104 protein-coding genes and 2 pseudogenes (1 of these 106 cut by a window edge) are annotated in these 112284 nt (G+C 72.4%); 53 read left to right on the forward strand and 53 right to left on the reverse strand.

Annotated features, from left to right (window positions below):
• Nucleotides 1-868: pseudogene (locus ACFVTH_RS05205) on the reverse strand (hypothetical protein); the annotation flags it as partial.
• Nucleotides 869-1044: 176 nt separating this feature from the next.
• Here ACFVTH_RS05205 and ACFVTH_RS05210 point away from each other — a divergent pair.
• From ACFVTH_RS05210 to ACFVTH_RS05220, 3 genes are read left to right on the forward strand one after another with little or no spacing between them, the layout of a single operon-like run.
• Entirely contained in the window at nt 1045-2235 is a 1191-nt protein-coding gene (locus ACFVTH_RS05210; RefSeq protein WP_387087401.1) for a hemin ABC transporter substrate-binding protein, read from the forward strand.
• A gap of 4 nt (nt 2236-2239) precedes the next feature.
• Complete coding sequence (locus ACFVTH_RS05215) at nt 2240-3457, forward strand: FecCD family ABC transporter permease (protein ID WP_387087403.1); 1218 nt, start codon at nt 2240-2242, stop codon at nt 3455-3457.
• Complete coding sequence (locus ACFVTH_RS05220) at nt 3454-4287, forward strand: heme ABC transporter ATP-binding protein (RefSeq protein ID WP_387087405.1); 834 nt, start codon at nt 3454-3456, stop codon at nt 4285-4287. Before ACFVTH_RS05215 ends, ACFVTH_RS05220 begins: the two co-directional genes overlap by 4 nt.
• Before the next feature lie 10 nt (nt 4288-4297).
• On the opposite strand, the gene ACFVTH_RS05225 is transcribed toward ACFVTH_RS05220, so the two are convergent.
• Nucleotides 4298-4678 carry a sterol carrier family protein gene (locus ACFVTH_RS05225; RefSeq protein WP_387087407.1) on the reverse strand — a complete coding sequence of 127 codons (381 nt, stop codon included), beginning with the start codon at nt 4676-4678 and terminating at the stop codon, nt 4298-4300.
• Nucleotides 4679-4751: 73 nt separating this feature from the next.
• On the opposite strand from ACFVTH_RS05225, the gene purD reads away from it, so the two are divergent.
• The 4 genes from purD to ACFVTH_RS05245 all read left to right on the forward strand — a co-directional run bounded on the left by purD (nt 4752) and on the right by ACFVTH_RS05245 (nt 7961).
• The gene (gene purD, locus ACFVTH_RS05230; protein WP_387087409.1) at nt 4752-6095 is read left to right on the forward strand and encodes a phosphoribosylamine--glycine ligase; all 1344 of its coding nucleotides are present in this window, start codon (nt 4752-4754) and stop codon (nt 6093-6095) included.
• Nucleotides 6096-6114: 19 nt separating this feature from the next.
• On the forward strand, nt 6115-7071 hold the full coding sequence (locus ACFVTH_RS05235; RefSeq protein WP_387087411.1) for a phosphoribosylaminoimidazolesuccinocarboxamide synthase: 957 nt from the start codon (nt 6115-6117) through the stop codon (nt 7069-7071).
• A gap of 91 nt (nt 7072-7162) precedes the next feature.
• Nucleotides 7163-7537 (forward strand): helix-turn-helix transcriptional regulator, encoded by a 375-nt coding sequence (locus ACFVTH_RS05240; RefSeq protein WP_387088741.1) that lies wholly within the window; start codon nt 7163-7165, stop codon nt 7535-7537.
• A 10-nt stretch (nt 7538-7547) separates the two neighbouring features.
• On the forward strand, nt 7548-7961 hold the full coding sequence (locus ACFVTH_RS05245) for a VOC family protein (protein WP_387087413.1): 414 nt from the start codon (nt 7548-7550) through the stop codon (nt 7959-7961).
• Between the two features lie 19 nt (nt 7962-7980).
• On the opposite strand, the gene ACFVTH_RS05250 is transcribed toward ACFVTH_RS05245, so the two are convergent.
• From ACFVTH_RS05250 to ACFVTH_RS05265, 4 genes are read right to left on the reverse strand one after another with little or no spacing between them, the layout of a single operon-like run.
• Entirely contained in the window at nt 7981-8889 is a 909-nt protein-coding gene (locus ACFVTH_RS05250; RefSeq protein ID WP_387087415.1) for a dihydrodipicolinate synthase family protein, read from the reverse strand.
• A gap of 4 nt (nt 8890-8893) precedes the next feature.
• Complete coding sequence (locus ACFVTH_RS05255; RefSeq protein ID WP_387087417.1) at nt 8894-9235, reverse strand: antibiotic biosynthesis monooxygenase family protein; 342 nt, start codon at nt 9233-9235, stop codon at nt 8894-8896.
• The gene (locus ACFVTH_RS05260; RefSeq protein WP_387087419.1) at nt 9232-10122 is read right to left on the reverse strand and encodes a DMT family transporter; all 891 of its coding nucleotides are present in this window, start codon (nt 10120-10122) and stop codon (nt 9232-9234) included. Before ACFVTH_RS05260 ends, ACFVTH_RS05255 begins: the two co-directional genes overlap by 4 nt.
• On the reverse strand, nt 10119-10724 hold the full coding sequence (locus tag ACFVTH_RS05265; RefSeq protein WP_387087421.1) for a helix-turn-helix domain-containing protein: 606 nt from the start codon (nt 10722-10724) through the stop codon (nt 10119-10121). The genes ACFVTH_RS05260 and ACFVTH_RS05265 overlap by 4 nt, the downstream gene beginning before the upstream one ends.
• A 126-nt stretch (nt 10725-10850) precedes the next feature.
• On the opposite strand from ACFVTH_RS05265, the gene ACFVTH_RS05270 reads away from it, so the two are divergent.
• The 3 genes from ACFVTH_RS05270 (at nt 10851) to ACFVTH_RS05280 (ending at nt 13087) form a co-directional block, all read left to right on the forward strand.
• Nucleotides 10851-11693: a VOC family protein gene (locus ACFVTH_RS05270; RefSeq protein WP_387088744.1), complete on the forward strand. Its 843-nt coding sequence runs from the start codon at nt 10851-10853 to the stop codon at nt 11691-11693.
• Between the two features lie 28 nt (nt 11694-11721).
• Nucleotides 11722-12411, forward strand: a complete 690-nt coding sequence (locus ACFVTH_RS05275) for an MOSC domain-containing protein (protein WP_387087423.1) — start codon at nt 11722-11724, stop codon at nt 12409-12411.
• Nucleotides 12412-12505: 94 nt separating this feature from the next.
• Entirely contained in the window at nt 12506-13087 is a 582-nt protein-coding gene (locus ACFVTH_RS05280; RefSeq protein ID WP_387087425.1) for a response regulator transcription factor, read from the forward strand.
• Nucleotides 13088-13112: 25 nt separating this feature from the next.
• On the opposite strand, the gene ACFVTH_RS05285 is transcribed toward ACFVTH_RS05280, so the two are convergent.
• Nucleotides 13113-13763: a TetR/AcrR family transcriptional regulator gene (locus ACFVTH_RS05285; RefSeq protein ID WP_387087427.1), complete on the reverse strand. Its 651-nt coding sequence runs from the start codon at nt 13761-13763 to the stop codon at nt 13113-13115.
• Nucleotides 13764-13986: 223 nt separating this feature from the next.
• On the opposite strand from ACFVTH_RS05285, the gene kynA reads away from it, so the two are divergent.
• Genes kynA through ACFVTH_RS05300 form a run of 3 tightly spaced genes read left to right on the forward strand, consistent with a single transcriptional unit; the run spans nt 13987 to nt 17175 of the window.
• A complete protein-coding gene (gene kynA / locus ACFVTH_RS05290; protein WP_387087429.1) occupies nt 13987-14880 on the forward strand; it encodes a tryptophan 2,3-dioxygenase in 894 nt (297 codons plus the stop codon).
• A 1-nt stretch (nt 14881) separates the two neighbouring features.
• Nucleotides 14882-15919 carry a hypothetical protein gene (locus tag ACFVTH_RS05295; protein ID WP_387087431.1) on the forward strand — a complete coding sequence of 346 codons (1038 nt, stop codon included), beginning with the start codon at nt 14882-14884 and terminating at the stop codon, nt 15917-15919.
• Nucleotides 15920-15951: 32 nt separating this feature from the next.
• Nucleotides 15952-17175, forward strand: a complete 1224-nt coding sequence (locus ACFVTH_RS05300) for a kynureninase (RefSeq protein ID WP_387088747.1) — start codon at nt 15952-15954, stop codon at nt 17173-17175.
• A 6-nt stretch (nt 17176-17181) separates the two neighbouring features.
• On the opposite strand, the gene ACFVTH_RS05305 is transcribed toward ACFVTH_RS05300, so the two are convergent.
• Both ACFVTH_RS05305 and ACFVTH_RS05310 read right to left on the reverse strand, forming a co-directional pair.
• Complete coding sequence (locus tag ACFVTH_RS05305; RefSeq protein ID WP_387087433.1) at nt 17182-18723, reverse strand: DHA2 family efflux MFS transporter permease subunit; 1542 nt, start codon at nt 18721-18723, stop codon at nt 17182-17184.
• Between the two features lie 31 nt (nt 18724-18754).
• On the reverse strand, nt 18755-19324 hold the full coding sequence (locus ACFVTH_RS05310; protein WP_387087435.1) for a PadR family transcriptional regulator: 570 nt from the start codon (nt 19322-19324) through the stop codon (nt 18755-18757).
• Between the two features lie 199 nt (nt 19325-19523).
• Between ACFVTH_RS05310 and ACFVTH_RS05315 the strand changes: the two genes are divergently transcribed.
• Nucleotides 19524-19886 carry a hypothetical protein gene (locus ACFVTH_RS05315; RefSeq protein ID WP_387087437.1) on the forward strand — a complete coding sequence of 121 codons (363 nt, stop codon included), beginning with the start codon at nt 19524-19526 and terminating at the stop codon, nt 19884-19886.
• An 11-nt stretch (nt 19887-19897) separates the two neighbouring features.
• On the opposite strand, the gene ACFVTH_RS05320 is transcribed toward ACFVTH_RS05315, so the two are convergent.
• Nucleotides 19898-20317, reverse strand: a complete 420-nt coding sequence (locus ACFVTH_RS05320; protein ID WP_387087438.1) for a DUF1304 family protein — start codon at nt 20315-20317, stop codon at nt 19898-19900.
• 144 nt (nt 20318-20461) lie between these two features.
• On the opposite strand from ACFVTH_RS05320, the pseudogene purS reads away from it, so the two are divergent.
• The 8 genes and pseudogenes from purS to ACFVTH_RS05360 form a co-directional block, all read left to right on the forward strand.
• A pseudogene (gene purS, locus ACFVTH_RS05325) lies at nt 20462-20695 on the forward strand (phosphoribosylformylglycinamidine synthase subunit PurS); the annotation flags it as partial.
• A 110-nt stretch (nt 20696-20805) separates the two neighbouring features.
• A complete protein-coding gene (gene purQ, locus ACFVTH_RS05330) occupies nt 20806-21504 on the forward strand; it encodes a phosphoribosylformylglycinamidine synthase subunit PurQ (RefSeq protein ID WP_387087440.1) in 699 nt (232 codons plus the stop codon).
• 6 nt (nt 21505-21510) lie between these two features.
• Complete coding sequence (locus ACFVTH_RS05335) at nt 21511-22332, forward strand: IclR family transcriptional regulator (protein ID WP_387087442.1); 822 nt, start codon at nt 21511-21513, stop codon at nt 22330-22332.
• A 119-nt stretch (nt 22333-22451) separates the two neighbouring features.
• Entirely contained in the window at nt 22452-23807 is a 1356-nt protein-coding gene (locus ACFVTH_RS05340; RefSeq protein WP_387087444.1) for an MFS transporter, read from the forward strand.
• A 55-nt stretch (nt 23808-23862) separates the two neighbouring features.
• A complete protein-coding gene (locus tag ACFVTH_RS05345; protein WP_387087446.1) occupies nt 23863-24891 on the forward strand; it encodes a zinc-binding dehydrogenase in 1029 nt (342 codons plus the stop codon).
• A 44-nt stretch (nt 24892-24935) separates the two neighbouring features.
• Nucleotides 24936-26117, forward strand: a complete 1182-nt coding sequence (gene rhmD / locus ACFVTH_RS05350) for an L-rhamnonate dehydratase (RefSeq protein WP_386942223.1) — start codon at nt 24936-24938, stop codon at nt 26115-26117.
• A 40-nt stretch (nt 26118-26157) separates the two neighbouring features.
• Nucleotides 26158-27012, forward strand: coding sequence for a fumarylacetoacetate hydrolase family protein (locus ACFVTH_RS05355; protein WP_387087448.1), 855 nt, complete (start codon nt 26158-26160; stop codon nt 27010-27012).
• Between the two features lie 75 nt (nt 27013-27087).
• Entirely contained in the window at nt 27088-27603 is a 516-nt protein-coding gene (locus ACFVTH_RS05360; RefSeq protein WP_387087450.1) for a tetratricopeptide repeat protein, read from the forward strand.
• A gap of 75 nt (nt 27604-27678) precedes the next feature.
• Here ACFVTH_RS05360 and ACFVTH_RS05365 read toward each other — a convergent pair whose 3' ends face one another.
• The 5 genes from ACFVTH_RS05365 to ACFVTH_RS05385 all read right to left on the reverse strand — a co-directional run bounded on the left by ACFVTH_RS05365 (nt 27679) and on the right by ACFVTH_RS05385 (nt 34202).
• Nucleotides 27679-28827, reverse strand: coding sequence for a M14 family zinc carboxypeptidase (locus ACFVTH_RS05365; protein WP_387087452.1), 1149 nt, complete (start codon nt 28825-28827; stop codon nt 27679-27681).
• Between the two features lie 228 nt (nt 28828-29055).
• Nucleotides 29056-29775, reverse strand: coding sequence for a flavodoxin family protein (locus ACFVTH_RS05370; protein ID WP_387087454.1), 720 nt, complete (start codon nt 29773-29775; stop codon nt 29056-29058).
• Nucleotides 29776-29945: 170 nt separating this feature from the next.
• On the reverse strand, nt 29946-31586 hold the full coding sequence (locus tag ACFVTH_RS05375; protein ID WP_387087456.1) for a GMC oxidoreductase: 1641 nt from the start codon (nt 31584-31586) through the stop codon (nt 29946-29948).
• Nucleotides 31583-32533, reverse strand: coding sequence for a diacylglycerol kinase (locus tag ACFVTH_RS05380; protein WP_387087458.1), 951 nt, complete (start codon nt 32531-32533; stop codon nt 31583-31585). Before ACFVTH_RS05380 ends, ACFVTH_RS05375 begins: the two co-directional genes overlap by 4 nt.
• Before the next feature lies 1 nt (nt 32534).
• Nucleotides 32535-34202 (reverse strand): FAD-binding oxidoreductase, encoded by a 1668-nt coding sequence (locus ACFVTH_RS05385; protein WP_387087460.1) that lies wholly within the window; start codon nt 34200-34202, stop codon nt 32535-32537.
• Nucleotides 34203-34222: 20 nt separating this feature from the next.
• Between ACFVTH_RS05385 and ACFVTH_RS05390 the strand changes: the two genes are divergently transcribed.
• Together ACFVTH_RS05390 and ACFVTH_RS05395 are read left to right on the forward strand one after the other, a co-directional pair.
• The gene (locus ACFVTH_RS05390; RefSeq protein ID WP_387087462.1) at nt 34223-34819 is read left to right on the forward strand and encodes a TetR/AcrR family transcriptional regulator; all 597 of its coding nucleotides are present in this window, start codon (nt 34223-34225) and stop codon (nt 34817-34819) included.
• Nucleotides 34786-36435, forward strand: coding sequence for a glycerol-3-phosphate dehydrogenase/oxidase (locus tag ACFVTH_RS05395; protein WP_387087464.1), 1650 nt, complete (start codon nt 34786-34788; stop codon nt 36433-36435). Before ACFVTH_RS05390 ends, ACFVTH_RS05395 begins: the two co-directional genes overlap by 34 nt.
• A 146-nt stretch (nt 36436-36581) precedes the next feature.
• Here the strand turns inward: ACFVTH_RS05395 and ACFVTH_RS05400 are convergent, their stop codons facing one another.
• The 3 genes from ACFVTH_RS05400 to ACFVTH_RS05410 all read right to left on the reverse strand — a co-directional run bounded on the left by ACFVTH_RS05400 (nt 36582) and on the right by ACFVTH_RS05410 (nt 44090).
• Nucleotides 36582-41768 (reverse strand): family 78 glycoside hydrolase catalytic domain, encoded by a 5187-nt coding sequence (locus ACFVTH_RS05400; protein WP_387087466.1) that lies wholly within the window; start codon nt 41766-41768, stop codon nt 36582-36584.
• A gap of 276 nt (nt 41769-42044) precedes the next feature.
• Nucleotides 42045-43514: a catalase gene (locus ACFVTH_RS05405; protein ID WP_387087468.1), complete on the reverse strand. Its 1470-nt coding sequence runs from the start codon at nt 43512-43514 to the stop codon at nt 42045-42047.
• 135 nt (nt 43515-43649) lie between these two features.
• A complete protein-coding gene (locus ACFVTH_RS05410; protein WP_387087470.1) occupies nt 43650-44090 on the reverse strand; it encodes a Fur family transcriptional regulator in 441 nt (146 codons plus the stop codon).
• A 129-nt stretch (nt 44091-44219) separates the two neighbouring features.
• Between ACFVTH_RS05410 and ACFVTH_RS05415 the strand changes: the two genes are divergently transcribed.
• Nucleotides 44220-44924, forward strand: coding sequence for a DUF1345 domain-containing protein (locus ACFVTH_RS05415; RefSeq protein ID WP_387087472.1), 705 nt, complete (start codon nt 44220-44222; stop codon nt 44922-44924).
• An 82-nt stretch (nt 44925-45006) separates the two neighbouring features.
• Here ACFVTH_RS05415 and ACFVTH_RS05420 read toward each other — a convergent pair whose 3' ends face one another.
• Complete coding sequence (locus ACFVTH_RS05420; RefSeq protein WP_387087474.1) at nt 45007-45540, reverse strand: adenine phosphoribosyltransferase; 534 nt, start codon at nt 45538-45540, stop codon at nt 45007-45009.
• 115 nt (nt 45541-45655) lie between these two features.
• Here ACFVTH_RS05420 and ACFVTH_RS05425 point away from each other — a divergent pair, with 115 nt between their 5' ends.
• Nucleotides 45656-46168: a DUF3817 domain-containing protein gene (locus tag ACFVTH_RS05425; protein WP_387087476.1), complete on the forward strand. Its 513-nt coding sequence runs from the start codon at nt 45656-45658 to the stop codon at nt 46166-46168.
• Nucleotides 46169-46228: 60 nt separating this feature from the next.
• On the forward strand, nt 46229-47047 hold the full coding sequence (locus ACFVTH_RS05430) for a shikimate 5-dehydrogenase (protein WP_386942207.1): 819 nt from the start codon (nt 46229-46231) through the stop codon (nt 47045-47047).
• A 12-nt stretch (nt 47048-47059) separates the two neighbouring features.
• On the opposite strand, the gene ACFVTH_RS05435 is transcribed toward ACFVTH_RS05430, so the two are convergent.
• The 4 genes from ACFVTH_RS05435 to ACFVTH_RS05450 all read right to left on the reverse strand — a co-directional run bounded on the left by ACFVTH_RS05435 (nt 47060) and on the right by ACFVTH_RS05450 (nt 52199).
• A complete protein-coding gene (locus ACFVTH_RS05435; RefSeq protein ID WP_387087478.1) occupies nt 47060-48259 on the reverse strand; it encodes an MFS transporter in 1200 nt (399 codons plus the stop codon).
• Nucleotides 48260-48470: 211 nt separating this feature from the next.
• Nucleotides 48471-48974, reverse strand: coding sequence for a hypothetical protein (locus ACFVTH_RS05440; RefSeq protein WP_387087479.1), 504 nt, complete (start codon nt 48972-48974; stop codon nt 48471-48473).
• A gap of 114 nt (nt 48975-49088) precedes the next feature.
• Nucleotides 49089-51560 (reverse strand): PEP/pyruvate-binding domain-containing protein, encoded by a 2472-nt coding sequence (locus ACFVTH_RS05445; protein WP_387087481.1) that lies wholly within the window; start codon nt 51558-51560, stop codon nt 49089-49091.
• A 21-nt stretch (nt 51561-51581) separates the two neighbouring features.
• Nucleotides 51582-52199 carry a TetR/AcrR family transcriptional regulator gene (locus ACFVTH_RS05450; protein WP_387087483.1) on the reverse strand — a complete coding sequence of 206 codons (618 nt, stop codon included), beginning with the start codon at nt 52197-52199 and terminating at the stop codon, nt 51582-51584.
• Nucleotides 52200-52352: 153 nt separating this feature from the next.
• Between ACFVTH_RS05450 and purL the strand changes: the two genes are divergently transcribed.
• Genes purL through ACFVTH_RS05470 form a run of 4 tightly spaced genes read left to right on the forward strand, consistent with a single transcriptional unit; the run spans nt 52353 to nt 55644 of the window.
• Nucleotides 52353-54686, forward strand: a complete 2334-nt coding sequence (gene purL / locus ACFVTH_RS05455) for a phosphoribosylformylglycinamidine synthase subunit PurL (protein ID WP_387087485.1) — start codon at nt 52353-52355, stop codon at nt 54684-54686.
• A gap of 4 nt (nt 54687-54690) precedes the next feature.
• Nucleotides 54691-55179: an NUDIX domain-containing protein gene (locus ACFVTH_RS05460; RefSeq protein ID WP_387087487.1), complete on the forward strand. Its 489-nt coding sequence runs from the start codon at nt 54691-54693 to the stop codon at nt 55177-55179.
• Between the two features lie 13 nt (nt 55180-55192).
• Nucleotides 55193-55462 carry a hypothetical protein gene (locus tag ACFVTH_RS05465; protein ID WP_387087489.1) on the forward strand — a complete coding sequence of 90 codons (270 nt, stop codon included), beginning with the start codon at nt 55193-55195 and terminating at the stop codon, nt 55460-55462.
• Entirely contained in the window at nt 55459-55644 is a 186-nt protein-coding gene (locus ACFVTH_RS05470; RefSeq protein WP_387087491.1) for a hypothetical protein, read from the forward strand. Before ACFVTH_RS05465 ends, ACFVTH_RS05470 begins: the two co-directional genes overlap by 4 nt.
• Nucleotides 55645-55733: 89 nt before the next feature.
• On the opposite strand, the gene erm is transcribed toward ACFVTH_RS05470, so the two are convergent.
• The gene (erm, locus tag ACFVTH_RS05475; protein WP_387087493.1) at nt 55734-56546 is read right to left on the reverse strand and encodes a 23S ribosomal RNA methyltransferase Erm; all 813 of its coding nucleotides are present in this window, start codon (nt 56544-56546) and stop codon (nt 55734-55736) included.
• A gap of 169 nt (nt 56547-56715) precedes the next feature.
• Nucleotides 56716-57258 carry a hypothetical protein gene (locus ACFVTH_RS05480; protein ID WP_387087495.1) on the reverse strand — a complete coding sequence of 181 codons (543 nt, stop codon included), beginning with the start codon at nt 57256-57258 and terminating at the stop codon, nt 56716-56718.
• 129 nt (nt 57259-57387) lie between these two features.
• Between ACFVTH_RS05480 and ACFVTH_RS05485 the strand changes: the two genes are divergently transcribed.
• Nucleotides 57388-57711, forward strand: coding sequence for a hypothetical protein (locus tag ACFVTH_RS05485; RefSeq protein ID WP_387087497.1), 324 nt, complete (start codon nt 57388-57390; stop codon nt 57709-57711).
• 19 nt (nt 57712-57730) lie between these two features.
• On the opposite strand, the gene ACFVTH_RS05490 is transcribed toward ACFVTH_RS05485, so the two are convergent.
• From ACFVTH_RS05490 to ACFVTH_RS05515, 6 genes are read right to left on the reverse strand one after another with little or no spacing between them, the layout of a single operon-like run.
• Nucleotides 57731-58891 (reverse strand): alcohol dehydrogenase catalytic domain-containing protein, encoded by a 1161-nt coding sequence (locus ACFVTH_RS05490; protein ID WP_387087499.1) that lies wholly within the window; start codon nt 58889-58891, stop codon nt 57731-57733.
• Nucleotides 58892-58898: 7 nt separating this feature from the next.
• Nucleotides 58899-59723, reverse strand: coding sequence for an HAD family hydrolase (locus tag ACFVTH_RS05495; RefSeq protein WP_387087501.1), 825 nt, complete (start codon nt 59721-59723; stop codon nt 58899-58901).
• Complete coding sequence (locus ACFVTH_RS05500) at nt 59720-60895, reverse strand: TIGR03364 family FAD-dependent oxidoreductase (RefSeq protein ID WP_387087503.1); 1176 nt, start codon at nt 60893-60895, stop codon at nt 59720-59722. The genes ACFVTH_RS05495 and ACFVTH_RS05500 overlap by 4 nt, the downstream gene beginning before the upstream one ends.
• Complete coding sequence (gene phnE, locus ACFVTH_RS05505; protein WP_387087505.1) at nt 60892-62655, reverse strand: phosphonate ABC transporter, permease protein PhnE; 1764 nt, start codon at nt 62653-62655, stop codon at nt 60892-60894. Before phnE ends, ACFVTH_RS05500 begins: the two co-directional genes overlap by 4 nt.
• Nucleotides 62655-63551 carry a phosphonate ABC transporter ATP-binding protein gene (gene phnC, locus ACFVTH_RS05510; protein WP_387087506.1) on the reverse strand — a complete coding sequence of 299 codons (897 nt, stop codon included), beginning with the start codon at nt 63549-63551 and terminating at the stop codon, nt 62655-62657. The genes phnE and phnC overlap by 1 nt, the downstream gene beginning before the upstream one ends.
• Nucleotides 63552-63600: 49 nt before the next feature.
• Nucleotides 63601-64527, reverse strand: coding sequence for a phosphate/phosphite/phosphonate ABC transporter substrate-binding protein (locus tag ACFVTH_RS05515; protein ID WP_387087508.1), 927 nt, complete (start codon nt 64525-64527; stop codon nt 63601-63603).
• A gap of 215 nt (nt 64528-64742) precedes the next feature.
• Between ACFVTH_RS05515 and ACFVTH_RS05520 the strand changes: the two genes are divergently transcribed.
• Nucleotides 64743-65459: a GntR family transcriptional regulator gene (locus ACFVTH_RS05520; protein WP_387087510.1), complete on the forward strand. Its 717-nt coding sequence runs from the start codon at nt 64743-64745 to the stop codon at nt 65457-65459.
• Nucleotides 65456-66700, forward strand: coding sequence for an alpha-D-ribose 1-methylphosphonate 5-triphosphate diphosphatase (locus tag ACFVTH_RS05525; protein WP_387087512.1), 1245 nt, complete (start codon nt 65456-65458; stop codon nt 66698-66700). The genes ACFVTH_RS05520 and ACFVTH_RS05525 overlap by 4 nt, the downstream gene beginning before the upstream one ends.
• Here ACFVTH_RS05525 and ACFVTH_RS05530 read toward each other — a convergent pair.
• The 9 genes from ACFVTH_RS05530 to ACFVTH_RS05570 form a co-directional block, all read right to left on the reverse strand.
• Nucleotides 66654-66848, reverse strand: a complete 195-nt coding sequence (locus tag ACFVTH_RS05530) for a hypothetical protein (protein WP_387087514.1) — start codon at nt 66846-66848, stop codon at nt 66654-66656. The two genes, ACFVTH_RS05525 and ACFVTH_RS05530, sit on opposite strands and share 47 nt — an antisense overlap.
• Complete coding sequence (locus tag ACFVTH_RS05535; RefSeq protein ID WP_387087516.1) at nt 66845-67783, reverse strand: SDR family NAD(P)-dependent oxidoreductase; 939 nt, start codon at nt 67781-67783, stop codon at nt 66845-66847. The genes ACFVTH_RS05530 and ACFVTH_RS05535 overlap by 4 nt, the downstream gene beginning before the upstream one ends.
• Nucleotides 67780-68115 (reverse strand): chorismate mutase, encoded by a 336-nt coding sequence (locus tag ACFVTH_RS05540; protein ID WP_387087518.1) that lies wholly within the window; start codon nt 68113-68115, stop codon nt 67780-67782. Before ACFVTH_RS05540 ends, ACFVTH_RS05535 begins: the two co-directional genes overlap by 4 nt.
• Nucleotides 68116-68236: 121 nt before the next feature.
• The gene (locus ACFVTH_RS05545) at nt 68237-69559 is read right to left on the reverse strand and encodes a permease (RefSeq protein WP_387087520.1); all 1323 of its coding nucleotides are present in this window, start codon (nt 69557-69559) and stop codon (nt 68237-68239) included.
• On the reverse strand, nt 69556-70281 hold the full coding sequence (locus ACFVTH_RS05550) for an ABC transporter ATP-binding protein (protein WP_387087522.1): 726 nt from the start codon (nt 70279-70281) through the stop codon (nt 69556-69558). Before ACFVTH_RS05550 ends, ACFVTH_RS05545 begins: the two co-directional genes overlap by 4 nt.
• Before the next feature lie 93 nt (nt 70282-70374).
• Complete coding sequence (locus ACFVTH_RS05555) at nt 70375-71157, reverse strand: hypothetical protein (RefSeq protein ID WP_387087524.1); 783 nt, start codon at nt 71155-71157, stop codon at nt 70375-70377.
• The gene (locus ACFVTH_RS05560; RefSeq protein WP_387087526.1) at nt 71154-72059 is read right to left on the reverse strand and encodes an ABC transporter ATP-binding protein; all 906 of its coding nucleotides are present in this window, start codon (nt 72057-72059) and stop codon (nt 71154-71156) included. The genes ACFVTH_RS05555 and ACFVTH_RS05560 overlap by 4 nt, the downstream gene beginning before the upstream one ends.
• Nucleotides 72056-72424 (reverse strand): GntR family transcriptional regulator, encoded by a 369-nt coding sequence (locus tag ACFVTH_RS05565; protein WP_387087528.1) that lies wholly within the window; start codon nt 72422-72424, stop codon nt 72056-72058. The genes ACFVTH_RS05560 and ACFVTH_RS05565 overlap by 4 nt, the downstream gene beginning before the upstream one ends.
• Nucleotides 72425-72509: 85 nt before the next feature.
• Nucleotides 72510-73400, reverse strand: coding sequence for a DMT family transporter (locus ACFVTH_RS05570; RefSeq protein WP_387088750.1), 891 nt, complete (start codon nt 73398-73400; stop codon nt 72510-72512).
• A gap of 223 nt (nt 73401-73623) precedes the next feature.
• On the opposite strand from ACFVTH_RS05570, the gene lpdA reads away from it, so the two are divergent.
• Nucleotides 73624-75021, forward strand: a complete 1398-nt coding sequence (gene lpdA, locus ACFVTH_RS05575; protein WP_387087530.1) for a dihydrolipoyl dehydrogenase — start codon at nt 73624-73626, stop codon at nt 75019-75021.
• A gap of 22 nt (nt 75022-75043) precedes the next feature.
• The gene (locus tag ACFVTH_RS05580) at nt 75044-75244 is read left to right on the forward strand and encodes a hypothetical protein (RefSeq protein WP_387087532.1); all 201 of its coding nucleotides are present in this window, start codon (nt 75044-75046) and stop codon (nt 75242-75244) included.
• Nucleotides 75245-75371: 127 nt separating this feature from the next.
• Here the strand turns inward: ACFVTH_RS05580 and ACFVTH_RS05585 are convergent, their stop codons facing one another.
• Nucleotides 75372-77003, reverse strand: a complete 1632-nt coding sequence (locus ACFVTH_RS05585) for a cation acetate symporter (protein ID WP_387087534.1) — start codon at nt 77001-77003, stop codon at nt 75372-75374.
• Nucleotides 77000-77371, reverse strand: coding sequence for a DUF485 domain-containing protein (locus ACFVTH_RS05590; RefSeq protein ID WP_386942175.1), 372 nt, complete (start codon nt 77369-77371; stop codon nt 77000-77002). The genes ACFVTH_RS05585 and ACFVTH_RS05590 overlap by 4 nt, the downstream gene beginning before the upstream one ends.
• A gap of 209 nt (nt 77372-77580) precedes the next feature.
• Between ACFVTH_RS05590 and ACFVTH_RS05595 the strand changes: the two genes are divergently transcribed.
• The 5 genes from ACFVTH_RS05595 to ACFVTH_RS05615 are packed head-to-tail and all read left to right on the forward strand — an operon-like array spanning nt 77581 to nt 82174.
• Nucleotides 77581-78771, forward strand: a complete 1191-nt coding sequence (locus ACFVTH_RS05595) for a sensor histidine kinase (protein ID WP_387087536.1) — start codon at nt 77581-77583, stop codon at nt 78769-78771.
• Nucleotides 78768-79523 (forward strand): LytR/AlgR family response regulator transcription factor, encoded by a 756-nt coding sequence (locus tag ACFVTH_RS05600; RefSeq protein WP_387087538.1) that lies wholly within the window; start codon nt 78768-78770, stop codon nt 79521-79523. The genes ACFVTH_RS05595 and ACFVTH_RS05600 overlap by 4 nt, the downstream gene beginning before the upstream one ends.
• A gap of 13 nt (nt 79524-79536) precedes the next feature.
• Nucleotides 79537-79920, forward strand: a complete 384-nt coding sequence (locus tag ACFVTH_RS05605) for a DUF485 domain-containing protein (protein WP_387087540.1) — start codon at nt 79537-79539, stop codon at nt 79918-79920.
• The gene (locus tag ACFVTH_RS05610) at nt 79917-81383 is read left to right on the forward strand and encodes a cation acetate symporter (RefSeq protein ID WP_387087542.1); all 1467 of its coding nucleotides are present in this window, start codon (nt 79917-79919) and stop codon (nt 81381-81383) included. The genes ACFVTH_RS05605 and ACFVTH_RS05610 overlap by 4 nt, the downstream gene beginning before the upstream one ends.
• Before the next feature lie 50 nt (nt 81384-81433).
• Nucleotides 81434-82174 (forward strand): TSUP family transporter, encoded by a 741-nt coding sequence (locus ACFVTH_RS05615; protein ID WP_387087544.1) that lies wholly within the window; start codon nt 81434-81436, stop codon nt 82172-82174.
• Between the two features lie 7 nt (nt 82175-82181).
• On the opposite strand, the gene ACFVTH_RS05620 is transcribed toward ACFVTH_RS05615, so the two are convergent.
• The gene (locus ACFVTH_RS05620; protein ID WP_387087546.1) at nt 82182-82820 is read right to left on the reverse strand and encodes a GNAT family N-acetyltransferase; all 639 of its coding nucleotides are present in this window, start codon (nt 82818-82820) and stop codon (nt 82182-82184) included.
• A 156-nt stretch (nt 82821-82976) separates the two neighbouring features.
• On the opposite strand from ACFVTH_RS05620, the gene ACFVTH_RS05625 reads away from it, so the two are divergent.
• A complete protein-coding gene (locus tag ACFVTH_RS05625) occupies nt 82977-83198 on the forward strand; it encodes a hypothetical protein (RefSeq protein WP_387087548.1) in 222 nt (73 codons plus the stop codon).
• Between the two features lie 118 nt (nt 83199-83316).
• Here ACFVTH_RS05625 and ACFVTH_RS05630 read toward each other — a convergent pair whose 3' ends face one another.
• From ACFVTH_RS05630 to ACFVTH_RS05645, 4 genes are all read right to left on the reverse strand, one after another.
• Nucleotides 83317-85188 (reverse strand): alkyl/aryl-sulfatase, encoded by a 1872-nt coding sequence (locus ACFVTH_RS05630; RefSeq protein WP_387087550.1) that lies wholly within the window; start codon nt 85186-85188, stop codon nt 83317-83319.
• 133 nt (nt 85189-85321) lie between these two features.
• On the reverse strand, nt 85322-94753 hold the full coding sequence (locus ACFVTH_RS05635; RefSeq protein ID WP_387087552.1) for a DUF5979 domain-containing protein: 9432 nt from the start codon (nt 94751-94753) through the stop codon (nt 85322-85324).
• A 123-nt stretch (nt 94754-94876) separates the two neighbouring features.
• A complete protein-coding gene (locus ACFVTH_RS05640) occupies nt 94877-96163 on the reverse strand; it encodes an adenylosuccinate synthase (RefSeq protein WP_387087554.1) in 1287 nt (428 codons plus the stop codon).
• Between the two features lies 1 nt (nt 96164).
• A complete protein-coding gene (locus ACFVTH_RS05645) occupies nt 96165-96704 on the reverse strand; it encodes a DUF3151 family protein (protein WP_387087556.1) in 540 nt (179 codons plus the stop codon).
• Between the two features lie 115 nt (nt 96705-96819).
• On the opposite strand from ACFVTH_RS05645, the gene argG reads away from it, so the two are divergent.
• On the forward strand, nt 96820-98250 hold the full coding sequence (gene argG, locus ACFVTH_RS05650) for an argininosuccinate synthase (RefSeq protein WP_387038460.1): 1431 nt from the start codon (nt 96820-96822) through the stop codon (nt 98248-98250).
• A gap of 78 nt (nt 98251-98328) precedes the next feature.
• Here the strand turns inward: argG and ACFVTH_RS05655 are convergent, their stop codons facing one another.
• The 4 genes from ACFVTH_RS05655 to ACFVTH_RS05670 form a co-directional block, all read right to left on the reverse strand.
• Nucleotides 98329-98673 (reverse strand): hypothetical protein, encoded by a 345-nt coding sequence (locus ACFVTH_RS05655; protein WP_387087558.1) that lies wholly within the window; start codon nt 98671-98673, stop codon nt 98329-98331.
• Nucleotides 98674-98837: 164 nt separating this feature from the next.
• Entirely contained in the window at nt 98838-99206 is a 369-nt protein-coding gene (locus ACFVTH_RS05660; RefSeq protein WP_386941143.1) for a nuclear transport factor 2 family protein, read from the reverse strand.
• A 98-nt stretch (nt 99207-99304) separates the two neighbouring features.
• Nucleotides 99305-100309, reverse strand: coding sequence for a magnesium and cobalt transport protein CorA (locus ACFVTH_RS05665; protein WP_387087560.1), 1005 nt, complete (start codon nt 100307-100309; stop codon nt 99305-99307).
• A 3-nt stretch (nt 100310-100312) separates the two neighbouring features.
• A complete protein-coding gene (locus ACFVTH_RS05670) occupies nt 100313-100948 on the reverse strand; it encodes an MSMEG_1061 family FMN-dependent PPOX-type flavoprotein (protein ID WP_387087562.1) in 636 nt (211 codons plus the stop codon).
• 272 nt (nt 100949-101220) lie between these two features.
• Here ACFVTH_RS05670 and ACFVTH_RS05675 point away from each other — a divergent pair, with 272 nt between their 5' ends.
• Genes ACFVTH_RS05675 through idi form a run of 9 tightly spaced genes read left to right on the forward strand, consistent with a single transcriptional unit; the run spans nt 101221 to nt 110232 of the window.
• Complete coding sequence (locus tag ACFVTH_RS05675; RefSeq protein ID WP_387087564.1) at nt 101221-102339, forward strand: polyprenyl synthetase family protein; 1119 nt, start codon at nt 101221-101223, stop codon at nt 102337-102339.
• Nucleotides 102340-102377: 38 nt separating this feature from the next.
• Nucleotides 102378-103706, forward strand: a complete 1329-nt coding sequence (locus ACFVTH_RS05680; RefSeq protein ID WP_387087566.1) for an inositol-3-phosphate synthase — start codon at nt 102378-102380, stop codon at nt 103704-103706.
• Nucleotides 103703-104590: an SCO3242 family prenyltransferase gene (locus ACFVTH_RS05685; protein ID WP_387087568.1), complete on the forward strand. Its 888-nt coding sequence runs from the start codon at nt 103703-103705 to the stop codon at nt 104588-104590. Before ACFVTH_RS05680 ends, ACFVTH_RS05685 begins: the two co-directional genes overlap by 4 nt.
• Nucleotides 104587-105444, forward strand: coding sequence for a sugar phosphate isomerase/epimerase family protein (locus ACFVTH_RS05690; RefSeq protein WP_387087570.1), 858 nt, complete (start codon nt 104587-104589; stop codon nt 105442-105444). Before ACFVTH_RS05685 ends, ACFVTH_RS05690 begins: the two co-directional genes overlap by 4 nt.
• Complete coding sequence (locus ACFVTH_RS05695; RefSeq protein ID WP_387087572.1) at nt 105441-106127, forward strand: EboA domain-containing protein; 687 nt, start codon at nt 105441-105443, stop codon at nt 106125-106127. Before ACFVTH_RS05690 ends, ACFVTH_RS05695 begins: the two co-directional genes overlap by 4 nt.
• Nucleotide 106128: 1 nt before the next feature.
• Entirely contained in the window at nt 106129-107022 is an 894-nt protein-coding gene (locus ACFVTH_RS05700; protein ID WP_387087574.1) for a TatD family hydrolase, read from the forward strand.
• Nucleotides 107022-108233 carry a metabolite traffic protein EboE gene (gene eboE, locus ACFVTH_RS05705; protein ID WP_387087576.1) on the forward strand — a complete coding sequence of 404 codons (1212 nt, stop codon included), beginning with the start codon at nt 107022-107024 and terminating at the stop codon, nt 108231-108233. The genes ACFVTH_RS05700 and eboE overlap by 1 nt, the downstream gene beginning before the upstream one ends.
• Nucleotides 108230-109633 carry an alkaline phosphatase family protein gene (locus ACFVTH_RS05710; protein ID WP_387087578.1) on the forward strand — a complete coding sequence of 468 codons (1404 nt, stop codon included), beginning with the start codon at nt 108230-108232 and terminating at the stop codon, nt 109631-109633. Before eboE ends, ACFVTH_RS05710 begins: the two co-directional genes overlap by 4 nt.
• Nucleotides 109630-110232 (forward strand): isopentenyl-diphosphate Delta-isomerase, encoded by a 603-nt coding sequence (gene idi / locus ACFVTH_RS05715; protein ID WP_387087580.1) that lies wholly within the window; start codon nt 109630-109632, stop codon nt 110230-110232. Before ACFVTH_RS05710 ends, idi begins: the two co-directional genes overlap by 4 nt.
• On the opposite strand, the gene ACFVTH_RS05720 is transcribed toward idi, so the two are convergent.
• Nucleotides 110123-110824, reverse strand: coding sequence for a TrmH family RNA methyltransferase (locus ACFVTH_RS05720; RefSeq protein WP_387087582.1), 702 nt, complete (start codon nt 110822-110824; stop codon nt 110123-110125). The two genes, idi and ACFVTH_RS05720, sit on opposite strands and share 110 nt — an antisense overlap.
• A gap of 44 nt (nt 110825-110868) precedes the next feature.
• On the reverse strand, nt 110869-111249 hold the full coding sequence (locus tag ACFVTH_RS05725) for a hypothetical protein (protein ID WP_387087583.1): 381 nt from the start codon (nt 111247-111249) through the stop codon (nt 110869-110871).
• An 85-nt stretch (nt 111250-111334) separates the two neighbouring features.
• On the opposite strand from ACFVTH_RS05725, the gene ACFVTH_RS05730 reads away from it, so the two are divergent.
• On the forward strand, nt 111335-112284 hold the 5' portion of the coding sequence (locus ACFVTH_RS05730; RefSeq protein WP_387087585.1) for an Nramp family divalent metal transporter. It continues 484 nt past the right edge of the window; the window shows 950 of its 1434 coding nt (coding positions 1-950); it begins with the start codon at nt 111335-111337; the stop codon falls past the right edge of the window.

Raw genomic sequence — 112284 nt, forward strand, 5'->3', positions numbered from 1 at the left:
TCGACGTCACCGTGAACTGCGTCGTGAACGAGCCGTCCGCCTCGAGCTTCACCATCGACGGCGAACGCGGCGACGGCGTCACGAGCTTCGCACCCGTCGTGCACCCGGCCGAGATGAACGCGAACGACACCTCCTCGAGCGGCACGTCCGTGCACAACGTCAGGTACATCGCCTGCGACGGGTTGTAGTTCTTGCCCGTCACCGTCACCGTCTCACCCTCGGCAGCAAGCCCCGCCGACTTCGACAACGACAGCACCGGCTTCGGCGCGGGGTCGACCGGGTCCACCGGGTCCACGGGGTCGACCGGATCCACCGGATCCACCGGATCCACCGGATCCACCGGGTCCACCGGGTCCACCGGGTCCACCGGGTCCACGGGGTCGACCGGGTCGACGGGCGCGGCCGCGTAGACGACGGCGGTCTTCGTGTCCTGCGAGAGGTCGCCCATCATGCCGCCGCCGTGCGCGCGGGAGGTGAAGACGGCCAGCTCGGCGTCGCCCAGCGCGGGCACCTGGATCTGCAGCTCGAACGACCCGTCGGCCGACATCGGCGCGCGCGTCGCGGTCGCCGCCAGCCCGGTCGCGACCCAGACCGTGCCGCTCTCGGCGATTCCGGCCGAGTAGAACCCGGCGGCCGATGCGGGCCCGACGCCGATGTAGATGCCGGTCCGGTCGGCGGTGAAGCCCGAGCCGGTGACGGTGACGGCTCCGCCGTCTCGGGGCGCCTCGGTCACGGCGACCGTCGGGCCTCCGTCGGCGAGCGCGGGCGCGGCGGCGGTAAGCGAGCCGCCGAGTGCGAGCGCGAGCGCGACGAGGCCGGCGAGCCATCGACGTCTCTGGTGGGTGGGTGCAGCCGACGGTGTCTTCACGACGCGGTCCTTTTCGGGCATGGCGATCAGGCGCGCCTGACGCACGCGGATCGCGGGAATGGGGGCGCCCGAGCCATCGCAGAGAGCCCGCGAGTTAGCTTAGGCTTAGCTAACAAGCTAGATGGCCGGTTCTTCCGGTGTCAAGCCGGTTCATAGGTAAGGCTAACCTTAAGTCGATGGCACTCCACCCCGCCCCGTCACCCGAGACGCACACCCGCCCGCCGCTCACCCGGCGGGCGTTCCGCGCGCGCCTGACCGGGGCCGCCGCCCTGCTCCTCACGGTCCCGCTCGTCCTCAGCGGCTGCGCCGCCCCCTCCTCGGCCGACCCAGGTGGTGCGCTCGAGCCCGAGTGCCTCGGCACCGAGATTCCGTTCGCCGAGCTCGCCCTCGCCGAGTCGCCGCGCGAGCTCGATGGCCCGTCGACCGCCTGCCTCGCCGACGCGACGCTGCCCGTCATCGATTCGGACGAGCAGCCGGCCCTGCCCGTCACGCTCACCGACGCGAGCGGCGCCGAGGTCACGGTGGAGCGGGCCGACCGCGTGCTCGCCCTCGACATCGCCGGCACCCTCGCCGCGACCGTGCACGGCCTCGGCCTCGGCGAGTTGCTCGTCGGCCGCGACGGCTCCACCGGCTTCGCCGAGGCCGCCGACCTTCCCGTCGTGACCCACGACGGCCACTCGATCAGCGCCGAGGCGATCCTCGCGCTCGACCCCGACGTCGTCATCACCGACACGACGCTCGGCCCGCGCTCGGTGCTCGAGCAGCTCCGCGACGCCGGCATCCCGGTCGTCACGACCACCCGCGAGCGCAGCGTCGACAACGTCGACGAGATCATCGCCGAGGTCGCCGCCGCCCTGGGCGTGCCCGCCCGCGGCGACGCGCTGGCGAAGCTCGTCGGCGACGAGCTCGACCGGGTGAACGCCGAGATCGCCGCAGCGATCCCCGCCGACGCGGCCGATCGTCCGCGAACGCTCTTCCTCTACGTGCGTGGCGACGCGAACGTCTACTACCTCTTCGGCGCCGAGTCGGGCGCCGACTCGCTCATCGACGCCGTCGGCGGCGTCGACGTCGCCGAGGAGATCGGCTGGGTCGGCATGCGTCCCATCACGGCCGAGGCCCTCGTCGAGGCGAAGCCCGAGCTCGTGCTGCTCATGTCGGGCGGCCTCGAGTCGGTCGGCGGCGTCGACGGGCTGCTCGAACGCCTGCCGGCGCTCGCCTCGACGCCCGCGGGCCAGCACCGACGCTTCGTCGACATGGCCGACACCGAGATCCTCGGGTTCGGCCCGCGCACTCCGGCCGTCGTCGAGGCGCTCGCGCGCGCGATCTACGCGCCCACCGAGTCGGGCCCCGCGAGCGACGGCGAGTGACGCGATGACCGACGTGACCGACACGGCAGCGACCGCCGCGGCGATCCCCGCCGCGAGCGAAGCCCGATCGACGCCCACCGCCGCGAGCGAAGCCCGATCGACGCCCACCGCCGCGAGCGAAGCCCGATCGACGCCCACCGCCGCGCCGGCCGCGCCCGCCGCGCCCGCCGCCCGACCGGGCACGCCGCGCACGGCTCTGCGCCGTGGCATCCTCATCGGCGGCCTCTCGATCGCCCTGCTCGTCGCGATCGTCTGGTCCGCGGGCAGCGGGCAGTTGCAGATCCCCCCGGGCGAGGTCTGGGCGTCCATCCTCCGGTCGCTCGGGCTGAGCGACGCCCCCGAGGCCGTGCCGAACGCCGACTCGGCGCTCTGGACGATCCGGTTCCCGCGCGTCGCGATGGCGATCCTCATCGGCGCGGCGCTCGCGATCGCGGGCACCGTGATGCAGGCCGTGTTCGCGAACCCGCTCGCCGAACCCGGTATCGTCGGCGTCTCCTCGGGCGCCGCCCTCGGCGCGGCCGCCTCGATCGTGCTCGGCTGGACGGCGTTCGGCGAGTGGGCGACCGCGGGCGCCGCGTTCGCGGCCGGTCTCGCGACGACGCTCATCGTCTACTTCGCGAGCCGCTCGGGCGGCCGCACCGAGGTCGTGACGCTGGTGCTCACCGGCATCGCGATCAACGCCTTCGCCCAGGGCGCGCTCGCGCTCTTCACCTTCCTCGGCGACACGCAGAGCCGCGAGGAGATCGTGTTCTGGCAGCTCGGCTCGCTCAACGGCGCCCGCTGGAGCGAGGTCGCCGTGATGCTGCCGCTCGTCGCGGTCGGCATCGCGATCTCGTTCGTGCTCGCCCGGCGACTCGACCTGTTCAGCCTCGGCGAGCGCGGCGCCCGGCACCTCGGCGTGCACGTCGAACGGGTGCGGATCGTCTCGATCGTCGTGGTCGCGGTGCTCACCTGCGCGGCCGTCGCGTTCGCGGGCATCATCGCGTTCGTCGGGCTCATCGTGCCGCACCTCATGCGCATGGTGATCGGCCCGGCGCACCGGCCCCTGCTCGTGGCCGGGGCACTCGGCGGCGCACTGCTGCTCGTGCTCGCCGACCTCTTCGCCCGCACCGCGGTGCCGATGGCCGACCTGCCGATCGGCATGCTCACCTCGCTCGTCGGCGGGCCGTTCTTCTTCTGGCTGCTGCGCCGCACCCGCAAGCGCTCGGGAGGATGGGGATGACCCCGCCCACGACCGGCACGGCCGGAACGACCGCCGCGGCGGAGCCGACCGGTGCGCTCGCATCGGGCGCCCTCGAGACCCGCGCACTGACCGTCCGCATCGACGACGCGACGCTGCTCCACGAGGTCGACTTCCACGCGACGCCCGGTCGCGTGCACGCGCTCATCGGCCCGAACGGCGCCGGCAAGTCGACGCTCCTCGGCGTGCTCGCCGGCGACCGCCGGCCGAGCTCGGGCTCGGTCGCCCTCGACGGGCGCGAGCTCGGGGCCTGGCCGCTGCGCGAGCTCGCACGGGCCCGCGCGGTGCTCACGCAGGAGCACCAGGTGACCTTCCCGTTCCCGGTGCGCGAGGTCGTCGAGATGGGCCGGCACCCCTGGGCGCGCACCGCCGAGGCCGACGCCGACGAGAGCGCGGTCGACCGGGCGATGCGTGCGACGGATGTCGCGCACCTCGGCCTGCGCACCGTGCCGTCGCTCTCGGGCGGCGAGCGGGCGCGCGTCGCGCTCGCCCGGGTGATCGCCCAGCAGGCGCCCGTGATGCTGCTCGACGAGCCGACCGCGGCGCTCGACCTGCGGCACCAGGAGGACGTGCTGCGCCTCGCCCGCGCGCACGCCGAGGCGGGTGACACCGTGGTGGTCGTGCTGCACGACCTGAATCTCGCGGCGGCCTACGCCGACGACGTCACCCTGCTCGACCGCGGCCGCGTGGTGACCACCGGCGCGCCCGCCGAGGTGCTCACGGCCGAGCGCATCGAGGCGGTCTACGGGCAGCCCGTCGAGGTCGTACCGCACCCCCGCACAGGCGTGCCGCTCGTGCTGCCCGTGCGCTGAGCCGGGTCGTTCAGACGACCGGCAGCAGCCCGTCGAGCTCGGCCCGCTGCCCCGAGGCGTGCACGCGCCCGCTCGTGCGCGCGTCGGCCCACGACAGGCGGCCGGTCGCGAGTGCGAGCCAGGTCGAGGCATCCGTCTCGATCACGTTCGGCGGCGTGCCGCGCGTGTGCTTCGGGCCCTCGACGCACTGCACCGCCGCGAACGGCGGCACGCGCACCTCGAGGGTGCCGCCCGGCGCACGTTCGGCGAGCAGCTGCAGCGAGTACCGCACCGCGAGCGCCAGGGTCGAGCGGTCGACGGATGCCGCGGCGTCGCCGCCGTCGGCCGTCACCGCGCCCACCGTGGCGAGCGCCGCCTGTCCGATGTCGTCGCCGATCCTCGCTCGTGCCATGCCCCCATCCTCTCAGGGGGCACCGACCAAGGCACCGACGAGGCCGCCCGGCCGGACGGGGTAGCCTGATGCGGTGAGAATCCTCGTCCTCGGCTCGGGCGCGCGCGAGCACGCCATCATCCTCGCGCTCCTCGATGAGGAGGCCGGGCACGAGATCGTCGCCGCTCCCGGCAACGCGGGCATCGCGGCATCCCCGACCTCGTCGGCCCGCGGCAGCGTGACGACCGTGGCGCTCGACGCGAGCGACCCGGCCCTCGTCACCGACTACGCGCGCGACAACGGCATCGAGCTCGTCGTCGTCGGCCCCGAGGCGCCGCTCGTGGCGGGCGTCGCCGACGCGGTCCGCGCCGCCGGCATCCCGGTGTTCGGTCCGGGCAAGCGGGCCGCGGCGCTCGAGGGGTCGAAGACCTTCGCGAAGCGCATCATGGAGGCCGCGAACGTGCCGACCGGCCGGGCGAAGCTCATCGCCGAGCTCGACGAGGTCGCGGCGACGCTCGACGAGTTCGGCGCCCCGTACGTCGTGAAGGCCGACGGCCTCGCAGCCGGCAAGGGCGTGCTCGTCACGGAGGACCGCGACGCCGCGCTCGCGCACGCCGCCCACTACCTGCAGCAGGGCCCCGTGCTCGTCGAGGAGTTCCTCGACGGCCAGGAGGTCTCGCTGTTCCTCCTCTCCGACGGCACGAACGTGCTGCCGCTCTCGCCCGCGCAGGACTTCAAGCGCCTGCGCGACGGCGATGCCGGCCCCAACACCGGCGGCATGGGCGCGTACTCGCCGCTGCCGTGGCTCGACGACGCGGTCGACGGCCGCGGCGGCCGCTTCGGCAGCGAGCAGGCCTTCGTCGACGAGGTCATCGAGACCATCGCCCTGCCGACCGTTCGGCAGCTCGCCGACGAGCAGACGCCGTTCATCGGCCTGCTCTACGCGGGGCTCATCCTCACCTCGCGCGGCATCCGGGTGATCGAGTTCAACGCGCGCTTCGGCGACCCCGAGACGCAGGTCGTGCTGCCGCGCCTCGAGACCCCGCTCTCGGGGCTGCTGCTCGCGGCGGCGACCGGCGGCCTGGGCGAGCTCGAGCGCCCGGTGTTCAGCGCCGAGGCGGCCGTGACCGTGGTGCTCGCGAGCGAGGGCTACCCCGAGTCGCCCGAGACGGGCCGGGTCATCGAGGGTCTCGAGGCTGCGGCATCCGTGCCGGGGGTGCACCTCGCGCACGCCGCGACCGCCGTCGGCTCCCTGCCCGACGACGCCCAGGCCGGCGACGAAGCCCCGCTGCTCTCGACCGGCGGCCGCGTGCTCAACGTCGTCGCCGTCGGCGACGGCTTCGCCGAGGCCCGGCGCCGGGCGTACGAGGCACTGGGCCACATCCGCCTCGACGGCGCCCAGTACCGCACCGACATCGCGGCGCGCGTCGCCGAGTGACCCCGCACGAGGAGCGAGCATGAGCGAGAACGCAGAACTGGCCGGCTGGACCCACGTCTACTCGGGCAAGGTGCGCGACCTCTTCGTGCCGACGAAGCTGATGACCGACGACGACAGCTGGACGGGCGACCCGCTCGCCACCTCGCCCGTCGTGCTCGTCGTCGCGAGCGACCGGGTCAGCGCCTACGACCACCTGCTCGAGCCCGCGATCCCCGGCAAGGGGGCGCTGCTCACCTCGCTGACCCACTGGTGGTTCGACCAGCTGCCCGAGGTGCCCAACCACCTCGCGCACCCGCTCGACGACCGGCTCGAGGCGCTCGAGCTGCCCGAGGTGCCGGCCGAGGTCGCCGACCGGGCGACGCTCTGCCGCACGCTCGACATGTTCCCGATCGAGTGCGTCGTGCGCGGCTACCTCACCGGCGGCGGCTACAAGGAATACGTCGAGACCGGCGCGATCGGCGGCATCCCGCTGCCCGAGGGCCTCGAGAACGGCGACCGCCTGCCCGAGCCGATCTACACCCCCGCGTGGAAGGCCCCGCTCGGCGAGCACGACGAGAACATCAGCTATGAGCGCACGGTCGAGCTCGTCGGCGACGTCGTCGCCGAGCAGCTGCGCGCGCTCTCGCTCGAGATCTTCGCCCGCGCCTCCGAGATCGCCGAGGCCCGCGGCGTGATCCTCGCCGACACGAAGTTCGAGTTCGGCGCCGACCGCGCCACGGGCATCGTGACGCTCGCCGACGAGGTGCTCACGAGCGATTCGAGCCGCTACTGGGATGCCGCGGTCTTCGCCTCGGCGGCGACGCCCGAGCTGCGCATGGCGAGCTTCGACAAGCAGATCGTGCGCGACTGGCTCAGCGCCAACTGGGACCAGGAGGTCTCGGAGACGCCGCCGACGCTCCCCCACGAGATCGTCGAGCAGACGGCGGCGCGCTACCGCGAGCTGCTCGAACGTCTCGAGCAGCCCGCCGGCGTCTGACGAGGCATCCCGCCCGGTTCGCACCGCCCTGTGCCAGAGTGGTGACGTGAACCTCGACGATCTGGTGCGCCTGCGCCGGGCCCGCGACACGATGGACCGCGACTACGAGCAGCCGCTCGACGTCGAGGCGCTCGCGCGCGTCGCGCTGATGTCGTCGGGGCACTTCTCGCGCAGCTTCCGCGAGGCCTACGGCGAGACGCCCTACGGCTACCTGATGACCCGGCGCATCGAGCGGGCGAAGGCGCTGCTGCGCCGCGGCGACCTCAGTGTCACCGAGGTCTGCTTCGCGGTGGGCTGTACCTCGCTCGGGTCGTTCAGCACGCGGTTCACCGAGCTCGTCGGCGAGAGCCCGAGCGCCTACCGGGCCCGTTCGCACGAGGTCGCGGCGCCCATTCCGGCGTGCATCGTGAAGATCCAGACGCGACCCGTCAGGAATGGAGAAGCGGGCAAGATCGCGCCTCGGTAGCGTCGGGGTCATGGACATCTCACTCTCCCAGTGCTTCATCGCCGTCGACGACCACGAGACCGCGATAACGTTCTACCGCGACGTGCTCGGCCTCGAGGTGCGCAACGACATCGCGTACGAGGGCATGCGATGGGTCACCGTCGGCTCGCCGTCGCAGCCCGACGTGAACATCGTGCTCGAGCCGCCGATCGCCGACCCGAACGCCACCCAGGCCGACAAGGATGCCGCGGCGCAACTGCTGGCCAAGGGCCTGCTGCGCGGCGTGAACTTCATGACCCCCGACGTCGACGCGACGTTCGAGACGATCCGCGCGGCCGGCGCCGACGTGCTGCAGGAGCCGATGGACCAGTTCTACGGGGTCCGCGACTGCGCGTTCCGCGACCCTGCGGGCAACATGCTGCGCTTCAGCCAGCCGCGCGCGTAACCGCGCCTGCGTCGCTCGGCTACTCGTCGAGCGAGAGCGCCTCGACGACGTCGGCGACGCGTGCGCGCTGCGCCTCGTCGAGCCCGAGGATCGGGCGCGGCAGGCACCGGGCGGGCGCGAGCCCGAGCTGCTCGGCGATCGCGGCGACGACGCGCAGGCTGCCGCCGAACTCGGCGAACAGCCTCCACAGCGGGTCGAGCCGGGCCGACTCGGCGATCGCCTCGTCGGAGCGCCCCGCCCGCGCCGCCCGCGTGATGCGGAGGGCGGGCTCGGGCAGCGTGCCGGCGATCACCGAGTACCAGGCGTCGCACCCGGCGATGAGCGCGGTGGCCGCGTGGGCGTCACCCGAGATGCCGATGGTCACGTGCGACGGCACGGCCGCCCGGATGGCCGCCACCCGCTCGCGCGTCGCCGCGACGTCGAGCGGCTTGCCCGGGATCTTGATCGACGCGACGGCCGGCAGCTCGGCGAGGCGGGCGTAGAGCTCCGTGCTGAATGCGAAGTGCGTCGTCGCGGGGTTGTCGTAGACGATGATCGGCAGCGCGGTGCTCGCGGCGACCTCGCGGAAGAGCTCGGCCACGTCGTCGTCCGTGAGCGGCTGGTACGACATCGGGGCGAGCAGCAGGCCGCGGGCACCGGCCTCCTCGGCGGCGCGGGCGTTCGCGAGCACGTCGGAGGTGCGGAGCGCTCCGATGCCCACGAACACCGGAGTCTCCCCCGCGTGCGCGACCGCGAGCCGGGCGACCCTGGCCCGCTCCTCGCCCGACAGGTAGGCGTACGACCCCGTCGAGCCGAGCGCGGTGATCGAATCGACACCCGCGTCGGCGAGGCGCTCGACGAGGCCGACGAACGCCCGCTCATCGACGGCGTCATCGGCCAGGGGCGTGAGCGGGAACGCGCTGAGCCCGCTGAAGATCCTCTCGGCCATGCGGCTACGCCTCCTTCGGCACGTGCGCGAGGCCGAGCGTCGGGTTGCCGTAGACCGTCTGCACCTCGGAGATGACGACCCGGTACTCGCCGAGCCACTCGCCGTTGCGGCCCTTTGCGATGCGATGGGTGTCCATGCCGACGAGCTCGCGCAGTGCCTCCATGCTCGACCAGTAGTAGACCTCCGCGTGCAGGCCGGTGGTCTCGTTGTGCCATTCCTCCTCACCGAGGAACCCGGGGATGGCTCGGGCGCGCTCGGCGATCTCGTCGTTGAGGCGATGGAACGCGTCATCCAGTTCGCCGATCTCGAAGATGAACGTCGAGCTGTACTTGGGTTGCGTGTTCATACGCGCTCCTCCAACGGTGCGGGATCGGGGTCGTCGCTCGGTCGCGATCGGATGCCTCCGCGCTGCGCGCCGGCGCCCGCGAGCACGACGAGCACGATGCCCGCGAGCTGCGCCCACGACGGGATCTGCGCGAGCACGATGACGCCGATCAGCACGCCGAAGGCGGGCTCGAGCGCCATGAGCGTGCCGAAGGCGGTGTGGGTCATGCGCCGGAGCGCGAGCATCTCGAGGCCGAACGGGATCACCGGGGCGAGCAGCGCGATGCCCGCGGCGACGAGGAGCACGCGCCAGTCGAGCTCGCCGATCACCTGCGGAACGCCCACGAACGCCGTCACGACCGCCGCGATCGGGATCGTGATCGACAGGCCGCTGACGCCCGGGAAACGATCGCCGACGCGCTGCGTGAGCAGGATGTAGATACCCCAGCCGGCGCCGGCGAGCGCGGCGAATCCGACGCCGAGCAGGTCGACCTCGCCGTGCCACGGCTCGGTGAGCAGCACGACGCCGGCGAGCGCGAGCACCGGCCAGACGAGCATCCGGCGGGTGTGGCTGCGGATCGCGGCGACGGCGAGCGGGCCGAGGAACTCGATCGCGACGGCCGTGCCGAGGGGGATGCGCTCGATCGCCGCGAGGAACGCGACCATCATGATGCCGGTGGCGACGCCGAGGCCGAGCAGCGGCAGCACGTCGACGCGCCGGATCCGGCGGAGCGGCGGTCGCGCGATGAGGATGAAGAAGAGGCCGCCGAACGCCAGGCGCAGCCACGCGGTGCCGGCCGCGCCGAGTTGCTCGACCAACGGCACCGAGAGCGCGGCGCCCGCCTGGATCAGCAGCATCGAGGCCACCGCCATCGTCCACGGCGGGATCCGATCGGTCGCGCGGCTCACGAGCGTGCCTCCCGGTGCGACGACCCGACTCCGAACTCGAACACCGCGAGCGAGAAGCGGGCGGTGCCGGCCGAGCGGTTGGCGTAGGCGTGGTCGACGTCGCCCGAGAAGGTCAGGGCGTCGCCCGCCGCGAGCGCGTGGGCGGCGCCGGCGACCTCGATGACGACCTCGCCCGCGATCACGTGCAGCAGCTCGCGCGTGCCCGTCGAGTGCGCCTCGCTCGCATGGCGTTCACCGGGCTCGAGGGTCCAGTCCCAGAGCTCGACCACGTCGGGCGACTCGATGCCGGCGACGAGCACGCCGCGGCCGCCGTGCTCGCCGGTCCACAGCACGGCCCCCTCGCCGTGCCGGGTCACCTCGACGAGGTCGGACGCCTCGGCTCGCGCCTGCACGAGCGCGGGCAGGCGCACGCCGAGCGCGTCGGCGAGTCGCAGCAGCGTGCCGATGCTCGGGTTCACGGTGCCCTGCTCGACGTTGACGATCATGCGACGGCTCACCCCGGCCTCGGCCGCGAGGCGGTCGAGCGTCCAGTCGCGCGCCTGCCGCTGCGCGCGCACACGGCGCCCGATCGCGAGTGCGAGGGTCTCCGTCTCCTCATCCATCAGTGCAGCATAATGCACTAGCGCCGACCTCTCGGAATACCTTCGCCGAGGCATCCGTTATCATTAGTTGTGCTTACAACCAATGGGGCGCCCGAAGGCGCCGGACTCCTCGCCGCCGACACCGGGATGGGCGCGGTGACCCTGCGCGTCGCCGACCTCGACGGCATGATCCGCTACTACCGCGACGGCGTGACCCTCGAACTGCTGAGCCACGACGGCCCCGTCGCCGTGCTCGGCCGCGGCACGACGCCGGTCGTGATCCTGCAGCACGCGCCCGAGCTGAAGCACGCGTCGCCGCGCGACGCGGGGCTCTTCCACACGGCCGTCCTGTTCGACACCCGCGAGGCGCTCGCGACCGCGATCGCCTCGGTCGCGACCCGCTACCCCGGCACCTTCACGGGCAGCGCCGACCACCTCGTGAGCGAGGCGTTCTACTTCACCGACCCCGAGGGCAACGGCGTCGAGCTGTACTTCGACCGCGACCGCTCCACGTGGAGCTGGGTGCACGGCACCGTCGAGATGGCGACCATCTCCCTCGACCCGAACGGCTACCTGCGAGACCATCTCGGCGAGACCGGCACCGCCGCCGTCGCGAGCGGCGAGAAGCTCGGCGACGCGGTCGTCGGGCACGTGCACCTCTCGGTCGGCGACGTCGCGAGCGCCCGCGAGTTCTACGTCGAACGGCTCGGCTTCGAGACGACCGCCGAGATGGGCGACCAGGCGCTGTTCGTCTCGGCCGGCGGCTACCACCACCACATGGCGATGAACACGTGGAACAGCCGCGGCGCCGGCCGTCGCGGGCTCGCGCTCGGTCTCGGCAAGGTCGAGATCGTCGTGCCGACCGCCGATGACCTCGGCGCACTCGGCGAGCGCATGGCGCATTACCGCGTCGGCACCCGCGACGACGGCCGCACCCTCTCGTTCGACGACCCGTGGGCGAACCTCGTCGAGGTACGCGCCGCGGAGTGAACAGGCCGGCCACGGATAGGCTGAGCCGATGACCTTTCCGCTGCGCTCGATCCGCCGATACCCCGTCAAGGCCATGGGCGGCGAGGCACTGACCGAGGTGCAGCTCGACGCGCGAGGCCTGCCCGGCGACCGCGGCTTCGCCGTGGCCGACGACGACGGCAAGTTCGCGTCGGGCAAGAACACGCGGCGGTTCCGGCGGCGTGATGCGGTGTTCGCGTACGCGGCGTCGACGATGACGGATGGCTCGGTGCGAGTGCAGCGCGAGGCATCCGTGTGGCTCGTGGGCGAAGCCGAGCTCGACGCCGACCTCACCGAGCTCATGGGCGCGAACGTGCGCGTCATCCCCGAGGGCGACGTCTCGATGCAGGACGGCGGGCAGATCTCGATCGTCGGCACCGCGTCGCTCGCGTGGTGCGCCGAGCACTTCGGCATCGACGCCGACCCGCGCCGGCTGCGCGTCAACCTCGTCGTCGAGACCGACGAGCCGTTCGTCGAGGAGACGTGGCTCGGGCAGGAGATCACGGTCGGCGATGCCCGCCTTCGGGTCGTCGAGCGCATCGAGCGATGCCGCACCGTCGACGTCGCGCAGGACGGCACGACCGCCGAGGGGCGCCTGCTGAAGCCACTGACCAAGGCGCGCGAGATGTCGCTCGCCGTCTACGCGGAGGTCGTCGAGCCCGCCGTCATCCGCGTCGGCGACCCAGTGTCGCAGGGCTGACGCCCGCAACCGGGCGGATCGGGAACCCCAGCGCACCTTCCGGACATATTCCTTACAGTGGCCGTGCCCGACGGCCCCTGCGAGGGAGCCCGACATGCACCACGACCGGAGCGAGGTCCGAGCGGTGGTCGCGTCACCGCGCCGCCTCATGCGCATCGCACTCTCGAACCTCCTGCGAGCGCAGGGCATCGGCTCCGTCCGCGAGGCCGCCGGCTACACCGAGGCGATCATCGCCGCAGATGCAGACCGCGCCCAGCTCGTCGTCGTCGACCTGGAGCTCTCGACCGAGCACGGCGCCGAGTTCCTGCACGAGCTCCGCGCGACGGGCGGCAACCCCCGCGTGCTCGCGTTGCACCGGGGCGTCGCCCCCGGCGAGTCGGGTCGCGATCGCGGCATCCTGCTGCTCGACCCCGACGCGGCACCGACGGAGCTCGCGAGCGCGGTGCAGACCCTCTGCGCCGGCCTCGGCGCGCATCGCCTGCCGTGCCTCACCCCGCGGCAGCTCGAGGTGCTCGCGCTGGTGGCGCGCGGTTACTCGAACGACGAGATCCGCCGCGAGCTGGTGATCAGCCTGCCGACCGTCAAGCAGCACGTGCGCGACATCTTCGCCCGGCTGGGCGCGAAGACCCGCCTCGAGGCGGTGAACCGGGCCCGCGCGAGCGGCGTCGTGGTCTAGGCCGGCGACCGCGCCGACACCGAGCTCACCTGGGCGCGGGCTTCGGCCCCTTCGCGTGCGACATGTCGTGGAACGCCGCGAAGTCCTGACCGGGCGTCGGCATCGGCGTCGTGCCCGGCCGCGCCCGCAGCCCGTCGAGCACGATGGTGAGCTGGCGCCGCCAGAACGGCAGGTACTCGCCGCCGTACTGGCCGAGCGAGCCGAGCATGTCGACCAGGATGCCGAGGTCGACGGCGGTCACGTCGGCGCGCAGCGCGCCCTCGGCCTGGGCGCGGGCGACGAGCCCCTCGACCAGCGGCTGGAACTCGATGCCCGGACGGTGCGCGGGGTCGAGCTCGGCGACCCGGCGCATGACCGCCGGCAGGTACGGCGCATCGGCGACCCAGGCGCCCAGCCGCTCGACGTAGAGCTCGACCGAGCGCCAGGCCGACTCGGCGCCGAGGATCTCGGGAGCGAGGTCGTGCAGCTCGGCGACCGCGGTGTCGTAGATCTCGCGGATGAGCGCGTCGCGGTTCGGGAAATGCCGGTACACGGTGCCGGCGCCGACCCCCGCGCGCGCCGCCAGCTCGTCGAGCGGCGCGTCGATGCCGCGCTCGGCGAAGAGCCGTCGCGCTTCGCGGAGCAGGCTTTCGTGATTACGCCGCGCGTCTCGACGCGACGACACCGACGAGGTCATCGCTTCACTGTACGCGCAATCATCGCGTATGATTCGGAGGGTCGTCTCCGTTTACCCGAGACGGATCGACGTTCCTTCGGGGGAAGAAGGATCGCGACGCGACGGGCACGAGCCGGCTGGACCGGGTGGGGGCGCCCGTCGCGTCGGTTTCTCCTCGGGAGCGAGGCCGGGGGCGGTCGGAACCGGGGACGCCGCCTCGAGCACCCGTGGTTAGGCTGGAGCCGTGACCCCTGCGCAACCTGAGACTGGCGAGGGCGCCGACGCCGGCGTCGCCGCGAACACCCGCACCATCGAGGCATCCGTCGTCACCGACTTCAGCGATCGCATGAGCTACGGGGGCTATCTCGACCTGCCGACCCTGCTCAGCGCGCAGCGGCCGATCTCTCGGCCCGAGCACCACGACGAGCTGCTGTTCATCATCCAGCACCAGACGACCGAGCTGTGGCTGAAGCTCGTGCTGCACGAGCTCGAGACGGCGCGCGACCTGCTGCGCGCCGACGAGCTCGGCCAGGCACTCAAGTGCATCGCCCGGGTCAAGCACATCCAGAAGACCCTCACCGAGCAGTGGTCGGTGCTCGCGACCCTGACGCCCGCCGAGTACGCCCAGTTCCGCGGGGTGCTCGGCAACGCGAGCGGGTTCCAGTCGTACCAGTACCGTGCGGTCGAGTTCGTGCTCGGCAACAAGAACGCGAAGATGCTGCAGATCTTCGAGTCGGATGCCGCGGCCACCGCCCTGCTGCGTCACGCACTCGAGTCGCCGAGCCTCTACGACGAGTTCCTGCGGCTGCTCGCGCGGGCGGGGTACCCGATCCCGGCGTCCGTGCTCGAGCGCGACGTGACCCTCGCCTGGACGTTCACCCCCGAGCTCGTGCCCGTCTTCGCGCAGATCTACGGCGACACCGCCGAGCACTGGTCGGCGTACGAGACCTGCGAAGAGCTCGTCGACCTCGAGGACAACTTCCAGCTCTGGCGGTTCCGGCACCTGAAGACGGTCGAGCGCATCATCGGCTCGAAGACCGGCACGGGCGGGTCGAGCGGGGCGCCCTTCCTCAAGCGGGCGCTCGAGCTGACCTTCTTCCCCGAGCTGTACGCCGTGCGCACGGAGATCCCCGGCTGAGATGACCTCCGACCCGCGCGACATCGACGTCGACCTCGGCCCGCTCGCCCGACGGGCGCGGCGATCGCTGAACGGCGACCACGCCGGCGAGCTCGGCGTCGTGCTGCCGCCGTTCCTCGACCACCACGTGCACGTCGAGATGACGCTGCCCGAGCAGGCGGTCGCGGGCGGCATCGCCGGTGTCGTCGACCTCGGCGCCAACCCGGCGGTCGTGGCCGCGTGGGCCGCGCGCGAGGGACTGCCCCGCGTCCGGTACGCGGGCGCGTTCCTGACCGCGATCGGCGGGTACCCGTCCGACCGGCCGTGGCTCCGCGAGGGCAGCCTCCGAGAGCTGCCGGCGGTCGAGACCGGCGCCGACGACGCCCCTCGGCAGGAGCGAACCGCCCTGCCCGGCCCCGTCGACTCGGCCGTCGACGAGCAGCAGGCGTTCGGCGCCTCGGTGGTGAAGGTCGTGCTCAACGCCGACGCGGGGCCGGTGTTCGATCGCTCGACGCTCGACGCGATCGTCGCCGCCGCGCACGCGCACGGACTCCCCGTCGCGGTGCATGCCGAGGGCGAGGGGTGCGCCGCGCTCTCGGTCGAGGTCGGCGCCGACGCCCTCGTGCACACTCCCTGGACCGAGCGGCTCGACGACGCGCTCATCGCGCGCGCCGCCGCCGGGCAGGTGTGGATCTCGACCCTCGCGATCCATGCTCGCGACTTCGGCGACGACTCCGCCGAGCTCGCCTGCGCGGTCGACAACCTCGCCCGCTTCCGCGCGGCCGGGGGCCGGGTGCTCTACGGCACCGATCTCGGCAACGGCGAGCAGCCCATCGGGGTGAACGCCGGCGAGCTCGCGTTGCTCGCGCGGGCCGGGCTCGCGGCATCCGAGCTCGTCGCCGCGCTGATCGACCCGTGGCCGCTCGCCGCGCGAGACACCTGGGCCCTCGACGGCGTCGCGACCTTCGTCCCCGGCGACCCGCCGACCTCCCCCGATTCCCTGCCCGACTGGCTCGCGAACGCGCGCGTCGTGCCCGCCGACGACCTGGAGCTGTTGTGACCCTCGACCCGAACCTCGCCTTCGCCCGCCGCATGGACCGCGCCGACGGGCTCGCCCATTACCGCAAGCGCTTCGTCGGCGCCGAGGGGGATCTCGTCTACTTCGACGGCAACTCGCTCGGCCGCCCGCCCGTGTCGGCCGTCGAGCGGGTCGAGCGATTCCTCCGCGAAGACTGGGGCGGTCGCCTCATCCGCGGCTGGGACGAGTCCTGGCTGCAGCTGCCGACCGAGATCGGCGATCGCATCGGCCGCGCCGTCATCGAGGCGAAGGCCGGCCAGACGATCATCGGCGACTCCACGACCGTGCTGCTCTACAAGCTCGCCCGCGCCGCGGTCGACGCGCAGCTCGCACGCGACCCCGCTCGACGCGAGATCGTGATCGACACCGACAACTTCCCGACCGACCGCTACATCGTCGACGGCATCGTCCGCGAGAAGGGCATGCGCCTGCGCTGGATCGACGTCGACACGTCCTCGGGCGTGACGCCCGAGCAGCTCGCCGAGGCCGTCGGACCCGAGACCGCGCTCGTCGTGATCTCGCACGTCGCCTACCGTTCGGCGTACCTCGCCGACGCCCCCGAGCTCACCAGGATCGCGCACGACGCGGGCGCGCTCATCCTCTGGGACCTCTGCCACTCGGCCGGATCGGTCGAGGTGAAGGCCGACGCCTGGGGCTTCGACCTGGCCGTCGGCTGCACCTACAAGTACCTCAACGGCGGCCCCGGCTCCCCCGCGTTCGCCTACGTGCGCGACGACCTGCAGGGCGTGCTCGAGCAGCCGATCCAGGGCTGGTGGGGCACCAAGGACATGTTCACGATGGGCCCCGCCTACGAGCCCGTGCCCGATATCCGCCGGTTCATCAGCGGCACGGCACCCATCGTCGGCATGCTCGCGATGGAGGAGACCCTCGCGATGATCGAAGAGGCGGGGATGCCGCAGCTGCGCGCCAAGTCGGTCGCGCTGACCTCGTTCGCCATCTCGCTCGCCGAGGAATGGCTCGCCCCGCTCGGCGTGACGCTCGCCTCACCGGCCGACGCCGGGGAGCGCGGCGGCCACGTCACCCTGCACCACGACGCGATGCGCGAGGTCACGGCGCGGCTCTGGCAGCGCGACGTCATCCCCGACTACCGCGACCCCGGCGGCCTGCGCATCGGCCTCTCACCGCTGTCGACGAGTTTCGAAGAGGTGCACCGCGGCCTGGATGCCACGCGCGAGGTGCTGCGCGAGGTCCTCACCGAGCGGGCGGGGCTGGCGTAGGGCGCGTCAGCCCGACCACTCGGTGCGGGCGGCCGCCGTCGAGGCATCCACGTCGACCGAGGCATCCGCCGGCGCCGAACCGCCCGCGCCCCACGCCACCGTGACCTTCGGCTTGGCGAAGAAGAGCACGACGATCGCGCCGGCGGCGAAGCCGATGATGGGCAGCAGCATCGACTGCGACATGGCCGCGGTGAAGCCGTCGAGGATCTGCGGCGGCATGCCGCCCGACCCGGCGCCCGACTGCTCGGCCGCACTGGTGTCGACGCCGGGCAGTTCAGCGGTCAGGCGGGCGTTCATGAGCGCCGCGATCGCCGCCGAGCCGAGCACCGAGCCGACCTGGCGGGTCATGTTGTAGACGCCCGATCCGGCGCCGGCCTGCGACTGCGGCAGGTTGCGCGTCGCCGACGAGGCGAGCGGCGCCCAGACGCCCGAGAGGCCGAGGCCGAGCAGGCCGGACGGGATGAGCAGCAGCCAGAGCTCGGTGTCGGGTTCGAGCAGCGTCGCCGTCCAGCCGAGGGCGGCCGCCGTGATCGCGAAGCCGATGACGGCGATCCACTTGGGGTCGATGCGATCGACCAGCCGGCCGACGATCGGCGCCATCGCGCCCGTGACGACCGCCATCGGGATGAGCATGAGCGCCGCCTGCGTCGGGGTCAGCCCGCGCGCGACCTGGTAGTAGAACGCCAGGGGCAGCGGCATCGACACGATCGAGAGGCCGACGAAGGTGATCGCCACGTTCGAGAGCGAGAAGTTGCGGTCGCGGAAGAGCCCGAGCGGCAGCAGCGGCTCGGCCCTGTTGAACGCCTGCCAGAGCACGAAGCCGGCGAGCACGACGAGACCGGTGACGATCACGCCCCAGACGGTGATGGGGCCGGTGATCGTGCCCCAGTCGTAGGTCTCGCCCTCCTGGATGCCGAAGACCACGAGGAACATGCCGACGGCGCTGAGCACGACGCCGAGCCAGTCGAAGCGGTGAGCGTGCATCTCGAGGTTCGGCACGAGCCGCCACGCGGCGACGAAGGCCACTACGCCGACCGGCAGGTTGACGAAGAAGATCCACTCCCAGCCGAGCGAGTCGACGAGCACGCCGCCGAGGATCGGTCCGACGAGGGTCGCGACACCGGCCACGGCACCCCAGAGGCCCATCGCCTTGCCGCGCTGGTTCGGCGGGAAGATGCGGGTGATCACGGCCATCGTCTGCGGCGTCATGAGGGCGGCACCGAGGCCCTGCACCGCGCGGGCGGCGATGAGCGTCGTGATGTCGTCGGACAGGCCGCACCAGAGCGAGGCCAGCGTGAAGATCACGAGGCCGATCATGTAGACGCGCTTCGGGCCGAAGCGGTCGCCGAGGCGTCCGGTGATGAGCAGGGGCACGGCGTAGGCGAGCAGGTAGGCGCTCGTGACCCAGATGACGGCCGTGAGGTCGGTGTCGAGGTCGTCGAGGATGGCGGGGTTCGCGATCGACACGATCGTGGAGTCGACGAGGATCATGAAGAACCCGATGACGAGCGCCCAGAGGGCGGGCCACGGCTTCAGGGTGCGTTCCATGGCTGGACGCCTCCGTTCGGTGATGGATGTCTCAGGCGGAAGCCTCGGGCCAGGCGAGTTCGCCCGACCGGAGGTCGCCGATGGTCTGTTCGAGCCACGTCGCCTCGGCGACGAGGAGCGTGCGGGTGTAGTGGACGTTGAGGATGTAGGCCGTCGGCAGGCCGCGGGCGGCGATCTTTTCGAGCGCTCCGTCGATGAAGCCGAGCAGTTCGCGGATCGACGCCAGCCGTTCGCCGAGGAGCTCTGCGACCTCGTCGGCCGGAAGGTGGTGGGCCTCGCCGATGGCCACGGGGAACTCGGGGTACTCGTTGACGTAGCTCCGGAGCATCCCCGCGATCGTCGAGCGCAACCGCTCGCGCCCGTCGTCGGTGATCGCGTACACGGTGCGCTCGGGGCGGTTGCCGTGGCGCTCGACGGCCACCTCCGCGATCAGGCCGTCGACGGCGAACCGCTCGACGGCCCGGTAGAGCGAGCCGGGCGAGACCTTGACGACCTTGTCCTCCGAGCGCTCGAGCATGAGCTGGTACATCTCGTAGGCGTGCATGTCGCGCTCGGCGAGCAGGGCCAGCACCGAGACGCCGAGCGGCGAGAGTTCGGCCATGGCGGGTCCTCCGAAGGCATCCGGTTCGATTATTCCGCTCGGAATAGTACGACTGGAACAATCGTCCCGCAAGGCCTCGGCGCCGTTCGCCCAGCAGCCGATAGCAAGCGAGGACCCCGCGAGCAACCCCCTCGCCCGAATCGGTCCGCTCGGAGGCGGCGCGCGTAGCATGGCGCATCATCTCTCGAAGGGAGACGCCATGACCGGCACCGAACGCAACATCGACGACGCGGTGATCAAGGCGCGCCAGGCGGCCGAGCGGGCCGCGGACCGCGCGAGCGACGCGGCCGAGGACTTCGGCGACGAGGCCGGCGAGCGCGTCGAGGACGTCGCCGACGCCGTCGGCGAGGTGATCCGCGACGTCCGCGACGCCGCGAGCGGCGCGGTGGAGAACGTCGCCGCCCAGGCGAGTGCCGCGGCATCGGGCGCACGGGAGTCGCTCGACGACGGCGTGGCCTACGTGAAGGCGCAGTACCGGGAGCGCCCGGGCGTCGTCATCGCGATCGGCGCGGCCGCGCTGCTCGCCCTCGGCCTCGCCATCAAGGCGCTCACGCGGCGCTGATCACGCGGCGATCACGCCGCGGCCGCAGGCGCCACCGCCCGCCGGCCGCGGCGGTCGCCGAGCACGATGGCGAGGATCACGGCGAGCGCGAGGCCGAACTCGAACACCGCCGAGAGCCACAGCTCGGGCGCGGTGACCACGAGCGAGACGCCGAGCACGACGTGCATCGCGGAGATCGTCAGGATGATCGCCCGGCCCGCGACCTCCTGGGAGCGATGCACGAGGACGAGCGCGACGACGACGGCGAGGCCCATGAGCATGTTGTAGACGCCGACGTTGCGCGTCCACAGCGCGACGGCGTCGTACTCGTCGGCCTCGATGAGGAAGATGGGATACAGCTCGGGGCTGCGGAAGAAGAACGACTCGAGCACGCCGACCGCGATGAGCGTCAGCGCCTCGAGGGCTGCGAGTACCTGTGCGACGGGATTCATGTCGGGATTCTCGTCGTCCCCGGCGCCGGCCGCATCGAGGCCTGCCCCGCCCCGGTGGGGTGCGGACAGCCCGCATCCGGGAGGCGGTCGGCCGCAGGTTAGAATCGAGGCATCCACACCCTCGACACCGGACGGAGAACCGCGGTGCCCACCATCGTCGTCGACGTGATGCCCAAGGCCGAACTGCTCGACCCCCAGGGGAAGGCCGTCGCCGGCGCCCTCGCCCGCACCGGCCACACCGCATTCAGCGGCGTGCGCATCGGCAAGCGCTTCGAGCTCACCGTCGACGGTCCCGTCGACGACGCGCTGCGTGCGAACGTGCAGCAGATCGCGGAGGAGATCCTCTCGAACCAGGTCATCGAGGACGTCGTGGGCATCCACTACGAAGTGACCAACGCCGAGCTCGCCGAAGAGGCCTCCGAGGCCGCCACTGTCTCGGGCGACGGCTTCGGCGCCCCCGCCGGCGAGACCCACTGATCGGGGCTCGCATGCGTATCGGCGTCATCACCTTCCCCGGCTCGCTCGACGACCGCGACGCGCAGCGCGCGGTGCGCCTCGCGGGCGGCGAGCCCGTCGCGCTCTGGCACGGCTCGCACGACCTCGAGGGCGTCGACGGGCTCATCCTGCCCGGCGGGTTCAGCTACGGCGACTACCTGCGCTGCGGCGCGATCGCGTCGCTCTCGCCGATCATGACCGAGGTCGTCGCGGCCGCGAACGCCGGCATGCCGGTGCTCGGCATCTGCAACGGCTTCCAGATGCTGACCGAGGCGGGCCTGCTCGAGGGCGGGCTCATCCGCAACGACCACGGCTCGTTCATCTGCCGCGACCAGCTGCTCACCGTCGAGAACGCGTCGACCGCGTGGACGTCCGACTTCGAGGCCGGCCAGCAGATCACCATCCCGCTGAAGAACGGCGAGGGCGGGTTCATCGCCTCCGACGAGACCCTCGACCGGCTCGAGGGCGAGGGCCGTGTCGTGTTCCGCTACGTCGACGTGAACCCGAACGGCTCGCTGCGCGACATCGCCGGCATCTCGAACGCGCGCGGCAACGTCGTCGGCCTCATGCCGCACCCCGAGCACGCCGTCGAGCCGGGCTTCGGCCCCGACACCCCCGCCGCGATGCGGTCGGGCGTCGACGGACTCGGCTTCTTCACGAGCGTCGTGAAGCGGGCGCTCGTCGAGGCGTGAGCTGACATGACCGACTCGGTCACGACACGTTCGGCGGACACCGCTCCGCCGCGTTCGTCGCGACCGGCGCCGCCCGTCAAGTCGGCGAGCCGCGCGTTCGAGCTCATCGACTTCATCGCCGAGCGCGGCTCGGCCTCGTTCGTCGAGATCGTCGACGACCTCGGCCTCCCCCGCTCGAGCGCGCACGGCCTGCTGCAGACCCTCGTCGGCTCGGGATGGCTCGCGCAGCGTCACGACAGCAAGCGCTACACGCTCGGGCTGCACGCGTGGCAGGTCGGGCAGCGGTACGACGGGCACCACCTGCTGACCGAGTGCGCGAAGCCGATCATGGACGCGCTCGCGATCGAGACCGGCGAGACAGTGCAGCTGGCGCGCCTCGACGGGGTCGAGAACGTCTACATCGCGATCAGCCCGTCGCCCCACCCCATGCGACTCGCGTCGACCGTCGGCATGCGCCTGCATGCGCACGCGACCGGCATCGGCAAGGTGCTGCTGGCCTCGATCGACCCGGCCGACGCCGAGCAGCGCCTGCACTCGGTCGCCCTCCCGCGCTTGACCGAGCGCACCGTCACCGAGGTGCCCGAGCTCATGAAGCTCATCGAGCACGCGCGCTACACGGGCTTCGCGGTCGACGACGAGGAGTTCATCGCCGACTGCCGCTGCGTCGCGGTGCCGGTCACCTCAGAGCGCGACACCGGCATCGTGTCGGCGCTCAGCATCACGATGCCGAAGAGCCGCACCGACGAGGGCTGGCCCTACTCGCTGTACGCCCCGCTCGACCGTGCCGCGCGGGCGATCCGCGAGGCGATGGGCCTTGCCGCGGACTGATCCGCCCCATCGACTTGGCAGACGGCCCGGTCTGTGCCACAATGCCCTGCGTTCAGCCCCATGAACGCCAGTTCACATATGTGAACCTGCTTTTCCCGGACTGATCAATGGAGATGCACATGTCCCTCGCCGGTACGGCCGAGACCGCCCCCACCCTTGCCGCGGTCGTTCGCAAGGCCACACTCAGGCTCATCCCGATCCTGCTGCTGATGTACATCCTCGCGTTCCTCGACCGCGCGAACCTCGGCTTCGCCAAGGTGGCGTTCCAGGCCGACACCGGGATCTCGGACGCCGCCTACGCGCTCGGCGCGGGGATCTTCTTCCTCGGCTACGCCGCGTTCGAGATCCCCAGCAACCTCATCATGCGACGGGTCGGAGCGAAGATCTGGCTGGCGCGGATCATGATCAGCTGGGGCATCGTCTCGGCGCTCATGATGTTCGCGACCGAGGAGTGGATCTTCTACCTGCTCCGCGTGCTCCTCGGCATCACGGAGGCCGGCTTCTTCCCCGGCGTCATCCTCTTCCTCACCTACTGGATCCCCCTCGAGTTCCGCGGCCGCGTCAACGGGCTCTTCTACTTCGGCGCCCCGCTCGCCTTCATCTTCGGCGGCCCCCTCTCCGGCATGCTGCTCGACCTCGACGGCCTCGGCGGACTCGCCGGCTGGCAGATCATGTTCCTCGTGACGGGCGCGATCACCGTCGTCGTCGGCATCGTCGCGTTCTTCTACCTCGACAACGGCCCGCGCGACGCGAAGTGGCTGAGCGAGCCCGAGCGCGAGCTCCTCGTCGCCGCCATCGACAGCGAGGACGAGGCGAAGGCCGACCACTCCCCCCGCGGCGCCCTGCGTGCACTCGCCGACCCGAAGATCCTGTATTTCGCGGCGATCTACTTCGCGATCCAGATGAGCGTCTACGGCATCACCTTCTACCTCCCGACCCAGATCGCCGAGCTCGTCGGCAGCGACGTCGGCCTCGGCGTCGGGCTCCTGACCGCCGTGCCCTGGGGCTTCGCGCTGCTCGTCACGTTCGTGCTCTCGCGCCTCGCCGACCGCACCGGCCAGCGCCGCCTCATCGCCTCGTCGGCGCTCTTCGCCGCCGCGATCGGCATCGTGCTCTCGGGCGTCATCGAGAACCCGGTGCTCGGCCTCGCGTCGCTCTCGCTCGGCGCGGCCGGCTTCATCGCCGTGCAGCCCGTCTTCTGGACCCTGCCCACCTCCTTCGTGGTCGGCGCGGCCGCGGCCTCGGGCATCGCCCTCATCAACTCGCTCGGCAGCCTCGGCGGCTTCGTCGCCCCGATCGCGAAGACCTGGGCTGAGGGTGCCTTCGGCCCCGCCGCCGGGCTCACCCTCCTCGCGATCATCGCCGCCGTCGGCGCCCTGCTGATCTTCCTCAGCAAGTGGTTCGTGCCGGCGATCAAGGCGACCGACGGCGAGAAGAAGGTCAGCGAGCGGCTGCTCGCCGAGCACAGCGCCTGAGCGACCGCAGCGCACCGACCCCTCAGACGACACCACACGAGAAAGCACCACTCACATGCGAGCACTGGTCCTCCACGACATCGGCGAACTCCGCGTCGAAGACCGGCCGGCCCCCGCGCCCGGCGAGGGCGAGGTCCTCATCCGGATCGTGGCGACGGGCATCTGCGGTTCCGACGTCCACGGCTACACCGGCGAGAACGGCCGGCGCTTCCCCGGCCAGATCATGGGGCACGAGTCGGTCGGGCGGATCGCCGCGCTCGGCGACGGCACCGAGCCGTTCGGGCTGGCCGTCGATCAGCCGGTCACCTTCAACCCGGTCGTCGTGCCGGTGGAGGACGCCGAGACGTACGCGGGCCGCGAGCAGCACAACCCGCGCAAGTACGTGATCGGGGTCGCCCCCGAGCACGACGCCTCGTTCGCCGAGTACGTGATCGTGCCGGCGCGCAACGTCGTCGCGCTCGCCGACGACATGCCGATCGAGTTCGGCGCCCTCATCGAGCCGATCGCCGTCGCCCTGCACGCGGTGCGGCGCGTGCGATCGGAGGGCGACCGGCGAGCACTCGTCGTCGGCGGCGGCCCGATCGGGCAGTCGGTGGTGCTGGCCCTCAAGCTCGAGGGCATCGAGCAGGTGTACGTCAGCGAGGTCGACCCCGCACGCCGCGCGCTGTGCGAGCGGCTCGGCGCCGAGGTCGTCGACCCCGCGGCCGAGTCGGTGACCGACCGCGTCATGGCGGACGGCGGGCTCGTCGACGTCGCCCTCGATGCGGTCGGCATCACCCCCACCCTGACCGACGCGCTCAACGCGACGGTCTTCGGCGGCCGGGTCTGCCTCGTCGGCATGGGCTCGCCCGAGGTCGCCTTCCCGGCGTTCCGCGTGAGCACCGAGGAGCGCAGCATCGTCGGCAGCTTCACGTACGCCGCGCAGGACTTCGTCGACGCTGCGGCGTACGTCGCCCGCGGCGGCGCCGAGATCGGCGAGCTCATCAGCCGGGAGGTCGCCCCCGAGGAGGCGGACGCCGCGTTCGCCGCACTCGCCGAGGGCGACGGCACTCCCGGAAAGGTGCTCGTGCGCTTCGACCGCTGACGCGGCACGGCGACGAGCGACGACAGGTTTCGAAAGGCAGAGAGATGACCCGAGAGCGAATCATCAGGCAGGTCCGTGCGTACACCCTCCGGGGCGGCGGCGCCGACTACCACGACCAGGCCCGAGGGCACTGGATCGACGACCACATCGCGACCCCGATGTCGGTCTACCCCGAGTACCGCGAATCGCGCCAGAGCTTCGGCATCAACGTGCTCGGCACGCTCGTCGTCGAGATCGAGGCCGACGACGGCACGGTCGGCTTCTCGGTGACGACGGCCGGCGAGCTCGGCGCGTACATCGTCGAGAAGCACCTCGCGCGCTTCCTCGAGGGCTCGAAGGTCACCGACATCGAGCGCATCTGGGACCAGATGTACAAGTCGACCATCTTCTACGGTCGCCGCGGCGTCGTGCTCAACGCGATCAGCGGCGTCGACCTCGCCCTGTACGACCTCCTCGGCCGCATCCGGCAGGAGCCGGTCTTCGCGCTGCTCGGCGGCCCCGTGCGCGACGAGCTCGTGTTCTACGCCACGGGCGCCCGCCCCGACCGCGCGAAGGAGCTCGGCTTCATCGGCGGCAAGATGCCCCTGCACCACGGCCCCGCCGAGGGCGAGGAGGGCCTCCGCAAGAACCTCGAGATGGTGCGGGACATGCGCGAGAAGGTCGGCGACGACTTCTGGCTCATGCTCGACTGCTGGATGTCGCTCGATCTCGACTACGCCACGAGGCTCGCCCACGGGGCATCCGAATACGGGCTGAAGTGGATCGAGGAGGCGCTGCTGCCCGACGACTACTGGGGCTACGCCGAGCTCCGCAAGCGCGTGCCCGCGAACATGCTCGTCACGACCGGCGAGCACGAGGCGACCCGCTGGGGCTTCCGCCAGCTGCTCGAGATGGGCGCGGCCGACATCATCCAGCCCGACGTGGGCTGGTGCGGCGGCATCACCGAGCTCATCAAGATCTCGGCGCTCGCCGACGCCCACGGGGCGATGATGATCCCCCACGGCTCGTCGGTGTACTCGTACCACTTCGTCGTGACCCGCACGAACAGCCCGTTCTCGGAGTTCCTCATGATGCACGAGACCGCCGAGGAGGTCGTGCCGATGTTCTCGCCGATGCTGCTCGGCGAGCCCGTGCCGGTGAACGGCCGGCTGCGGGTGCCCGAGACCCCCGGATTCGGAGTCGAGCTCAACCCCGAGCTCGAGAAGTTCCGCCCGTACACGCACTGAGCGCGCCGCGCATCGACCCCCTCACCCCACAGGAGCACACATGGAACTCATGCGCCTCGGCGAGCCCGGTTCGGAGACGCCCGTCGTCCGACACGACGGTCGCTTCCACCGGCTCGACCCCCTCACCCGCGACATCGACGGCGCATTCCTCGCCGCCGACGGCATCGCGCGCACCCGCGCCGCGCTGGCGGCCGGCGAGCTGCCCGAGCTGGGGGGCGCTGACGCACTGCGCATCGGCGCCCCGATCGCACGGCCGACCGCGGTGCTCTGCATCGGGCAGAACTACGCGGCGCATGCCGCCGAATCCGGCGACGCCCCGCCGACCGTGCCGATCCTCTTCTACAAGCACCCGAACACCGTGGTCGGCCCGTTCGACGACGTCGCGGTGCCGCCCGGTGCCGAGCAGGTCGACTGGGAGATCGAGCTCGGCGTCGTGATCGGCAAGCGGGCCAGGTACCTCGCCTCGCCCGACGAGGCGCTCGAGCACGTGGCCGGCTACGTCACGAGCAACGACGTCTCCGAGCGCGAGTTCCAGGTGGCGCGCTCGGGCGGCCAGTGGTCGAAGGGCAAGAGCAGCGAGACGTTCAACCCGCTCGGCCCGGCGCTCGTGCCGGCCGACGAGGTCGACCCCCAGAGCCTCCGGCTCTGGTCGGCCGTGAACGGCGAGCCGCGTCAGGACTCGAACACGGCCGACATGATCTTCAGCGTGGCCGAGATCATCCACCATCTCTCGCAGTACCTCGTGCTCGAGCCGGGCGACCTCATCAACACCGGCACGCCGCAGGGGGTGGCCCTGTCGGGCCGGTTCCCCTACCTCTCGGCCGGCGACGTCATGGAGGTCGGCATCGACGGGCTCGGCGCCCAGCGCCAGCGCCTGGTGCCCGCCCGGGTCTGACGTCCGGGTCGCGCGCCGGCCGGTTCGGGGTCGAGCTGCGGCCGGTTCGGGGTCGCGCTGCGGCAGACTGAACGGATGCCGCACCAGACGCCGCCCGCCCTCGCCGCCCGCCTCCGCGAGATCTTCGCCGCCCGCGACCGTGCCGACATGCAACCGACGATCGAGGCCTTCCTCGGGGTGCTCGCCGAGCACCCCGAGGAACCCGAGGTGCTCTACGAGGTCGGCGGGGCGTACGACACCGCCGGTGAGGAGGAGACCGCCGCCGGCTACTACGAGCGCGCGATGGCGTCGGGCCTCTCGGGCGACGCGCTGCGGCGATGCCTGCTGCAGTACGGCAGCACGCTGCGCAACCTCGGCCGCCTCGACGAGTCGGTCGAGGTGCTCGAACGTGCTCGGCGCGGGTTCCCCGACTCCGACTCGCTGAAGGTCTGGCACGCGACGAGCCTGCACGAGGCCGGGCGCCACGACGCCGCCGTCGCGATCCTGCTCGAGCTCATCGCCGACCGGGTGCCCTCCGAGGAGCTTGCGCGCTACGAGCCGGCGCTGCGTGGCAACGCCGCCTTCCTCGCGGGCCGCGACGCGCGGAGCTGAACGCCGGCACGCGACGGCGGCCGGCCCCGAAACCGGGGCCGGCCGCCGCTGCGAGTGCGTCGGAGGGCGCGCGGGTCAGAACGACGCGGGGATGACGCCCGTGTCGGTCTGGTACGCGGTCACCGGCGCGTGCGGGATCTCGTCCCAGCGGGCCGGGTCCTCCTGCTGCACCTCACCGGTCGCCATGCCGACGAGCAGCTCCTGCAGGGCGAGCACGTTCTGCTGGATCGACTTGCCGCGCGCCTTCTGGCCGAGGCTGCCGTCGCTCGTGTTGCCGCTCGTCTCGAAGAAGATCGCCGGGTTGCTGTGGCCCTCGGGGTTGAGCCCGTCGTGGTCGAGCCCGAGCATCATGGCCGAGACGACGCCGCCCTTGATGTCGATCTCGATGCCGCGGCCGACGTCGTACCGGTCGATGTTGATGAACCCGTACTTCGAGAGCTCGTCGTAGACGTGCACCTGCATCTGGCGCGTGAGCACGTCGTAGGCACCGCCCTCGATGCCCGGCAGCGTGGGCCCGCCGGGTGCGAGCGAGACGCCGAGCGAGAGGGTGACCTCGTCGCCGTCGCCGCGCTCGGTCTTGAGGCCCTGGTGGTGGATGTCGATGGCGAACGCCGGGTCGACCATCGTCCAGTACTCGTAGAAGGCCTCCGACTCGGCCGCCTCGAACTTGCCGACGCCCCAGTCGCGGTTGAGGTCGATGCGCTTGTTCGTGCCGTCCTGCAGCACCGTGTGGCGGATGTTGAGCTCGGAGCCATCGGGGTTGTACATCGGGATGACGTGGAAGGTGTAGCTCTCGCGCAACAGCTTCCACTCGGGCGACCCGTTGGTGCCGAGCTCCTTCAGCACCGCGAGGAGCGACTCGGTACCGTAGGGCTCGTTGCCGTGGATGCGGCCCTGCAGCCACACGTTCTCGGGGCCGTCGCCGACGGTCGCGACGTAGAGGTCGCGACCCGTCTCGGAGGTGTTCACGGCGGTGCCGGCCTCGGCGAGCGTGAAGGCGTCGAGCCCGAAGCGGGAGGTCTTCTCGAGCTTCGTGAGCTCGGCGACGACGTCGTCGTAATCGGCGATGCTGGCGGTGTTGGTGGTGCCGTTCGGCGACGGGAAGTTCGCGTCGGCGAGGGCGGGGGATCCCGCGATGAGGGGGGTGGCGAGGGCGAGGGCGGCCGCCGAGGCGACCCCGATCGTGCGGTGACGCCGGTTGCGGGACTTCGAGCCGTTGGTCATGTACTTCTCCTCTTCGAGATGGCATGGCGCGTATGCGACACGAATCCGAGGGAGACGTGGGAACCCGTTCCCCCGAGACGTACGGGCAGCCTACGGAGCGGCGCCCTCCCGGCTCAAGAGACGGACGTCCGGATTGTTGAACGATATTCCACGCGTTCGTCCAGGTTTCCCGCGCACCCCGGCGACGCCCTCGCGCGGGCCGCGCCGGGCCGGTACGCTAGGCACCGCTCAGCGGTACTCGGGGTTCGCCTCGAACCCGTAGTGCTCGCCGTGGTCCCACTCCGAGCGCACGTTGCCGCCCACCGGAAACCCGCCGGCGTCCTTCAGCAGTCGCGCGAGGTGCAGCAGGTTGTACGTCATGAACGTCGTGTTGCGGTTGGTGAAGTCGTTCTCGGGCCCGCCCGATCCGGGGTCGAGGTAGCTCGGCCCCGGGCCCGCCTCGCCGATCCACCCGGCGTCGGCACCGGGCGGGATCGAGTACCCGATGTGCTGCAGGCTGTACAGGATGTTCTGCGCGCAGTGCTTGATGCCGTCCTCGTTGCCCGTGATGATGGCCCCGCCGACCTTGCCGTAGTAGACGTACTGCCCCCGGTCGTTCGTCTCGCCGCTCATCGCGTAGAGCCGCTCGATGAACTTCTTCGTGATCGAGGAGTTGTCGCCGAGCCAGATCGGCCCGCCCACGACGAGGATGTCGGCGGCCTCGACGCGCGGCCACACCTCCTCGGGCCAGTCGTCGGCGGGCCATCCGTGCTCGCGCATGTCGGGGTAGACGCCGGTCGCGACGTCCACGTCGACGAACCGCAGATCGTCGACCTGGACGCGATGCTCGCGCATCAGCGCGACGCTCGCGTCGATGAGTCCCTGCGTGTGGCTCTTCTCGGGACTTCGTTTGAGCGTGCAGTTCACGTAGAGGGCACGGAGGTCTGAGAAATCCGGCAGCTCGGCCATGCGCGAGATGCTACTCGCGACCGGTCGGCGCCGACAGGGCTTGCGGATGCCTCGTGGCGACGACGGTCGCGCTCGGCTGAGCACCGCGATACCTCCCCCGCTTCTGCAGGAGAATTGCGCTGAGACGCTCGCTCAGCGCGTGCGAGCGCAATTCTCCTGCAGAAGCAACGTCAGGCGAGCAGCTCCTCCTGCGGGGGCCGGGCGTCGGCCTCGCTGCGGCGCGGCCAGTGCGACAGCGCCCGCTCGGCCATCGCCGTGATGGTGAGCGATGGGTTCACCCCGGGGTTCGCAGGCACCGCCGCCCCGTCGACGACGTGCAGCCCAGGGTGGCCCCACACGCGGTGGTACGGGTCGACGACCCCGCGCTCGGGCGAGCCCGAGACGACCGCACCGCCGAGGAAGTGCGCGGTGAGCGGGATGCCGAACACCTCGGGCCACGACCCTCGGGCCTCGGCGCGCACTCCTCCCGCCGACTGCATGCGCGCCGCGATCGCCGCCGCGGCGAGGTGCGCGCCCGGCAGGTGGCTGGGGTTCGGCTCCCCCTCGCCCTGGGCGCTCGTGAGCACGCGCCGCCCGCCGAAGCGGTGCTTCAGCGAGAGCGTGAGCGAGTTGTCGGCGGTCTGCATGACGAGCGCGATGATGCCGCGCTCGCTCCAGCGCCTGAGCGAGCTCAGCCGCAGGGTCGTGATCGGATGCCGCAGCGCGCCGCCGACCAGCGCGCCGAGCCGCACGGGCAGGGGGCGCCCGCCCGGCACGAGCCCCGACGCGAGGGCGCCCATCAGGTTCGACCCGGGACCGTACCGGACGTTCTCGACGTGCGTGCGCTCGTCGACGTGGAACGAGGTCGTGATCGCGACGCCGCGGGCGAGGCCGAGCTCCTCGGGCACCGACACGGCGACCGCCCCGTCGAGCGCCTCCGAGTTCGTGCGCGTGAGCCGGCCGAGCGCGTCGGAGAGGCCGGGCAGTGCGCCCGAGTCCTTCATGCGGTGGAGCAGCTGCTGGGTGCCCCAGGTGCCGGCGGCGAACACCACCTGCTCGGCGGTGACCGTGCGCCGCACGCGGCGCAGCCTCGCGCCGCTGCGCTCGGTCGTCACGGCGTACCCGCCGCCCGGGAGCGCCCGCACCTCGGTCACGGTGCGCAGCGGCTCGATCGTCGCGCCGAGGCGCTCGGCGAGCGGCAGGTAGTTCTTCGCGAGCGTGTTCTTCGCGCCGACGCGGCAGCCCACCATGCAGTTGCCGCAGAGCGTGCACCCGGTGCGGTCGGGGCCGTCGCCGCCGAAGAACGGGTCGGGCACCGTCTCGCCCGGAGTGCCGAAGAACACGCCGACGGGCGCTCGGCGGAACGTCTCGCCGACCCCGAGATCGTCGGCCGCGCCGGCCATGATGCGCTCCACCGGCCCCTCGTGGGGGTACTCGGGAACGACGCCGAGCATGCGCTTCGCCGTCGCGTAGTGCGGCGCGAGCTCGCCCTGCCAATCGGCGAGCGCGCTCCACTGCGGATCGGTGAAGAAGGCCGGCCCCGGCTCGTAGAGCGTGTTCGCGTAGTTCAGCGAGCCGCCGCCGACGCCCGCGCCGGCGAGGATCATCACGTGCGGCAGCTTGTGGATGCGCTGCACCCCGTAGCATCCGAGCGCGGGCGCCCAGAGGTACCGCCGGAGGTTCCACGAGCTCTTCGCGAAGTCGTCGTCGGCGAAGCGGCGCCCGGCCTCGTAGACGTGCACCCCGTAGCCCTTCGACGCGAGCCGCAGGGCGGCGACCGAGCCGCCGAAGCCCGAGCCGACGATGACGACGTCGTGGTCGAAGGCCGTCATGCGGATGCCTCGCGTCCGGCCTCGGCGGCGGCGGGCACCGTACCCGACGCGGGCACGAGCACGGTGAGCGCCCCGGGCACCACCCTGATGCGCGCCCGCCCCGAGCCGACCCGCTCGCCGTCGGCGTAGACGACGAGGCCCGGGGCTTCCACCTCGACGAGCTTCGCCCTTGCGGTCGCGACCTCTGGCCGGTCGACGTGGGTGCCGCGCAGCAGCAGCGGGAAGAGGCGGGCCAGCTTGGCGCGCCCGAGCGGCCCGACGTGCGTGACGTCGAGGAGGCCGTCGTCTGGCACCGCGCCGGGGCACACCGGCATGCCGCCGCCGTAGCTGCGGGTGCTGCCGACGGCGATGAGCGTGCCGGGCGCCGGTCGCGGCGCCGCTCCGTCGAGGCCGTACTCGAACGGCATCGGGCGCAGGCGCGCGAGCTCGATCACGAGGGCGAGGTAATAGCGCGCGCGTCCGCGCGGCCAGCGCAGACGGTTCGTTCGCTCGCTGACGTGCGCGTCGAAGCCGAGCGCCGCGACGGTGAGAAACCGCCTCGTGCCCGCCGCGGACTCGACCTCGCCGACGTCGATCGCGCGCGGCGTGCCGTGCACGGCGAGCGCCGCAGCCTCGGCCGCCGCGTCGGAGGCCTCGAACGGCAGGCCGAGCGCGCGGGCGAGGTCGTTGCCCGTGCCCGCGGGCACCAGCGCGATCGGCACCCCCGAACCGACGACGGCGTCGAGCACCGACGAGAGGGTGCCGTCGCCGCCGACGACGACGAGCGCACGCGGCCCGCTCGCGACCGCCTCGACGGCGAGCCGGCGGGTGTCGTCGACCGAGTCGCCCGCATACACGCGCACGTCGGCGCCGAGCCGTTCGAGCCGGGCGACGGCCCGCTGCGCGGCCTCGGCGCCGCGACCGCGGCCCGAGCTGGGGTTCACGAGCACGACGGTGTGCCCGGTCATCTCAGCGGCTCCCGGGTTCTGCGCGTTCGCCCGCGGCGACGAGCGCGCCGGGGTTCATCACCCCGGCCGGGTCGAGCTCGGCCTTCACGGCGCGCAGCAGGCGCACCCCGACCTCGCCGACCTCGCGCTCGAGCCAGGGGGCGTGGTCGCGACCGACCCCGTGGTGGTGGCTGATCGTGCCGTCGCCGGCGATGATCGCATCGTTGACCGCCGACTTCACGGGCGCCCACGCGGCGAGCTGCTCGCCCTTCACGCCCGCGAGGATCGTGAAGTAGAGCGCGGCGCCCGTCGGGTAGACGTGCGAGACGTGGCAGAGCACGAGCGACTTCGCGCCCTGCGCGGAGAAGCCGTCGGAGATCGCCGCGGTGACCTCGCGCTTCAGTCGCTCGAGGTTCGACCACGTCGTCGCCGTCTCGAGGGTCTCGCAGAAGACGCCGTGGTCGAGCAGCGCGTCGCGCAGGTACGGAGCGTTGAAGCGGCCGTGCACCCACTCCTCGGCGGCGGCGGGGCCGGTCGAGGTGCCGCCCGCGGCGCGCAGCACCGCGGCAGTGCGGGCGTGACGCTCGGCCGCGATCTCGGGCTCCCCCTCGAAGACGGTGACGGCGCTCGCGCCCTTCGCGAGCGCCTTGCCGATGCGGCCGACCTGGGCGAGCGAGACGCCGGTCTCGGCCTCGTCGGAGAGCCGGATGACGGTGGGCCCGGTGCCCGACTGCGCGACCTTCCGCAGCGCTGCGGCGCCGGTGGTGAAGTCGGGGAAGATCCACGCCTCGGCGAGGCGCACGGCGGGAACAGGATGCACGCGCAGCCGCACCTCGGTGATGACGCCGAAGGCGCCCTCCGAGCCGAGGAAGAGACGCAGCAGGTCTGGGCCGGCGGCCGAGCCGGGCGCCCGCCCGAGCTCGAGCTCGCCGGTCGGCGTCGCGACCCGGAGGCCGGTGACCATCGCGTCGAAGCGCCCGTTGCCCGCGGAGTTCTGGCCCGAGGAGCGGGCGGCGGCGAAGCCCCCGAGGGTGGCGTAGCGGAAGCTCTGCGGGAAGTGGCCGAGCTCGAGGCCGTGGGCGCCGAGCAGGCGTTCGGCCTCGGGGCCGGTCGTGCCGGCGAGCAGCACGGCCTCGCCGCTCGTCTCGTCGAGCGAGACGAGCCCCGTGAGGCGGCCGAGGTCAAGCGCGATCACCGCGGGGTGCCCGCCGCGCTCGGGGTCGAGCCCGCCGACGACGCTCGTGCCGCCGCCGAAGGGCACGACGGCGATGCCGCGTTCGCCGCAGCGGCGCAGGAGTTCGGCGACCTCGGCGTGGCCGGCGGGGCTCACGACGGCGTCGGGGGCATCCTGCCGGTGCGCGCGACGGCGCAGCAGGTCGGGCGTCGAGCGCCCGCCCGCGTGGCGGATGCGCGCCTCGTCGTCGACGGCGAGATGCGCCGGGCCGACCACGTCGGCGAGCACGGCGCGGTCGTCGTCGCCGAGCCGCGAGGCCTCGAGCTCGACCTCGTCGAGCGTCGCGGCGGGGGCCGGCTTCGGCGTGCGGCCGAGCAGCATCGGCAGGAGGGTGCGCACGGCGAGCGGCAGCTCCTTCGCCTTCGCGGGGTCTCCCCAGCCGTTCCAGCGCATCGGGGCGGATGTCTCGTCGCTCGCCGTCGTGGCGGTGGGGGCGCTGCCGTCTTCGTCGACCATGCGTTACAGTGTGACACATCATGGAAGATCGTCAAGCACTCGAGCTCGACCGCCCCGCCTGGAGCGAGGCCGAGACGCGCATGCTCGACACGGCCGCCGACCTCATCGCCGCTCGCGGCGTCGGCGGCGTCACCGTCGCCGAGGTCGCGCGCGACGCCGGGGTGAGCCGGCCGACCGTGTACCGCCGCTGGGCGAGCGCCGACGAGATCGTGCGCGCCGCCCTGCACCGCCAGACCGTCTCACTCATCGAGCGGTTCCCCGAACCGGCGCGAACGCGCGACGAGATCGTGCGCGACGTACTGCGCTACTCCGAGCTGTTCCGCACCGACCCGCTCTACGGGCGCCTGCTCGAGCGCGAGCCCGAGGTGTTCACGCGCTACACCCTGCAGCGCATCGGCTCGAGCCAGCGGGTGATCCTGCAGTGGCTCGCCTCGGCGATCGCCCTCGCACAGCAGGGCGGCACCGTGCGCGCCGGGGCCCCGAGCGACCTCGCGGTCATGCTGCTGCTCATCGCGCAGTCGGCGATCCTCTCGCACAACACCGTCTCCACCCTCATCGACGAGCCGCATTGGAGCAGCGAACTTTGGCACGCACTCGACGGGCACCTGCGCCCCTGACCTCCCGCGCGGCGGCCCCGGCGGGTTCGTCGGCACTGAACGCGGCCCGCCGCAACCGCGGCTTCGATGCCCTCGCCGAACGCCGCGAGCCCGTCGACGTGCTCGTGATCGGCGGCGGCGTGACCGGTGCGGGCGTCGCGCTCGACGCGGCGAGCCGCGGGCTCTCGGTCGTGCTCGCCGAGGCGCACGACCTCGCGTTCGGCACGAGCCGGTGGAGTTCGAAGCTCGTGCACGGCGGCCTGCGCTACCTCGCCACCGGCGACGTCGCCGTCGCCCGCGAGAGTGCGCTCGAACGGCACCTGCTGATGACCCGCATCGCCCCGCACCTCGTACGGAGCCTCCCCCAGCTGCTGCCCTTCGTGCCCTCGGTCTCGCAGAAGCAGCGAGTGGCCGGCGGCCTGGGCATGGGCCTCGGCGACGGACTGCGCATGCTGGCCCGCACCCCCGGCGCGGTGCTCGCGCACCCGCGGCGCGTCGGCCGCGAGGAGGCACTCCGACTCGCCCCGGCCCTCCGCCGCACGGGGCTTCGCGGCGGCGTGGTCTCGTACGACGGGCAACTGGTCGACGACGCGCGGCTCGTCGTCGCCCTCGCCCGCACGGCCGCGGCGTACGGCGCGACCGTGCTGACGCGCGTGAAGGTCTCCGGGGCCGAAGGCGGCGGCGCGACCCTCACCGACGGTCTCGGCGGCGGCTCGATGCGGGTGCCCGCCCGCGTCGTCGTCAACGCGACGGGCGTCTGGGCGGGCGAGGTCGACCCGGGCATCCGCATGCGCCCGAGCCGCGGCACCCACCTCGTGCTCGACGCGGCCGCGGTCGGCCACCCGAGCGCGGCGCTCACGGTGCCGCATCCCGGCTCGATCAGCCGCTTCGTCTTCGCGCTGCCGCAGCAGCTCGGCCGCGTCGTCGTCGGGCTCACCGACGAGGATGCCCCGGGCCCGGTGCCCGACGTGCCGCGACCCCACGACGACGAGATCGACTTCCTCCTGCGCACCGTCTCGTCGGCGCTCGAACGGCCCCTCGACCGGGGCGACGTGCTCGGCGCCTTCGCAGGGCTCCGCCCGCTCATCGACACCGGCGGCGACGGCGCGACCGCCGACATCTCGCGCCGGCACCACGTCGGCGTCTCGGGCTCGGGGCTCGTCAACGTGCTCGGCGGCAAGCTCACGACCTACCGGGCGATGGCCCGCGACGCGGTCGACCTGGCCTGCCGGCATGCGGGGCTCGACGACCCCGGGTGCCGCACCGCGGAGCTCGCGCTCGTCGGCGCGCCCGGCTCGTCCGTCGCCTACGCGGACGCGGGTGCGACTGCCCGGCCCGGCGTCGCCCAGCGGCCGGCTCCCGGGCGCACCCCGCCGGCGTCGCTCACGGCCCGCTTCGGCGCCGAGGCATCCACCGTGCTCGAACTCGCCCGCTGCCGCGACGCGGGCGCGCGCATCGAGCCGGGTCTCGACGTCACCCGCGCCGAGATCGAGTTCGCGGTGCGCGCCGAGGGCGCCCTCGACGTCGACGACGTGCTCGACCGGCGCACCCGCATCGGCCTGGTGGCCGGCGACCGCGAGCGCGCCCACGACGCGGTCGCCGAGATCGTCGCCGAGTCGCTGGCCCGCCTCGTCTGACCCAGGAGCAGGCGCACCGGCCCGGCACCCGCCTCCGCACCCGGCGTCACCTCGACGTCCGCGCGCGAGCGCGCACAACGCGGGCGCGCGTGAGCGGGCCGGGCACCCCGTGTCGGTGCGCCCGGCCCGCCGCCGGCGGCCCCCGGTCAGCCGAGCTGGAAGGCCTGCACCTCCGCGAGCTGCAACCGGTAGTAGCCGAGGCGCCCCTCGTCGGCGGTGGGCCGTCCGAGCTCGGTCACGGCGACCCGCACGTGGCGTGCCTGCACGGCGTCGAACCGGTAGGTCTGAGGCCGCGGCCCCGGGTCGGCCTGCCCGGTGACCTGCTTCACCGTCGTCCACGTCCGGCCGTCGTCGCTCACCTGCAGCGCGAACGCCTTCGGGAAGTGCGCCCCGTCGGCCCCGTCGGCCGCCGGGTCGTCGGCGGTCGCCGTGCGCGGGTAGACGACGACCGTGTCGATGGCCTTCGCCGCGCCGAGGTCGAATGCGACCCACTGGTCGACGCCCGTCTGCGAGCGGTCGGGGCCGTTCGACGTGTAGCCCTTCGCCCCGCCGGCGACGCTCTCGCGCTTGCCGTCAACGAGGTTGGCGGTGCTCCACGCGGGTGCCGACTGCAGGCTCGTGCGTGCCGTCGCGACCGACCCGGCCAGCACGTTCTCGGCCGCGTCGAGCCCGGGCGTCGCCGGCAGTACCCAGACGTCGGCGATCGAGGGGTCGTAGCCCCCGTCGACGTCCTGGAACCGGAGGCGCACCGTGCCGTCAGCCGTCGCCTCGGACGGCTCGACCAGGAACTGGGAGGTCATCGTGCCGGCGCCGGCCGCGGTGCGCGCGTACCGCTGCTCGAAGACCGTCGCGCCGTCGGCCGACACGTCGTACGTCTTCTGGCGCGCGCCGTCGAAGGTCTCCACCGCACGCACCACGAACGGCTCGCCCGCGGGCACCGCGACGTCGAACTCGAACCAGCCGCCCGGGTACGACGTGTGCGTGTAGCGGCGCGTGAGGCCCGCCTCGCTCGAGGTGCCGGAGTGCTCGGAGGCGGTGAGGCCGTGCGAGCGCTCCGACTGCGCCAGACCGAGGTCGACGTGGTCGATCACGATCGCCGGGGCGTTCGTGAGGCCGACGGCGAGCGTCGCGCTGCGACGTTCCTCCTCGCTCGAGCCGACCGAGGCCGTCAGGGCGGCGTCGCCTGCGGTCACGGTGTACGGCACGGTGACCTCGACGGTCGCGGCGGCGGAGGCCCCGGCCGCGAGCTCGTACGCGACCGTCGCGTCGCCCCAGCCGTCGGGACCCTCGACGCGCACGTCTCCCGTGCGCGCGTCGTCGGTCAGGTTGCCGAGGTCGACCGTCACCGAGACGACGTCACCGGGGTGCGCCGACGTCGGCTCGATCGTGACGTCCTCCACGACGACCGGCGCCGACACGACGAGCTCCGCCTCGACGGGGATCTCGACGTCGGTGCCCTCGTACCGGTAGGTCAGCGAGCCGCTCAGGCCGTAGCGGCCCGGTTCGGCATCGGCCGGCACCGCGACGTCGAAGCCGAACGACGACGACGCACCCGGCGCGAGCTGGGGCAGCCTGCGGCCGTCGGCCGTCACGGCGAAGCCGTCGTCCGACGCGAGCTTCGCCGAGACCTGCCCGAGCTTCTTGCCGCCCGTGACCTCGACCGCGAGGGTCGCCCGGGCGGTGTCGCCGGGGAACACGCCGTCGGCGGGCACCTCGAGCGAGATCTCCGCACCGGCCAGCGTGGCGCAGGCCTGCGTCAGCTTCGCCGACGCCGGGTCGAGGATGCCGCGCAATGCATCGGCGGTCTCGACGGCGAGCGCACCGTGGTCGACTTCGCGGTCGAGGTAGGCCGAGATCGACTGGATCGTGCTCAGCGCCTTGTGCGCCGCCGCGGCGGTGCGGAGGTCGCGGTCGCGGCCCTTCGCGTCGCCGACGTACGCGTCCCAGGCCTTCCCGGCCCGGTCGTCGAACGCGTCGGCGTCCTCGGCGAGCGTCTCCGCCTGCTCCGCCGAGAGCGCCCCGGCGTCGCCGAGGTCGGCGACCTTCGCGCCGAACGCGTCGGCCGCCTCACGGGTGTCGCCGAGACGACCCAGCGTCGCGTCCTGCCCGAACTCGTACTCGCCCGAGCCCACGGTGAACACCGCGGCGCCGTCGGCTTCACGCACGAACTCGACGCCGCGCGCCGACGAGGCGGGCACGCCGCCCTCGGTGATCGCCCACCGGCTCGAGGTCGGGATGCGGATCTCGGCCGTGGTGTTGGCCGGCACCGTCACGTCGAGCCGCATCGTGCCCGAGGCATCCGTTCGCCAGTCGGAGACGACGGTGCCGTAGGGCGTGTCGAGCGAGTAGTCGACGCGGTCGATGCCCGTGCCGGCCTGCGGTGCGACGAGCACCTTGCGGTAGCCGGGCTCGAGCGCCGAGACGCCGGCCATCGTGCGGTACATCCACTCGCCGACCGCGCCGTACGCGTAGTGGTTGAACGAGTTCATCTCGACCGGTCCGAACGAGCCGTCGGGCATGATCGAGTTCCATCGCTCCCAGATCGTCGTCGCGCCCTTGCCGATCTCGTAGCCCCACGACGGGTAGTCGGTGTTCTGCAGGAGCGTGTACGCGATGTCGGTGCGGCCGATCTTCGTGAGCGCCGGCAGCAGTCCGTCGACGCCGAGGAAGCCCGTCGAGAGGTGGTTGCCGCGGCGTGCGAGCGTCTCCTCGAACTGCGTCGCGACCGCGTCCTCCAGCCCGTCGGGGATGAGGTCGTTCATGATCGTCAGGATGTACGCGGTCTGCGAGTCGCCGCGCACGGTGCCGTCGGCCGAGACGAACGCCGCGACGTAGGCCGCCTTGATCGCCTCGTAGCGCTCGGCGTACTCGGCCGCGACGTCGTCGTGGCCGAGCGCCTTCGCCATCTCGGCGAACTCGCGGGTGCCCTTGGCGAGGAACGCGGTGTCGATGACCGTCGCCGGGGTGTCGTCGTCGAGGTTGAGCCAGTCGTTGTAGCCGCCGACGTTGCGGATGTGACCGACCGCGCTCGCGTCGAGGTAGTCGACGTACCGCTTCATCGAGTCGTAGCTGTCGGCGAGCACCTGGGTGTCGCCGTACGCCTTCCAGATCGAGTACGGCACGTGCACGCCCGCGTCGGCCCAACCGGCCCGGCCGTAGCCCCCGTCGAAGCGACCCGGGATGATCGGTGCGACTCCCGGGAAGGAGCCCTCGGCGTTCTGCGTGTCGCGCAGGTCCTGCAGCCACTTCGTGAGGAACAGCTGCGAGTCCATGTTGTAGTTCGCGGTGTTCGCGAAGACGTTGATGTCACCGGTCCACCCCATGCGCTCGTCGCGCGCGGGCGTGTCGGTGGGGATCGAGACGAAGTTGCCGCGCTGGCCCCACAGGATGTTGCTCTGCAGCTGGTTCACGAGGGCGGAGTTCGTCTCGAGCGAGGCGGTCGGCGTGTTGTCGCTGCCGACGACGACGCCCGTGATGCCGCTCGCAGGCGGGGCCTCGTCGACCCCGGTGATCTCGACGTAGCGGAACCCGTGGAACGTGAACTTCGGCTCCCAGGTCGCGGTGCCGTCCTCGGCGAAGGTGTAGTAGTCGGTCGCCTTCGCGCTGCGGAAGTTCGCGGTGTAGAGGCTGCCGTCGGGGTTCAGCACCTCGGCGACGCGGATGCGGACGGTCTGCCCGGCTTCGCCGGCGAGCTTCACGCGCACGTGCCCGACCATGTTCTGCTCGAGGTCGTAGACGTGGACGCCCTCGGCCGGACTCGGGAGGGCCTTCGCGTCGAGCTCGTCGACGACGCGGACGGGCGGGGCCGTCTGGGGCTCGAGCTTCGCCGTGGCCGACGGCCGCACGACGGCGTCTGACCAGTCGTCGTCGTCGTAGCCGGCTTCGGCCCAGTCGCCGACCTCGGCCGCGCGCCGGGCGTCGTACGCCTCGCCGTCGAGCAGGTCGGCCGAGGTGGTCGGCCCGTTCGTGGTGCGCCAGTCGTCGCCGGTGGCGATGACGTCCTCGGATCCGTCGGTGTACCGGACGCGGAGCTGCGCGATGAGCGACGTGTCGCTGCCGTAGATCGAGTCGCCGAACATGGCGACGCGTCCGGCGTACCAGCCGTTCGCGATCTCGGCGCCGAGCGCGTTGTCGCCGTCGTTCACGAGGTCGGTGACGTCGTAGCTCTGGTACTGGATGCGGGTGTCGTAGTCGGTCCAGCCGGGGGCGAGCTCCTGGTCTCCGACGGGCTCGCCGTTGAGCTGCAGCTCGTAGAGGCCGCGGGCGGCGGCGTAGACGCGGGCCGAGGCGACCTCCTTGTCGACGTCGAACTCGGTGCGGAGCAACGGCACGTCGGCCCCGTAGGCGTACCAGGCGTCGGTGTCGCCCGAGACGACGAGGTCGCCGCCCTTCAGGACGCCGCCCGTGAAGGTGCGGTCGTTGGCCGGGAAGTCGGTGCCGAGCAGCACGTCGCCCGACTTCGAGGTGACCTTCACCGCCGAGACGGTTCCGGTCTCCGCGCCGCTCGTCCTGAACCCGACGAGGCCCGCCGCGGTGTGCGTCGAGACCGTGCGGGTGTCGAGCACGGCCCCGTCGACCTTCGTCGTGATCGTCGTGCCGTCGACGGTGATCGAGTAGTCGTGCTTCGCCGCGATGTCGAAGCCGGCCGGGAACGGCGTCGCCGAGAGCACCGTGTACGCCCCGTTCGACTTCACGTGGGGTCGCAGCGACTTCGAGCTCTCGCTGAGCTGCCACATGTACGCGTTCGACCCGTCGCGGCCGCGGAAGTACACGCCGAGCGCGCCCGAGACCTTCGAGGCGGTGAAGCTCAGCGTCGAGTCCGTCCACTCGGCCGGGATCGAGGAGTCGGCGCCGATCCAGTCGGCACCGTCCCACTCGTCGAGCGAGGCGAGCGCCGTCTCGAACGAGGCGGGCTTGCTCCAGTCGGTCGCGCGCCCCTCGCCGTCCCAGACGCGGACCTGCCAGGTGTAGCGGGTCGCCCCTTCGAGGTCGGGGCCGCCGTAGGGCACCTCGACCGAGGCGCCCGACTCGACGCGGCCGCTGTCCCACACGTCGGCCGACTCCAGCGCATCCTTGCCGGTGGCGACGCGCACCTGGTAGGCCGACTGGGTCACCCCGCGGCCGGCCGACGCGAGCTGCCAGCTCAGCTTCGGGGCGGCGAGCGGGATGCCGAGCGGGGATCTCGTCGAGTTCGTCTCGAGCCCGCCGACGGTCACGGCGGGCGCCTGCGACGAGGCCGCGAATGCGGCGGTCGGTGCTGCCGAGATGACTGACGCGAACACGGTGCCGGCGACGAGTACGCCGGTCGCTGCATTGCGGAGTTTGGATCGCACGCGTTTCTCCTCATTGATGAAACGTTTCAATCGGTTGCTGACAGTCGGAGCCTATCCACCGCCTCGACGAGCGGTCAACCCTTCGGCGCGGAGACGTCGCATCCGACGGGAGCCGAGCGGGACGCGCCGGCTCACGCGAACCGTCGCGAACGGAGACGTCAGCACCCTTCGGCGTCGACGTTCGCGACGGCTCGAGGACGAGGGCCCGAACGACGACGGACGGATGCCTCGGGGCCGGCCCCGAGGCATCCGTCATCGTGCCGTGATCAGCGGTTCTTACGCGGCTGCGCCGTCCTCCGCTGCGACCGCGTGGGCCGCTCGCAGCACGGCGCCGAGCTCGGCGTCGACGTTCGTCCAGTACTGGAAGAACCGCTCGCGGATCTCGTCGATCGTGATCGCCTGCGCCTGGCCGAGCAGGGTCGCCTGCAGGCGCTGCTTCGCCTCGGCCGAGTAGACGTCGCGGTAGAGCGTGCCCGCCTGGCCGAAGTCGCTGTCGTCGGCGCGCAGCGTGTACGCCGTGCGCATGAGCTCGCCGTCGCCCTCCCACGAGCCCTCGCCCGCCGCTTCAGCCGACGCGGTCGGCCCGCCGAACGAGTTCGGCGCGTACACCGGCACCGACGGGGCGTTGTAGTGGTGGCGCTGCGCGCCGTCCTGCGAGTAGTTCGCGACGGGGGCCGCGTGCGGGGCGTTCACCGGCAGCTGGTTGTAGTTCGTGCCGACCCGGTAGCGCTGGGCGTCGGGGTAGCTGAACACGCGCGCCATGAGCATCTTGTCGGGGCTGATGCCGATGCCCCGCACGGTGTTCGCGGGCGAGAACGCCGCCTGCTCGATCTCCGCGAAGAAGTTCTGCGGGTTGCGGTCGAGCGTGAGCACGCCGACCTCGATGAGCGGGTAGTCGCCGTGCGGCCACACCTTCGTGAGGTCGAAGGGGTTGAACCGGTAGGTCTTCGCCTCCTCGTAGGGCATGACCTGCACGAAGACGTCCCACTGGGGGAAGTCGCCGCGCTCGATCGCGTCGAACAGGTCGCGGCGGTAGTAGTCGGCGTCGGCCCCGGCGATCGCCTCGGCCTCGGCGGCGTCGAGGTGCAGGTCGCCCTGGCGCGAACGGAAGTGGTACTTCACCCAGAACCGCTCGCCCTCGGCATTGATCCACTGGTAAGTGTGCGAGCCGAAGCCGTGCATCTCGCGCCACGACTTCGGGAGGCCGCGGTCGCCCATGAGGTACGTCACCTGGTGCGCCGACTCAGGCGAGAGGGTCCAGAAGTCCCACTGCATGTCGGCGTCGCGCAGGCCCGAGCCGGGCAGCCGCTTCTGCGAGTGGATGAAGTCGGGGAACTTGATGCCGTCTCGGATGAAGAACACCGGGGTGTTGTTGCCGACGAGGTCGTAGTTGCCCTCGGGCGTGTAGAACTTCAGCGAGAAGCCGCGCACGTCGCGCCAGGTGTCGGGCGAGCCCTGCTCGCCGGCGACCGAGGAGAAGCGCAGCAGGGTCTCGACGCTCGCGCCGGGCTGGAAGAGCGCGGCACGGGTGTACCGCGAGACATCCGCCGTCACCTCGAAGCGGCCGAACGCGCCGCCGCCCTTCGCGTGCACGATGCGCTCGGGAATGCGCTCGCGGTTGAACTGCGCGAGCTTCTCGACGAGGTAGCGGTCGTGCAGCACGGTCGCGCCGTCGGCGCCGACGGTCAGCGAATGCGCGTCGCTCGCGACCGGGGTGCCGGTCTGGGTGGTGGTGTGATTCGTCATGCGTTCGTCCTTCGTTCGGTGGCGGGCGGGTGACGATGCCGCGCGCTGGGCACGGCGACGAGCGCGCGCCCGAGGGCGCACGGTCGCCTTCCGCCGGGTAGGGCCGGCGGAAGCGGTGGGGTCGGATGCTGCGGGCTAGGCCGTCGACTCCGATGATCGGCAGTCGGCGCAGAGGCCCCAGAAGGTGACCTCCGCGGTGTGGATCGCGAAGCCGCCCGGGTCGCTCGGCTCGAGGCAGGGCGGCTGGCCGACGACGCAGTCGACGTCGGCGACGGTGTGGCACCTCGTGCACACGAGGTGGTGATGGTTGTCGCCCGTGCGCCCCTCGTAGAGCGCGGGCGAGCCCGCGGGTTCGATGCGGCGCAGCAGACCCGCGCCCGAGAGTGCCGCGAGCACGCCGTAGACCGCCTGCAGCGACGTCGTCGGCAGCCCGCCGCGCACCCGCTCGAAGACGGTCTCGGCGTCGAGGTGGCCGTGGCCCGAGAGCGCCTCGAGCACGGCGAGCCGCGGCGCGGTCACCTTGAGCCCGGCCGCGCGGATGCGCGCGGCGGGGTCGTGCTCGGTCGCGGTGTCCATGCCTCAACCGTAACCAGTTGTTTTGAATGACTCAAATCAACGGTCGGCGAGTCGGATGCCTCGGGGCGGCCTTCCCGTCGAGCGCTCTGGCATGCTGAGGTCACGCGGGTCGTGGGGACGGGAGGGGCCGTGACGAAGACAGCCGGTGACGCGCGCACACACGACGTCGGGGCGATCGTCGCCGAGTCGATCGGGCTCGCCGTGCAGCTGTGCCTCGTGGCGCTCGGCCTCTGGTTCATCCTCGGCGACGAGGACGTCGACGCCCTCGTCGCGTGGTGCCTCATCGGCACCGTCTACCTCGGCGCCACGATGCTCGCCCTCAACCTCGCCGTCCGCCGACCGCACCTGGCCGGCCGCCGCCGCACCCGGCGGTTCCTCGCGCACCCCGTGATGCGCACCGTCGCCAGCGGGCTCATGTTCTCGTCGAGCATCGTCGGCGTCTTCGCCGCGATCGAGCTCATCCTGCTGCGCAACGATCCCGAGTGGGGTCCGTTCGTCGAGCTGTTCGCGGTGTGGGCGATGCTCGTCGCCTGGTGCCTGTTCCACTGGGGATGGGCGCGCATCTACTACTCCCGTCAGCACACCGCCGAGGGCCGGCCGCCGCTCGAGTTCCCGCGCACGCCCGAGCCCACGCTGATCGACTTCGTGTACTTCGCCTTCACCAACGCGACGAACTTCTCGGTCTCCGACGTCGTCGTCACGACGACCCGGATGCGCTGGAGCGTCGTCTGGCACACGACCCTCAGCTTCTTCTTCAACGCGCTGATCATCGTGCTCGCGATCAACACGATCACCGGCATCGAGATCGACCCCGCCCTGATCGACTGGAACTGAGCCCGCCGCCACGTCGCCGCCGGGCCGCCGCGAGCCCGCCGCACCACCCCGCGCGTTCAGGAAACAGTGGGGTGGGCTGGGGTCAGTACTGCAGCAGGCTGTAGGTCTCGAACGCGTCGGGCAGCGCGGCACGGCCGCCGAGACCGTCGAGCTCGATCGCGACCGAGACGCCCGCGACCTGCCAGCCGGCACGCTCGACGAGGCGGGCCGCGGCGCCGACCGTGCCGCCGGTGGCGAGCACGTCGTCGACGATGAGCACCCGGGTGCCGGGCGGCAGTTCGCCCTCGTGCACCTCGAGGGCGGCGGTGCCGTACTCGAGCGCGTACTCCTCGGTGAGCACGGCGCGCGGCAGCTTGCCCGCCTTGCGGATCGGCAGCACGCCGACGCCGGCCGCGACCGAGGCCGCCGCCGCGAGCAGGAATCCGCGCGCCTCGACCCCGGCGAGCACGTCGAACCGGCCGGCGAACGGCGCGGTCAGCGCCTCGGCGAGCGCGTGGAACGCCTCTCCGTCGGCGAACACGGGCGTCAGGTCGCGGAAGAGCACCCCGGGCTCGGGGAAGTCGGGGATGACGGCGAGCCGGGACTCGACGAGGGCACGGGTGTCTTGCGCGTTCACCGTGGCAGCCTACTCCGACCGGCTCCGCCGGCCCTGAGTTCCAACCTTCGACGGATGCCGCGCACACCTCCGTTTGCGACGATGGAAGCATCCCGACCACTGGAGCCACGACCGCATGACCACCTCCCCCGCCACGAGCGCGACCGCCGCCGTCACCGCCCCCGCGAGCCGGCTGACGCCGAAGCGCCTCTACCGCGCACTCGCCCTCGCCGAGGCCGTCACCTGGACGATCCTCATCGTCGCGATGATCCTGAAGTACGCGGCGGGCATCGAGTGGGCGGTGCTCGTGGGCGGGTCGATCCACGGTTTCGTGTTCCTCGCGTACGCCTTCCAGTCGGTGCTCGTCGGCGTCAACCAGCGCTGGAACGTCGGCCGCATCGCATTCGCCGTGCTCACCGCGATCGTGCCCTACGCCACGGTGCCGTTCGAGCTGTGGCTCGTGCGCAAGGGCCACCTCGAAGGCGACTGGCGCTTCGAGGCGACCGACCACCCCGCCGACGGCAACTGGGTGAACCGCCTGCTGCGCTGGTTCCTCGCCCGCCCGCTGCTGCTGACGGTGCTCGCCGTCGTCGGCATCGCGGCGCTCTTCGCGGTGCTGCTCATGATCGGCCCGCCGAAGATCGGCTGACCCCGCGCGCCGGGCGACGAAGCGTATCGGGACCCCCGCTGCGCAGAGCATGATTGATCCATGCCCATCCTCAACAAGGACATGCAGCTCTGCATCTCGCTCGCCGGCCGCCCGTCGAACCTCGGCACGAGGTTCCACAACTACCTCTACGACGAGCTCGGGCTGAACTTCGCGTACAAGGCCTTCACGACCGACGACATCGAGGGCGCCGTGCGCGGCATCAGGGCGCTCGGGCTGCGCGGATGCTCCGTGTCGATGCCGTTCAAGGAGGCGGTCATCCCCCTCATCGACGTCGTCGAGCCCTCGGCGGCGGCGATCGAGTCGGTCAACACGATCGTGAACGACGGCGGCGTGCTGACGGGTTCCAACACCGACTTCGAGGCGATCGCCCAGCTCATCGCCGACAACGAGCTCGACCCCTCGCTGCGGGTGCTCGTGCGCGGCTCGGGCGGCATGGCGAAGGCCGTCGTCGCGGCGTTCCGCGACGCGGGCTTCGAGCACCTCACGGTGCTCGCCCGCAACGCGGAGCTCGGCTCGGCGCTCGCCGAGCAGTACGGGTACGCCTGGGTCGCCGACGACCCCGCCCCGGGTTCGGCCGAGCTGATCGTGAACGTCACCCCCCTCGGCATGCAGGGGGCGGATGCCTCGGCGCTCTCCTTCTCCGACGAGCACATCGCCGCGGCATCCGTGGTGTTCGACGTGGTCGCCTTCCCGGCCGAGACGCCGCTCATCCTCGCCGCGCGCGCGGCGGGCAAGACCGTGATCACGGGCGCCGAGGTGCACGCCCTGCAGGCCGCCCGGCAGTTCGAGCGCTACACCGGCGTCTCGATCACGCCCGAGCAGATCGCCCGCGCGGCCGCCTTCTCGCGCGCCGAGTAGCTCGCCGCGAGCTCAGCGGCTGACGCGGTTGACGAGCGCGGTCCACACGAGGGCCGCGGTCGCGCACGCGAGCAGCCCGACGAAGACCCACGGCAGGGCGGGCAGCCCGATGACGCCGTAAAGCGCGGCGCCGAGCAGCGCCCCGCCGCCGATGCCCGTGTTGAAGGCCGTCGTGTAGAACGACGCCGCGGCATCGCGGATCTTCGCCGACGCCGAGTGCAGCAGTCGCGTGTTGAGCATCGTCGGCAGGGCGCCGAACGCCGTGCCGAACAGCAGGAAGCTGCCGATCGACACCACCGGCACCTCGGGGAACGCGGCGAGCCCCGCCGCGCCGAGCCCGGTGGCGACCATCGCGACGACCAATCCGACCGTCGGGCGGCGCCCGAGCACCGCCCCGGCGAGCACGAGGCCGACCGCTCCGGCGATGCCGTAGGCGAGCAGCATGGGGCTGATCGCGCTCGACGGCAGGCCCATGACGTCGGTCATGTAGGGCGCGATGTAGGTGTAGAAGGTGTACATGCCGATCATCGTCACGGCGGTGATGAGGCACACCACGATCACCGGCACGAACGTCGGGTCCTTGCGCACGCGGACCGGCGCGGCATCCGCCTCGCCCGCATGGTGCCGCACCGGCGGCAGGAACCGCCAGACGAGCACGGCGCCGATCAGCGTCAGGCCGCCCATGGCGGCGAACGCGAACCGCCAGCCGAGGGCCTGGCCGAGGGCGGTGCTGAGCGGCACCCCGAGCACGAAGGCGGCCGAGCCGCCCGCGACCGAGATCGAGACGGCGCGGGCGAGCTGCTCCTTCGGCACGAGGTGGCCGGCGTAGGCGCCGACGACCGCCCAGAAGAGCCCGTGCGCCGCACCGCCGAGCACGCGGGTGGCGACCACCGTCGGATAGTTCGGCGCGAGCGCGCTGAGCACGCAGCTCACGGCGAGGAGCACGAGGGTGATGACGATGAGCCGTCGGCGAGCGACGCGGCGGGTGAGGGCCGCGAGCGGCACGGTCAGCACGACCACGGTCGCCGCGAACACGGTGACGAGGAGGCCGATGAGCGGCTCGCCGACGCCGAGCTCGCGGCTCATGTCGGGCAGGAGGCCCGTCGGCAGCATCTCGATGGTGACCGAGAGGAAGACGGCGGAGGCGAGGACGATGAGGCCGAGCCAGGGGAACGGCGGCGCAGGATGCACCGTGGGAACAGACGAGGTCATGAAGGATCCAGCAACGGATGGCGTACCCCGCGGAGCGGCGGCGTGCGAGGCTTCGCGAGTGCCGGCGGCGGGTCGACTGCGCGCTGATGTGCGCGCCCAGGGTCATCGAGAATGCGACGACCGCCAGCCATTCTAGCGGAGGGTGCGCGGCGGCGTCCGGAGCGGCCGACGGGAATGCGACGACCGCCAGCCATTCTACGGCAGGGCGCCCTCAGCGCACGAGCGAGCTCAGCCAGATGATGAGCAGGCCGAGGCTCGCCGTGACCACCGCGCTGAGCACGCGCAGGTACCAGGGGCTGCCTCGGCGGGCCGAGGCGGCGTAGCCGAGCACCGCGAGCACGAGGACGCCGACCCACAGCGCCGCGTAGTAGGCCACGTACTCGTCGAGCACTCCCACGACGGCGAGCAGCAGGAACACCACCGGCAGCACCATCGAGGCGATGAGCCCGGTCGTGTGGCTCATCGAGCGGCGGGCCGCGACGAGCACGGCGCGGAGCCGCGGCTCACGGTCGCCCTCGCGGGCGAGGATGCCCGAGTACACGTGCGCGAGCCAGAAGACGCCGACCGAGCCGAGCACGAAGAGCAGCACCTCGAGGTCGGTGTCGTCGTTCCAGCCGACGGCGATGACGGCGCTCACGAGCACCGTGCCGTGGATCGCGTGCTCGGTGCGGAAGGTCGACAGGACCCGCTGGACCGGCGTGCGGGTGGTGCTCATCGCGGCTCCCCTCGGCCAGACGAACGGGGTCGGTGCTCGGATCGGACTCTACTCGCGACGCACCGTGCCCGCGTCGTCTGCGACGAGAGCGACCGGTGCGCCGTCGGCGGTCGTTCAGCGACGCACCGTGCCGGTGGTGCCGTCGACGAGCACGACCTCGCCGTCGTGCAGCCTCGACGTGCCGTCTCCGGTGCCGACGATCGCCGGGATGCCGAACTCGCGCGCGATGATCGCCGGATGCGACAGCACCCCGCCGTGGTCGGCGACGACCGCCGCGACCTGTCCGAGGATCGGGCTCCAGGAGGGGGCCGTGGTCGGGCACACGAGCACGTCGCCCTGGCGGATGAGCGGGAAGTCATCTGGCCCCCGCACGATCCGGACGGGGCCGCGCGCCCGCCCGGCCGAGGCCGGTGTGCCGCCGGCGAGCGCATCGGCGGGCACCGCGCCCGGCGACTGGCCCGTGATCGAGCCGAGGTACCAGACGAGCGCTTCGTTGGCGAACCGCGCCTCGGCCGGCAGCGCGCTGAGGTTCGGCGGCGGCGCGAGCGCCCCGACCTCCGGCCGGTCGCCGAGGAGCGCCGCCTCGTCGAACGAACGTCGGCGTTCGGAGGCCACGCGACGCAGGCGCTCCCCGCCGCCGCACGCCTCGCGGAATTCGTCCGGCGTGAGCATGAAGCAGTCGTCGGCATGCCTCAGCGCACCTTGGGCGGCGAGCCGCGCGCCGATCTCGACGGTGATGCGGCGGATCGATCCGAGCGGTTCGTTGAATCCGAGCAGCTCGCTCTCGTCGCGGGCCCCGTAGTACCGCGCGGCGCGCGCGACCGCGCGCCGCCAGCGCAGCCGGTCGTGCTCGGATGCCTCCTCGAGCGCGAGGTCCTCGAGCGGCGAGTCGTCCCCGGTCGGAGGCTGCGACACCGTTCGGACGGGGTCTGCTCCGAGGCGTGCCCGAACCCGTCCGACCGCAGCTGCGAACGCGGGCTGGAGCGAGTCCGGCGCCTCGGCGAGCGTCGGGTCCATCGGGTCGAGGCCGAGCATCCTGCCCCCGTAGCGCTCGAGGTAGCGCTCGACGGCCTCGGCGAACCCGGCGTCGGCGGCGGCGAGCGTCGCGAGGTCGCCGACCGGTCGGTCCGCCGCGGCCGCGGACGTGCCGATGGCGCGCTCCGCGAGTTCGTCGAGCGCGACCGCCGCATCAGTGGAGGCCCACGAACGCGCCCGGAGCTCGAACAGGGCACGGGCGGGCTCCCACCCCAGCAGGTCTCGCGCGAGGAAGACGTACTCGCCCATCACCTGCGACAGCGCGAACACCACCGCGAAGTGCTCGGCGAGCGTCTCGTCGAAGAACTCGCGGGTCTCGTCGAGCAGCTCGAACAGCTCGCGGAGGTCGAGCACGGCGAGGTCGACCCGGCGCCGCCGCTGCAGCTCCGAGGTGAGACGAGGGGCGTCCTGCGCGACCCATCGCTCGAGCACGTCGCCGGCCGTGTCGGCCCGGACCGCCTCGACCGAGCGGGCGATGCGAGAACGGAGCGCCGGGACGACCCGGATGAGCAGGGGAAGCAACCACCCGGGCGGCGGAGGCAGCTTGGACGGGCCGCCGAAGGGGATCACCTCCGCGTAGACGCGGTGATCGACGACGTGCACCTCGGCGGTCGAGATGAGGAGCCCGAAGAGATCGGCGGCGCGGCCGAGTCCGGCGCGCATGGTGCCCGCCCAGATCCCGACGCCGAAGGGCGAGAGGCGATCCGGCCAGTGCAGGGAATCGCGCAGCCACGTCGCGGGGACGGGCTCGCGGGCGCCGGCGGCCTCGGGAGCGGGCAGGGTGGTGATCGGTCGACTCTGCACGACGTTGAGCTCGCCTCCCGCGAACGCCCACTCGACGTCCTGCGGCGCGCCGAACACCTCCCCGAGCTGCCGGACCAGCTCGGCGACCCGCAGCACCTCGGCCTCGTCGAGCAGCGCGGGCCCGTCGGCACCGGTCCGTCGAACTGCTGCGTCGCGCTCGACCGTCCAGCGCTCAGGCGAGGTCGCACCGCCGAGCAGTCGATCGGCGAGGCCCGCCACCGCCTCGATCACGACGCGGTCGTCGCCGCTGACCGGGTCGCGCCCGAACGCCACGCCTGCCGAGGCGGGAGCGAGCTGCCGCTGGACGAGCAGGGCGAGCGAGCCGTCACCCGTCCGGCGGGCGTCCCGGTAGGCGGCGAGGTGCTCGCTCGTCGTGGCCCGCCAGCAGCGTTCGACCGCGGCGATCGCCTCGTCGGAGCTCGCCACGTGCAGCACCGATTCGAACTGCCCGGCGAAGGAGGAGCCGGCGAGGTCCTCCGCGACCGCCGACGATCTCACGACGATCGGATACCCGAGGCGGTCGCAGGCCGCGATGAACGGCGCTCGGAGCTCGTCGGGAAGCACCGCCGGCGCACCGGCCGAACGGGTCGCTCGATCGTGGACCGCGCTCGAGAGCACGAAGCCGTCGGGCACGAGCCGTCCGTCCGCGCGCAGCTTCGCGAGCCGGAGCGCCTTGCCGCCGATGAGTCCGACCGGCAGGCCGGCCGCCTCGTCGAGCGGGATGAGCGCCGACACCGTGGTGTGCATGGCATGACTCCTTCGTCTGCATCAATCCGTGTTCGGTCGCCCTCCGCGGGCGAGCTCGGCGAGCAGCGTTCGCACGATCCATCCGGCCGTCGTCGAGGCGTCCTCGTCGGAGAGCTGATCGGTGAGCAGCAGCCAGGCGCGCCCGGACGCCACCAATCGAAACGCGGCGGCCACGCGCTCCCGCTCCTCGCGGGCGAGCGCGGGGGCGACGCGGTCGACGGCGCCGTCGACCAGCTCGGCGACGCGCCCGTGCAGCGAGCCGCGGATCGCCGAGCGCGGCGAGGCGGCAGCCCAGGCGAGCACGAGCTCGCGGCGCCCGCCCAACTGGAGCGCGAGGTCCTCCAGCACGCGGGCGAGGTCATCGCCGCCGGTCTCGAGCGCGCGGTCGAAGCACGCCCGGAGGAAGGCATCGGCCTCCGCATCGAGCCCGGCGAGGAGGTCCTCCCGGCTCCCGAAATGCCGGTAGAGCGTGCGGAGGGAGCATCCTGCCTCATCGGCGACCATCTGCATCGAGAGCTCGGCGACGCCGTCGCGAACGACCACCGTCGCGAGCGCGTCGGTGATGACCCGACGGGTGAGATCGCGCTGCCGATCGCGCAGCGTGTGATCGGCGATCTGATGAGACACGGTTCTGGCCATTTCGCGCACCTTCATGCTCTCTTGGCACGAAGTCTGCCATATCTGAGCATTTCTCACAAGGCCTGCTCACCTGAGCACGGCCGGTAGACTGCTGGGGTCAGGCATTCGCCCCGCGGCATCCGCCTCGCCGCCGTCTTCTGGAGCTCGCCACTCGTGACCATCAACACTCCCGCCAACATCGCTGCACCGACGACCGCGGTGCTCGACACCGTCGAGGTCGCGGCCGCCACGCCCGAGAAGGAGCAGCCGTACGCGGCGCTGGGCCTGAAGCCCGACGAGTACGAGCGCATCCGCAACATCCTGGGCCGCCGCCCCACGAGCGCCGAGCTCGCGATGTACTCGGTCATGTGGAGCGAGCACTGCTCGTACAAGTCGTCGAAGATCTACCTGCGCCAGTTCGGCAAGAAGGTCACGCCCGACATGAAGAAGCACCTCATGGTCGGCATGGGCGAGAACGCCGGCGTGCTCGACATCGGCGAGGGCTGGGCCGTCACCTTCAAGATCGAGTCGCACAACCACCCCTCGTACATCGAGCCGTTCCAGGGCGCCGCGACCGGCGTCGGCGGCATCGTGCGCGACATCATCTCGATGGGCGCGCGCCCCGTGGCCGTCATGGACGCGCTGCGATTCGGCGACATCGACCACCCCGACACCGCTCGTGTCGTGCACGGCGTCGTGTCGGGCATCAGCTTCTACGGCAACTGCCTCGGCCTGCCGAACATCGGCGGCGAGACCTGGTTCGACGGGGTCTACCAGGCGAACCCGCTCGTCAACGCGCTCGCGGTCGGCGTGCTCCGCCACGAAGACCTGCACCTCGCCAACGCCAAGGGCGCGGGCAACAAGGTCGTGCTCTTCGGCGCCCGCACCGGCGGCGACGGCATCGGCGGCGCGTCGATCCTCGCCTCCGACACCTTCGCCGAGGGCGGCCCGACCAAGCGACCCGCGGTGCAGGTCGGCGACCCCTTCGCCGAGAAGGTGCTCATCGAGTGCTGCCTCGAGCTGTTCCAGAACGACCTCGTCGAGGGCATTCAAGACCTCGGTGCCGCCGGCATCTCGTGCGCGACCAGCGAGCTCGCCTCGAACGGCGACGGCGGCATGTCGATCGTGCTCGACGACGTGCTCCTCCGCGACCCGACGCTCACGCCTGAGGAGATCCTCATGAGCGAGAGCCAGGAGCGCATGATGGCGATCGTGAAGCCCGAGAAGCTCGAGGGCTTCCTCGAGGTCGTCGAGAAGTGGGACGTCGAGACGAGCGTGCTCGGCGAGGTCACCGACACGGGCCGCCTCTCGATCATGTGGCACGGCCAGGAGATCGTGAACGTCGACCCGCGCACCGTCGCCGTGGACGGCCCCGTCTACGAGCGCCCCGTCGCCTACCCGACGTGGATCGACGCGCTCCAGGCCGACACGGCCGCGAAGCTCGACCGCCCGGCCACGCCCGACGAGATCCGCGAGCAGTTCCTGAAGCTCGTCGGCTCGGCGAACCAGGCCGATGCCGCGTGGGTCACGAACCAGTACGACTCCTACGTGCTCGGCAACACGGCGCTCGGTGCACCCGACGACGCCGGCATGGTCCGCGTCGACGAGGAGTCCGGCCTCGGCGTCTCGGTCGCGACCGATGCCAACGGCCGCTACTCCTACCTCGACCCGCGCCAGGGTGCGAAGCTCGCGCTGGCCGAGGCGTACCGCAACGTCGCCGTGACCGGCGCGAAGCCCATGGGCGTCAGCGACTGCCTGAACTTCGGCTCCCCCGAGAACCCCGAGGTCATGTGGCAGTTCTCCGAGACCGTCGAGGGCCTCAGCGACGGATGCCTCGAGCTCGGCATTCCCGTCACCGGCGGCAACGTCAGCTTCTACAACCAGACCGGTGACGTGCCGATCCACCCGACGCCCGTCATCGCCGTGCTCGGCGTGATCGACGACGTCGCCCGCCGCATCCCCAGCGGATGGCAGGACGAGGGCCACAACATCTACCTCCTCGGCGACACGAAGGCCGAACTCGACGGCTCGGCCTGGGCCGGGGTCGTGCACGGCCACCTCGGCGGTCGCCCGCCGGCCGTCGACCTCGCCGCCGAGAAGACGCTCGCCGAGCTGCTCTCGGCCGCGACGATCGAGGGCCTCATCGACTCTGCGCACGACCTCTCCGACGGCGGTCTCGCGATCGCCCTCGCCGAGGCGGTCTCGCGCTTCGGCGTCGGAGCCCGCGTGTTCCTCGGCGAAGTGCTCGCCGACGGCGACGTCGACCTCGCGACCGCGCTGTTCAGCGAGTCGACGGGCCGCGTCATCGTCACGGTCCCGCGGGAGGACGACGTGAAGTTCCGCGGGCTCTGCGAGGGCCGGGGCTACCCCGTCCGCCGCATCGGCGTGACCGACGCCGCCTCGGGCACGCTCGAGGTGCAGGACGCGTTCACCGTCTCGATCGACGAGCTGCGCACCGTGAACCGCGCGCCGCTCGCCGACGCGTTCGGGCCGGTCGTCGGCTACTGATGCGGTGACCGACCACTACACCGACGCGTACGCGTCGACCCACGGGCGCTTCACGGTGGTGCCCGCGGCCTACGTGCTGCTGCGCCGCGGCGACGAGGTGCTGCTGCAGCTGCGCCGCGGCACCGGCTACTACGACGAGCACTGGGCGTTCGGGGCGGCCGGTCATGTCGAGGCCGGCGAGTCGCTGCTCGCCGGCGCGGCGCGCGAGGCGGAGGAGGAGCTCGGCGTCTCGGTCGAGCCCGGTGCGCTCGAGCTGCTGACCCTCATGCACCGCACCGACGGCAGCGGCCGTCCCATCGAGCAGCGCTTCGACGTCTTCTTCGCGGTCGACGCCTGGGCCGGCGAACCGCGGCTGCTCGAGACGCAGAAGGCCGCCGCGCTCGAGTGGTTCGCCCTCGACGCGCTACCCGAGCCCGTCGTGCCGCACGAGCTTCGGGTGCTCGAGGACCTCCGCGACGGGCGCCTCGAGCCCGTCATCCCCTTCGGGTTCTGAGCCGGGCGACGACGTGGCCGACGCACTCGGAGTTCCCGGCCTGATCATGGGCGGTGCGATCGCGCTGTTCGTGATCGCGCTCGTGGTGGGCATGGTCGTGCGCGGCGTGCGCGCGCCCCGCGGTCAGCGCCTGCGCGAGGCCTTCGGCCCGCTCGCCGGCGCGGGCGAGACCTACCAGGAGCTGCATACGGGCCAGCGCGGCCTGCAGGACTCGATCATCGAGTCCGTCCAGGAGCAGGAGCACGGCGGGCAGACGACGACCGACAGGAAGAGCACGACATGAACGACTTCGCCTTCTACGGCATCCTCCTCGGCGGCGCGATCGCGCTGTTCGCCGTCATCATCCTCATCGGCGTCGTGATCCGCGCGATCAAGGCCCCGCCCGGCGAGAAGATGCGCGAGGCGTTCCGCCTGCGCCCACCGGTCGACGACGACGGCGACGATCGGCGCGACTGGCGCCGCTGAGCCGGAGCCGCTGGGCCTGAGCCGCCGGGCCCGAGCCGCTGGGCCTGAGCCGCTGGGCCTGAGCCGCGGCCACGCGCACGGCGCGTCGATCAGCGCCGCCGCACCTCCCCCCACAGCGCACCCCAGTCCTCGGCGGTGAGCCGGCCGGGCAGTGCGTCGCGTGCGAGGCCTCGCCGGGCGAGCCACGACGTCGCCTGCGCGAGGCTCATGGGCCTCGGCGTGCGGGTGAGGATCTGCGCCAGGCCGCGCCCGCGCCCCCGGAACACCGCCGCGACGAAGCCGCTGTAGGCGCGTCGCTCGGCGGGCGCGACGAGCGGGTCGGCCCGGCGCCGAACGCTGAACAGCCCGGCGTCGACCGCGGGCACCGGGCGGAAGGCTCGCGCCGGCACCCGCCCGTCGAGCGCGAACTCGAACCACGGGGCCGACTGCGCGGTGAGCAGGCTCGAGCCGCCGACCCCGCAGCGGCGACGTGCCGCCTCCCACTGCGTGAGCAGCACGGCGTCGGTCCAGCCGGGGCGTTCGAGGAGCGAGCGCAGGATCGCCGTCGTGAGATGGAAGGGCACGTTGCCGACGACGACGTGCGGTGCGGCGGGGTACCGCCAGCGCAGCACGTCTGCCTGCTCGACCGCGACTCGCGGGCCGAACCGGCGCCGCAGCGCCTCGGCACGCCCGGGGTCGAGCTCGAGCGCCGTGAGCGGTCGGCCGAGGCGGGCGAGCGGGGCGGTGAGCGCGCCCCCGCCCGCGCCGAGCTCGACGATCGGGCCGCTGGTCGCCGCCGCGAGCGCGACGAAGCGGTCGATCGCGGCGCGATCGACGAGGAAGTTCTGCCCCAGCTCCTGCCGGCCTCCGTGGCCGGCCCGGGTCTGGCGAGGGGTGGATGATGCGTGTTCGCGTGTGCGCAAGGGTCTGCTCCGCTGCCGAAGATGATCGGCCGGGTGCGCGGGATCGCACCGCGGCCATGGTCATGGCCGAGGCGGAGTGACGTGGATGATCGGGTCGCTCCGCCTCAGGCGGTGCGGGGCCGCGCGATCATCATCGTGGCGAATTGGCTACACACGAGGATCGACGCTATCAGGTGCTGCCGCCGGGCGGGTCGACGAACAGCCCCACGCGGTCGTCGAGGTAGCGGCCGAGCTCGGCGAGCGCGCCCGGTTGGCCGGGATTCCACCGCACGAGCACCGTCGCGCCGTCGAACACGATCGGGCCGGATGCCCCGGCGCTCGCGAGCTCGTCGAGGTCGACCGCGGGTGCGTCGAAGTTGACGGTCTCGCCCTCGGCGATGCCGCCCTTCACCGCGGCCGCCTGCCACGCCCGGTGCTCGGCGACGCTCGCCGCGAGCACGCTGCGCCGGGCGGGCCGCTCGGCGCGGACGACGTGCCCGGTCGCGTGCAGCGTGCCGTCGGCCGAGAGCAGCAGCACCCCGAGCCGCCAGACCCGCCCCCGGTCGGCCATGCGCGGGGCGCGGGCGACGCCGAGGACCGGCTTCGGATGCACGAGCTCGGCGATCACCTCGTCACGTGCGCCCGCGGCGGCGAGGCGAGCGGCCGCGGCGGCGAGCGACGCGCGCAGCGGCTCGAGCGCGTCGTGCGGCGTGGGGCCCGTGGCATCCGTCACCGTGCACCGCCTCGCGATGCCGGCGTGATCGGGGGAACACGGACGGCCATGCCCCCATGTTCCCCCGATCCCCGCCCGAGCGGAAATCTCCGCGCTCGAGCCGGCGGCGCCGCTGCCATCATGGACGGCATGCAGAGACTCCCGCGGATCGCGCTCGCCTCCCTGTTCTTCCTCGTCGCGCTCGCCGCGACCGCGATCGTCGCGACCGCCATCCCGCTCGACTACGTCGTGCCCGACGGCGACGGGGGCACGGTCGGGCGCGTCGCGGTGTTCGAGCCCGCCGTCGCCGGCACGGTCATCGCCGGCGTGCTGACCCTGTTCGAGATCGGGTTCCTGGTGTGGTGCGCCGTCCGGACCCCGCCGCGCTTCGCCTGGGTCGTCGCCGCGCTGCTGGCGGTCGCCGCGATCGTGGTCGTCGTCGTGGTGACGAACGAGCCCCGGCCGGTCTTCTGAGCCCGGCGGACCGGCCGGATCAGGGGTGCGGCCGGCGTCCCGGCGCGACCCCGACGCGCACGTGCTCGCCCGTCGCCGCTTCGGCGAGGGCCCGGTCGATCTCGTCGAGCGGATGCGTCGTGCCGACGAGCTCGTCGAGCGGCATCGACCGCCAGGACCGCTCGAGGAAGGCGACCGCCCTGGCGAGCTGCTCGGGGGTGTAGTTGTGCACGCCGGTCACGGTCATGAGGCGCCGCACGACCGTCTCGGGGTCGAGCCGCACCTCGGTGCCCGGGGAGACGCTGCCCACGAGCACCGCGACCCCGCCGACGCCGGGCGCCGCGATCGCCGTCCGCACCGCCGGGGCGGCGCCCGACGCCTCGATCGCGATGAGCAGTTCGGGGAGCCCGCGCGCGGCGAACTCGGCGAGCACGGTGTCGAGGTGCTCGCCGCTCCCCGGTGCTGCGCCCGGGTCGACCGCCAGCGCGCCGAATCGACGGACGAGCACCCGCCGCGAGGCATCCGGATCGGAGACGACGACCTCGGCACCCGCCTCGCGCGCGATCGCGGCGACGCTGAGTCCGATCATGCCGCCGCCGGTGACGAGCAGCGGCGCGCCGGCGAGCGGCACCTGCGCCGCCGCCGCGTCGAGCGCGGCCACCGCCGTCGCGGTCGCGCACGACGCGGGCGCGGCCACGAACGCCGGCAGCTCCTCGCTCACGCGGACCACCGCCGTTCCCGCCTTGAGCTGCACGTGGGTCGCGAATCCGCCCGAGAGCTCCCAGCCGCGGTGCACGCGCTCGTGCCCGTACTTCGCGAGCGAGCGGCATTTCTGTGCGAGGCCGCGGCGGCACCGATCGCACTCGCCGCAGCTGACCGCGACCGACCAGACGACCCGGTCGCCGAGCTCGAGCGAGGCGCCGTCGGCGCGCACGGCCCCGTCGCCGACGGCGACCACGCGGCCGACCTGCTCGTGGCCGAGCACGAGCGGCGCGGGCGCCGGCCGATCGCCGCGCACGGTGTGCACGTCCGAGCCGCAGACGGTCGCGAGCTCGACCTCGACGAGGGCCTCTCCCGCCGAGAGGTGCACGCCCGGCGCCGCGAGCGCCTCGTGCGGGCGGCCGGATTCGTACCAGACCATCGCGACGGGCGAGGGCCTGAGGATCAGGTCGGGTCCGGCGACTCGCACCACGGTGTGCATCGCGCGCCTACTCGCCGTGCAGGCCGAGCAGCACGGGCAGCTCGACGATGCTCTCGATGACGGCGTCGGCTCCGGCGGCCTCGAGCGCGTCGCGATCGTGGGCGCCGGTCAGCACGCCGACGACGAGACCGGCCCCCGCGGCGACGCCGGACTCGATGTCGCTCACCGTGTCGCCCACGACGACCATCGCCTCGACCGCGCTCGTCTCGGTGCGCAGCAGCGCCGTGAGCGGCAGGTCGGGGTGCGGGCGGCCGCGACCCGCATCGGCGGGCGAGAGCGCGAGGTCGGGGAGGCCGTGCCAGTCGAGCGCATCGAGGATGACGTCGCGCGTCACGGGCGAGAAGCCGGTCGTGAGGACGACGGAGGCGCCGGCCTCCCGCAGGCGTTCGATGACGCGCGCGGCGCCGGGGATCTCGGCGACGCCCTCGCTCGCGACGAGCTCGGCGTACGCGCCCTCGAACTCGGCGTTGGCGTGCTGCGCCGCGTCCTCGTCGCCGTCCGCGAGCACGCGGAAGACCTCGATCTTCGACTGGCCCATGGTGTCGCGCACGTACTCGAGGGCCTCGGCGAAGTCGTCGCCCGCGGCGATGCCGCTGCGCTCGGCGGCGAGCGCGAACGCACGCTCGACCACGCCGTCGTCGGCGACCGTGGTGCCCGCCATGTCGAGCACGATGAGCTCGATCTCACCCTCCTCGTCGACGTCGTCGGGGTCGGCGAGCTCGGCGAACTCGTCGAGCTCGGCCAGTTCGTCCGCCGAGACGGCGAGGTCGGCGGCCACGGTGGTGACCGCGGCGTCGGTGGTGTCGGTCGTGTGGGTGGTGTCGGTGGTCATGATCGCCCTTTCTGGGAGGTGGTCGAAGGTGCGGAGAGTGCGAGGCCGACGACGTGCTCGGCGAGACCGAGCCCGCACGTCATGCCGATGCCGGTCGTCGCGATCGCGAGGTGCACGCCCGGCTCGGGCCGCTCGATGAGGAACTCGTCCGGTCCGCTCGCGTAGACGCCCTGCCAGCGCTCGATGACCCGGGGCCGCGGCACGCCGAAGAACGAGCCGGTCACCTCGAGCAGCGCTTCGAAGGCGGCCTCGCCCTGGAACGGCGCGACGGTGGCACCCCGGTAGTGGGTGTCGCCCACGATGAGCGACCCGTCGGGCAGCTGCGTGTACATCTGGTTGAGGTCGAGGGCGGCGAGATCGGGCCGCTCGGCGTGCAGCCGCTCGCGCAGGCGATGCGCCGCCTCGGTCGCGGCGAAGGCGCCGTAGCGCACGAGCGACCAGCCGGTGAGCACCGGTGCGGGCAGCGGCGCCGCCAGGCCGGCGTCGACGCGCAGCATGTCGAGCCCGCAGCGCACGATGCCGCGCTGCTCTGCGAGCTCGGGGAACAGCAGGTCGAGGTCGTGGTTCACCGCGACGACGATCTCGTCGGCGTCGATCGGTCCGCGACTCGTCTCGACGCGACCGGTGCCGACGCGGCCCACCGCGGTGCGGCGACGGAACTCGACGCCCTCGCGTTCGAGGTGCCCGGCGATCGCGCCGAGCGCCTGACGGGGGTTCGCCTGCAGGTCGCGGGGCAGGAGCGCCCCGCCGACGGCGGTGCCCGGTGCGAGCGGGATGCGCGCCTCGGCGTCGTGCGCGTCGAGCAGGGCGACGTCGCCGTCGCCGCGCAGCGCGGCGAGCTCGGCGAGCACGGCGAGCTCGTCGTCGTGACGGGCCGCGACGAGCGTGCCGGACTCGCGCAGCCAGACCCCGGCATCGCGAGCGAGCTCGAGCCAGAGCTCGCGCGAGGCGAGCGCGAACTCCCGGGCGAGGCCGTGCTGCGGGGTGAAGCAGAGGTGGCCGAAGTTGCGGATCGAGGCGCCGCTCGGCTCGCTGCCCCGCTCGATCACGACGACCCGCAGGCCGCGCCGGTGCGCGGCGAGCGCCGCGCCGAGGCCGACGACGCCCGAGCCGACGACGGCGACGTCGTAGCCGACGGTGCGGGCGGCACCCCGGGTGACCGCGCCGCTCATCGGAACACCCGCCGCATCCACATCGCGATGCCCTCGACGACGAGCACCGTCACCAGGATCATCAGCACGATCGCCGTCACCACCTGGTAGTTCGACCCCTGTCCGGCGTTCAGCAGGTAGTAGCCGATGCCCCCGCCGCCGACGATGCCGAGGATGGTCGCCGCCCGGATGTTCGTGTCGAGCAGGTAGAAGCTGTGGCCGAGCAGCGCCCGCATGCCCTGCGGGAGGGTCGCCGAGGCGTACACCTGCGACCGGCTCGCACCCGTCGCGCGGAGCGCGCGCTCGGGGCCCGCCTTGACCTCCTCGAAGGAGTCGGCGATGAGCTTGCCGGCGAGGCCGATGCCGCCGAAGGCGAGCGCGAGCGTGCCGGCCTGCGCACCGAGCCCGGTGATCACGATGAGCACGATCGCGAGAATCACCTCGGGGATGCCGCGGATGACGACGAGGAGCAGCCGCATCGAGGTGCGGGTGGCGCCGTTCGGGGCGACGTTGCGCGCGGCGAGCGAGCCGACGAGCACCGACACGACGATCGCGAGCAGGGTCGCGGCGAGCGCGATGCCGATCGTCTGCCCCATCGCGCCGAACATCGTCGCGGCGTCGTAGTTGCCGAAGTCCGGCGGCCAGAACTGCACCGCGATCGCCGGCACCTTCGCCCAGAAGGTGATGAGGTCGCCCCACTGGATGTTGCAGATGAGCACGCTGCCGACGACGACCGCGAGCGCGACCCATCCCCAGACGGTGTTGCGGACCCGCACGGCGTCCCACGGGCGGCGGAGGGCGGCCTCGAGCGATCCCGCCGGCGGTCGTCCCGCCGGCCGAGCAGCCGACGAGGGAGGCGCCTCGAGACCCGCGACCCTGCCGCGCCGCACCCGCCGCACGAGCCGGTCGCCGAGCCCGCGCCCCGTCGGCGCCACCCCGAGCATGGCCGCGCGCACGACGCTCGAGACCACCTCCATGACGATGCAGAGCGCGAACATGACGAGGGCGATGCCGAGGCCGAGCGAGTAGTTCAGCGACTTGAACGCGAAGGACATCTCCATGCCGAGGCCGACGACGCCGACGTAGCCGAGCACCACCGAACCGCGCAGGTTGATGTCGTTGCGGTGCAGCACGGTGGCGACCCACGACGGCAGCACCTGCGGCAGGATCCCGCTCGTGAACTCCTGCCACTTCGAGCCGCCCGCGGCGCGGATCGCGAGGCGAGGACCCTCGTCGATCTGCTCGATCGCGTCGGCGAAGAGCTTCGAGATCATGCCGATCGAGTGGATGCCGATGGCGAGGATGCCGGGCAGCGAGCCGAGCGAGAACATGAGCACGAAGACCATGGCGAGCACGACGTCGGGGATCGCGCGGGTCAGCGCGGTCACGAAGCGCCCGAACGCCTGCCAGCCCGCGCCCGGGGTCGTGTTGGAGGCGGCCAGGTAGGCGACGGGCACCGAGATCGCGGCGGCGAGCAGGGTGCCGCAGAGCACGAGCCCGACGGTGAGCCCGGTGAGGTAGAGCAGCTGCGCCGGCTCGGGGAAGCTGATCGGGCCGACGCGGGCGAAGAAGCGCTCGGCATTGCCCCAGCTCTCGACCATGCCCGGGATCGAGATGCCCGACTCGGCGATCGCCACGATCGCGGCGACGACGATCGCGACGAGCGTGAGCGAGGCGGCGATCCGCTCGGGCGACACCCCGCGCTTCGGCGCGCGCTCGGCGATCGAACGGGCATCGGATGCCTCGGCGGGACGCCGCGACGGTGCGACGAGGGTCGACATCAGCGCGCCAGGTTCTCGCCGGCGGCCACGAGCGGCTCGGCCGCGGCGGAGTCCTCGCGCGCCGGGGCATCCGCGCCGATCTCGTCGACGAGCTCTCGCTCGATGGCCTCGAGCTCGGCGGTGGCGGTCGTGACGCGACCGTAGATCTCCATGACCTCGGTCTTCGAGAGCCCGTCGGCCGGGGTGTCGAGCACGACCTCGCCGTGGCGGAGGCCGACGATGCGGTCGCCCCACGAGAGGGCGAGGTCGACCTGGTGCAGGCTGCAGAGCACGGTCAGCCCGGCGTCCATGGCGATCTCGCGGATGAGCGCCATCACCTGCTCGCTCGACTCGGGGTCGAGCGAGGCGACGGGCTCGTCGGCGAGGAGGATCTCGGGGTCCTGCATGAGGGCGCGGGCGATCGCGACGCGCTGCTGCTGCCCGCCCGAGAGCGTGTCGGCGCGCTGGTACGCACGGTCGAGGAGGCCGACGCGGTCGAGATGGCCGAGCGCGGCGAGCTTCAGTCGCCGCGGGTAGCTCCAGAGCCCGAGGCGCGGGCCGCGGAGCTCGGCGAGCGCCCCCGTGAGCACGTTCTCGAGCACCGTGAGCGAGGGCACCAGCTCGAACTGCTGGAAGACGAAGCCGATGCGGCTGCGCAGGGCCCGGAGGCGCCGGCCCGTCAGGCGCGGCACCTCCTGGCCGAGGACGCGCACGGACCCGGACGTCGGGGTCTCGAGGCCGTCGACATGCCGGAGCAGGGTCGACTTGCCCGAGCCCGAGAGCCCGAGGAGCACGACGATCTCCCCCCGCTCGACCAGCAGTGCGGCATCCCGCAGCGCGACGGTCGAGCCGAACTCCTTCGTGAGCCCCTCGACGTCGATGACGACGTCGGGGCCGGCGGGGGTGTTCTCGTTCATCTCGGGCCTCGTGTCCGTTCCGTGTCCGTGCGCGTTCAATGCCGGGGGCTCAGCCCTGGCACTGCTCCGCTTCGGTCTTCTCGCAGATGTCGCGGATGGTGTCGTAGTACGCGTCGTCGACCGGCAGGGTCGCGAAGAACACGCTGCGGAAGGCGTCGCTGTCGGCGGACTCGACGCCCGACTCGATGATCTGGTCGATCGTGACCTCGCCGAGGATCTCGGTCAGCTGGGTCTTGAGCTCCTCGGGGAGCGTGTCGGAGACGACGATCGGCGCGCCGGGCACCATGGTCTCGGCGATGACCTCGACCTTGTCGCTCTTCGCGACCTCGCTGTCCTCGGCGAAGCCGGCCTCGCACTCGACGCCCTCGCCGGTCTTGGTGACCGAGACGTCGTGCTTGCCGGCGAAGACCGCGGTGACGTCGGTCTTCGGGTCGACGCCCGCGTCGAGCAGGTTGTAGCTCGGGAACAGGTAGCCCGAGGTCGACGACGGGTCGACGAAGCAGACCTTCTTGCCCGCGAAGCCCGCGAGGTCGGTGATGTCGCTGCCCTTGGGCACGATCGCCTGGGAGTAGTAGCCGGGCTCCTGGCCCTCCTCGGTGATGATCGACGAGATCGGGGTGATCGCGGCGCCGTTGTTCGTCGCGGTCACGTAGGTGAAGCCCGAGAAGCTCGCGACGTCGATCTTGCCCGCGACCGCGGCCTCGATGAGGGCGGCGTAGTCGGTCGACTCGTGGTACTCGACCGTCTTGCCGGTCTCGGCCGCGATGTAGTCCATGAGCGGCTGGTAGTTCGTCTCGGTGTCGACCGAGTCGGGCACGACGCCGAAGACGAGGGTGTTCTCGTCGACCGCGAACTTCGTGCCCGAGTCGCCCGCCGCGGCGTCGTCGGCCGCCGAGGGCGACGCGCAGGCGGCGAGGCCGACGGCGAGGAGGGCGGCCGCGGCGAGCGCGGGCCAGGCCTTGGTGCTGAGCTTCATCGGAAACCTTTCGTGACCGCTGCGCCCGGTGCAGGCGCATGCTGTGTTCCGTTCGGTCACGGTAGGCAGGGCCGCTCAACGCCGAGGGGACCGACGGTTACCGGGAGGTGAACCGCGAACGACCCTTCGTCGGAGTTGTCCGAAGAGCTCGGCCGAGCGTGCAGGAACCCGGCCGACTTCACCCGCGGTTCACCCGCCTGGGCGACACTCCCGGCGTGGCTGAGACGAAGTACCTGGTCATCGCCGAGACCCTCGCGGCGGAGATCGCCGAGCTTCCCCCCGGCACGAAGATCGCCGGCGAGCATGAGATCGCCGCACGGTTCGGGGTCGGGCGGGCGGCCGGCCGCGCCGCGATGCAGGAACTCGCGCGGCGGCTGCTCGTACGCCGGGTGCGCGGCGGCGGCACCTACTCGGCCAGGCGCATCGACTACGTCATCTCCTCGGCACGGCCGCCCTCGTGGAGCCGCACGGTGCGCGAGGCCGGCTCGGTGCCCCACGGCGTGGTGCGTTCGTGCGACCCGGTCGAACTGCCCGCTCCGGCGGCCCGCAGCCTCGGCCTCGCCGAGGGCGCCCCCGGCTACCGCCTGCGCCGGCGCTCGTTCACCGACGGCCTGCCCGCATCGTGGGGCGACGAGTGGGTGCCGTTCGACGTGCTGCCCGACCTGCCGACGGCGATCCGCCACGAGAGCTCCCTCAACGAGATCCTCCGGCAGATGGCCGGGGCGGATCCCGAGCGCGCCTCGTCGCGGGCGAGCATCGAGATCGCCGACGACGAGGTGGCCGCCGAGCTCGAGTGCTCGGAGGGCGATCCCGTCTGGCTCGTCGAGAGCGTGAATCGCGACGCGGCCAGCCGCCGGCTGCTCTGCTTCACCCAGCGCTGGATCCGCGCCGATGCGATCCGCGTCGTCTTCGAGTTGGGCGACCCGGCGTGAGCGCCTCCCGGCCGGCGGCCGCCGCCTGGCCGGCAGCCGGCGCCCCCGCCGATTACGTGCTCGGCCACGTGCGCGCCGTGCTGCCGGGCCGGGTGCTCGACGAGGCCCGCATCGTCGTGCGCGACGGCCTGATCGCCGAGGTCGGCCCGCACCCGAGCGGCGCGGGCTGCGATCTCGACGGCCGCGGGGCGATGTGCCTGCCCGGCCTCGTCGACGTGCACAGCGATGCGCTCGCCCGCGAGCTGCACCCCCGCCCCGGGGCGGCGGTGCCCGTCGGCTTCGCGATCCGGTCGGCCGAGGCGCGCCTGCTCGCCGCCGGGATCACGACGGCCTACCACGGCGTCGCGTTCCAGTCGCAGAGCCCCGTCGGGCTGCCGATCGGCTCGCCCCGGGCGAGCGAGATCGCCGCGTCGATCGATGAGCGGGTGCACGCGGGCGCCGCGGCCGCGGGCACCTCGATCCTGCACCGGGTCGACGTGCGCTGCCCCGACGGGCTCGCCGCGCTCGAGGAGCGCATCGCCGCGAACCCGGGCCGGGTGCTCGTCGTCTCGCACGAGGACCACACGCCCGGCCAGGGCCAGTACGCCGACCCGGCGTCGATGCGCCGATGGCTCGTCGCCGGCGAGGGCATGGGCGAGGCGGAGGCCGCGGCGCACGTCGAGCGGCTGCGCGCCGACCGCGACGACCGGCTCGACCTCCGCGACCAGGCGCTCGAGCGGCTCGGCGAGCTCGCCCGCGCCGGCCGGATCCGCCTCTTCGGGCACGACCCCGCGAGCAACGCCGAGATCGATGAGCTCGCCGACCGCGGCGGCGCCGTCGCCGAGTTCCCGACGACGATGGAGGCCGCGCGCCGCGCCCGACGGCGCGGGCTCGTCGTCGTGGCCGGCGCGCCGAACGCCCTGCGCGGCGGGTCGCACGCGGGCAACGTCTCCGCGTCCGAACTCGTCGCGGCCGGCTTCGTCGACGCCCTCGCCTCCGACTACCTGCCGGGCGCGCAGCTCGCCGCCGCCGTCCGGCTCGCCCGGCTCGGCCTCTGCACTCTGCCCGAGGCGATCGGGCTCATCGGCTCGGGGCCCTGCCGCGCCGTCGGGCTCGACGACCGCGGCGAGATCACCGCGGGTCGTCGAGCCGACCTCGTCGTCGCCGACCTCCACGGCGAGTGGCCGCTCGTGCACGAGGTGCTGCGCTCGTCGCTCAGCGACGCAGCCGCCACGGCCCGTACGCCGCCCCGAGGCCCGTGACCACGATGCCCGCGAAGAGCCAGCCGTAGCGCGCCGAGATCACGCCGATCAGGGCGAGCACGATGCCGACGACGACGAGGACGCGCGAGAGCGCCCGCCGGAAGCCGGGGCGGGCGAAGAGCCGCGGGCGCCGGGCGGGCTCGTTCATGCCGAGACCGGGAACGGCGTGCCGGTCGCCGCTTCGGCGAAGTCCCAGAAGCGGGCCCCGATCGCGGGGTGGGTCGAGGTGCGCGTGGGCCGCTGGAGGGTGGGATCGCCCTTCGTCGACCATCGCGGACCCCAGAACTGGCCGCCCTCTGCCTCGGGCGAGGTCAGGGCGTGCAGCGTGACCTCCGCCCCTCGGTGCTTGCCCTGCGCCCACGCCGCCTGCAGCGCGTCGGCGAACCGGCTGCCCGCGCTCGGCTCGTTGACGCCGGGCACGCGGGGCGTGCGCCCGCTGATCGAGTAGCCGGGGTGCGCGACGAGGCTCGACACGCTGCTGCCCGCTGCCCGCAGCCGCCGGTCGAGTTCGAAGGCGAAGACCTGCGTCGCGATCTTCGACTGGGCGTAGGCCCGCCAGAAGTCGTAGCCCCGCTCGAGCTGCAGGTCGTCGGCGCGGAACGTCGACAGCCGGCTCGACAGCGAGCCCAGCGCCACGACGCGGGCGCCCGGCGCGAGGTGCGGCAGCAGCGCCGCCAGCAGTGCGAAGTGGCCGAGCACGTTCGTCGCGAGCACGAGCTCGTTGCCGTCGGGCGACTCGAGGCGCTCCCCCGGCGTGTGCACCATGCCCGCGTTCGTGACGACGCCGTCGAACGCGGGCCGGTGGCGCAGCCGGGCGGCCCCCGCGCGCACCGAGTCGAGCGAGGCCTGGTCGATCACGATCGGTTCGATGGATGCCTCGGGGCGGGCGCCGCGGATCGCGGCCATCGCCGCCTCGAGCCGCTCGGGGCTGCGGCCGCCGAGCACGACATGCGCGCCGGCCCCCGCGAGCCTGGCCGCCGTGAAGAAGCCGAGCCCCGCGTTCGCGCCGGTGACGAGGTAGCGCCGGCCGGCGAGCGACGGCAGTTCGAGCGGGTACCAGCCCCGGCGCGACGCGCGGCTCACAGTTCGCCGGTGGTGCTGCCGCCGTTCGCGAGCTCCTCGTGGTGCTGGATCACCTCGGCGACGACGAAGTTGAACCACTTCTCGGCGAAGGCGGGGTCGAGGTGCGCGTCGACGGCGAGCGCCCGCAGCCGGGCGATCTGGCGCTGCTCGCGGCCGGGATCGCTCGGCGGGAGCCCGTGCGTCGCCTTCAGCCGGCCGACCTGCTGCGTGAACTTGAACCGTTCGGCGAGCAGGTGGATGAGCGCCGCGTCGATGTTGTCGATGCTCGAGCGGATGCCGAGCAGTTCGCTCATCGCGGCGTCCCGGTCGTCGAAGTCGGGCGCGTTGGTCATGCTTCGAGCGTACCCGCGCACCCGCCCCGCTGCTTCAGCAGGAAATCGGTCGCCATGGTCGGCTGACAGCGCGTCTCGCGTCAAATCTCCTGCAGAAGCAGCGGGGGCAGGAGGTCAGGGGTCAGGACGCCACGGCGGCGGCCCGGGCGAGCATCGGCTTCGTCGCGAGGAGGCCGAGCCAGACGACCCCGATGCCCCCGGCCAGCACGGCGGCGATGACCGCGAGCGACAGCGGGGCGACGATGATCGTGATCCCGGTGAGCGGCAGCATGACGACGGCCGCCGTCACGGCCGAGCCGATCGCGGTGATGCGCAGGGGCGACATGACCGCACGGCGCCGCGCGGCCTCCATCGTCGGCGTCGGCATGCCGAGCATGTCGAGGGAACGGTAGAGCTCGCCCCGGTCGAGGATGCCTGCGGCCTGGTTCACGCCGACCGAGCAGGCGACCATGAGGAACGAGCCCACGACGGTGATCAGGATGCCGGTGCGGATGTCGGCGAACAGCAGCATCGACTCGGTGTCGCCGGCCTCGCCGAACGAGCCGAGCAGTGCGATGCCCGTGCCCGCGAACACGGCCATGAAGCTCGTCATGGCGACGCCCGACACCTGGCGCCAGGCCGCCTTCGGCGACTCGAGCACGGCCCTGGCCGCGAGCAGCCGCTGCGGCGTCTTCGCGCGCCGCGCCTGCGACTGCGCGACGAGGCGGATCACCCACGGGCCGATGAGGTTCAGCACGGCGATCGTGCCGCCGAAGGCCGCCGCGAGCATCGCGAGGATCACCATCACCGAGCCGGCCACCTGCAGCACGCTCATCATGAGGAACGCGAGCGCGATGACCGCGAGCCCGGCCACGATGCGCACCCAGTGCAGCTTCGGGGCATCCTGCTTCGTGCGCACGCCGAGCGGCGAGATGACGACCTGGCGGAGGCCGAGCACCGCGCTCGCGGCGGCGAGCAGCGCGACGCCGCCGAGCACGCCGGCGAGCGCCGGGAGGCCGAGCAGCACGCCGTCGACGCCGAGCGGCTCGCCGCGGAACGGGATGAGCGCGATGAGCGGCACGAGGAGGAAGTAGAGCACGACCCCGGCGAGCGCGCCGACGACCGCGAGCACGACCGACTCGAGCACGGCGAGCGCGGACACCACGGCGGGCGTGGCGCCGAGCAGCCGCAGGGTCGCGAGCCGGTCGTCGCGGCGACGGGCCGAGAGCCGGGCGGCTGCGCCGCCGAGGGAGGCGAGCGGAACGACGAGCAGCACGAGGGCGATGACCGCGAGCGCCTGGTAGGTGACGCCCATCTCGTCGGTCCAGCTCCAGAACGACTGCGCGCCGCCGAGCACGGTGAGCAGCAGCGCGGTGACGATCGCGAAGGCGGTGACGGGCAGCGCGAGCGGGGCGAGGCCGCCCGTCCCCGGCCGTGCGAGCAGCCAGGCGACGCGGCCGATCATGCGCCGGCCTCCGCGCTCGCGCTCGAGCCCGCAGGCACCCGCTCGCCGACGATGCGGCCGTCGCGCATGTCGACGATGCGCGAGCAGCGCCCCGCGACGTCGGCGTCGTGCGTGACGACGACGAGCGTGCGCCCCTGACCGGTCGTGGAGTCGAGGAGCGCCCGCATCACCTCGGCCGAGGTGGCCGAGTCGAGGGCGCCGGTCGGCTCGTCGGCGAAGACCACCGCGGCCCCGGTGACCTGCGCCCGGGCGATGGCGACGCGCTGGGCCTGCCCGCCCGAGAGCTGGCCGATGCGGCGGTCCTCCATGCCGGCGAGCCCGAGGGCGGCGAGCCAGCCGCGCCCGTACTCCTCGGCGCGGGCGCGGGGCATCCCGTTCAGCATGAGCGCGAGCGCGACGTTCTCGACCGCGGTGAGCTCGGGGATGAGCAGGCCCTGCTGGAACACGAAGCCGAACGCCTCGCGACGCAGGCGCGAGCGTTCGCGCTCGCCGAGCCCGGTGACCTCGACCCTTCCGGCACCGCCCGACTGGAACGCGACGGACCCCGAGTCGGGCGCGACGATGCCGGCGAGGCAGTGCAGCAGGGTCGTCTTGCCCGAGCCCGAGGCTCCCATGATGGCGAGCGACTCGCCGGTGCGGACGCGGAGGTCGACGCCGGCGAGCGCGTGCGTCTGACCGAAGGACTTGACGAGGCCGGATGCCTCGAGCACGAAGGAACTCATGCTTCGAGCCTGCCCGGGCTGCACGGAAGAAGCGTCGGGCGGGAGAGGTATCTCCCGCCCGACGGGGTCATCCCCCCGGATGACCCGTGATCATCACCGGGGCGTCGCCCGCCGGATGACCAGGAATCCCGCCACGGCCGAGACGAGCGCGGCGACGAGCGTCAGGGTGAACACCCCGAGCAGGCCGATGGCGGCGAACCAGCTCATCACCGCCGGCCAGCTGTTCGTGAAGGTGAACGCGGCGATGAGCGCGAGCACGAGGGCGACGAAGCTGAAGAAGAGGATCATCATGCCGCGCACCCGCCAGCGCATGTAGACCGTCGTCGCGCCGGCCCCGACGAACAGCACGAACAGCTGCAGTGCGAACGTGCTGAAGAAGTCGAACGCCCAGCCCGACTGCCCGTACCAGAGCGTGTCGAACATGCCTGCGCCGATGCCCCAGCCGTTCGTCGCCTTCTCGAGCTGCACGAGGGTCGCGATGGCGACGGCCATCTCGGCGGCGACGAACACGAACATCGCGCTCAGGCCGAGCCAGTAGTCGCGACGCGTCGAGCCGAAGCCGAGCGCGAACGAGAAGGTGAAGGCGACGGCCTGCACGCCGACCGCGACGAGGTACCACTGCGGCGAGAGCACGGCCCAGCTGTAGCGGAACCCTTCCTGCATGTCGGCGGTCGAGGCGCCGGCGCCCTGGATGATGAGCGCGATGATCATCGTGACGGCCCACGCTGCGCCGAGGATGAGCCAGGGGATGCCGAAGAAGATCGAGGGATTCACGGTGAGCAGGCGCACGATGCGCCAGATCTCTCCGGTTCGGACCCTGCTCGACATCGGCGTCTCCCGTTCGGCGGTGGCGGCGGTGGTGGTGACGGTGGTCATGCTGCGACCTCCTGTTCGATCGGACCGGCGAGGTCGGCGCCGGTGAGGTGCACGATGAGCTGCTGGAGCGACACGGGTGCGAGCTCGAGCCCGAGCTCGGCGGCGCGCACGCGCTCGGCCTGGTCGAGCCGCCCGTCGATGGTGACCGAGGCGAGCCCGCCGAGGCCCTCGCGCCCGATCACGGGCCGGTCGGCGACGAACTGCTCGACGGCCGAACGGGCGCCGGCGATCGTCGTCGCCGAGCCGCGCACCTCCTCGGCATCGCGGTCGAGGAGGATCCGCCCCTGGTCGATCAGGATGATGTGCTCGAGCAGGTTCGCGACCTCGTCGATCAGGTGCGTCGAGAGCACGATCGTGCGGGGGTGCGCGACGTAGTCCTCGAGCAGCCGATCGTAGAAGATGTGGCGGGCGACGGCGTCGAGGCCGAGGTACGGCTCGTCGAAGAAGGTGAGGGGCGCTCGCGAGGCGAGGCCGACGATCACGCCGACCGCCGACAGCTGCCCGCGGCTGAGCTTCTTGATGGGGCGCTTGAGCGGCACGCGGAAGTCGTCGATGAGCCGGTCGGCGAACTCCTGGTCCCAGTGCTCGAAGAACCACGGCGCGGCCCTGAAGACGTGCCTGGGCCCGAAGTCCTCGGGGTAGCGCTGCGACTCGGCGATGAAGCAGAGCCGCCGCAGCACGTCGGCATGCTCGGCGGGGCTGCGCCCGAACACCTCGAGCTCGCCGCCGTTCGGGAAGAGCTGGCCCGTGAGCAGCTGCATGATCGTGGTCTTGCCGGCGCCGTTGCGGCCGAGGAGGCCGTAGATGCGGTTCTCTTCGAGCGTGAAGTCGACGGCGTCGACGGCGGTGAAGTCGCCGTAGCGCTTCGTGAGTCGGGATGCCCGGGCCACGGTGGTGGTCATGATGCGGTCCTCTCGGATCGGAGTGCGGCGAGCATGCCCGCCAGGTCGTCGACGTCGATGCCGAGCTTGTCGGCCTCGACGAGCAGGGGTCTGAGGTACTGGGCGCTGAACTCGGCCCGTCGTCGCGCGATGAGACGATCACGGGCGCCGACCGTCACGAACATGCCGATCCCCCGTCGCTTCTCCACGAATCCGTCGTCGACAAGACGACTCACCCCCTTCAGCGCTGTGGCCGGGTTCACCCTGAGGAACGTCGCGAACTCGTTGATCGACGGGATCTGCGAGCCTTCGGGCAGCGTGCCGTCGATGATGTCGTTCTCGAGCTGTTCTGCGATCTGGATGAAGATCGGTCGCGAGTCGTCCATGCCCGCCTATCCGGTGCGCCGATGCGATCACTCGCATGTTGGTTAGTTACTTCACTGACTAACCAACCACCCTCGGGCACGGATGTCAACCCCTTCGTGAGAACCGCAGCCGCCCCTGCGTCAGCAGGATGCCGAGGAGCACGAGCGCGGCACCGATCGGCTCGTGCCACGAGAAGCGCTCGCCGAGCAGGATCACGCCGAGCGCGACCCCCACGACGGGCGTGACGTACGTGACCGTCGAGGTGCCGGTCGGCCCCCATGCGCGCAGCACGTTGATGTTCCAGATGTAGGCGAGGCCGGTGCCGAGCACGCCGAGCGCGACGAGCGACAGCACGATCGGCCAGTCGAGCTCGACCGGGCCGATCGCGACGACCGGGGTGAGCGCGAGCATGACCACGGCGGACACCCCGATCGAGAGGAAGGCGAAGGTCGCCGGCGCGATCGGCCGGCCGCTCAGGAACCGCCGCTGGTAGCCGAAGGTGAAGCCGTAGCAGGCGGTCGCGACGAGGCACGCGAGCTGGCCCGCGACGCTGCCGGTGAGCGCCGTGATCTGCCAGGGCCCGATCACGACGAGCACCCCGAGGATGCCGACGCCGACGCCCGCCCAGCGCCCGAGGCCCAGCCGCTCGACGCGGAACACGAGCGTCGCCATCAGTGCCGTCATGATCGGCGTCGTCGCGTTGTAGATCGAGGCCAGGCCCGACGACACGTACTGCTCGGCCCAGGCGAAGCACAGGTAGGGGATGACGCAGGTCGTGAGCGAGACCACGAGGAAGTGCCCCCAGACCACCGGCTCGCGCGGCAGCACCGGTCCGGGCGCTCCGTGGGGCCCCGCTACGCGCGGTCGCGTCACGAGCACGATGACCCCGAGCGCGAGCGCACCGAGCAGGGTGCGCGACCAGGCCACCTGCCCGAACGACACCCCGTCGAGCGCGACCTTCATGAAGAGGAAGCTCGCACCCCACACGAGCCCCATCGCGAGGAACTGCACCCACGTCGACAGCCGCTTCGGCTTCGGCGCCGCGGATGCCTCGACGGGGGCTTCGATCGGTTCGGTGCTGCTCACCCACGAAGGCTACGGCGACCCGCCGCCCGCCGGAACCGCGCGGGAACTCCCTGTCCGGAATCCGCCGAAGAACGTCAGCCCGAGGCATCCTGCGCCCTCGAAACCGGGGGCCTGCAGGCATAGGCTGGCGCCCATGAGCGAATACGACGTCGTCCTCCTCGGCGCAGGACCCGGCGGCTACGTCGCCGCGATCCGCGCCGCGCAACTCGGCCTGAGGGTCGCCGTCATCGAGGAGCGCTACTGGGGCGGCGTGTGCCTCAACGTGGGCTGCATCCCCTCGAAGGCGCTGCTGCGCAACGCCGAGCTGGCGCACATCTTCCACGACCAGGCCGCGACGTTCGGCATCTCGGGCGACGTGCACTTCGACTTCGGCGCCGCGTTCGACCGCAGCCGCCAGGTGTCCGAGAAGCATGTCAAGGGCGTGCACTTCCTGATGAAGAAGAACGGCATCACCGAGATCGACGGCCGCGGCGTCTTCACCGGCCCGAACGCGATCGACGTGACGAAGGCCGACGGCTCGGTCGAGACGGTCTCGTTCCGCAACGCGATCATCGCGACCGGCTCGCAGGTGCGGCTGCTGCCCGGCGTGCAGCTCTCGCAGAACGTGGTCACCTACGAGACGCAGATCCTCACGCGCGAGCTCCCCCGCTCGATCGCGATCGTCGGCGCGGGCGCGATCGGCATGGAGTTCGCCTACGTGCTGCGCAACTACGGCGTCGAGGTCACGGTCATCGAGTTCCTCGATCGCGCCCTGCCCAATGAGGACGTCGAGGTCTCGAAGGAGATCACGAGGCAGTACCGCAACCTCGGCATCCCGATCCTCTCGTCGACGAAGGTCGAGACCGTCGTCGACGACGGCACCTCGGTCACCGTGACGTACACCGGCGCCGACGGGCAGCCGGGCTCGCTCGTCGCCGACAAGGCGCTCATCTCGGTCGGCTTCGCCCCGAACGTCGACGGCATCGGGCTCGAGGCGGCGGGCGTGCAGCTCACCGAGCGCGGCGCGATCGCCATCGACGAGCGCATGCGCACGAACGTGCCGCACATCCACGCCATCGGCGACGTCACCGCCAAGCTCATGCTCGCCCACGTCGCCGAGGCGCAGGGCGTCGTCGCGGCCGAGACCATCGGCGACGCCGAGACGATGGAGCTCGGCGACTACCGGATGATGCCGCGCGCGACCTTCTGCTCGCCGCAGGTCGCGAGCTTCGGCCTCACCGAGCAGCAGGCCCGCGACGAGGGCTACGACGTCGTCGTCGCGAAGTTCCCGTTCACGGCGAACGGCAAGGCCAACGGCCTCGGCGACCCCGTCGGCTTCGTGAAGCTCGTCGCCGACCGGAAGCACCTCGAGCTCCTCGGCGGCCACCTCATCGGCCCCGACGTCTCCGAGCTGCTGCCCGAGCTCACCCTCGCCCAGAAGTGGGACCTCGGGGCGCTCGAGCTCGCCCGCAACGTGCACACCCACCCGACCCTGTCCGAGGCGCTCCAGGAGGCGTTCCACGGCCTGGCCGGTCACATGATCAACATGTAGCTCTCGAGGAGAGGCGGAATCCATGAACTGGGTGCTCATCGTCGGCGGGATCCTGCTGATGCTGGCCGGCATCGTCTGGACGCTCCAGGGCCTCGGCATCCTGCCGGGCTCCGTCATGAGCGGCGTGACCTTCTGGGCGATCGTCGGCCCGATCGTCGCGGTCGTGGGCGTCGGCCTGCTCAGCTGGGGCGTCGCCCGACGCGGGCGCAGCTCGCGGCCGTGACATGAAGCGGGCGGATGCCTCGGGAATGACCCCGGGGCATCCGCCCGATCAGTTCGACACGGTTGGGACAGGCAATGCCGCCGTGCCGAGTCCGTCCGGCGACGGGCCCCCACCCGCCGCCGGAACCCTAGTGCTGCGCCGCCTTCTCGGCGCCGACGCCGGTGAGCGAGCGCACCTCCATCTCGGACTGCTTCAGCGGGTCCTCCGTGCCCTTGTCGAGCACCGTGCCGAGCCAGCCGAGGAAGAAGGCCAGCGGGATCGAGACGATGCCCGGGTTCGAGAGCGGGAAGAACGCGAAGTCGATCGCCTCGGTCTTCAGCATCGAGGTCTCTGAGCCCGAGACGACCGGCGAGAAGACGATGAGGAGGATCGCCGAGGCGAGGCCGCCGTACATGCTCCAGAGCGCGCCCTTGGTGGTGAAGCGCTTCCAGAAGAGCGAGTACACGATCGTCGGCAGGTTCGCCGACGCGGCGACCGCGAACGCGAGCGCCACGAGGAACGCGACGTTCTGGCCGTTGGCCCCGATGCCGCCGATGATCGCGACGACGCCGATGATGACGACCGTGCGACGCGCGACCTTGACCTCGGCGCCCGCCTCGGGCTTGCCCTTCTTCACGACCGACGCGTAGATGTCGTGCGCGAAGGAGGCGGCGGCCGTGATCGTGAGGCCGGCGACGACCGCGAGGATCGTCGCGAACGCGATCGCCGAGATGAGGCCGAGCAGCAGCGGTCCGCCGAGCTCGAACGCGAGCAGCGGGGCCGCCGAGTTCGGGCCGCCGGGAGCCGCGGCGATGACGTCGGCACCAACGAGGGCCGCGGCGCCGTAGCCGAGCACGAGCGTGAACACGTAGAAGATGCCGATGAGCCAGATCGCCCAGACGACCGACTTGCGGGCCTCCTTCGCGGTGGGCACCGTGTAGAAGCGCATGAGCACGTGCGGCAGCGCGGCGGTGCCGAGCACGAGGGCGAGGCCGAGCGAGAGGAAGTCGACCTTCGCGATCTCGGAGACGCCGTACTTCAGGCCCGGGTTCAGGATCTCGGGGTTGCCTGCGGTCGCGACCGCGTTCTCGAGCAGGGTGGAGAAGCTGAAGCCGTTGAGCGCGAGCACCCACACGGTCATCACGCCTGCGCCCGCGATGAGCAGCACCGCCTTGATGATCTGCACCCACGTGGTGCCCTTCATGCCGCCGATGAGCACGTAGAGGATCATGAGCGCGCCGACGACGGTGATGACGACCGCCTGGCCGACCTGGTCGCCGATGCCGAGCAGCAGCGAGACGAGCCCGCCGGCGCCGGCCATCTGGGCGAGCAGGTAGAAGAAGCAGACGACGAGCGTCGTCGTCGCGGCGGCGATGCGCACGGGCTTCTGCTTCAGCCGGAACGAGAGCACGTCGGCCATCGTGAACTTGCCGGTGTTGCGCAGCAGCTCGGCGACGAGCAGCAGCGCGACGAGCCACGCCACGAGGAAGCCGATCGAGTAGAGGAACCCGTCGTAGCCCGTGATCGCGATCGCCCCGACGATGCCGAGGAACGACGCCGCCGAGAGGTAGTCGCCCGCGATCGCGGAGCCGTTCTGCCCGCCCGTGAACGAGCGACCGGCCGCGTAGTAGTCGGCGGCGGTCTTGTTGTTGCGGCTCGCGCGGAACACGATGATCATCGTGATCGCGACGAAGGCGCCGAAGATCGCGATGTTGAGCCAGGGCTCGCCGGGCGCCGCGGGTGCGGCCTCGGCGGCGCGGAGGACGGTGTGAGCGCTCATCGTGCGGCCTCCTCGGGGGCGAACTGCGCGGTCTCGATCTCGCCGCGGATCTCCTCGGCGAGCGGGTCGAGGCGGCGGTTGGCGTAGCTGACGTACCAGGTGGTGACGGCGAAGGTCGTGACGACCTGCGCCAGGCCGAGCAGCATCGCGACGTTCACGTTGCCCCAGACGGGCGTCGACATGAAGTCGTGCGCGTAGCTCGCGAGCAGCACGTACGCGAGGTACCAGGCGAGGCACGCGGCGAGCACCGGGAAGACGAACCTCCGGTGCCTCGAACGCAACTGCTGGAACTCGGGGGATTGTTGCACCGCGCGGTAGTCGACGTTCAGGGCCGTCTCGTTCTCCGCGCTCAGGGCTTCGTTGCCCATGGCGTCTCCTTCATCGGGATCGTGTTCTTCAGGAGCGGGGGCGGGGGCGCCACCGCTGCGCTGCGGTGCGCCCACTCTGACGCGCGCCGCGCGCGGCGTGGGGCGCCCGCCGTTCGTCGTCGCCGAACGGCGCCGACGGTGCGACGAACGGCGGGGCGGAGACGACGAGCGACGGTCGGCGGAGCGGCCGAGCGATTACGCTGGCGTGCATGCCCGAGTCGACGCTGCTCGCCGCCGCCCTCGGCGCGCTCGGCGGGGCGCTCGCGGTCGGGCTCGTGCTGTTCCTGCGCCGCCTCGTGGTCGCCTCGAAGGAGCTCGGCACCGACGCCGAGCAGGCCACCTACCAGACGCTCCACCTCGCCTCGCGGGCGGCGAAGCACCTGCGCGGCGGCATCGACGGCCCCGACGCGCAGCGCGCCGGCAAGCACCTGCGCGCCCTCCTCGGCGCCGACAGCCTCGCGATCGCCGACCGCTCGGGCACGATCGCCATCGACGGCGACGACGCGGTGCGCCAGCTCGCCGAGCGACTCGTCGGCGAGGTGCTCACGGGCGGCCGCGCACAGGTGCAGCGCCGCATCCCGGTCGGCGCGTGGGAGACCGACGCGGTCGCCGCGCCGATCGTCGGCGGCGCGGGGCCGGTCGGCGCGATCGTCGCCTTCGCCTCGCCCGTGCGGGCGGGGCTCGTGCGCGCCACCGGCGAGGTCGCCGACTGGGTGGCCGCGCAGGTCGAGCTGGGCGAGCTGGATGCCTCGCGCGCCGCCCTCGCCGAGGCCGAGGTGCGTGCGCTCCGCGCCCAGATCAGCCCGCACTTCATCTACAACTCGCTCAACGCGATCGCCTCGTTCATCAACACCGACCCGCAGAAGGCCCGCGAGCTGGTGCTCGAGTTCGCCGACTTCACGCGCTACTCCTTCCGCCGCCACGGCGACTTCACGACGGTCGCCGAGGAGCTGCGCTCGATCGACAGCTACCTCAGGCTCGAGCGCGCGCGGTTCGGCGACCGGCTCAAGGTGACGCTGCAGATCGCCCCCGAGGTGCTCTCGACGGTCGTGCCCTTCCTCTCGATCCAGCCGCTCGTCGAGAATGCGGTGCGCCACGGGCTCGAGTCGAAGGAGGGGGGCGGGCGGATCACGATCGAGGCCGCCGACTCGGGGGCCTTCGCCGAGATCACCGTCGAGGACGACGGGGTCGGCATCGACCCCGAGACCCTCGCGCGGGCGCTCGCGGGCGGCACCGCGAGCGGCGAGCACGTCGGCCTCCGCAACGTCGACGCCCGCCTCAGGCAGGTCTACGGCGAGGAGCACGGGCTCGTGGTCGAGACGAACCTCGGCGCCGGCACCCTCGTGCGCATGCGCGTGCCCAAGGCGGGCCCCCGCCGAGATGGGAGGATCACCCCATGATCTCCGTGCTCATCGCCGACGACGAGCAGCCCGCGATCGACGAGCTGGCGTTCCTGCTCGGCCAGGATCCCCGCATCGGCGTCATCCACCAGGCGTCCTCCGGCGCCGAGGCGATCCGCCTGCTCACCCGCGAGCCCGTCGACGCGGCGTTCCTCGACATCCACATGCCCGGGCTCACGGGCTTCGACCTCGCGCGCGCCCTCGCCCGGTTCGAGCACCGCCCGGTGCTCGTGTTCGTGACCGCCGACGAGGAGGGGGCGCTCGAGGCGTTCGACCTCGCCGCCGTCGACTACCTCCTGAAGCCCGTTCGCACCGAGCGGCTGCATCGCTCGATCGGGCGGGTGGTCGAGGCGATCGCCGCGGCGGGCGCGAGCGCCGCGGGCCGCGGCGCGCCCGAGGCATCCGCCTCGCCCGAGATGATCGCGGTGACGCTCGGCGGCACGACCCGCATGATCCGCCGCGACGACGTGCGCTACGTGCAGGCGCAGGGCGACTACGCGCGGCTGCACACCGAGGAGGCGAGCTACCTCGTGCGCGTGCCGATGGCGGATCTCGAGCGGCAGTGGGCCGATGCGGGCTTCGTCAGGGTGCACCGCTCGTACCTCGTCTCCCTCGCCCATGTCTCCCGGGTGCGGCTCGCCGCCGACCATCCGAGCGTCGTGGTCGGCCAGGCCGAGCTGCCCGTGAGCCGGCGGCTGCTGCCGGGCCTGCGCGAGCGGCTCGAGCAGGCGACGCTGCGGGCCAGGCCGTGAGCGAGGAGCGGCCGTGAGCGAGGAACGACCGCAGCGGGTGCGGGTGACCGCGCCGCGCAGGGACGCGGGCGGGGCGTCCGCCAGGCCGCCCGCGCGACCCGGCCGCCGCGAGCCGAGCGACGTCCAGGGCGTCTACGTGCGCTCGCTCATCCGATCGCAGCTGCGGCTCGCGCTCACCGTCGCCGCGGGCTTCGTCGTCGCGACGGTGCTGTTCGTCGTCGCGATCGCGCTCGTGCCCGACCTCGATCGCACCTTCGTGCTCGGCGTGCCCGCCTCGTGGCTGCTGCTCGGCTTCGGCGTCTACCCGCTCGCGATCACCGTCGGCGGCCTCTACGTGCGCGCCGCATCGCGCAACGAGGCGCGCTACCGCGCGCTCGCCGAGGACGCGGACTCGTGAACCCCGCCATCGGCTACACCGCGATCGCGGCCGTCGCGCTCGTGTCGGCGGTCATCGGCTTCTACGGCCTGCGGGTCTCGCGCACGACGAGCGACTTCTACGTCGCGAGCCGCACGGTGCGGCCCTGGTGGAACGCCTCGGCGATCGGCGGCGAGTACCTGTCGGCGGCGTCGTTCCTCGGCATCGCCGGGCTCATCCTGCTGACGGGCGCGTCGGCGCTGTGGTTCCCGATCGGCTACACGGCGGGGTACCTCATGCTGCTCCTCTTCGTCGCCGCGCCCCTGCGCCGGAGCGGCGCGTACACGATCCCCGACTTCACCGAGGCGCGCCTCGAGTCGCTCGCGGCGCGGCGGGTGACGAGCCTCCTCGTGATCGTGGTCGGCTGGTTCTACATCGTGCCGCAGCTGCAGGGCGCGGCGCTCACGGTGCGCATCACGACCGGGCTGCCCGCGTGGGCGGGCTCGCTCGCGGTCGCCGTGCTCGTCGCGGTCGTGGTCGCGGCGGGCGGCATGCGCTCGATCACCTTCGTGCAGGCGTTCCAGTTCTGGCTCAAGCTCACGGCGCTCGCGGTGCCGGTGATCGCCCTGCTCCTCGTCGTCGGCGGCGGGGATGTCACGGCCGAGCTGCCGCCGGTCGCCGCGTTCCCGCCAGAGGCCGGCCCCGGTGACCTCGACGTGTACCGCACCGTCTCGCTCATGGTCGCCCTGCTCTTCGGCACCCTCGGCCTGCCCCACGTGCTGGTGCGCTTCTACACGAATCCCGACGGCGTCGCCGCCCGCCGCACGACCGTCATCGTGCTCGTGCTGCTCAGCGTCTTCTACCTGTTCCCGACCGCCTTCGGCTTCCTCGGCCGGGCGTTCGCCCCCGACCTCGCGGCGCCGGGCGACGCCGACGCGCTGATCCTGCTGCTGCCCGACCGCCTCGTGCCCGGGCTCGCGGGCGAGCTGCTGACGGCGCTCGTCATCGCGGGCTCGTTCGCCGCCTTCCTCTCGACCTCGTCCGGCCTCGTGGTCTCGCTCGCGGGCGTCATCAGCCAGGATCTGCTGGGCGGCAGCGTGCGCGGCTTCCGGATCGCCGCGGTCGTCTCGACGGTCGTGCCGCTCGCCGTCGCGCTCGCGACCGAGTCGGCGGGTCTCGCGGGCAGCGTCGGCCTCGTGTTCGCGTTCACCGCGTCGACGCTCTGCCCCATGCTCGTGCTCGGCATCTGGTGGCGCGGGCTCACCGCGCGCGGCGCGATCTCGGGCATGCTCACCGGTGCCGCCCTCTCGGGTGCGGCGATCCTCGGCGGCGGCGTGCTCGGTGCGGCGGCGCCGGCCCTGCGCCCCTTCCTCGAGCAGCCCGCCGCGTGGACGGTGCCGATCGCGGTCGTCGTCACGATCGTCGTCTCGCGGCTCGACCGCCGCGGCGCCCCGTCGGGCACCGACGCCTACCTCAGCCGGCTGCACGTGCCCGAGCGGCCCTGAGCCCGCCGGAAGCCGACGGCGGATCGGCGGCACTGAACTAGGCTGTCCCGGTGCTCCTCGCCATCGCCGTCTCCGTGCTCGTGGGTGCGGCGGCCCAGCGGGTGACCGGCATGGGCTTCGCGCTCATCGCCTCCCCCGCGCTGGTGATCCTGCTCGGGCCGTTCGACGGGGTCATCGTCGTGAACCTCTGCGCCGTGCTCTCGTCGCTGCTCATCCTGCCGAGGGTGTGGCGCGACGTCGAGTGGCGGCGCTTCACCTGGCTCGTCATCCCCGCGTTCGTCGGCACCGCCGCCGGCGCCCTCGTGGCGACGCTCGTGCCCGGTCCGGTGCTGCAGCTCGGCGTCGGCCTGCTCGTCATCGTCGCGCTCACCGTGACGCTCGTGGTCACCCGCACCGAGCACACGGCGAGCGGGCCGGCCCCGGCGATCATCGCCGGCACCGCGTCGGGCTTCATGAACGCCTCGGCGGGCGTGGGCGGCCCTGCGCTCAGCGTCTACGCCGTCGCGACCCGTTGGCCGCAGACCGCGTTCGCGGCCACCGCGCAGGCGTACTTCGTTGCGATCGGCGCCACCGCCCTCACGGGCAAGCTCGTCGCGACGGGATGGGCGTGGCCCGCGCTCGACCCCGGCGCCTGGCCGTTCATCGTCGGCGCGCTGCTCGTCGGGCTCGTCGCCGGCGAATGGCTCGCCCCGCGGGTCGGGCATCGGGCCGCTCGTGCCGCGGTCATCGTCATCGCCTACCTCGGCGGCGCGGCCGCCCTCGTCGACGGGGCGATCGACCTGCTCGGCTGAGCGGACGTCAGAGCCGTACGGGCTCGTCGCCGCTCGCGGCGAGCCGCGTCTCGAGCGCCGCCCGCACCTCGGGCCACTCGTCGACGATCACCGAGTACACGGCGCTGTCGCGCCAGCTGCCGTCGGCGCGCCGCTTGTCGCGGCGCATGACCCCGTCGAGCTTCGCGCCGAGCTTCTCGATGGCCGCGCGCGAGCGGGCGTTGATCGCGTCGGCCTGGATCTTCACTCGCCCGAAGCCGTGGTCGAACGCCAGGCCGAGCAGCAGGAGCTTCGTCTCGGGGTTCACCGCGGTGCCCCAGACCGACGGGTGGTAGCCGGTCCACCCGATGTGGGTCGACTCGTTCGCGGTGTCGAAGTCGGCGAGCTTCGTCGCGCCGACGACGCGGTCGTCGTCGGGGCCGCCGACGATCCGCACGGCGAACGGGAGGGCGCGGTCGCCGCCGCGGACGAAGTAGTAGGCGCGCGCCCAGTCGTCGAACGCGGCCCTTCCCTCGGGGAGGCCGGCGGGACCGCCGCCGAACCCGCCGGCGAAGACCTCGGGCCGGGAGAGCGCATGGTGGAGCTCGGGCAGGTCGGCCTCGGCGAGCGGGGTGAGGCGCACGAAGCGCCCCGGGAGTTCGGTCGCTGCGGGGATGGTCGCTGGCACGTGACGAGTCTGCCACGGGTCGGTGACCGGTGGACGACGAGCGGATGACGGAACCGCGGCGTGCGCGGACGGCGCGGTCGGTGCCCTTCCCCGCACGTCATCCGCACCCTACGATGACGAGAGCACGACCGATCTCAGAACGGAAGGTGGGGGGCGATGGGCGCTCTGGACGACATCACGAAGAAGGCACAGGACTTCATCGAGGAGAACAAGGACAAGATCGACGAGGCGCTCAAGAGCGAGCAGGCCGAGGACATCAGCGACAAGATCCTCGACGGCGTCAGCGACGCGGCGAAGAAGGTCGTCGGCGAAGAGCACCACGACAAGATCGACGACGTTCGCGGCAACATCGACGGCGCCATCGGCACCGAGAAGTAGCACGTCACACGAAGGGGGCGGATGCTTCGGCATCCGCCCCCTTCGTCATGCGGTCTTCTCGGCGAGCCGGCCGGAGGCCGGCCGGGGCCTGCCGCTCGCCCGTGTGCGCGCCTCGACCCTAGGGCAGCACGATCTCGAATGCCGGGTCGCCGGGGCTGAGCACCGCGAGCAGCTGCTTCAGCACGTCGAGATCGCCCGAGACCCCGACGCCCTCGGAGCCGAAGTCTCCGGCCGCGAGCGCGATCAGCCGGGGCTTCGTCAACGAGAGGTGCAGCGGTGCCGTGCCGCTCGGTGCCTTCTCGACGTAGACGAGCACCCCGTTGCGCAGCGTGAGCCGGAAGCTGCGGTCGAGGTCGGTGAGCGTGATCTCGAACGCGAGCGTGAGGTCCCACGCCCGCGGACCGTCGACCGTGATGGCGAGCGCGTCGAAGAGCTGCTCGGGCGAGAGCTGCGCGCGGATGGCCGGTGCGTTCGTGACGGTGGGCGTGCCGAAATTGCCCTCCCGCAGCTCGGTCGCACCCGAGAGGAAGAAGTTGCGCCAGGTGCCGTTCTCGGCGCCGTAGCCGAGCTGCTCGAGCGTGTCGGCGTAGAGCGCCTTCGCCGCCTCGTTGCCGGGCTCTGCGAACACGGCGTGGTCGAGCAGCGTCGCCGCCCAGCGGAAGTCGCCGCCGTCGAACGCCTGCCGTGCGAGATCGAGCACGCGCTCGATGCCGCCGATCGCCTCGACGTAGCGGGTCGCCTGCGCCGCCGGCGGGTGCGGCCAGAGCCGAGCCGGGTTGCCGTCGAACCAGCCCATGTAGCGCTGGTAGATCGCCTTGACGTTGTGGCTGACCGATCCGTAGTAGCCGCGGGCGTGCCAGGCGTTCTCGAGGGCGGGCGGCAGCTGGATCGTTTCGGCGATCTCGGCGCCCTGCATGCCCTGGTTGAGCATCCGCAGCGTCTGATCGTGGAGGTACCCGTACAGGTCGCGCTGGAGCCCGAGGAACTCGTGGATCTCGGCGTTGCCCCAGGTCGGCCAGTGGTGCGAGGTGAAGACGACCTCGACATCTCCGCCGAACCGCTCGATCGCCTCGGTCAGGTACTGCGACCACACGTGCGGGTCGCGCACGACCGCGCCGCGCAGCGTGAGCAGGTTGTGCAGCGTGTGGGTGGCGTTCTCGGCCATGCACAGGGCCCGGTACTTCGGGAAGTAGAAGTGCATCTCGCTCGGCGCCTCGGTGCCCGGTGCCATCTGGAAGACGATCTCGACCCCGTCGACCGTGTGCGTCTCGCCGGTCGTGGTGATCTCCAGCGTCGGCGCGATGAGCGTCGCCTCGCCGACCGAGGTCGTCTGGCCCAATCCCGCGCCGACGGCGCCCTTGGGGCCGCGTGCGAGGGCCGCGCCGTACATGTACCCGGCCCGGCGACCCATGGCGGTTCCCGCGTAGACGTTCTCGGCGACGGCGTGATCGACGAGCCCTTCGGGGGCGATCACCTGCACCTCGCCGGCGTCGACCTGCGCCTGGTCGACGATGCCCTGCACGCCGCCGAAGTGGTCGATGTGCGAGTGCGTGTAGATCACTGCGGTGATCGGCCGGTCGCCCCGGTGCTCGCGGTAGAGGGCGACCGCGGCCGCTGCCGTCTCCTTCGAGATGAGCGGGTCGATGACGATGACCCCCGAGTCGCCCTCGACGAGGGACATGACCGAGAGGTCGAGACCGCGCACCTGGTAGAGGCCGGGCACGACCTCGAAGAGGCCGTGCTTCGCGACGAGCTTCGACTGGCGCCAGAGGCTCGGGTTCACCGTGTCGGGCGCGTCGCCCGTGAGGAAGTCGTAGCTGCTCGCGTCCCACACGATCTCACCCGCCTGGTTGCGGACGACCGGGTCGGCGAGTGTGCCGATGAAGCCGCGCTCCGCTGCCTCGAGGTCTCGCGTGTCTCCGAACGGCAACGCCGCGAGCAGGGAGCGTTGCTGGGCGATGATGGTGTCGGCGGCATCGTTCTGCGTCATACGCCGATCCTTCCACGGGACGTTCGGCTCTCGCGGGAGGCGGGTCGTGACGGCGCCGCCGTCGATGAGGGGATGCTTCGCGGCATCCCCTCATCGCATCAGCGGCGCCCTGCGCCGTCGCCGGGCCTCGCGCTCACGCCGCCCTGCGCCGCCTGCGGGCGATGAGGAGCGCGCCGAATCCGGCGCCGACCAGCAGCAGCGCCCCGCCGATCCAGAGCGCCAGCCGCTCCCCGTCGACACCCGTCGCGGCCATCGGCGGGTCGAAGCGGTTGTCGACCGTGATCGTGACGGCCTCGTCGGCGCCGACCACGGCGGGACTCGCCTCGGTCGCGCTCACCGTCACCTCGGCGGCGCCGCCCGCGTCGGTCTCCTCTGCCCAGCACTCCGCGCCGATCGGCAGATCGCCGAAGGCCTTCGTCTCGCCCGCGGCGATCGAGACGGTCTCGTCGAGCGCGATGAACTGCTCGTTCCCGCCGCGGTCGAACACGCACATGAGCTCGATCTCGAAGGTCTTCCCGTCGGCCTGGTCGACCGCACCCGACACCGTCTTCTCGAGCTCGAGCGAGCCCGAGTCGAAGGTGTTGGTCGCCGTCAGCGTCAGCAGCTGGGCGGTGTCCGACTCGACGACGATCGCCGCGTCGTCGTACGAGCCGAAGTCGACACTCGAGGCGGTCGCGCCGCCGTCGTCGGTCTCGACGCCGAAGCAGCGGGTGCCGAGCGGCAGCTGCACGGGGTCGCCCTCGGCGTCGACGATCTCGACCGTCTCCCCGCCCCTGATCTCGACCGGCGCGTCGTAGAGCGTCACGATCGCGCCGTCGACCTCGAGCTGGCACGTGACCTGCACGGTGAACACCTCGTCGACGACCCACTCGGCGTCGGCGGCGTCGCCGTCGACGTCCTTCGTGAGCTCGACCGTGCCGAGCGAGAACTCGTTCACGAAGCCGGCGGTGACGACGGTCTCGACGCCCTCCTCGGCCTGGTCGGGGATGGTCACCGTGACCGGTGCCGCCGGCTCGTCGGCGTGGCCCGGGTCGGTCTCGGTGACGACGCACACGGCATCGACCGGGATGCCGGTGATCGTCTCGCTCGTGAACGGACCTTCGCCGCCGTCGCTCTCGACCACCAGCTCCTGGTCGACCACTGTCTCGCCTTCGTAGGTGCAGACGACCTGGAAGGTGTACTCGCCCTCCGAGAACGCCGGCGCGCCGGGGCCGGCGACGTGCTTGAGCACGTCGAGCGCACCGGTGCGGAAGTCGTTGACGATGTCGACCCTGACCGGCTCCGCGGTCGCGTCGTCGCCGACGACGAAGGTCTCGGGCGTCACCGTCGACTGGGTCGCCCCGCCGTCGTCGAGCTCGGTCACCTGGCACTCGGCGGTCGTCGGCAGGTTCTCGACGATCCAGACGTCGCCGGGGGCGTCCTTCGTGAGGGTGTGGGTGGCGTCGTAGACGACGTCGGGCACCGCCACGGGCACGGTGCAGACGAGCCGCACCTCGAAGTCGCCGAAGGTGCCGCCCCACGCGTCGGCCCCGGTCCCGGTGACCGACTTCACGATCTCCACCGATCCGACCGGGTAGAAGTTCGTGATGGTCACGGCGTTGACGGCCTGGTCGTCGACGTCGGGCTGCAGCACGAACTCGGCGCTCGAGGTCTCGCCGAGGTCCTCCGACTCGCCGTTCTGCGTCACGACCATCGAGGTCACGGCGCCGCGCGCGGCGGTCTCCTCGACGGTGCAGTCGGCGCCGGCGGGCAGGCCGTCGAACGACTGCGTGGCGCCGTCGCGCAACTCGAACTCCACGTCGAGCACGGTCTCGCCCTCGAAGGTGCAGATCGCATGGAACCGGAAGACGAGGTCCGTCTCGATCGGGTTGCCGTCCTGGTCGACCGCGTCGGTCTCGATCTGCTTCGTGACCGAGAAGCCCGCGTCGGGGTACACGTTCGTCACCGTGATCGTGATGGGCGTCTCACCGCCGTCGACGGTCACGGGATCGTCGGCCGTCGCGCTGATCCGGATCTCCCACGCCCCCTGCCCGTCGGGCTCCTCTGCGTAGCAGTCGGAGCCGATCGGGATGCCGGTCAGCGTCGCCTGCTCCCCGCCCTGCAGCTCGACGGGCTCCTGGTCGTAGCTGACGACCGGGTCGTTGCCCGGGCCGCGGTCGAGCGTGCACGTCACGAGGATCTGGAACGTCTTGTCCTCGGCGTAGGAGGCCGCGTCGCCGTCGAGCGCCTTCTCGATCACGAGGTCGGCGAGGTCGAAGGTGTTCGTCGCGGTGAGCTCGAGCGGCTGCGGCTCATCGCCGTCGTCGGCGACCACGACGACCGCGTCGTCGAACGAGTCGAAGTCGACGCTCGACGAGGTCGCCCCGGCGTCGTCGGTCTCCTCGCCCCAGCAGTGCGTGCCGAGCGGCAGCAGCAGCGGGTCGCCCGTCGCCGGGTCGGTGACCGTCACCGTCTGGCCGCCCGTCACCTCGACGTCGCCGTCGAAGAGCGGCGTGCCGCCCTCGGTGAGCGAGCAGGTGACGTGCACCGTGTAGGTGGCGTTCACGAAGTCGGGGTCATCGGATGCCTCGCCCGCGAGCGCCTTCGTGACCGAGACGGTGCCCGCCGAGAAGCGGTTGTCGACCTCGGCGGTCGTCACCTGCGCGTTGCCGTCGACCTCGTCGGGGATCGTCACGACGACCGGCTCGGGCAGCGCGTCGGCTCCGCCCGCGTCGGTCTCGGTGACGGTGCACTCGGCGCCGACCGGCAGGCCGGTGACGGCCTCGCTCGTGAGCGGCCCGGCGGTGCCGTCGCCCGCGACCGTGAGCGTTCCCTCGCCGACGGTGGCGCCGTCGTAGGTGCAGAGGTAGTCGAACTCGAAGTCGACGCCCTCGCTGAAGCCGGCGCCGGGGCCCGACACCGTCTTCGCGATCTCGAAGCCGCCCAGGCGGTAGTCGTTCGTCACGGTGACGACGACGGGGTCGCCGTCCTCGCCCGCGACGCCGATCGTGATCGGCTGATCGGGCGTGATGACGACCTGGGTCGCGCCGCCCGTGTCGGGCTCGGTGACCGTGCACTCGGCACCGGTCGGCAGGTCGTCGACCGGCCAGGTCTCGCCGTCGGCGATGGTGTGCGTTGCGTCGTAGACCGGGTTCGTCGTCGCCTGATCCCAGGTGCAGACGAGCCGCACCTCGAACGAGTCGGCCGCGGCCGCGGCGCCCGCGCCGGTCACGTCCTTGGTGACCGAGATCGACCCCACAGTGTAGGTGTTGACCACGCCGAGGGCTGTCACGTGCTCGTTGTCGACGTCGGGCCTGATCTCGAACTCGGCGGTGTCGCCGTCGATGACCTGGTCCTCGCCATCCGTCTCGGCCACCGTGATCGTCGTGTCGGTGGCACCGCCCGCACCGGTCTCGACGACCGTGCACTCGGCACCGACCGGCAGCGCATCGAAGATCTTCTGGTCGCCGTCCTTGAGCGTGAACGTCCGATCGGACTCCGGGATCACCTCTTCGCCCAGGAAGATGCAGCTCGCCGTGAACTCGAACTCGAGGTCGGGGTCGATCTCGATCGGCTCGCCGTCCTGGTCGACGGCGCCGCCGTCGACGACGTCCTTCACGACGTAGAACCCGCCGAGTTCGTAGGTGTTCGTGACGGTGACCTGTTCGAGCGCACCGTCGGCGGGCGCACCGTGGTGCACGTCGTCGAGCCCCGAGAGGTCGCGCTTCGCCTCGACCGGGCCCGACTTCGTCGGGTCGTCTGGATCCGCAGGATCGTACGTCACGGTCGCCCCCTGCGAGGGCACCTCCTGCACGGTGCAGTCGGCGTACAGGGGCAGGTTGGTGCCGGTGCCGTAGTCGACCACCGTGCCGTCGGCGGGCACGGTCACCGGCGTCGCCGACGCTCCGCTCGGGTCGACGAGCGTCACGGCCTCGCCGCCCGAGGTGCATTGCACGTCGAAGTCGTACGACTCGGGCAGCGGGATCGTCTCGGGCCAGTCCGCCGGGAGGTCGACCGCCTTCTGGAGCGCGATCTCGCCGGTCGGCACGGCCACGCCCGAGCGCACGGGCTCGACCGGGCCCTGGTAGATCTCGGTGCCGCTGAAGTCGGCACGCGAGCCGGCGGCGACGGCGTTCCAGGCGATCGGGAGCCCTCCGTCGTCGGCGTTCGGCAGCGCGAGCGGCGTCAGGGTGTCGAAGGTCAGCGCACCCGTGTGTCCCGGGGCGAGCCCCTGGCCGGCCTGCCACACGACGACGGCCTTGATCGCCTTGGCGGTCGCGAGTTCCGCAAGGGGCGTCGTGTTCGTGAACGGGATCCAGTCGCGGGTGCTCACGTCGGCGTAGCACGGGTCGGTCGTGGGCATGGAGCCGGTGCGGGTGCTCCACTCGATGTCCTTCGCATTGCACGCCCGGTTCGGCACCGTGGTCATGTAGGCGAACGTCGCCGATGCCTCGGTGGCGCGCTCGAGCGCCGTGATGTTGCCGAGGAAGATCGGCGACCACTGCGAGCCGCGGGCGGTGCCGACGGTGACGCCGGTGTCGCCGATCGCCGGGAGCACGTCGATGCCCGCGATCGACTCGGCCGGGACATTGCCGAGATTGGTGAAGCTCAGCGCCCACGTCTCGACGCCGCCGGGGCGGGTGATCGGCACGCAGTTGCTGCGATAGAACCCCGCGATGACCGAGTTCGGCTCGGCGCAGCCGGTCGCGTCGCCGGTGGTGTTCAGCACGCCGAGGTCGTCGTGGTTCTGATCGCCCACCGGGGCGCCGGGCACGCCGGCCGCAGTGCCCTTGACGCCCTTCACGAGGGAGATCGGCGCGGCGGCGCTCGGGGTCACCGTCGTGTTCGCCGCGCAGCTCTCGACGTCGGTGGTCTGAGGGTTCGTGATCGTGCCGAGACTGCTCGAGTCGCACGTGTCGAAGGTGCGGTCGCTCGTCGCGGTGATGGTGTTGCCGACCGGGGTGCCCGGGGGAAGCGCGGCGCGGAACTGCAGCGCCGCGGTGATCACGAGGCGCTCGCCCGGTTCGAACACGAAGCCGTCGGGCACGGTGATCGTCACGAGCCCGGTCGTCGTGTCGAGTTCGCCGGCGAAGCCGGAGGCATCCAGTACCGTGCCGTCGGCCGCGATGAGCGTGAACCCGAAGGTCGGGGTGACGTTCGGCCGGGGAACCAGCAGCGAGCCGTTCGCGTCGGTGGCGACCTGGTCGGTGAGCTCCAGACCCGTGATCGGCCACTGCCCGGTGTTCGTGACCGTCATCCGATACGGGATCGCACCGGACGGCGGGAACTTCTGAGCGGCGGCCCCGTCGCTGCCGTTGCCCGGTGTCTTCACGACACTGATGCCGTTCACGAGGTGCTTCAGCACGGTCGCGTCGGTCGCGTCGTCGTCGGCCGACCACTGTGTGCCGCCCTCGCCCGTCCACGATCCCTCGCCGTGCACGTCCACGGTGTCGGTCGTCGTGCCCGCCGCGGTTTCGCCGGGAGCGACCGGCACCGCGATGCCCGGCTGGGTCGACGGCACGGGGACGTCGGTCTCGCCGTTCGGGCCGTACCGCAGGTCGATGAGCTGGTTCGCCGTGAACGCGATCGGCACGACCGGGTTGATCGGGTTCTCCCAGTTCGAGGCCGCGTCGTCGACGCGGAACTCGAAGCGCAGGCCGAGCACGTCGCCCTCGGCGACGCCGCCCGGGAGCACCGGTGTCACGACACCGCCGGCGTCGGCGGTCTGCCACTCGCCGACCGTCCAGCAGTCGGTGAGGTCGCTCGCGCCGTCGCAGCTCTGGCTCAGCACGTTCGTTCCGCCGTCGAAGGCGTAGTCGACCCCGGTGAGCGCCGAGACCCGCACCTGGCGAACCGGGCTCGGCAGGGTCGCCGCCGGGAAGGCCGCGAACTCGAACTGGTTCCAGAACGTCGGGTCGTCGTCGGTGATCGTGAGCACCGTCGTGCGCACGTTGCCGGTCGGCTGGCCGGTCAGTGCGATCGTGTACCCCTCGCGCGGCTCGTCCTCGACCCGGTCGTTCCGATCGGCCGAGGTCGGCGGAGTCTGGATGTCCTTCTGCGCCACCACGCCGTAGCTCGCCGCGGCGAAGGGCAGCGTGTCGGTACCGGTGCCGGTCGCGGAGTCGATGGCCGGGTCGCCGCCCGGCCGCTCGACTGTCGCTCCCGCGACGTTCGTCGCGAGATCGGCCGTCGTGACGGGGTTCGCCGGGTTGCTGCGTTCGGTCTTGCGCAGCTGGAAGGTCAGCACGACCGAAGCCGTGGCCTTCGACTCGATGACGACCTCGTCGGCGTCGGTGTGCACGACCGAGAAGCCGATCACGTCGACGAGCTCGGTCGAGGTGAGGGCGAGCGCCTCCTCGATCGTGTAGTCGGTCGTTCCGCCACCCTCCCGGGTGAGGGTGACCGTCGACGAGGTCGCCGCGTCGGGCACCGTGATCGTGTCGATCGCGTAGAGGTTCAGGAGGTCGTAGGTGTTCGTCGAGCTCCCCGGCGCGGGGTCGGCGACCGAGAGCGTCTGCACCTCCGCCTCGGTCTCGTTCCTGGCGGTGATCGTCGCGTTCACGAGCGGATAGGTCTCGGCCGGCGTGGTCTCGGGCGGGATCGGCAGGCTCGCCTGGTCGAAGGTCTTCGAGACCGAGACGTTCACGGTCGCGTCGAGGATCGTGATGAGGTCGTCATCTGTCTGCTCGATGGGCTGGGGTCCCTCGCCCTGGATCTGGGCCGTGTTGTTCACGACGCCGGGCTGGCCCGAGTTGAAGTCCTCGGTGTGCAGCGTGCCGGTCACCGGTCCGCCGGTGCTGCGCGTGAAGTCGCGCAGCTCGAACACGAGGTCGAGGTCGCGGTCGTGACCGTACGAGGGCGCAACCCCCGAGCCGGCCGTCGGTTGCCCCGCGCCGCCGCGGGCCGAGCCCTCGGCGTAGGTGAGCCGCACGGCCCTGGTCGATTGCACCTCGTCGGCCTCGAGCACGTAGCCGGGGAAGGCCCCGTCGCAGTCGGCGGCCGTGGCGCAGGCCTTGCTCGTGATGTCGACCCACTCGCCCGTGCCCGCGGCGTCGTCGAATGCGAACAGCTCGACCTTCGACACCCGGTCGTACTGCATCGAGGCATCGAGGCTCGCGTCGATCGGCGCGATCTCGACGAGGTTCCACGCATCGAACGCCGAGTTCGCGATCGTCGTGTCGTCATAGCCGGGGCCGGCCGTCGGGTCGTCGGTGATCGCGACGGTCTCGAAGGGCACGCCCTCGGTCGACCACGAGATGCGGGCGGTCCGCCGGTCCTCGGTGAACGCGAAGAGCGGATCGGCGGCATCGATGAGCCAGTGCTTCTCGAAGAGGTCGGGGCCGTCGCCGCCGTCGATCGGGTCGAGGTCGATCTGGTCGCCGTCGGTCGCCGTGTTGTCGTCGGGGGTGACGTCGTTGTCGTTGTGCACCTCGGAGCCGGCCAGGTTCGGCACGGTCAGCGGGTCGGCGTCGGCCGCGGCATCCGCGACCGAGCCCGAACCGTCGCGGAACTGGTCGCGGGTCTCGACCGTGATCGTCGGGGCCGCCTGGAAGCCGGGCGGCAGGAGCTCGCCTTCCTTCGGCGTGTAGACGAACTGGATGCCCTGGATCTGCTCCTGCGTCACGGGCGCGGTGCCGCCAGGCACCGAGAGCACGAGCGTCCCCTCGCCGTCGAGCTGGCCGCCGGGCAGCGGCACCCAGGCGCTGCCGTCCCAGTAGTTCACCTGGAGATCCGCGTTGGCCGGAACGCCCGCCACGATCTGGCTCAGGTCGAAGGCATTCCAGAACGGGTCGACCGCTCCCGCCTGCGGGTCGGCCGGGTCGCTGATGACCAGCACGTCCGAGCCGACCGTCGAGGCGTTCGGTCCCTGGTCGTTCACGTGGGCGATGAAGCTCACGTCGGTCGTCGAGCCGGGCACGGCCCACTGCGAGTCGCGCGCGATGTTCTTGTCGATGGTCGTCGAGACGCGCCCCGGCTGGCGGGTCGAGTCGTCGCTGGCCGTGTCGTCGCCGCTCTTGCCCGTCTGGTCGGTGACGATCGACGTGGTCTCGTTCGTCGAGGTGACGTCCTCGCCGTCGACGGGCTGCGCGACGACGTCGAAGGGCACGGTGGCGGCGCCGTTCTGGATGATCGGCCCGGTGAAGGTCACCGTGAAGCCGACGACCTCGTCGGAGTCCTCCAGCTCGGGGTCGGGGAGGGTGTTGGGCGTGCCGGCCGTGAGCGTCTCGGTCTGGCCGTCGGCGTATTCGTAGGTGATCGTCGCGCCGGTGGCGTTCGGCGGCCAGGTGACCCCGGTCGTGAAGCCGGCGAAGGTGAGCCCCTGATCGGCGAGGTTCGGCTGGCCAGGCGTCGGCTCCTGGATGACCATCTCGGTCACCGGCCTGAACCCGTTGGTCGCCTCGATCGTCGCGGTGGTCTGCTGCCCCGCGAGCAGGTTCGGGTTGGCGAAGTTCTTCGTGACCTCGACGAACGGGCCGGTGTTCGAGACGACGACGTTCCCGGGCGCCGTCTTCGGCGTGCTCGGGGTGTCGTGCACCACCACGTTCGACGAGGCCGTGTTCGGCACCTGCACCGACTGGTCGAGCGGGATTCCGAGCACCGTGTCGTTCGTCGCGGCGCCGATGCCGATCTGGGCTGGCTCGTCGCCCGACGGCGGCAACTGGTCGCCGGTCGACGAGCTGAAGGTGAAGCGGAGCCCCTTCACGTCCTCCTGGGGGACGCCGACGGGGATGCCGGAGGGGTCGGCCGGAATCGGTCCGGGCCCGTACGCCGACGTCCAATTGCCGTCGGCATCCAGCCATTCGATCTCGACCTGATCGGCGCCGGCCGGCGGGGTGATCGACGTGATTCCCGTGAAGTCGAAGTACCCGTCGAACGGGCTCGCGACGCCGTCGGCGGGATCCTGTACGACGATCTCGTCGACCGAGCGGTTCGAGGCGTTGCCGCCGCCGATCGTGTAGTCGACCGGCTGGTCGGGCAGCGCGGGCACGCCGGGGGTGCCGTCGGGCTGGTGGTCGTCGACCGACTTCGTGACGGTCGAGTCGAGCACCTCGGGCACCTCGATCGTGATGGCGGCGCTCTCCTCGACCGTCAGCGCGTTGTCGGCGGTGGCCGTCGCCGTGTTCACGATCTCGGCGTCGTTGACGTCGGCGCTGACGTCGGTCGGGATCTCCACGAAGACCGTGATCGTGACCTTCTGCCCCGACGGCAGGCCCGTCCCGGCCGACCCGTCCGTCTCGAAGTCGACCGTGAAGTCTGAGCCGTCGACGGTGACCGTCGACGCGCCGCCGCCGTTCACCTCGACCGGAGGCTCGACGCTCGGATCGAAGACGAGGGGCGACGGCAGCGTGTCGCTGAGCACGGCGTTCACGCAGGTGTCGACGAGGTTGCTGTTGCAGGTCAGCTCGATCGTGTAGCTGAACTGGTCGCCGGGACCATAGGGCGAGTCGTCGGGGACGACCGACTTGGCGAGGATGAACTCGGCGTCATCGGGGGCGGCGAAGGCGGGTGCTGCTGCCGGCGCGGCCAATCCGACCGCCATGAGCAGGGCCGCGGCCCCCGCGAGCGTACGACGAACGATCGACATCTACTCCCCCTTGCTCGCGGCGGTGGCGCCGCAACGGGTACGCGGTAGAGCGCGCACCCTGCTCCGACACTATCGAAGGGGGTGTGAACCGGGGAAGGGCCGGGGTGACAGAGCGCGGTGGCGTCAGTCGAGCAGGTCGTGCAGGGTCACGATCTCGTCGCGGCCCGGTCCGACGCCGATCGCCGAGATGCGCGAGCCGCTCATGGCCTCGAGCTCGCGCACGTAGGCCTGCGCGTTCGCCGGCAGGTCGGAGAACTCGCGCGCACCCGAGATGTCCTCGGTCCAGCCGGGGAACTCCTCGTAGATCGGCTTCGCGTGGTGGAAGTCGGACTGCGACACGGGGATCTCGTCGAAGCGCTCGCCGTCGACGTCGTACGCGACCGCGACCGGGATCTTCTCGATGCCGGTGAGCACGTCGAGCTTGGTCAGCACGAAGTCGGTGACGCCGTTGATGCGCGCAGCGTAGCGGGCGATCGGGGCGTCGTACCAGCCGGTGCGGCGCTTGCGGCCCGTGGTGGTGCCGAACTCGTGGCCCTGCTCGGTGAGGAAGTCGCCCCACTCGTCGAAGAGCTCGGTCGGGAACGGGCCCGCGCCGACGCGGGTGGTGTACGCCTTGATCACCGCGATGACGCGGTCGATCTTGTTCGGCGCGATGCCCGAGCCGGTGATCGCCCCGCCGCTCGTCGCGTTCGACGAGGTCACGAACGGGTAGGTGCCGTGGTCGACGTCGAGCATCGTGGCCTGGCCGCCCTCGAAGAGCACCGTCTCGCCGCGCTCGATCGCCTCGTGCAGCAGCAGGGAGGTGTCGGTCACCATCGGGCGCAGTCGGTCGACGTAGCCGAGCAGCTCGTCGACGACCTCGTCGACGCCGATGGCGCGGCGGTTGTAGATCTTCACCAGCAGGTGGTTCTTCTGGTCGAGGGCGCCCTCGACCTTCTGCCGCAGGATGTTCTCGTCGAACAGGTCCTGCATGCGGATGCCGACGCGATTGATCTTGTCGGCGTACGACGGCCCGATGCCGCGGCCGGTGGTGCCGATCTGGCGCTTGCCGAGGAAGCGCTCGGTCACCTTGTCGAGGGTGCGGTGGTACTGCGTGATGAGGTGCGCGTTGGCCGACACCTTGAGCTTCGACACATCCACCCCGCGGGCCTCGAGGCCCTCGAGCTCCTCGAAGAGCACCTCGATGTCGACGACGACGCCGTTCGCGATGACGGGCGTGACGCCCGGCGTCAGGATGCCCGACGGCAGGAGGTGCAGCGCGTACTTCTCGTCGCCGACGACCACGGTGTGACCCGCGTTGTTGCCGCCGTTGAACTTGACGACGTAGTCGAGGCGCGAGCCGAGCAGGTCGGTCGCCTTGCCCTTGCCCTCGTCGCCCCACTGTGCACCGATGAGTACGGCCGCGGGCATGTCAGTCCTCTCCTGCCGTGGTGGGCACGGCGGGTTCTTCGATTCGGTCTGCGGGAGCCGCGGCGGCCTCGGCCGGCGCGAACAGCGCGGCGGGCACGACGGGCATCAGCTGGGTGGGCGTGAACTCGCTCGCGATGCGGGCGGGCGCCTCGGCGTCGGCGCTCGCGAGCTCGTCGGCGAGGCGGCCGGCGCGCTCCTCGAGCCCCAGGCCGGCGGCGGCGCGGCGCTGCGTGTCGAGGGCGCGCAGGTACGCGCGGTTGGGCTCGTCGGCCCACGGCACGGCACTGCCGGGCTGCCAGCCCGACGCGCTCAGCTGCTCGCGTGCGAGCTCGACGGCGACGGCCGCGTAGGCGAAGGCCTCGATCGCGCGCCCCTCGGAGTCGGCGAGGTCGGCGAGCTCGGTCCAGGCGAGCGGCGATGACGGATGCTCCGCGACGACCGCCGCGACGGAGGCGCGATCGGCCTCGGCCAGCGCCTGACGGACCTCGGGCTCGTCGGCGAGCGACGCCTCGGGCCCCGGGGCAGTTTCTTCTGGAGTCACACTCCACCTTATCGCGGGGCGTGTTTCGGGCCGATGAAGGGGGCCCGTCGCGGGCCCCCCACGACGGGCGACGCGGCCCGACGCACCCACCGGCGCGGCCGGTAGGCTGGAACGCATGTCGAAAGTCCTCTCCAGCCTGCCCGTCGGCGAACGCGTCGGCATCGCCTTCTCCGGCGGCCTCGACACCTCGGTCGCGGTCGCGTGGATGCGCGAGAAGGGCGCGGTGCCCTGCACCTACACGGCCGACCTCGGCCAGCCCGACGAGCCCGACGTCGAGGCGGTGCCCGGGCGCGCCCTCGAGTACGGGGCCGAGCTCTCGCGACTCGTCGACTGCCGCGCCGCGCTCGTCGAAGAGGGGCTCGTCGCGCTGCAGTGCGGCGCCTTCCACATCCGCTCGGGGGGCAAGGCCTACTTCAACACGACGCCGCTCGGCCGGGCCGTCACGGGCACGCTGCTCGTGCGCGCCATGCTCGAGGACGGCGTCGACATCTGGGGCGACGGCTCGACCTACAAGGGCAACGACATCGAGCGGTTCTACCGCTACGGCCTCATGGCCAACCCGCGCCTGCGCATCTACAAGCCGTGGCTCGACGCCGAGTTCGTCACCGAGCTCGGCGGCCGCGCCGAGATGAGCGAGTGGCTGCAGCAGCGCGACCTCCCCTATCGCGCCTCCGCCGAGAAGGCCTACTCGACCGACGCCAACATCTGGGGTGCGACGCACGAGGCCAAGGTGCTCGAGGAGCTCGACGCCGGCATCACCACCGTCGAACCCATCATGGGCGTCAAGTTCTGGGACGAGTCGGTCGAGATCCCCACCGAGGACGTCACCGTCACGTTCGAGCAGGGCCGCCCCGTCGCGCTCAACGGCGTGCGCTTCGACGATGCCGTCGCACTCGTGCTCGAGGCGAACGCCATCGGCGGCCGCCACGGCCTGGGCATGAGCGACCAGATCGAGAACCGCATCATCGAGGCGAAGTCGCGCGGCATCTACGAGGCCCCGGGCATGGCGCTGCTGCACATCGCCTACGAGCGTCTCGTCAACGCGATCCACAACGAAGACACCATCGCGAACTACCACAACGAGGGCCGCCGCCTCGGCCGGCTCATGTACGAGGGCCGCTGGCTCGACCCGCAGTCGCTCATGCTGCGCGAGTCGATCGTGCGCTGGGTCGCGTCGGCCGTGACGGGCGAGGTCACGCTGCGCCTGCGCCGCGGCGACGACTACACGATCATGAACACGACGGGCCCGGCGCTCAGCTACCAGCCCGAGAAGCTCTCGATGGAGCGCGTCGGCGACCAGGCGTTCGGCCCCGAGGACCGCATCGGGCAGCTCACGATGCGCAACCTCGACATCGCCGACTCGCGCGCCCGCCTCGAGCAGTACGCGCACCTTAACCTGGTGGGAGGTGCGACGGCGGCGCTCGTCGGCGACCTCGCGGCGGGCGGCGGCGCGGCCGAGATCCTCGCGGGCCCGGCCGAGACCGAGCTCGAAGCGGCGACCGACGCGGCGAACGAGGCCTCGGCGTTCGACCTCGGCACCGACTGAGCGGCGGAACGCACCGCATCACGCGAGCGAAGGCCGGCCGGGCGATCCGGCCGGCCTTCGTCATCGCTGCGGCGGACGTCACTGCGGCGGACGCTCGTCCTCCACGCAGCCGTTCTCGGCGAAGTCGGGATCGCCGCGCCCCTCGAACCAGGTGGGCGTGCCGTGGTCGTCGTACCAGAAGCCGGGGTACACGTCCTCTTCGTCCTGGTGCTTGGCATGCGCCTTGACCACGGCGAGCTTGTCGGTCTCGATGTAGACGAACGGGTTCTTGGCGCTGTGCGTGGCATGGCAGTACGGCACGCGGTGGTCGCCGCCGACCGGCGCGCTCGCGTTCGCGGCGATGCCGGCCCCCAGCACGCTCACGGCGAAGAACGGCAGGGCGGCTGCACCGGCGACGAGCCGGCGCGAAAGTGCGGTTGACATGGCGGAGTCTCCCCTCTGACTCGATTCGACGCCAAGCCAACTCCGACCCGGCGCGAGCGACAATCCCGAGAACGGGGTACATCGAGCGCGCGGCATCCCCTCGATCACCGGGGATGCCGACGAAGGTGCCCCCGAAACGGGGGACGACCCGGAAGGGCGACGACTCAGGCTGGCGTCTGCTGGTGCGCCGCGACGTGCCAGGCGCCGTCGTCGTAGAGGTACGTCGTCGACATGCGGAGGTTCACCTCGTCGTCGCCGCGGCGCGCGACCGCGCGGTAGACGACGACCCCGGCGCGGTCGCCGAGCCGGATGACGGCCGGCTCGTGCAGCTCGTACGCGTCCCACGGGGGCGTGCTGCGGAATGCGGCGAGGATCTCGTCGCGGCCGAGGACGGCCCCTTCGACGACCATGAGCGCGTCGCGGGTCATCGCACGCTGGTAGTGCTCACCCCCGCGCCCCTCGACGATCGCACGCCACCCGGCGTGCTCCTCGTGCAGCAGACGGGCGGGCAGATCATCGGTGATCGCGGTCATGACCCAACGCTAATCGCGATCGGATGACTCGGGAAGGGCCGCGTTCGGGATGCCGGACGAGTGGCCGCCGCCGCGGAGCGCCCCGGGGCATCGGGGGATCACAACCAGTGCTTCGACTTGAAGATCAGGTACAGGATGAAGCCGGAGACGAACATGAGCAGGATGGCGAACGGGTAGCCCGCGCTCCAGCCGAGTTCGGGCATGTTGTGGAAGTTCATGCCGTAGATGCCCGCGACGAGCGACGGCGCGAAGAAGATCGCCGCCCAGCTCGAGATCTTCTTGGTCTGCTCGCTCTGCGCGATGCTCGCCTCGTTCTGGCGCTGTGCGACGAGCGTCGCGTGCACGCTGAGGGCGTTCTGCAGGGTCTGGCGATACTCCTCCGCGCGCTCGGTGATCCGGATGACGTGGTCCAGCACGTCCCGGAATCCGCGCCGGAGCTCGAGTTCGGGGTCGCCCGCGTCGTCGTGCAGCTCGCCGCGGATCGTCTCGACCATCTCGCGCAGCGGCTTCACCGCCCGCTGGAACTCCATGACCTCGCCCGAGAGGTCGTAGATCCGCTTCGCGACCGCGTCGTCGCCGCTGAAGAGCTGCTCCTCGATCTCGTCGATGTCGTTCTCGAGTCCCGCGACGACGGGGGCGTACTCGTCGACGATCTGGTCGACGACCGCGTAGAGCACGCCGACGGGGCCGCGCGCGAGCAGCTCGGGCTCGCCCTCGAGCCGGGCGCGCACCCGCCCGAGGTCGGGCTTCTCCGCGTGGCGGATCGCGACCACGAAGTCGCCGCCGACGAAGAGGTGCACCTCGCCGAACTCGACCCGCTCCTCGGCGTCGAGGTAGCGGGCGGGGCGCAGCACGATGAACCGCGTGTCGCCGTAGCGCTCGAGCTTCGCGCGCTGGTGGCCGCTGAGCGCGTCCTCGACGGCGAGTTCGTGGAGGCCGAACTCCTCGGCGACGACGCCGAGCTCGGCCGCGTCGGGACGGTACAGCCCGATCCAGGCGAACCCGCCGGCATGCCGCTCGAGGGCCTCGAAGGTGTCGGCGAGCGCGGCGGGCGAGGCGGCCCGCCGACCGTCGACGTAGATCGCGTTGTCGATGACCGGCATGGGTCAACCGTAGATGCGGTCGGCGTAGCTCGGGCCGTAGTAGGCGTCGAGCTCCTCGAGCGAGTCGCCCTGCCGCTCGACCGCCTTCGAGATGACCGCGCGCCGCGGTGCGGCGTCGGGAGCCCAGGTGTCGGGCTGCCAGGCCTTCGAGCGCAGGAACGCCTTCGAGCAGTGGAAGAAGACCTCGTCGATGTCGACCATGATGGCGAGGACCGGCCGGTTGCCGCGCACGACCCCGTCGTCGAAGTACGGCGCGTCGCGCACGATCGTCGCCCGGCCGTTGATGCGCAGGGTGTCGCCGCGCCCGGGGATCGCGAAGAGCAGCCCGACGTGCGGATTGCGCAGCAGGTTGCGGAACCCGTCGACGCGCCGGTTGCCCACTCGCTCGGGCACCGCGATCGTGCGCTCGTCGAGCACCACGGCGAACCCTGCGGGGTCGCCCTTCGGCGAGACGTCGAGGTTGCCCAGCTCGTCGCTGGTCGCGACGAAGGCGAGCGGGGCGGCGGCGAGCCAGGCGACGTCGACCTCGTGCAGCCGGTCTCGCGTCTTGTTCGCGGCGGTCGGCAGCGGCGCTCCGACGATCGCCTCGAGCTCGTCGAGGGTGGTGACGGGGATGCCGCGGGCGTGCGCTTCGACCATGACCGCCACGCTACCCCGAGGGCCGGGCGCGAGCCCGCGCGCCCACCCGGACACCGGCCGAGCGCCCCTCCGCGGTCGGCTCGACGTCGTCAACTTTTGCATGCTCGACATCCAAATGTCGATCATTGACAGCTGACTTTTATCGAAGTAGCGTGCAATTCACGGTCGCCGTCGGCAGATCCGATTCGATTCGACATCGGTCTCGAGAGGGGTTCCGACCTGCTCCGACGAGCGTCGGCGCTCGCACCCGGTCGACGATGACGGAGGTCAGCATGCTCAGTGCGCCCACCGCGACCGCCCGCACCGGCAGGCCCTCCCGGGCGGCCGACGGCGCGTTCGGCGATCGCCTCCGCGACGCGCTCGGCGACCCCGCGAGGCTCACCGCCGCGGTGTGGCACGAGGTCGACGCGCGGCTCGAGGCCGCCGGGCCCGGAGCCGCAGAGCTCGTCGCCGCCGCGCGGGCCGCCGACGGCGGCAAGCACCTGCGTCCGGGGCTGGTCGCCGCGTCGTACCTGGCGCACGGCGGCGACGACCCCGCGCTGCTCCGCCGCGTCGCCGCCGCCCAGCAGCTCGTGCATCTCGCCCTCTGCATCCACGACGACCTCATCGACGGCGACCTCGTGCGGCATGGACGCCCGAACGTGGTCGGCCTGACCGTGTCGGCTTCGCAGGCCGAGGGGCTCGGCCCCGCGGAGGCCGCGCGCCGGGGCGAGGCATCCGCCCTGCTCGCCGGGGACCTCGCCCTCAACGCGGCCGTGCTGGCGCTCGTGGGCGCCCCCGCGGCCGAATCGGTGCGCCTCGGCCTCGCCGCCGCCGCCCTCACCGCGGTCGAGCGGGCGATCGCCGGCGAGCTGCTCGACGTGCGCGCCGAGACGCTCGCACCCGAGCTGAGCGCCCCGCTCCTGATCGCCACGCTGAAGACCGCCTCGTACAGCGTCACGCTGCCCCTGCTGCTCGGCGCGATCGCCGCGGGCGCCGACGACGCGGCGACCGCGCGGTCGATCGAGCGCACGGGAACGGCGCTCGGCATCGCGTACCAGCTCGGCGACGACGACCTCGGGCTGTTCGGCGATCCGGCGACGACCGGCAAGTCGACCCTGTCCGACCTGCGCGACGGCAAGCGCACCGAGCACGTCCGCCTCGCGCTCGAGTGGTCCGACGGCGACGACCGCGCGTTCATCGCCCGGGTGCTCGGCGCTCCCGACGCGACCGAGGCCGACGCCCGGCGCGTGCGCGAGATCGTCACCGCGACCGGGGCTCGCGCCGCGGTGCACGGGCTCATCGAGACCCACCTCGACCGCGGCCTGGGCGAGGCGCGCACCGGGCTGCCCGTCGAGCTGGCCGACCACCTCGCGCGGCTCGCGGGCGCACTGCGCCACCGCGACCACTGACCGACCGACCGATCCAGACCCGTTCGAAGGAGACCGACATGGAGCCGAACACCGCCGAGCACGCCGCCGAGCACACCGCCGCAGCGACGAGCGCGACCTGGAGCGGGGGCCGGGTGGGGCTCTGGCTCAACGGCGCCCGGGGCTCGGTCGGCACCACCGTCGCCGTGGGCCTGCACGCCATCGCCGCCGGGATCGTGCCGCCGACCGGTTGCACCACCGAGGGACCGGCGCTCGTCGGCGTGCCGCTGCCCGGCTTCGACCAGATCGTGATCGGCGGGCACGACGTGAGCCCGACGCCGCTCCTCGAACGCGCCGAGGCGCTCGCCGGCTCGGGCATGCTGCCGCAGGCGATCGTCGCCGCGGTGCGCGAGCAGCTGGCCGACACCGATGCCGAGATCCGCCAGGGCCACGACCCGGCGACGCACGAGGGCGGCCAGGCCGCCGCGGTGCAGCGGCTCGCGAGCGACCTCATCCGGTTCCGCGAGCGCCACGGACTCGCCCACGTCACCGTGATCGACGTCTCGTCCACCGAGGCGCTCCCCGACGACCGCCCCGAGTTCCACGACGCCGCGGCGCTCACCGCCGCCCTCGCCGACCCGGGGCTCGCACCGCTGCCGCCCAGCTCGATCGCGGCGCTCGCGGCCGTCGAGGCGGGCGCCGCCTACGCCTGCTTCACCCCGTCGGCCGGGCTCGGCCTGCCCGTGCTCCGCGCGATCGCCGAGCCGCGCATCGCCTACGCCGGGCAGGACGGCAAGACCGGCGAGACCCTGCTGCGCACCGTGCTGGGCCCGATGTTCACCGAGCGCGGCATGCGGGTGCTGTCGTGGTCGGGCACGAACCTGCTCGGCGGCGGCGACGGCCGCACCCTCGCCGACCCGGCTGCCGTGCAGAGCAAGCTCGTCTCGAAGACGCGCGGGCTGCGCAGCCTCGTCGGCGAGCACGTCGTCGCCCCGCTGCACATCGACAACGTGCCCGACCTCGGCGACGTCAAGACGGCGTGGGACCACGTGCACGCCGAGGGGTTCCTGTCGTCGCGCATCACGCTGCAGACCACGTGGAGCGCGTACGACTCGATGCTGGCGGCGCCCCTCGTGATCGACCTCGCCCGGCTGCTGTCCCTCGCCGGCGCGGCGGGTGTGCGCGGCGTCGTCCCCGCGCTCGGCTCCTTCTTCAAGGACCCGTGGGGCAGCGAGGTGCACGCCTTCGCCGACCAGACCGCCGCGCTGCGATCCTGGGCCGACGACATGTCGCGCCGGCTCGCCGCGGCGGACGCCGAACCGCACCGGTCGTTCGCGGCCGCCGGTGCGGATGCCGCCCCGGTGCCCGCGGCGGCCGCGTCGCCGATGCCCGTGGGCGGCGAACGGTGACGACGTTCCGCGACGTCCTCGAGCTCGTGCGCGCGCCTGCCGCGCTCACGGTGCTCGGCGACACCGCGGTCGGCGCCTGCACCGCAGCGGGCGGCCTTTCGCGGCAGGGCTGGCTGCTCCCGCTCGCGTCGGTCGCCGTCTACAGCGGCGGGATGGCCCTCAACGACTGGGCCGACCGCGACCTCGACGCGATCGAACGACCCGAGCGCCCGATCCCGTCGGGGCGCGTGACCCCGCGACGCGCGCTCGCCGTCGCGGCAGGCCTCGGCGCGGTGGGGCTCGCGCTCGCCGCGGCCGGCGGCGGACGGCGCTCGCTCGCGGTCGCGGTGCCGCTCGTGGCATCCGTCGTCGCCTACGACGTCGTCGCGAAGCCGACCGCCGCCGGACCTCTCGCGATGGCCGTGTGCCGCGGGCTCGACGTGCTCATGGGCGCGGGCGGATCGCCGCGCGCGCTGCCGGCAGCGCTCACCATCGCCGTGCACACGGCCGGGGTCACCGCGCTCTCCCGCGGCGAGGTGCACGGCGGTTCGAGCGCCGACACCGGGCTGGCCCTCGCCGCAACGGGGGCGGCTGCCGCCGCCGTGGACTCGGCGAGCCCCGACGTGCGCACGCCGCTCGCCCGGGTCACCGGCGCCGCGGGGTCAGCCGCGTACCTCGCCGCGGCGCTGCCCGGTCAGCTCGCTGCGGCCGAGGACCCCTCCCCCGAACGGGTGCGAGACGCGACCCGCGCGGGCATCGGCGCGGTGGTGCCGCTGCAGGCCGCGCTCGTGGCGCGCAGCGGCGCGCCCGTCGTCGCGCTCGGGCTCATGGCCGTGCACGCACTCATCCGCCTGCGAGGCAAGGCCGGGCGGGCGGGCCGCCGTCGCCGGGGAGACCTGACGTGAGCGGCGCGCTGCCCGGGGCGCGGTTCGCGATCGGCTACGGCACGAACGGCTTCGCCGACCACACGCTCGACGACGCCGTGACCGTGCTCCACGCCCTCGGCTACGAGGGTCTCGCGCTCACGCTCGGCCACCCGCACCTCGACCCCTTCGCCTCCGACGCCCCGCGCACGGCCGAGCGCCTGCGCGGCCGCCTCGACGGACTGGGCTGGCGGGTCGTCGTCGAGACCGGCACGAGATACCTGCTCGACCCGTTCAGGAAGCATCGGCCGACCCTGCTCGACGACGACGCGTCCTCCCGCGAGGACTTCCTGCGTCGCGCGATCGAGCTGGCCGGACTGCTCGGCGCCGACTGCGTGTCGCTCTGGTCGGGCGTGCTGCCCGAGGGCGTCTCGGCCGACCGCGCCGCAGACCGGCTGCGCGAGCGCCTCGCCCCGATCGTCGTCGAGGCCGCGGCGGCCGGGGTGCCGCTCGCCTTCGAGCCCGAGCCGGGCATGCTCGTCGAGACCGTCGCCGACGCGCTCGCCCTCCGCGCCGACCTCGGCGACCCCGAGGCGCTCGGCCTCACCGTCGACCTCGGCCACTGCGTGGTCGTCGAACCCGACGGGGTGGTCGGCGCGCTGCGGGCCGCCGGCGCCCTGCTGCGCAACGTGCAGCTCGACGACATGCTGCCCGCCGCCCACGAGCACCTCGAGTTCGGCCACGGCGCGCTCGATCTCGCGGCGGCACTGCGCACCCTCGACGAACTCGACTACCGCGGGATCGCCGCCGTCGAGCTGCCCCGGCACTCGCACGATGCGCCCGGGGCGGCCGCACGCTCGATGACCGCGATCCACGACGCATGGGAGGCACGATGAACGACGAATGGGTCAGCGCGGGCGAGGCGGCGATCTCCGCCGATCCCTCGCGCGTCGCCGAGCTGTTCCCCGCCGCCGGCCGCGAGGCCGGCCGTGGGGCGATCGATCCCGCCGCCGACCCGCAGGGGTACCGGCTCGGCACGATCGACGACCGGGCCAGGGAGCGGTTCGTCCTCGCGGTGATCCGGGCGCTGCCTGCGGACCGGGCGGCGGCCGAGCTCGCCGAGCTGTACCGCTACGGCGACGACGCCGAGCAGCGCGGCGTGCTCAGGGGCCTCGGCGCCGCCGAGGCCGCCGGGCTGGTCGCGCCGAGCGCGGGCGGCACGACGGGCGAAGCGAGCGCAGGCGGCGCGGATGCCCCGGCCGACCCGGTCGTCGTGACCGGGCTGCGCCTCGTCGCCGAGGCGCTGCGCAGCAACGACCCGCGCCTCGTCGCGGCGGCGCTCGGCCCGTTCGCGGCACGCCGCCTCGACCAGCACGCGTGGCGGCACGGCGTGCTCAAGACGCTGTTCATGGGCGTTCCCCTCGACGCGGTCGCGGGGCTCGAGCTCCGCACCGACGCCGAGCTCGCCCGCATGGCCGCGGGGCTCGTCGCCGAGCGACGGGCGGCCGGACGAGCCGTGACCGACGACATGACCCGGCTCGCCGCATCCGCCGGCCCCGCCGACGCCCAGGAGGACTGACATGCGAATCTTCGACCCGCACATCCACATGACCTCGCGGACCACCACCGACTACCGCGCGATGTACGACGCCGGCGTGCGTGCGCTCGTCGAGCCGTCGTTCTGGCTCGGGCAGCCGCGCACGAGCGCCGGCAGCTTCACCGACTACTTCGACGCGCTGATCGGCTGGGAGCGCTTCAGGGCGGCGCAGTACGGCATCCGCCACCACGCCACGATCGCCCTCAACCCGAAGGAGGCGAACGACCCGCGCTGCCGGGAGGTGCTCGACGTCCTCCCCCGCTACCTCGCCAAGGACGGCGTGGTCGCGGTCGGCGAGACCGGCTACGACTCGATGACCCCCGAGGAGGACGAGGTCTTCGCCCGCCACCTCGAGCTCGCGCTGCGGCACGGCCTGCCCGCACTCGTGCACACCCCGCACCGCGACAAGGCCGCCGGAACCCGGCGCACGCTCGACGTCGTGCGCGAGTCGGGCCTCGCCCCCGGGCTCGTGGTCGTCGACCACCTGAACGAGACCACGGTGGCCGATGTCGCCGACAGCGGGTGCTGGATGGGATTCTCGATCTACCCCGACACGAAGATGGACGAACACCGCTTCGTCGCGATCGTCCGCGAGTACGGCACGGAGCGCATGCTCGCGAACAGCGCGGCCGACTGGGGCCACTCCGATCCGCTGAAGACCCTCGCGACGGCCCGCGCGATGCTCGACGCCGGATTCGACGACGACGACGTCGACCGGGTGCTCTGGCGCAACCCGGTCGAGTTCTACGGCCAGAGCGGCCGGCTGAACCTCGACCCGGTGCCCGGCTTCGACGAGGCGACGGAGGCCCCTGCGGTCGAGCCGCTCGCGCCGACGACGTTCGAGGGCAACTCGGTGCTGCGGGGGGTGCGGGTCTGATGGAGCTCTCCTACTGCACGAACGTCCACCCCGCCGAGGACCTCGAGGGCGTGCTCGACCAGCTCTCCCGCTACGCGGGTCCCGCGCGGCGGGCGGCCGGACTCGAGCGGCTCGGCGTCGGACTGTGGCTGCCGGCCCCGCTCGCCCGGCGCCTGGCGGGCGACGCCGACGCGCGCGCGCAGCTGAAGGCGGCGCTCGAGGCAGAGGGCCTCGAGGTGCGCACGGTGAACGCGTTCCCGCACACCGCGTTCCACGCCGAGGTCGTGAAGCTCGACGTCTATCGGCCCGACTGGACGGACCCGAGGCGGGCGGACTACACCCTCGACTGCGCCGAGGTGCTCGCCGAGCTGCTGCCCGAGGGCGCCGTCGGCAGCATCTCGACGCTGCCGCTGGGCTGGCGTTTCCCGTGGACGGCGACCGAGGACGACGCGGCGACCGCTGCCCTCGCCCGGGTGTCGTCGGGCCTGCGGCGGCTCAGGGAGCGCACCGGCCGCACGGTGCGGCTCGCGATCGAGCCCGAGCCGGGCTGCGTGCTCGACACGGTCGACGACGTGATCGACTGGCTCACCCCGAGGCTCGGCACGGCGTCCGCGTTCGACGACGTCGGCGTCCTGCCCGGGGCCCGCCCGGGCGAGCATGCGGACCCGGAGCGCATCGACCCCGAGTTCGTCGGGGTCTGCCTCGACACCTGCCACCTCGCCGCCTCCTTCGCCGACCCGGTCGAGACGGTGCGGCGGATCCGGCGCGCCGGCCTGCGCATCCCGAAGATCCAGGCCTCCGCGGCGCTCCACGTCGACGATCCGTCCGACCCGGCCGCGCGGTCGGCGCTCGCGGAGTTCGCCGAGCCGCGCTACCTGCACCAGACCCGTGCGCTCGCCGCCGACGGCGCCGTGCTGCGGATGGACGACCTGCCCGAGGCGCTCGACCGGTTGCGCACCGACGGCCCCTGGCGGGTGCACTTCCACGTCCCCCTGCACCTCGCGCCGACGGCGCCGCTGACCTCGACCGTCGGGGTGCTGCGGGCAGCGGTCGCCGAGGTGCACGAGCTGTTCGCGGGCGACGAGATCCACCTCGACGTCGAGACCTACACGTGGTCGGTGCTCCCGGGCGGAGCCGGCGACCTGGCCGCGGGCATCGCCGCGGAGCTGCGGTGGGCCGCCGCCGAGCTGGACCAGGCCCCGACACCGGCGACGGAACGGATCGCGTCATGACCCGGGTGCTGCTGCTCGACGTCGTCGGCCTCACCGACCGGGCGCTCGCGAAGATGCCGGGGCTGCGCGCACTGGCCGAGCGCGGGGCATCCGCACGGCTGGGCACCGTGCTGCCCGCCGTCACCTGCAGCGTGCAGTCGACGATGCTGACGGGCCTCGCGCCCGCGCAGCACGGCATCGTCGGCAACGGCTGGTACCACCGCGACATCGGCGAGGTGAACCTCTGGCGCCAGCACAGCGCCCTCGTCGAGGGCGAGAAGGTCTGGGAGACGGCCCGCCGTCGCGAGCCGGGCTTCACGACCGCGAACGTGTGCTGGTGGTATGCGATGGGGGCGACCACCGACCTCACCGTCACCCCGCGCCCCGTCTACCACGCCGACGGCCGCAAGTCGCCCGACTGCTACACCCGGCCGCCCGCGCTGCACGACCGCCTGACGGGCGAGCTCGGCGACTTCCCCCTCTTCCAGTACTGGGGGCCGACCGCGTCGATCGCGTCGACGCGGTGGATCGTCGAGGCCACCCGGTCGGTGCTGCGCGAGGAGTCGTCGGATCTCGTGATGGCCTACCTGCCGCACCTCGACTACGACCTCCAGCGGTTCGGCCCCGACTCGCCCGAGGCCGACCGCGCCGCGGCCGAGCTCGATGCGACGCTCGCCCCCCTGCTCGACGACGCGATCGCCGCCGGCGCCACCGTCGTCGCGGTCGCCGAGTACGGCATCGCCGCCGCCGACCGGCCGGTCGACGTGAACCGGGCCCTCCGCCGGGCGGGCCTGCTCGAGGTGCACGAGCAGCAGGGCCGCGAACTGCTCGACCCCATGGCCTCGCGCGCCTTCGCCGTCGCCGATCACCAGGTCGCGCACGTCTACGTCCGCGACGAGGCCGACGTCCCTCGGGTGCGGGCGCTGCTCGCCGGTCTCGACGGCGTGGACGAGGTGCTCGACCGTGCCGCCCAGGCCCGCTACGGACTCGATCACCCCCGCTCGGGCGAACTCGTCGTGGTCGCCGAGCCCGGCGCGTGGTTCACGTACTACTACTGGCTCGACGACGACCGGGCGCCCGAGTTCGCCCGCGGCGTCGACATCCACCGCAAGCCCGGGTACGACCCCGCCGAGCTGTTCTTCGACCCCGCCGACCCGGCCGCGAAGCTGCGCGCCGGTCTCGGGCTCGTGCGCAAGAAGCTCGGGCTGCGGTACGCGATGAACGTCGTGCCGCTCGACGCCTCGCACGTGCGCGGCACGCACGGACGCCTGCCGGTCTCCGACGCCGACACCCCCCTGCTCATCTGCTCCGACCCCGGGCTGCCGTTCTGGGGCGCTGCGCCCGAGCTCGTGCCCGCGGCGCGGGTGCGCGATCTCGTGCTCGAGGCGGCCGGGGTGCCCGAGCCGGCGACCGCACCGTGACGGGCGCACTCGCCGGCACGGCCGCCGAGCAGGTCGTGCTCGTCGACGACACGGGCACGCCGATCGGCACCGTCGACAAGGCGCTCGTGCACGGCGCCGACACGCCGTTGCACCTCGCGTTCTCGTGCTACGGCTTCGATGCGGACGGCCGGATGCTGCTGACCCGGCGCGCGCTCTCGAAGGCGACGTGGCCCGGGGTGTGGACGAACGCCTGCTGCGGGCACCCGCTCCCCGGCGAGGACCCGGTCGCGGCGGTCGCCCGGCGGGTCCGCACCGAGCTCGGCGTCGAGGCCCGCGACATCCGCCTCGTCCTGCCCGAGTTCCGCTATCGCGCGGTCGACGCGAGCGGGATGGTCGAGCACGAGCTCTGCCCGGTCTTCTTCGCCGAGCTGCCCGCCGAACTGCATCCCGACCCGGCCGAGGTCGTGTCGTGGGACTGGGTCGAGCCCGATGCCTTCTTCGAGGCGGCCGAGCGCACGCCCTTCCTGCTCAGTCCGTGGAGCGTGCTGCAGGCCGAGCAGCTCCGGCCTCGGGGCTCGGCCCGGCATGCGACAGGATCCACGAGTGCATCGCGATGGCGGCGGCCGCACTCGCGTTGAGCGAGCGCGTCGAGCCGTACTGGGTGATCTCGACGAGGGCGTCGGCGGCCTCGGCCGCCTCGGGCGAGAGGCCCGGCCCCTCCTGCCCGAAGAGCAGCACGCAGCGCTCGGGCCACGCGAACGCCTCGATGGGCACCGCGCCCTCGAGGTTGTCGAGGGCGATCACGGGCAGGGATGCCTCGTGGGCCCAGCGCGCGAACGCCGCGACATCCTCGTGGTACTGCACGTGCTGGTAGCGATCGGTGACCATCGCGCCGCGCTTGTTCCAGCGGCGCCGCCCGATGATGTGCACCGTGTCGGCGGCGAAGGCGTTCGCGCTGCGCACGATCGACCCGATGTTCATGTCGTGCTGCCAGTTCTCGATCGCGACGTGGAAGCCGTGCCGGCGCTCGTCGAGGTCGGCGACGATCGCCTCCATGCGCCAGTAGCGGTAGCGGTCGATCACGTTGCGGGTGTCGCCCCCCGCGAGCAGCTCGGGGTCGTAGCGGGGGTCGTCGGGCCATTCGGCCTCACCGCCGGGCCACGGTCCGACGCCGTGCTGCGGCAGGGTCGCCTCGGGTTCGGATGCCTCGGGGCCGACCTCGTCACTCACACCAGCAACGCTACCCGTGCGCGCCACGGGCGTGGGGCCGGGCGTCAGCGTCGGCGGAACGGCCAGAACCCGCGCCGGGGCGGGGTGATCGCGGCGGCGGCGCCCGTGGCGTTCACGTGCCCCGCGCTCGGCGTCGCGGCGGCGGTCGGCGCCGTCGCGGCCCGCGTCGGCGATGCAGCGGAGCCGCCACGCACGGATGCGGCGGCGGTCGGCACCGCGCGCGGCTCGGCCGTGGCCGGGTCGTCGACCGCCTCGTCGTCCATCGCGAGGTCGTCGGGGTCGCCCGCGAAGCCGGGTCGCGCAGCCGACTCGGCCTCCTCGATCGGCGGGCGGCCGGCCTCGACCCATCGCAGGTAGAGCGCGTAGGGGTCGTCGTCCGCTCCGGGCGGCGCCTCTTCGGCCCGCGAGCGGGTTCGCCCGATCAATCGACGCAGCATCATGCTCTCCCCTGCTACAACGATACGGCGAGGACGGCTTTTCGGTATGCCTAAATATTGGTACCTTTTCGGTATGCCGAAAACTCTCGACGACGAGACCGATGCCCCCGACGCCACCGCCACGACCGCGGCACGCGCGCGGCGGCCGCGCGACCCCTCGGTGCCCCGGGTCGCCTGGCTGATCGGCCCCGCGCTCGTCGCCGGCGTCGCCTACCTCGACCCGGGCAACGTCGCGAGCAACATGACCGCCGGCGCCCAGTACGGGTACCTGCTCGTGTGGGTCGTCGTGCTCGGCAACGTGATGGCCTGGCTCATCCAGTACCTGTCGGCGAAGCTCGGCATCGTCACGGGCCGCAGCCTCCCCGAGGTGCTCGGCGGGCGGATCCGCAGCCGCTGGGGCCGCCGCGCGTATTGGCTCCAGGCCGAGCTCGTCGCCATGGCGACCGACCTCGCCGAGGTCATCGGCGGCGCCGTCGCGCTCAACCTGCTCTTCGGCGTGCCGCTCATCTGGGGCGGGCTCATCACCGGCGCCGTGTCGATCGGCCTGCTCGTGCTGCAGTCGCGGCGGGGGCCCCGCACCTTCGAGTTCGTCATCATCGGGCTCCTCGCGATCATCGCGATCGGCTTCACCGTCGGCGTCTTCGTCGCCCCGCCCGACCCCGCCGGGCTGCTCGGCGGGCTCGTGCCGCGCTTCGCCGACGCGAACTCGGTGCTGCTCGCGGCATCCATTCTCGGGGCGACGATCATGCCGCACGCGATCTACGCGCACTCGGCGCTCTCGCGCGACCGCTTCGCGACACGGCGCGGCGAGCAGGCGAGGAGCGCACCCGCGGCTCTCGGCAGCACCGGCACCGGCACCGTCGGCCCGCGACCGGTCGCCTGGCACGGCTTCGGCGTGCGCCGCGGCACCGACGCCGCGCCCGAGCTCGCGCCGGGCACCGCGACCCACGTGCCGACCGACGTGCTCGTGCGCGCGACCCGCTGGGACGTGTCGATCGCCATGGCCATCGCCGGCACCGTGAA

The organism is Agromyces sp. NPDC058104 (genome assembly GCF_042884835.1).
Classification (GTDB): domain Bacteria; phylum Actinomycetota; class Actinomycetes; order Actinomycetales; family Microbacteriaceae; genus Agromyces.

Coding starts and splice junctions, on each gene's coding strand:
- ACFVTH_RS05210 (WP_387087401.1), top strand. CDS start 1,045: ATGGCACTCCACCCCGCCCCGTCACCCGAGACGCACACCCGCCCGCCG.
- ACFVTH_RS05215 (WP_387087403.1), top strand. CDS start 2,240: ATGACCGACGTGACCGACACGGCAGCGACCGCCGCGGCGATCCCCGCC.
- ACFVTH_RS05220 (WP_387087405.1), top strand. CDS start 3,454: ATGACCCCGCCCACGACCGGCACGGCCGGAACGACCGCCGCGGCGGAG.
- ACFVTH_RS05225 (WP_387087407.1), bottom strand. CDS start 4,678: ATGGCACGAGCGAGGATCGGCGACGACATCGGACAGGCGGCGCTCGCC.
- ACFVTH_RS05235 (WP_387087411.1), top strand. CDS start 6,115: ATGAGCGAGAACGCAGAACTGGCCGGCTGGACCCACGTCTACTCGGGC.
- ACFVTH_RS05240 (WP_387088741.1), top strand. CDS start 7,163: ATGGACCGCGACTACGAGCAGCCGCTCGACGTCGAGGCGCTCGCGCGC.
- ACFVTH_RS05245 (WP_387087413.1), top strand. CDS start 7,548: ATGGACATCTCACTCTCCCAGTGCTTCATCGCCGTCGACGACCACGAG.
- ACFVTH_RS05250 (WP_387087415.1), bottom strand. CDS start 8,889: ATGGCCGAGAGGATCTTCAGCGGGCTCAGCGCGTTCCCGCTCACGCCC.
- ACFVTH_RS05255 (WP_387087417.1), bottom strand. CDS start 9,235: ATGAACACGCAACCCAAGTACAGCTCGACGTTCATCTTCGAGATCGGC.
- ACFVTH_RS05265 (WP_387087421.1), bottom strand. CDS start 10,724: ATGGATGAGGAGACGGAGACCCTCGCACTCGCGATCGGGCGCCGTGTG.
- ACFVTH_RS05270 (WP_387088744.1), top strand. CDS start 10,851: ATGGGCGCGGTGACCCTGCGCGTCGCCGACCTCGACGGCATGATCCGC.
- ACFVTH_RS05275 (WP_387087423.1), top strand. CDS start 11,722: ATGACCTTTCCGCTGCGCTCGATCCGCCGATACCCCGTCAAGGCCATG.
- ACFVTH_RS05280 (WP_387087425.1), top strand. CDS start 12,506: ATGCACCACGACCGGAGCGAGGTCCGAGCGGTGGTCGCGTCACCGCGC.
- ACFVTH_RS05285 (WP_387087427.1), bottom strand. CDS start 13,763: ATGACCTCGTCGGTGTCGTCGCGTCGAGACGCGCGGCGTAATCACGAA.
- ACFVTH_RS05295 (WP_387087431.1), top strand. CDS start 14,882: ATGACCTCCGACCCGCGCGACATCGACGTCGACCTCGGCCCGCTCGCC.
- ACFVTH_RS05300 (WP_387088747.1), top strand. CDS start 15,952: ATGGACCGCGCCGACGGGCTCGCCCATTACCGCAAGCGCTTCGTCGGC.
- ACFVTH_RS05305 (WP_387087433.1), bottom strand. CDS start 18,723: ATGGAACGCACCCTGAAGCCGTGGCCCGCCCTCTGGGCGCTCGTCATC.
- ACFVTH_RS05310 (WP_387087435.1), bottom strand. CDS start 19,324: ATGGCCGAACTCTCGCCGCTCGGCGTCTCGGTGCTGGCCCTGCTCGCC.
- ACFVTH_RS05315 (WP_387087437.1), top strand. CDS start 19,524: ATGACCGGCACCGAACGCAACATCGACGACGCGGTGATCAAGGCGCGC.
- ACFVTH_RS05320 (WP_387087438.1), bottom strand. CDS start 20,317: ATGAATCCCGTCGCACAGGTACTCGCAGCCCTCGAGGCGCTGACGCTC.
- purQ (WP_387087440.1), top strand. CDS start 20,806: ATGCGTATCGGCGTCATCACCTTCCCCGGCTCGCTCGACGACCGCGAC.
- ACFVTH_RS05335 (WP_387087442.1), top strand. CDS start 21,511: ATGACCGACTCGGTCACGACACGTTCGGCGGACACCGCTCCGCCGCGT.
- ACFVTH_RS05340 (WP_387087444.1), top strand. CDS start 22,452: ATGTCCCTCGCCGGTACGGCCGAGACCGCCCCCACCCTTGCCGCGGTC.
- ACFVTH_RS05345 (WP_387087446.1), top strand. CDS start 23,863: ATGCGAGCACTGGTCCTCCACGACATCGGCGAACTCCGCGTCGAAGAC.
- rhmD (WP_386942223.1), top strand. CDS start 24,936: ATGACCCGAGAGCGAATCATCAGGCAGGTCCGTGCGTACACCCTCCGG.
- ACFVTH_RS05355 (WP_387087448.1), top strand. CDS start 26,158: ATGGAACTCATGCGCCTCGGCGAGCCCGGTTCGGAGACGCCCGTCGTC.
- ACFVTH_RS05360 (WP_387087450.1), top strand. CDS start 27,088: ATGCCGCACCAGACGCCGCCCGCCCTCGCCGCCCGCCTCCGCGAGATC.
- ACFVTH_RS05365 (WP_387087452.1), bottom strand. CDS start 28,827: ATGACCAACGGCTCGAAGTCCCGCAACCGGCGTCACCGCACGATCGGG.
- ACFVTH_RS05370 (WP_387087454.1), bottom strand. CDS start 29,775: ATGGCCGAGCTGCCGGATTTCTCAGACCTCCGTGCCCTCTACGTGAAC.
- ACFVTH_RS05375 (WP_387087456.1), bottom strand. CDS start 31,586: ATGACGGCCTTCGACCACGACGTCGTCATCGTCGGCTCGGGCTTCGGC.
- ACFVTH_RS05380 (WP_387087458.1), bottom strand. CDS start 32,533: ATGACCGGGCACACCGTCGTGCTCGTGAACCCCAGCTCGGGCCGCGGT.
- ACFVTH_RS05385 (WP_387087460.1), bottom strand. CDS start 34,202: ATGGTCGACGAAGACGGCAGCGCCCCCACCGCCACGACGGCGAGCGAC.
- ACFVTH_RS05390 (WP_387087462.1), top strand. CDS start 34,223: ATGGAAGATCGTCAAGCACTCGAGCTCGACCGCCCCGCCTGGAGCGAG.
- ACFVTH_RS05405 (WP_387087468.1), bottom strand. CDS start 43,514: ATGACGAATCACACCACCACCCAGACCGGCACCCCGGTCGCGAGCGAC.
- ACFVTH_RS05410 (WP_387087470.1), bottom strand. CDS start 44,090: ATGGACACCGCGACCGAGCACGACCCCGCCGCGCGCATCCGCGCGGCC.
- ACFVTH_RS05425 (WP_387087476.1), top strand. CDS start 45,656: ATGACCACCTCCCCCGCCACGAGCGCGACCGCCGCCGTCACCGCCCCC.
- ACFVTH_RS05430 (WP_386942207.1), top strand. CDS start 46,229: ATGCCCATCCTCAACAAGGACATGCAGCTCTGCATCTCGCTCGCCGGC.
- ACFVTH_RS05435 (WP_387087478.1), bottom strand. CDS start 48,259: ATGACCTCGTCTGTTCCCACGGTGCATCCTGCGCCGCCGTTCCCCTGG.
- ACFVTH_RS05440 (WP_387087479.1), bottom strand. CDS start 48,974: ATGAGCACCACCCGCACGCCGGTCCAGCGGGTCCTGTCGACCTTCCGC.
- ACFVTH_RS05445 (WP_387087481.1), bottom strand. CDS start 51,560: ATGCACACCACGGTGTCGGCGCTCATCCCGCTCGACGAGGCGGCCGGC.
- ACFVTH_RS05450 (WP_387087483.1), bottom strand. CDS start 52,199: ATGGCCAGAACCGTGTCTCATCAGATCGCCGATCACACGCTGCGCGAT.
- ACFVTH_RS05470 (WP_387087491.1), top strand. CDS start 55,459: ATGAACGACTTCGCCTTCTACGGCATCCTCCTCGGCGGCGCGATCGCG.
- ACFVTH_RS05485 (WP_387087497.1), top strand. CDS start 57,388: ATGCAGAGACTCCCGCGGATCGCGCTCGCCTCCCTGTTCTTCCTCGTC.
- ACFVTH_RS05490 (WP_387087499.1), bottom strand. CDS start 58,891: ATGCACACCGTGGTGCGAGTCGCCGGACCCGACCTGATCCTCAGGCCC.
- ACFVTH_RS05495 (WP_387087501.1), bottom strand. CDS start 59,723: ATGACCACCGACACCACCCACACGACCGACACCACCGACGCCGCGGTC.
- ACFVTH_RS05500 (WP_387087503.1), bottom strand. CDS start 60,895: ATGAGCGGCGCGGTCACCCGGGGTGCCGCCCGCACCGTCGGCTACGAC.
- phnE (WP_387087505.1), bottom strand. CDS start 62,655: ATGTCGACCCTCGTCGCACCGTCGCGGCGTCCCGCCGAGGCATCCGAT.
- phnC (WP_387087506.1), bottom strand. CDS start 63,551: ATGAACGAGAACACCCCCGCCGGCCCCGACGTCGTCATCGACGTCGAG.
- ACFVTH_RS05515 (WP_387087508.1), bottom strand. CDS start 64,527: ATGAAGCTCAGCACCAAGGCCTGGCCCGCGCTCGCCGCGGCCGCCCTC.
- ACFVTH_RS05530 (WP_387087514.1), bottom strand. CDS start 66,848: ATGAACGAGCCCGCCCGGCGCCCGCGGCTCTTCGCCCGCCCCGGCTTC.
- ACFVTH_RS05540 (WP_387087518.1), bottom strand. CDS start 68,115: ATGACCAACGCGCCCGACTTCGACGACCGGGACGCCGCGATGAGCGAA.
- ACFVTH_RS05545 (WP_387087520.1), bottom strand. CDS start 69,559: ATGATCGGCCGCGTCGCCTGGCTGCTCGCACGGCCGGGGACGGGCGGC.
- ACFVTH_RS05550 (WP_387087522.1), bottom strand. CDS start 70,281: ATGAGTTCCTTCGTGCTCGAGGCATCCGGCCTCGTCAAGTCCTTCGGT.
- ACFVTH_RS05555 (WP_387087524.1), bottom strand. CDS start 71,157: ATGACCACCGTCACCACCACCGCCGCCACCGCCGAACGGGAGACGCCG.
- ACFVTH_RS05560 (WP_387087526.1), bottom strand. CDS start 72,059: ATGACCACCACCGTGGCCCGGGCATCCCGACTCACGAAGCGCTACGGC.
- ACFVTH_RS05565 (WP_387087528.1), bottom strand. CDS start 72,424: ATGGACGACTCGCGACCGATCTTCATCCAGATCGCAGAACAGCTCGAG.
- ACFVTH_RS05570 (WP_387088750.1), bottom strand. CDS start 73,400: ATGGGGCTCGTGTGGGGTGCGAGCTTCCTCTTCATGAAGGTCGCGCTC.
- lpdA (WP_387087530.1), top strand. CDS start 73,624: ATGAGCGAATACGACGTCGTCCTCCTCGGCGCAGGACCCGGCGGCTAC.
- ACFVTH_RS05580 (WP_387087532.1), top strand. CDS start 75,044: ATGAACTGGGTGCTCATCGTCGGCGGGATCCTGCTGATGCTGGCCGGC.
- ACFVTH_RS05585 (WP_387087534.1), bottom strand. CDS start 77,003: ATGAGCGCTCACACCGTCCTCCGCGCCGCCGAGGCCGCACCCGCGGCG.
- ACFVTH_RS05590 (WP_386942175.1), bottom strand. CDS start 77,371: ATGGGCAACGAAGCCCTGAGCGCGGAGAACGAGACGGCCCTGAACGTC.
- ACFVTH_RS05595 (WP_387087536.1), top strand. CDS start 77,581: ATGCCCGAGTCGACGCTGCTCGCCGCCGCCCTCGGCGCGCTCGGCGGG.
- ACFVTH_RS05600 (WP_387087538.1), top strand. CDS start 78,768: ATGATCTCCGTGCTCATCGCCGACGACGAGCAGCCCGCGATCGACGAG.
- ACFVTH_RS05625 (WP_387087548.1), top strand. CDS start 82,977: ATGGGCGCTCTGGACGACATCACGAAGAAGGCACAGGACTTCATCGAG.
- ACFVTH_RS05630 (WP_387087550.1), bottom strand. CDS start 85,188: ATGACGCAGAACGATGCCGCCGACACCATCATCGCCCAGCAACGCTCC.
- ACFVTH_RS05635 (WP_387087552.1), bottom strand. CDS start 94,753: ATGTCGATCGTTCGTCGTACGCTCGCGGGGGCCGCGGCCCTGCTCATG.
- ACFVTH_RS05640 (WP_387087554.1), bottom strand. CDS start 96,163: ATGCCCGCGGCCGTACTCATCGGTGCACAGTGGGGCGACGAGGGCAAG.
- argG (WP_387038460.1), top strand. CDS start 96,820: ATGTCGAAAGTCCTCTCCAGCCTGCCCGTCGGCGAACGCGTCGGCATC.
- ACFVTH_RS05655 (WP_387087558.1), bottom strand. CDS start 98,673: ATGTCAACCGCACTTTCGCGCCGGCTCGTCGCCGGTGCAGCCGCCCTG.
- ACFVTH_RS05660 (WP_386941143.1), bottom strand. CDS start 99,206: ATGACCGCGATCACCGATGATCTGCCCGCCCGTCTGCTGCACGAGGAG.
- ACFVTH_RS05665 (WP_387087560.1), bottom strand. CDS start 100,309: ATGCCGGTCATCGACAACGCGATCTACGTCGACGGTCGGCGGGCCGCC.
- ACFVTH_RS05670 (WP_387087562.1), bottom strand. CDS start 100,948: ATGGTCGAAGCGCACGCCCGCGGCATCCCCGTCACCACCCTCGACGAG.
- ACFVTH_RS05675 (WP_387087564.1), top strand. CDS start 101,221: ATGCTCAGTGCGCCCACCGCGACCGCCCGCACCGGCAGGCCCTCCCGG.
- ACFVTH_RS05680 (WP_387087566.1), top strand. CDS start 102,378: ATGGAGCCGAACACCGCCGAGCACGCCGCCGAGCACACCGCCGCAGCG.
- ACFVTH_RS05695 (WP_387087572.1), top strand. CDS start 105,441: ATGAACGACGAATGGGTCAGCGCGGGCGAGGCGGCGATCTCCGCCGAT.
- ACFVTH_RS05700 (WP_387087574.1), top strand. CDS start 106,129: ATGCGAATCTTCGACCCGCACATCCACATGACCTCGCGGACCACCACC.
- eboE (WP_387087576.1), top strand. CDS start 107,022: ATGGAGCTCTCCTACTGCACGAACGTCCACCCCGCCGAGGACCTCGAG.
- ACFVTH_RS05710 (WP_387087578.1), top strand. CDS start 108,230: ATGACCCGGGTGCTGCTGCTCGACGTCGTCGGCCTCACCGACCGGGCG.